This is a genomic window from Brevibacillus sp. HD3.3A (assembly GCF_013284375.2).
In the GTDB taxonomy this organism is placed as follows: Bacteria; Bacillota; Bacilli; order Brevibacillales; family Brevibacillaceae; genus Brevibacillus; species Brevibacillus parabrevis.
The window spans coordinates 2,423,733-2,539,075 of sequence record NZ_CP085874.1 but is presented as its reverse complement, the minus strand read 5'-3'; the positions used below and the strand labels follow the sequence as shown (position 1 = coordinate 2,539,075).

General features: G+C 52.6%; 121 protein-coding genes and 1 pseudogene (1 of these 122 only partly in view). 18 read left to right on the top strand and 104 right to left on the bottom strand.

The window, feature by feature from the left end:
- Positions 1-375: 375 nt before the first annotated feature.
- From HP435_RS12510 to HP435_RS12495, 4 genes are all read left to right on the top strand, one after another.
- The gene (locus HP435_RS12510; RefSeq protein ID WP_173595795.1) at positions 376-1,530 is read left to right on the top strand and encodes a pyridoxal-phosphate-dependent aminotransferase family protein; all 1,155 of its coding nucleotides are present in this window, start codon (positions 376-378) and stop codon (positions 1,528-1,530) included.
- The gene (gene serA, locus HP435_RS12505) at positions 1,523-3,106 is read left to right on the top strand and encodes a phosphoglycerate dehydrogenase (protein ID WP_122963613.1); all 1,584 of its coding nucleotides are present in this window, start codon (positions 1,523-1,525) and stop codon (positions 3,104-3,106) included. Before HP435_RS12510 ends, serA begins: the two co-directional genes overlap by 8 nt.
- A 134-nt stretch (positions 3,107-3,240) precedes the next feature.
- Entirely contained in the window at positions 3,241-4,524 is a 1,284-nt protein-coding gene (locus HP435_RS12500; RefSeq protein ID WP_173598784.1) for an ArsB/NhaD family transporter, read from the top strand.
- Positions 4,525-4,536: 12 nt separating this feature from the next.
- Positions 4,537-4,812: a hypothetical protein gene (locus HP435_RS12495; protein ID WP_122963615.1), complete on the top strand. Its 276-nt coding sequence runs from the start codon at positions 4,537-4,539 to the stop codon at positions 4,810-4,812.
- A gap of 133 nt (positions 4,813-4,945) precedes the next feature.
- On the opposite strand, the gene HP435_RS12490 is transcribed toward HP435_RS12495, so the two are convergent.
- From HP435_RS12490 to HP435_RS12425, 14 genes are all read right to left on the bottom strand, one after another.
- Entirely contained in the window at positions 4,946-6,085 is a 1,140-nt protein-coding gene (locus HP435_RS12490; protein ID WP_173598783.1) for an HAD family hydrolase, read from the bottom strand.
- A gap of 15 nt (positions 6,086-6,100) precedes the next feature.
- Positions 6,101-7,891: an ATP-binding protein gene (locus HP435_RS12485; RefSeq protein ID WP_122963617.1), complete on the bottom strand. Its 1,791-nt coding sequence runs from the start codon at positions 7,889-7,891 to the stop codon at positions 6,101-6,103.
- Positions 7,892-8,608: a response regulator transcription factor gene (locus HP435_RS12480; RefSeq protein ID WP_012686105.1), complete on the bottom strand. Its 717-nt coding sequence runs from the start codon at positions 8,606-8,608 to the stop codon at positions 7,892-7,894.
- Positions 8,609-8,696: 88 nt separating this feature from the next.
- Complete coding sequence (gene ccsA, locus HP435_RS12475; protein WP_122963618.1) at positions 8,697-9,926, bottom strand: cytochrome c biogenesis protein CcsA; 1,230 nt, start codon at positions 9,924-9,926, stop codon at positions 8,697-8,699.
- Between the two features lie 23 nt (positions 9,927-9,949).
- Positions 9,950-11,578, bottom strand: a complete 1,629-nt coding sequence (locus HP435_RS12470) for a cytochrome c biogenesis protein ResB (protein WP_122963619.1) — start codon at positions 11,576-11,578, stop codon at positions 9,950-9,952.
- Between the two features lie 8 nt (positions 11,579-11,586).
- Positions 11,587-12,114, bottom strand: coding sequence for a thiol-disulfide oxidoreductase ResA (resA, locus tag HP435_RS12465; protein ID WP_122963620.1), 528 nt, complete (start codon positions 12,112-12,114; stop codon positions 11,587-11,589).
- 109 nt (positions 12,115-12,223) lie between these two features.
- Positions 12,224-12,973, bottom strand: coding sequence for a pseudouridine synthase (locus tag HP435_RS12460; protein ID WP_173595792.1), 750 nt, complete (start codon positions 12,971-12,973; stop codon positions 12,224-12,226).
- Between the two features lie 114 nt (positions 12,974-13,087).
- A complete protein-coding gene (locus HP435_RS12455; RefSeq protein WP_173595791.1) occupies positions 13,088-13,621 on the bottom strand; it encodes a spore maturation protein in 534 nt (177 codons plus the stop codon).
- Positions 13,622-13,632: 11 nt separating this feature from the next.
- Positions 13,633-14,223: a nucleoside recognition domain-containing protein gene (locus HP435_RS12450; protein ID WP_173595790.1), complete on the bottom strand. Its 591-nt coding sequence runs from the start codon at positions 14,221-14,223 to the stop codon at positions 13,633-13,635.
- Complete coding sequence (locus HP435_RS12445) at positions 14,216-15,388, bottom strand: D-alanyl-D-alanine carboxypeptidase family protein (protein WP_173595789.1); 1,173 nt, start codon at positions 15,386-15,388, stop codon at positions 14,216-14,218. Before HP435_RS12445 ends, HP435_RS12450 begins: the two co-directional genes overlap by 8 nt.
- Before the next feature lie 97 nt (positions 15,389-15,485).
- Entirely contained in the window at positions 15,486-16,070 is a 585-nt protein-coding gene (gene scpB / locus HP435_RS12440; protein WP_063226896.1) for an SMC-Scp complex subunit ScpB, read from the bottom strand.
- On the bottom strand, positions 16,060-16,821 hold the full coding sequence (locus HP435_RS12435; protein WP_122963625.1) for a segregation/condensation protein A: 762 nt from the start codon (positions 16,819-16,821) through the stop codon (positions 16,060-16,062). Before HP435_RS12435 ends, scpB begins: the two co-directional genes overlap by 11 nt.
- 20 nt (positions 16,822-16,841) lie before the next feature.
- Positions 16,842-17,510 (bottom strand): site-2 protease family protein, encoded by a 669-nt coding sequence (locus tag HP435_RS12430; RefSeq protein WP_173595788.1) that lies wholly within the window; start codon positions 17,508-17,510, stop codon positions 16,842-16,844.
- Positions 17,511-17,789: 279 nt separating this feature from the next.
- Entirely contained in the window at positions 17,790-18,212 is a 423-nt protein-coding gene (locus HP435_RS12425; protein ID WP_122963627.1) for a hypothetical protein, read from the bottom strand.
- 188 nt (positions 18,213-18,400) lie between these two features.
- Between HP435_RS12425 and HP435_RS12420 the strand changes: the two genes are divergently transcribed.
- Complete coding sequence (locus HP435_RS12420) at positions 18,401-18,835, top strand: peptidylprolyl isomerase (RefSeq protein WP_122963628.1); 435 nt, start codon at positions 18,401-18,403, stop codon at positions 18,833-18,835.
- A gap of 62 nt (positions 18,836-18,897) precedes the next feature.
- Here HP435_RS12420 and HP435_RS12415 read toward each other — a convergent pair whose 3' ends face one another.
- The 13 genes from HP435_RS12415 to HP435_RS12355 all read right to left on the bottom strand — a co-directional run bounded on the left by HP435_RS12415 (position 18,898) and on the right by HP435_RS12355 (position 30,971).
- Positions 18,898-21,177, bottom strand: coding sequence for a GGDEF domain-containing protein (locus HP435_RS12415; RefSeq protein ID WP_122963629.1), 2,280 nt, complete (start codon positions 21,175-21,177; stop codon positions 18,898-18,900).
- A gap of 131 nt (positions 21,178-21,308) precedes the next feature.
- Positions 21,309-22,631, bottom strand: a complete 1,323-nt coding sequence (gene lysA / locus HP435_RS12410) for a diaminopimelate decarboxylase (protein ID WP_173598782.1) — start codon at positions 22,629-22,631, stop codon at positions 21,309-21,311.
- 174 nt (positions 22,632-22,805) lie between these two features.
- Positions 22,806-24,275: a spore germination protein gene (locus HP435_RS12405; protein WP_122963631.1), complete on the bottom strand. Its 1,470-nt coding sequence runs from the start codon at positions 24,273-24,275 to the stop codon at positions 22,806-22,808.
- Positions 24,229-24,843, bottom strand: a complete 615-nt coding sequence (locus tag HP435_RS12400; protein WP_173598781.1) for a stage V sporulation protein SpoVABEA — start codon at positions 24,841-24,843, stop codon at positions 24,229-24,231. Before HP435_RS12400 ends, HP435_RS12405 begins: the two co-directional genes overlap by 47 nt.
- Before the next feature lie 31 nt (positions 24,844-24,874).
- The gene (gene spoVAE / locus HP435_RS12395; protein ID WP_063226888.1) at positions 24,875-25,225 is read right to left on the bottom strand and encodes a stage V sporulation protein AE; all 351 of its coding nucleotides are present in this window, start codon (positions 25,223-25,225) and stop codon (positions 24,875-24,877) included.
- Positions 25,225-26,250: a stage V sporulation protein AD gene (gene spoVAD, locus HP435_RS12390; RefSeq protein WP_122963633.1), complete on the bottom strand. Its 1,026-nt coding sequence runs from the start codon at positions 26,248-26,250 to the stop codon at positions 25,225-25,227. Before spoVAD ends, spoVAE begins: the two co-directional genes overlap by 1 nt.
- A 16-nt stretch (positions 26,251-26,266) precedes the next feature.
- Positions 26,267-26,752 carry a stage V sporulation protein AC gene (gene spoVAC, locus HP435_RS12385; RefSeq protein WP_122963634.1) on the bottom strand — a complete coding sequence of 162 codons (486 nt, stop codon included), beginning with the start codon at positions 26,750-26,752 and terminating at the stop codon, positions 26,267-26,269.
- 105 nt (positions 26,753-26,857) lie between these two features.
- Positions 26,858-27,277, bottom strand: a complete 420-nt coding sequence (locus HP435_RS12380) for a stage V sporulation protein AB (protein ID WP_122963635.1) — start codon at positions 27,275-27,277, stop codon at positions 26,858-26,860.
- Positions 27,274-27,888 (bottom strand): stage V sporulation protein AA, encoded by a 615-nt coding sequence (locus tag HP435_RS12375; RefSeq protein ID WP_173598780.1) that lies wholly within the window; start codon positions 27,886-27,888, stop codon positions 27,274-27,276. The genes HP435_RS12380 and HP435_RS12375 overlap by 4 nt, the downstream gene beginning before the upstream one ends.
- A gap of 178 nt (positions 27,889-28,066) precedes the next feature.
- The gene (gene sigF / locus HP435_RS12370) at positions 28,067-28,822 is read right to left on the bottom strand and encodes an RNA polymerase sporulation sigma factor SigF (RefSeq protein WP_063226883.1); all 756 of its coding nucleotides are present in this window, start codon (positions 28,820-28,822) and stop codon (positions 28,067-28,069) included.
- Positions 28,823-28,833: 11 nt separating this feature from the next.
- Positions 28,834-29,283 carry an anti-sigma F factor gene (spoIIAB, locus tag HP435_RS12365; RefSeq protein ID WP_122965884.1) on the bottom strand — a complete coding sequence of 150 codons (450 nt, stop codon included), beginning with the start codon at positions 29,281-29,283 and terminating at the stop codon, positions 28,834-28,836.
- On the bottom strand, positions 29,284-29,634 hold the full coding sequence (gene spoIIAA / locus HP435_RS12360) for an anti-sigma F factor antagonist (RefSeq protein ID WP_063226881.1): 351 nt from the start codon (positions 29,632-29,634) through the stop codon (positions 29,284-29,286).
- 149 nt (positions 29,635-29,783) lie between these two features.
- Complete coding sequence (locus HP435_RS12355; RefSeq protein ID WP_122965883.1) at positions 29,784-30,971, bottom strand: D-alanyl-D-alanine carboxypeptidase family protein; 1,188 nt, start codon at positions 30,969-30,971, stop codon at positions 29,784-29,786.
- A gap of 152 nt (positions 30,972-31,123) precedes the next feature.
- Between HP435_RS12355 and HP435_RS12350 the strand changes: the two genes are divergently transcribed.
- Together HP435_RS12350 and HP435_RS12345 are read left to right on the top strand one after the other, a co-directional pair.
- Positions 31,124-31,447, top strand: coding sequence for a helix-turn-helix domain-containing protein (locus tag HP435_RS12350; RefSeq protein WP_173600266.1), 324 nt, complete (start codon positions 31,124-31,126; stop codon positions 31,445-31,447).
- Positions 31,384-32,301: an IS3 family transposase gene (locus HP435_RS12345; protein WP_173600267.1), complete on the top strand. Its 918-nt coding sequence runs from the start codon at positions 31,384-31,386 to the stop codon at positions 32,299-32,301. Before HP435_RS12350 ends, HP435_RS12345 begins: the two co-directional genes overlap by 64 nt.
- A 65-nt stretch (positions 32,302-32,366) precedes the next feature.
- On the opposite strand, the gene HP435_RS12340 is transcribed toward HP435_RS12345, so the two are convergent.
- The 17 genes from HP435_RS12340 to HP435_RS12260 all read right to left on the bottom strand — a co-directional run bounded on the left by HP435_RS12340 (position 32,367) and on the right by HP435_RS12260 (position 50,279).
- Entirely contained in the window at positions 32,367-34,439 is a 2,073-nt protein-coding gene (locus tag HP435_RS12340) for a methyl-accepting chemotaxis protein (RefSeq protein ID WP_122965882.1), read from the bottom strand.
- A gap of 178 nt (positions 34,440-34,617) precedes the next feature.
- Positions 34,618-35,577 carry an ABC transporter ATP-binding protein gene (locus tag HP435_RS12335; protein ID WP_122965881.1) on the bottom strand — a complete coding sequence of 320 codons (960 nt, stop codon included), beginning with the start codon at positions 35,575-35,577 and terminating at the stop codon, positions 34,618-34,620.
- A 14-nt stretch (positions 35,578-35,591) separates the two neighbouring features.
- Complete coding sequence (locus HP435_RS12330; protein WP_063226877.1) at positions 35,592-36,587, bottom strand: ABC transporter ATP-binding protein; 996 nt, start codon at positions 36,585-36,587, stop codon at positions 35,592-35,594.
- A gap of 14 nt (positions 36,588-36,601) precedes the next feature.
- Complete coding sequence (locus HP435_RS12325; protein ID WP_122965880.1) at positions 36,602-37,519, bottom strand: ABC transporter permease; 918 nt, start codon at positions 37,517-37,519, stop codon at positions 36,602-36,604.
- A gap of 7 nt (positions 37,520-37,526) precedes the next feature.
- Positions 37,527-38,459: an ABC transporter permease gene (locus tag HP435_RS12320; protein WP_063226875.1), complete on the bottom strand. Its 933-nt coding sequence runs from the start codon at positions 38,457-38,459 to the stop codon at positions 37,527-37,529.
- Positions 38,460-38,704: 245 nt separating this feature from the next.
- Entirely contained in the window at positions 38,705-40,360 is a 1,656-nt protein-coding gene (locus HP435_RS12315) for a peptide ABC transporter substrate-binding protein (RefSeq protein ID WP_173599141.1), read from the bottom strand.
- Positions 40,361-40,472: 112 nt separating this feature from the next.
- Positions 40,473-40,943, bottom strand: coding sequence for an Lrp/AsnC family transcriptional regulator (locus HP435_RS12310; protein ID WP_063226874.1), 471 nt, complete (start codon positions 40,941-40,943; stop codon positions 40,473-40,475).
- Between the two features lie 329 nt (positions 40,944-41,272).
- On the bottom strand, positions 41,273-42,580 hold the full coding sequence (locus HP435_RS12305) for a pyrimidine-nucleoside phosphorylase (RefSeq protein WP_173599142.1): 1,308 nt from the start codon (positions 42,578-42,580) through the stop codon (positions 41,273-41,275).
- A gap of 24 nt (positions 42,581-42,604) precedes the next feature.
- On the bottom strand, positions 42,605-43,414 hold the full coding sequence (locus HP435_RS12300; RefSeq protein ID WP_122965878.1) for a purine-nucleoside phosphorylase: 810 nt from the start codon (positions 43,412-43,414) through the stop codon (positions 42,605-42,607).
- Between the two features lie 59 nt (positions 43,415-43,473).
- Positions 43,474-44,646, bottom strand: coding sequence for a phosphopentomutase (deoB, locus tag HP435_RS12295; RefSeq protein WP_122965877.1), 1,173 nt, complete (start codon positions 44,644-44,646; stop codon positions 43,474-43,476).
- A gap of 124 nt (positions 44,647-44,770) precedes the next feature.
- Positions 44,771-45,658 carry a site-specific tyrosine recombinase XerD gene (gene xerD / locus HP435_RS12290; protein WP_122965899.1) on the bottom strand — a complete coding sequence of 296 codons (888 nt, stop codon included), beginning with the start codon at positions 45,656-45,658 and terminating at the stop codon, positions 44,771-44,773.
- A 91-nt stretch (positions 45,659-45,749) separates the two neighbouring features.
- On the bottom strand, positions 45,750-45,989 hold the full coding sequence (locus tag HP435_RS12285; RefSeq protein WP_122965876.1) for a YqzK family protein: 240 nt from the start codon (positions 45,987-45,989) through the stop codon (positions 45,750-45,752).
- A 58-nt stretch (positions 45,990-46,047) separates the two neighbouring features.
- On the bottom strand, positions 46,048-47,178 hold the full coding sequence (gene ald, locus HP435_RS12280; protein WP_173599143.1) for an alanine dehydrogenase: 1,131 nt from the start codon (positions 47,176-47,178) through the stop codon (positions 46,048-46,050).
- A 116-nt stretch (positions 47,179-47,294) separates the two neighbouring features.
- Entirely contained in the window at positions 47,295-47,759 is a 465-nt protein-coding gene (locus HP435_RS12275; RefSeq protein ID WP_063226868.1) for a ferric iron uptake transcriptional regulator, read from the bottom strand.
- 94 nt (positions 47,760-47,853) lie between these two features.
- Positions 47,854-48,480: a stage II sporulation protein M gene (gene spoIIM, locus HP435_RS12270; protein WP_122965874.1), complete on the bottom strand. Its 627-nt coding sequence runs from the start codon at positions 48,478-48,480 to the stop codon at positions 47,854-47,856.
- A 66-nt stretch (positions 48,481-48,546) separates the two neighbouring features.
- Complete coding sequence (locus tag HP435_RS12265; protein WP_173595782.1) at positions 48,547-49,716, bottom strand: endonuclease Q family protein; 1,170 nt, start codon at positions 49,714-49,716, stop codon at positions 48,547-48,549.
- Positions 49,716-50,279, bottom strand: a complete 564-nt coding sequence (locus HP435_RS12260) for an NUDIX domain-containing protein (protein WP_122965898.1) — start codon at positions 50,277-50,279, stop codon at positions 49,716-49,718. The genes HP435_RS12265 and HP435_RS12260 overlap by 1 nt, the downstream gene beginning before the upstream one ends.
- A 102-nt stretch (positions 50,280-50,381) precedes the next feature.
- On the opposite strand from HP435_RS12260, the pseudogene HP435_RS29255 reads away from it, so the two are divergent.
- Positions 50,382-50,429, top strand: a pseudogene (locus HP435_RS29255) (hypothetical protein); the annotation flags it as partial.
- Between the two features lie 7 nt (positions 50,430-50,436).
- On the opposite strand, the gene HP435_RS12255 reads toward HP435_RS29255, so the two are convergent.
- The 10 genes from HP435_RS12255 to HP435_RS12210 all read right to left on the bottom strand — a co-directional run bounded on the left by HP435_RS12255 (position 50,437) and on the right by HP435_RS12210 (position 64,567).
- A complete protein-coding gene (locus tag HP435_RS12255; RefSeq protein WP_173595781.1) occupies positions 50,437-51,645 on the bottom strand; it encodes a DUF3866 family protein in 1,209 nt (402 codons plus the stop codon).
- A gap of 118 nt (positions 51,646-51,763) precedes the next feature.
- Complete coding sequence (locus HP435_RS12250) at positions 51,764-52,885, bottom strand: M20/M25/M40 family metallo-hydrolase (protein ID WP_122965870.1); 1,122 nt, start codon at positions 52,883-52,885, stop codon at positions 51,764-51,766.
- Positions 52,886-52,992: 107 nt separating this feature from the next.
- Positions 52,993-53,430, bottom strand: a complete 438-nt coding sequence (mce, locus tag HP435_RS12245; protein ID WP_173595780.1) for a methylmalonyl-CoA epimerase — start codon at positions 53,428-53,430, stop codon at positions 52,993-52,995.
- A 346-nt stretch (positions 53,431-53,776) separates the two neighbouring features.
- Positions 53,777-55,915 (bottom strand): copper amine oxidase N-terminal domain-containing protein, encoded by a 2,139-nt coding sequence (locus HP435_RS12240; RefSeq protein ID WP_173599144.1) that lies wholly within the window; start codon positions 55,913-55,915, stop codon positions 53,777-53,779.
- Between the two features lie 249 nt (positions 55,916-56,164).
- Positions 56,165-57,538: a dihydrolipoamide acetyltransferase family protein gene (locus HP435_RS12235; RefSeq protein ID WP_173599145.1), complete on the bottom strand. Its 1,374-nt coding sequence runs from the start codon at positions 57,536-57,538 to the stop codon at positions 56,165-56,167.
- A 21-nt stretch (positions 57,539-57,559) separates the two neighbouring features.
- Positions 57,560-58,543, bottom strand: coding sequence for an alpha-ketoacid dehydrogenase subunit beta (locus HP435_RS12230; protein ID WP_063226862.1), 984 nt, complete (start codon positions 58,541-58,543; stop codon positions 57,560-57,562).
- Between the two features lie 13 nt (positions 58,544-58,556).
- Complete coding sequence (locus HP435_RS12225; protein ID WP_063226861.1) at positions 58,557-59,549, bottom strand: thiamine pyrophosphate-dependent dehydrogenase E1 component subunit alpha; 993 nt, start codon at positions 59,547-59,549, stop codon at positions 58,557-58,559.
- 17 nt (positions 59,550-59,566) lie between these two features.
- Complete coding sequence (lpdA, locus tag HP435_RS12220; protein ID WP_173599146.1) at positions 59,567-60,988, bottom strand: dihydrolipoyl dehydrogenase; 1,422 nt, start codon at positions 60,986-60,988, stop codon at positions 59,567-59,569.
- Positions 60,989-61,190: 202 nt separating this feature from the next.
- On the bottom strand, positions 61,191-62,282 hold the full coding sequence (locus HP435_RS12215) for a Glu/Leu/Phe/Val dehydrogenase dimerization domain-containing protein (RefSeq protein WP_063226859.1): 1,092 nt from the start codon (positions 62,280-62,282) through the stop codon (positions 61,191-61,193).
- Between the two features lie 209 nt (positions 62,283-62,491).
- A complete protein-coding gene (locus HP435_RS12210) occupies positions 62,492-64,567 on the bottom strand; it encodes a sigma 54-interacting transcriptional regulator (protein ID WP_122965866.1) in 2,076 nt (691 codons plus the stop codon).
- Between the two features lie 173 nt (positions 64,568-64,740).
- Here HP435_RS12210 and HP435_RS12205 point away from each other — a divergent pair, with 173 nt between their 5' ends.
- The gene (locus tag HP435_RS12205; protein ID WP_063226857.1) at positions 64,741-65,001 is read left to right on the top strand and encodes a DUF2627 domain-containing protein; all 261 of its coding nucleotides are present in this window, start codon (positions 64,741-64,743) and stop codon (positions 64,999-65,001) included.
- Between the two features lie 40 nt (positions 65,002-65,041).
- On the opposite strand, the gene HP435_RS12200 is transcribed toward HP435_RS12205, so the two are convergent.
- The 8 genes from HP435_RS12200 to HP435_RS12165 all read right to left on the bottom strand — a co-directional run bounded on the left by HP435_RS12200 (position 65,042) and on the right by HP435_RS12165 (position 70,675).
- On the bottom strand, positions 65,042-65,905 hold the full coding sequence (locus HP435_RS12200) for a UbiA prenyltransferase family protein (RefSeq protein WP_173599198.1): 864 nt from the start codon (positions 65,903-65,905) through the stop codon (positions 65,042-65,044).
- The gene (locus tag HP435_RS12195; RefSeq protein ID WP_173599147.1) at positions 65,902-66,585 is read right to left on the bottom strand and encodes a glycosyltransferase family 2 protein; all 684 of its coding nucleotides are present in this window, start codon (positions 66,583-66,585) and stop codon (positions 65,902-65,904) included. Before HP435_RS12195 ends, HP435_RS12200 begins: the two co-directional genes overlap by 4 nt.
- Complete coding sequence (locus tag HP435_RS12190) at positions 66,572-67,129, bottom strand: copper transporter (protein WP_173599148.1); 558 nt, start codon at positions 67,127-67,129, stop codon at positions 66,572-66,574. The genes HP435_RS12195 and HP435_RS12190 overlap by 14 nt, the downstream gene beginning before the upstream one ends.
- Before the next feature lie 9 nt (positions 67,130-67,138).
- Positions 67,139-68,311 carry a putative cytokinetic ring protein SteA gene (gene steA / locus HP435_RS12185; protein WP_122965863.1) on the bottom strand — a complete coding sequence of 391 codons (1,173 nt, stop codon included), beginning with the start codon at positions 68,309-68,311 and terminating at the stop codon, positions 67,139-67,141.
- Positions 68,312-68,422: 111 nt separating this feature from the next.
- The gene (locus HP435_RS12180) at positions 68,423-68,599 is read right to left on the bottom strand and encodes a DUF2759 family protein (RefSeq protein WP_122965862.1); all 177 of its coding nucleotides are present in this window, start codon (positions 68,597-68,599) and stop codon (positions 68,423-68,425) included.
- A gap of 121 nt (positions 68,600-68,720) precedes the next feature.
- Complete coding sequence (locus HP435_RS12175; protein ID WP_173599149.1) at positions 68,721-69,512, bottom strand: class I SAM-dependent methyltransferase; 792 nt, start codon at positions 69,510-69,512, stop codon at positions 68,721-68,723.
- Position 69,513: 1 nt separating this feature from the next.
- The gene (locus HP435_RS12170) at positions 69,514-69,888 is read right to left on the bottom strand and encodes a VOC family protein (protein ID WP_122965860.1); all 375 of its coding nucleotides are present in this window, start codon (positions 69,886-69,888) and stop codon (positions 69,514-69,516) included.
- Positions 69,872-70,675: a class I SAM-dependent methyltransferase gene (locus HP435_RS12165; protein WP_173599150.1), complete on the bottom strand. Its 804-nt coding sequence runs from the start codon at positions 70,673-70,675 to the stop codon at positions 69,872-69,874. Before HP435_RS12165 ends, HP435_RS12170 begins: the two co-directional genes overlap by 17 nt.
- Before the next feature lie 97 nt (positions 70,676-70,772).
- Here HP435_RS12165 and HP435_RS12160 point away from each other — a divergent pair, with 97 nt between their 5' ends.
- Positions 70,773-71,639: a LysR family transcriptional regulator gene (locus HP435_RS12160; protein WP_173595774.1), complete on the top strand. Its 867-nt coding sequence runs from the start codon at positions 70,773-70,775 to the stop codon at positions 71,637-71,639.
- On the opposite strand, the gene HP435_RS12155 is transcribed toward HP435_RS12160, so the two are convergent.
- The 11 genes from HP435_RS12155 to dxs all read right to left on the bottom strand — a co-directional run bounded on the left by HP435_RS12155 (position 71,633) and on the right by dxs (position 83,210).
- Positions 71,633-72,523 carry a metallophosphoesterase gene (locus HP435_RS12155; protein WP_173599151.1) on the bottom strand — a complete coding sequence of 297 codons (891 nt, stop codon included), beginning with the start codon at positions 72,521-72,523 and terminating at the stop codon, positions 71,633-71,635. The two genes, HP435_RS12160 and HP435_RS12155, sit on opposite strands and share 7 nt — an antisense overlap.
- Positions 72,492-73,070 carry a beta-class carbonic anhydrase gene (locus HP435_RS12150; RefSeq protein WP_122965856.1) on the bottom strand — a complete coding sequence of 193 codons (579 nt, stop codon included), beginning with the start codon at positions 73,068-73,070 and terminating at the stop codon, positions 72,492-72,494. The genes HP435_RS12155 and HP435_RS12150 overlap by 32 nt, the downstream gene beginning before the upstream one ends.
- Before the next feature lie 94 nt (positions 73,071-73,164).
- On the bottom strand, positions 73,165-73,392 hold the full coding sequence (locus HP435_RS12145; RefSeq protein ID WP_122965855.1) for a hypothetical protein: 228 nt from the start codon (positions 73,390-73,392) through the stop codon (positions 73,165-73,167).
- A gap of 590 nt (positions 73,393-73,982) precedes the next feature.
- Positions 73,983-74,354 (bottom strand): hypothetical protein, encoded by a 372-nt coding sequence (locus HP435_RS12135; protein ID WP_173599152.1) that lies wholly within the window; start codon positions 74,352-74,354, stop codon positions 73,983-73,985.
- Between the two features lie 364 nt (positions 74,355-74,718).
- Positions 74,719-75,507, bottom strand: coding sequence for a sporulation transcription factor Spo0A (spo0A, locus tag HP435_RS12130; protein WP_005827306.1), 789 nt, complete (start codon positions 75,505-75,507; stop codon positions 74,719-74,721).
- 338 nt (positions 75,508-75,845) lie between these two features.
- Positions 75,846-77,180 (bottom strand): SpoIVB peptidase, encoded by a 1,335-nt coding sequence (gene spoIVB / locus HP435_RS12125; protein ID WP_063226844.1) that lies wholly within the window; start codon positions 77,178-77,180, stop codon positions 75,846-75,848.
- Between the two features lie 164 nt (positions 77,181-77,344).
- On the bottom strand, positions 77,345-79,069 hold the full coding sequence (gene recN / locus HP435_RS12120) for a DNA repair protein RecN (protein ID WP_173595770.1): 1,725 nt from the start codon (positions 79,067-79,069) through the stop codon (positions 77,345-77,347).
- A gap of 16 nt (positions 79,070-79,085) precedes the next feature.
- Positions 79,086-79,535, bottom strand: a complete 450-nt coding sequence (gene ahrC, locus HP435_RS12115) for a transcriptional regulator AhrC/ArgR (protein WP_122965851.1) — start codon at positions 79,533-79,535, stop codon at positions 79,086-79,088.
- 5 nt (positions 79,536-79,540) lie between these two features.
- A complete protein-coding gene (locus HP435_RS12110) occupies positions 79,541-80,398 on the bottom strand; it encodes an NAD(+)/NADH kinase (protein ID WP_173595769.1) in 858 nt (285 codons plus the stop codon).
- Between the two features lie 113 nt (positions 80,399-80,511).
- On the bottom strand, positions 80,512-81,330 hold the full coding sequence (locus tag HP435_RS12105; protein ID WP_122965849.1) for a TlyA family rRNA (cytidine-2'-O)-methyltransferase: 819 nt from the start codon (positions 81,328-81,330) through the stop codon (positions 80,512-80,514).
- Positions 81,327-83,210, bottom strand: a complete 1,884-nt coding sequence (dxs, locus tag HP435_RS12100) for a 1-deoxy-D-xylulose-5-phosphate synthase (RefSeq protein ID WP_173599153.1) — start codon at positions 83,208-83,210, stop codon at positions 81,327-81,329. The genes HP435_RS12105 and dxs overlap by 4 nt, the downstream gene beginning before the upstream one ends.
- 255 nt (positions 83,211-83,465) lie before the next feature.
- On the opposite strand from dxs, the gene HP435_RS12095 reads away from it, so the two are divergent.
- Positions 83,466-85,160: a M3 family oligoendopeptidase gene (locus HP435_RS12095; RefSeq protein WP_173599154.1), complete on the top strand. Its 1,695-nt coding sequence runs from the start codon at positions 83,466-83,468 to the stop codon at positions 85,158-85,160.
- Between the two features lie 140 nt (positions 85,161-85,300).
- On the opposite strand, the gene HP435_RS12090 is transcribed toward HP435_RS12095, so the two are convergent.
- The 21 genes from HP435_RS12090 to HP435_RS11990 form a co-directional block, all read right to left on the bottom strand.
- On the bottom strand, positions 85,301-86,194 hold the full coding sequence (locus HP435_RS12090; protein ID WP_173599155.1) for a polyprenyl synthetase family protein: 894 nt from the start codon (positions 86,192-86,194) through the stop codon (positions 85,301-85,303).
- A gap of 7 nt (positions 86,195-86,201) precedes the next feature.
- A complete protein-coding gene (gene xseB, locus HP435_RS12085; protein ID WP_005827293.1) occupies positions 86,202-86,453 on the bottom strand; it encodes an exodeoxyribonuclease VII small subunit in 252 nt (83 codons plus the stop codon).
- A complete protein-coding gene (xseA, locus tag HP435_RS12080) occupies positions 86,422-87,801 on the bottom strand; it encodes an exodeoxyribonuclease VII large subunit (protein ID WP_122965845.1) in 1,380 nt (459 codons plus the stop codon). The genes xseB and xseA overlap by 32 nt, the downstream gene beginning before the upstream one ends.
- A 104-nt stretch (positions 87,802-87,905) precedes the next feature.
- Complete coding sequence (gene folD / locus HP435_RS12075) at positions 87,906-88,760, bottom strand: bifunctional methylenetetrahydrofolate dehydrogenase/methenyltetrahydrofolate cyclohydrolase FolD (RefSeq protein WP_122965844.1); 855 nt, start codon at positions 88,758-88,760, stop codon at positions 87,906-87,908.
- Positions 88,761-88,848: 88 nt separating this feature from the next.
- A complete protein-coding gene (locus HP435_RS12070; protein ID WP_173595767.1) occupies positions 88,849-89,811 on the bottom strand; it encodes a tRNA (adenosine(37)-N6)-threonylcarbamoyltransferase complex transferase subunit TsaD in 963 nt (320 codons plus the stop codon).
- Positions 89,812-89,829: 18 nt separating this feature from the next.
- Positions 89,830-90,234 (bottom strand): transcription antitermination factor NusB, encoded by a 405-nt coding sequence (gene nusB / locus HP435_RS12065; RefSeq protein WP_122965842.1) that lies wholly within the window; start codon positions 90,232-90,234, stop codon positions 89,830-89,832.
- 51 nt (positions 90,235-90,285) lie between these two features.
- On the bottom strand, positions 90,286-90,498 hold the full coding sequence (locus HP435_RS12060; RefSeq protein WP_122965841.1) for a DUF2273 domain-containing protein: 213 nt from the start codon (positions 90,496-90,498) through the stop codon (positions 90,286-90,288).
- Between the two features lie 12 nt (positions 90,499-90,510).
- The gene (gene amaP / locus HP435_RS12055; protein ID WP_173595766.1) at positions 90,511-91,074 is read right to left on the bottom strand and encodes an alkaline shock response membrane anchor protein AmaP; all 564 of its coding nucleotides are present in this window, start codon (positions 91,072-91,074) and stop codon (positions 90,511-90,513) included.
- Positions 91,075-91,217: 143 nt separating this feature from the next.
- Positions 91,218-91,634: an Asp23/Gls24 family envelope stress response protein gene (locus tag HP435_RS12050; protein ID WP_122965839.1), complete on the bottom strand. Its 417-nt coding sequence runs from the start codon at positions 91,632-91,634 to the stop codon at positions 91,218-91,220.
- A gap of 70 nt (positions 91,635-91,704) precedes the next feature.
- Positions 91,705-93,060, bottom strand: coding sequence for an acetyl-CoA carboxylase biotin carboxylase subunit (accC, locus tag HP435_RS12045; protein WP_122965838.1), 1,356 nt, complete (start codon positions 93,058-93,060; stop codon positions 91,705-91,707).
- Between the two features lie 16 nt (positions 93,061-93,076).
- The gene (gene accB / locus HP435_RS12040; RefSeq protein WP_122965837.1) at positions 93,077-93,586 is read right to left on the bottom strand and encodes an acetyl-CoA carboxylase biotin carboxyl carrier protein; all 510 of its coding nucleotides are present in this window, start codon (positions 93,584-93,586) and stop codon (positions 93,077-93,079) included.
- A gap of 213 nt (positions 93,587-93,799) precedes the next feature.
- Positions 93,800-94,474 carry a SpoIIIAH-like family protein gene (locus tag HP435_RS12035; protein WP_122965836.1) on the bottom strand — a complete coding sequence of 225 codons (675 nt, stop codon included), beginning with the start codon at positions 94,472-94,474 and terminating at the stop codon, positions 93,800-93,802.
- Positions 94,475-94,487: 13 nt separating this feature from the next.
- On the bottom strand, positions 94,488-95,126 hold the full coding sequence (spoIIIAG, locus tag HP435_RS12030; RefSeq protein ID WP_173595765.1) for a stage III sporulation protein AG: 639 nt from the start codon (positions 95,124-95,126) through the stop codon (positions 94,488-94,490).
- Between the two features lie 31 nt (positions 95,127-95,157).
- Positions 95,158-95,835 carry a stage III sporulation protein AF gene (gene spoIIIAF, locus HP435_RS12025; protein ID WP_173599156.1) on the bottom strand — a complete coding sequence of 226 codons (678 nt, stop codon included), beginning with the start codon at positions 95,833-95,835 and terminating at the stop codon, positions 95,158-95,160.
- A gap of 8 nt (positions 95,836-95,843) precedes the next feature.
- Positions 95,844-97,037: a stage III sporulation protein AE gene (spoIIIAE, locus tag HP435_RS12020; protein ID WP_173599157.1), complete on the bottom strand. Its 1,194-nt coding sequence runs from the start codon at positions 97,035-97,037 to the stop codon at positions 95,844-95,846.
- Between the two features lie 16 nt (positions 97,038-97,053).
- Positions 97,054-97,443 (bottom strand): stage III sporulation protein AD, encoded by a 390-nt coding sequence (gene spoIIIAD / locus HP435_RS12015; RefSeq protein ID WP_063226823.1) that lies wholly within the window; start codon positions 97,441-97,443, stop codon positions 97,054-97,056.
- A 14-nt stretch (positions 97,444-97,457) separates the two neighbouring features.
- Positions 97,458-97,661 (bottom strand): stage III sporulation protein AC, encoded by a 204-nt coding sequence (gene spoIIIAC, locus HP435_RS12010; RefSeq protein ID WP_005827263.1) that lies wholly within the window; start codon positions 97,659-97,661, stop codon positions 97,458-97,460.
- A 16-nt stretch (positions 97,662-97,677) separates the two neighbouring features.
- Entirely contained in the window at positions 97,678-98,196 is a 519-nt protein-coding gene (gene spoIIIAB / locus HP435_RS12005) for a stage III sporulation protein SpoIIIAB (RefSeq protein ID WP_122965832.1), read from the bottom strand.
- Positions 98,184-99,146 (bottom strand): stage III sporulation protein AA, encoded by a 963-nt coding sequence (gene spoIIIAA / locus HP435_RS12000; RefSeq protein ID WP_122965831.1) that lies wholly within the window; start codon positions 99,144-99,146, stop codon positions 98,184-98,186. The genes spoIIIAB and spoIIIAA overlap by 13 nt, the downstream gene beginning before the upstream one ends.
- Before the next feature lie 163 nt (positions 99,147-99,309).
- Positions 99,310-99,795 carry a CD1247 N-terminal domain-containing protein gene (locus tag HP435_RS11995; RefSeq protein ID WP_122965830.1) on the bottom strand — a complete coding sequence of 162 codons (486 nt, stop codon included), beginning with the start codon at positions 99,793-99,795 and terminating at the stop codon, positions 99,310-99,312.
- 75 nt (positions 99,796-99,870) lie between these two features.
- Positions 99,871-100,134: a YqhV family protein gene (locus HP435_RS11990; protein ID WP_122965829.1), complete on the bottom strand. Its 264-nt coding sequence runs from the start codon at positions 100,132-100,134 to the stop codon at positions 99,871-99,873.
- Positions 100,135-100,283: 149 nt separating this feature from the next.
- On the opposite strand from HP435_RS11990, the gene HP435_RS11985 reads away from it, so the two are divergent.
- The 3 genes from HP435_RS11985 to HP435_RS11975 are packed head-to-tail and all read left to right on the top strand — an operon-like array spanning position 100,284 to position 102,322.
- Positions 100,284-101,105, top strand: coding sequence for a phosphosulfolactate synthase (locus HP435_RS11985; protein WP_122965828.1), 822 nt, complete (start codon positions 100,284-100,286; stop codon positions 101,103-101,105).
- Positions 101,096-101,812: a 2-phosphosulfolactate phosphatase gene (locus tag HP435_RS11980; protein WP_122965827.1), complete on the top strand. Its 717-nt coding sequence runs from the start codon at positions 101,096-101,098 to the stop codon at positions 101,810-101,812. The genes HP435_RS11985 and HP435_RS11980 overlap by 10 nt, the downstream gene beginning before the upstream one ends.
- A 39-nt stretch (positions 101,813-101,851) precedes the next feature.
- Positions 101,852-102,322, top strand: coding sequence for a DUF441 domain-containing protein (locus tag HP435_RS11975; protein WP_063227107.1), 471 nt, complete (start codon positions 101,852-101,854; stop codon positions 102,320-102,322).
- 149 nt (positions 102,323-102,471) lie between these two features.
- On the opposite strand, the gene efp is transcribed toward HP435_RS11975, so the two are convergent.
- The 4 genes from efp to HP435_RS11955 form a co-directional block, all read right to left on the bottom strand.
- Complete coding sequence (gene efp / locus HP435_RS11970; RefSeq protein ID WP_122965826.1) at positions 102,472-103,029, bottom strand: elongation factor P; 558 nt, start codon at positions 103,027-103,029, stop codon at positions 102,472-102,474.
- A gap of 42 nt (positions 103,030-103,071) precedes the next feature.
- The gene (locus HP435_RS11965) at positions 103,072-104,142 is read right to left on the bottom strand and encodes a M24 family metallopeptidase (protein WP_122965825.1); all 1,071 of its coding nucleotides are present in this window, start codon (positions 104,140-104,142) and stop codon (positions 103,072-103,074) included.
- A 33-nt stretch (positions 104,143-104,175) separates the two neighbouring features.
- The gene (aroQ, locus tag HP435_RS11960) at positions 104,176-104,616 is read right to left on the bottom strand and encodes a type II 3-dehydroquinate dehydratase (RefSeq protein WP_122965824.1); all 441 of its coding nucleotides are present in this window, start codon (positions 104,614-104,616) and stop codon (positions 104,176-104,178) included.
- 150 nt (positions 104,617-104,766) lie between these two features.
- Positions 104,767-105,282: a YqhR family membrane protein gene (locus HP435_RS11955; protein WP_122965823.1), complete on the bottom strand. Its 516-nt coding sequence runs from the start codon at positions 105,280-105,282 to the stop codon at positions 104,767-104,769.
- Positions 105,283-105,416: 134 nt separating this feature from the next.
- Here HP435_RS11955 and HP435_RS11950 point away from each other — a divergent pair, with 134 nt between their 5' ends.
- Complete coding sequence (locus HP435_RS11950; RefSeq protein WP_167470360.1) at positions 105,417-106,352, top strand: DUF1385 domain-containing protein; 936 nt, start codon at positions 105,417-105,419, stop codon at positions 106,350-106,352.
- 35 nt (positions 106,353-106,387) lie between these two features.
- Positions 106,388-106,741 carry a hypothetical protein gene (locus tag HP435_RS11945; protein WP_063226811.1) on the top strand — a complete coding sequence of 118 codons (354 nt, stop codon included), beginning with the start codon at positions 106,388-106,390 and terminating at the stop codon, positions 106,739-106,741.
- A 55-nt stretch (positions 106,742-106,796) separates the two neighbouring features.
- Here the strand turns inward: HP435_RS11945 and HP435_RS11940 are convergent, their stop codons facing one another.
- The 3 genes from HP435_RS11940 to HP435_RS11930 all read right to left on the bottom strand — a co-directional run bounded on the left by HP435_RS11940 (position 106,797) and on the right by HP435_RS11930 (position 108,934).
- Positions 106,797-107,726, bottom strand: a complete 930-nt coding sequence (locus HP435_RS11940) for a patatin-like phospholipase family protein (protein ID WP_173595762.1) — start codon at positions 107,724-107,726, stop codon at positions 106,797-106,799.
- Between the two features lie 116 nt (positions 107,727-107,842).
- Complete coding sequence (mntR, locus tag HP435_RS11935) at positions 107,843-108,271, bottom strand: transcriptional regulator MntR (protein WP_063226809.1); 429 nt, start codon at positions 108,269-108,271, stop codon at positions 107,843-107,845.
- 96 nt (positions 108,272-108,367) lie between these two features.
- Positions 108,368-108,934, bottom strand: a complete 567-nt coding sequence (locus HP435_RS11930; protein ID WP_122965819.1) for an NADPH-dependent FMN reductase — start codon at positions 108,932-108,934, stop codon at positions 108,368-108,370.
- 159 nt (positions 108,935-109,093) lie between these two features.
- Between HP435_RS11930 and HP435_RS11925 the strand changes: the two genes are divergently transcribed.
- The gene (locus HP435_RS11925; RefSeq protein ID WP_173595761.1) at positions 109,094-110,104 is read left to right on the top strand and encodes a hypothetical protein; all 1,011 of its coding nucleotides are present in this window, start codon (positions 109,094-109,096) and stop codon (positions 110,102-110,104) included.
- On the opposite strand, the gene HP435_RS11920 is transcribed toward HP435_RS11925, so the two are convergent.
- Both HP435_RS11920 and HP435_RS11915 read right to left on the bottom strand, forming a co-directional pair.
- On the bottom strand, positions 110,095-111,777 hold the full coding sequence (locus HP435_RS11920) for a PAS domain-containing sensor histidine kinase (RefSeq protein WP_173599158.1): 1,683 nt from the start codon (positions 111,775-111,777) through the stop codon (positions 110,095-110,097). The genes HP435_RS11925 and HP435_RS11920 overlap by 10 nt on opposite strands.
- A gap of 359 nt (positions 111,778-112,136) precedes the next feature.
- Positions 112,137-113,465: a M28 family peptidase gene (locus HP435_RS11915; RefSeq protein WP_173599159.1), complete on the bottom strand. Its 1,329-nt coding sequence runs from the start codon at positions 113,463-113,465 to the stop codon at positions 112,137-112,139.
- Positions 113,466-113,818: 353 nt separating this feature from the next.
- Between HP435_RS11915 and dat the strand changes: the two genes are divergently transcribed.
- Positions 113,819-114,670 (top strand): D-amino-acid transaminase, encoded by an 852-nt coding sequence (gene dat / locus HP435_RS11910; RefSeq protein ID WP_173599160.1) that lies wholly within the window; start codon positions 113,819-113,821, stop codon positions 114,668-114,670.
- Between the two features lie 93 nt (positions 114,671-114,763).
- Here the strand turns inward: dat and HP435_RS11905 are convergent, their stop codons facing one another.
- A protein-coding gene (locus HP435_RS11905) for a lipoate--protein ligase family protein (protein WP_063226803.1) crosses the window boundary here: on the bottom strand, positions 114,764-115,343 show its 3' portion. 251 nt of this gene lie beyond the right edge of the window; only the last 580 of its 831 coding nucleotides appear in the window; the start codon falls outside the window, past its right edge; it ends in the stop codon at positions 114,764-114,766.

Sequence of the window (115,343 nt, the reverse complement as noted above, 5' to 3'; positions counted from 1 at the left end):
TTGACGCTGTCATTTTGCCGTGATATCTTAAGTACAAATCTTAGGAAACACCACATCACCAACAGCGATGACGAAGAAATGCTGTGCCAAAGAAATCCTCAGAGAGCCGATGAATTGCTGCGAATCGGCGGTTTCTTCCACAGATAAGCACTTCTGAGCTGCTGCGTCGAACAGGCGATGAAGTCGTCACAAGTAGGCGCGAACGGTAGATCCGTTATCTCTACAGGTCACGTACCTGCCAAGGCTCTTTTTTGAGAAAAGAAGAGCGAATGAGGGTGGCACCGCGAAGCAAGCCTCTCGTCCCTCACTGTTCTGTAATAGGAGCAGTGTGAGAACGGGAGGTTTTTTTATTGATTTATTTAGGAGGAGAGAGACATGTTCACTGACAAATTGATTTTGCGCATTCCAGGCCCTACCCCCATCCCCCCTCGCGTGCAGTTGGCGATGAGCCAGCCGATGATTGGACACCGCAGCGGCAAATTCTCTGCTCTGTTCGCACGCACGGCGGAAAGACTGAAACCTTATTTCGGCACGACCCAAGACGTGTACATCCTCGCAGGCAGCGGAACCAGCGCGCTGGAGACAGGCGTGGTCAACACGCTGCAACCCGGAGATGAAGCTGCCGTGCTCATCAGCGGCGCTTTCGGCGAACGCTTTGCGAAAATATGCGAGCGTTACGGCGTGGTTGCCCATCGCCTGGAAGTACCTTGGGGCGAAGCGGTTACACCGGAGCTGGTCGAAGCTTTTCTCAAAGAAAAGCCGCAAGTAAAAGCTGTTTTCGCAACGTACTGTGAGACTTCTACCGGGGTGCAAAATCCGATTGCCGAGCTGGCGAAAACGATCCGCACTCATTCCGATGCCCTGTTTATCGTAGATGCAGTCAGCTGCCTGGGCGCAGTGGCTTGCGAAATGGATGCCTGGGGCGTCGACATCGTCGTAACGGGCTCGCAAAAAGCGTTCATGCTGCCGACAGGTCTCGCCTTCCTCGCTGCAAGCGAACGAGCCTGGAAAGTCATTGAGGCAAACAAGCCGCTCGCTTTCTACCTCGATCTGAAAGCGTACCGGAAAAGCCTCGCCGATCAGACAACACCGTACACTCCGGCCGTTTCCCTGATTTTTGGTCTGGCCGAGGTACTCGATATACTCGATGAGGAAGGGCTGCCTGCGATCATCAAGCGCCACGAGCTGATGCGCGACATGACCCGCGCTGCCATGCGCGCACTGAACGTCAACCTGATGGCCGAAGACGCCTATGCCGCTGCCACCGTCACCTCCTGCGACCCACAGGGCGCTTTTGACGCGGAGGCGCTGCGCAAAGTATTGACGAAGCAGTACAACATCACCATCGCTGGCGGACAACAGCACATGAAGGGGAAAATTTTCCGCATCGGACACATGGGCTACTGCGAACCGCTCGACGTTCTGCAAGTGATCTCTGCCATTGAAATGTCGCTTCACCAAATCGGTGCCCCAGTCGAGCTGGGTGCCGGTGTCAAAGCTGCCCAGGAGGTGCTCATCGCACATGTATAAAGTTCTGATTACTGACCCACTTAGCGAATTTGGTATTCAACAATTGCTGGACGCCGAGGACGTGGAAGTCGTCCGCAAAACCAGCCTCTCCCCTGCCGAGCTTTTGGAAATCATCGGCGATTACGATGCTTTGCTCGTCCGCAGCCAGACACAAGTGACAGCGGAAGTTCTCCAGGCCGGAAAAAATTTGAAGGCGGTAGGACGCGCCGGAGTCGGCGTAGACAACATCGATATCGCAGCAGCTACGCAAGCGGGTATTCCGGTCATCAATGCCCCGGACGGCAATACGATTTCTACGGCGGAGCATTCCTTTGCCATGCTGATGGCGGTCGCCCGCAACATCCCGCAAGCACACAAAAAACTCGTGGACGGAACATGGGATCGCAAAAGCTTCCAAGGGGTCGAGCTGAACAAAAAAGTGCTCGGCGTAGTCGGAATGGGCCGGATCGGTTCTGAAGTTGCCAAGCGCGCCAAAGCATTCGGCATGAGCGTCATGGGCTTCGACCCGTTCATGACCGAGGAACGCGCGCAAAAAATGGGCGTCATCCACGCCACTGTCGATGACATTTGCCGTCAAGCTGATTTCATCACGGTGCATACCCCATTGACAAAAGAAACCCGCCACATCATCAGCACGCGCGAATTTGCCAAAATGAAAGAAGGCGTCCGCCTGATCAACTGCGCACGCGGCGGGATCATCGACGAAAAGGCGCTGTACGAAGCGATCACAAGCGGCAAAGTTGCCGGAGCCGCCCTGGACGTGTTTGAGGAAGAGCCGCCAGTAGACAACCCGCTCGTAGGTTTGCCGCAAGTCGTTACCACTCCTCACCTGGGAGCATCGACAGTCGAAGCCCAAGAAAACGTGGCGGTCGATGTGTCCGAAGAAATTTTGAAGGTGCTGCGCGGCGAGCCGTTCAAAAACGCGGTGAACTTGCCGTCCATCCCTGCGCACGTCATGGAAAAGGTGCAACCGTACTTCCAACTGGGCGAAAAGCTGGGGCATTTCCTCGCACAAGTCACGGTTGGCTCGATCTCCGAGGTCGCGATCAAGTACAGCGGCGAGCTGACCGATGTGGATACTTCGCCGCTGACCCGCACCGTCTTGAAAGGCGTTTTGTCCTTCCGTCTGGGCGAGGTTGCGAACTACGTGAATGCACCGCTTCTGGCAAAAGTCCGGGACATCACCGTTACGGAGCAAAAAACGGCGCAAAACAAAGGCTTTACCAACCTGCTGACCGTCAGCCTGAAAACGACGCAGGAAACTCGCACCGTTGCTGGTACGCGCCTCAACGGATACGGCGCGCGCATCGTCAAAATCGACGACTTTGCAATCGACGTGGCTCCAGAAGGCTACTTGCTCTACATTCACCACAACGACCGCCCTGGTGTAATCGGACGCGTCGGTTCCATTTTGGGCGAAAACAGCGTGAATATCGCAACGATGCAAGTGGGCCGCCGCGACATTGGCGGAGATGCGATTATGATGCTCTCCGTTGACAAGCCGCTTACGCCTGAGCTGCTCGATACGATGGGCGAGCTGGCTGAAGTGAAAAGCGTTACGCAAATCGAACTGTAGACAGGGGCCCTCCCCTTTTGCTTCTGATCGCCAAAAAGACCTGGCTATTCATCTGCCGGGTCTTTTCCTTTACCCTTATTTTTGTTAGCGCTATAATGGGACGAGATGATTTTACACCAAGAAAGGAGTTTCTTATGACGAACCAGGCGTTGTTCGCCATCGGCATCTTTTTAGTTACCTACGCATTTATTATCAGCGAAAAATTGCACAGGACGATCGTCGCCATATGCGGCGGGATTTTGATGGTTCTGTTTGGCATCGTCTCGCAGGAGCAAGCGATACATCACATTGATTTCAACACGTTGGGCCTGTTGATCGGGATGATGATCCTCGTGACGGTGACGGCTAAAACCGGGGTGTTCAAATACGTGGCGATTCGCGCCGCCAAGCTGGCAAAAGGCAAGCCCGTTCGCATCCTCGTGTACTTGAGCATCATCACGGCTGTTGCTTCCGCCTTTTTGGACAACGTGACAACCGTGCTGCTGATCGTTCCGGTTACTTTCAGCATCGCCAGACAGCTGGAACTGAATCCGATCCCGTTTTTGATCAGCGAAATTATCGCATCGAACGCGGGTGGTACAGCGACATTGATTGGTGACCCGCCCAATATCATGATCGGCAGTTCGGTTCCAGAACTGGATTTCATGGCGTTTCTCGTCAATTTAAGCCCGGTCATTGTCATCATCATGGCGCTGACGATCTTGTGTCTCGTGTTCATTTATCGCAAGCAACTACATACGTCGCCTGAGTTGAGTGCGCGAATCATGCAGCTCAATGAGCGCGACGAAATCACGGATTCGGTCTTGCTGAAAAAATCGCTGACGGTAATGGCTCTGACGATTGTCGGCTTCATGCTGCACGGCGCGCTCCATCTCGAATCGGCCACGATTGCGCTCACTGGCGCTTTCCTGCTTCTCCTCATCACCGGAGAGCATTACTTGGAGGAAGCGATCAGCAAAGTGGAGTGGAATACGATCTTCTTTTTCATCGGCTTGTTTGTCCTCGTGTCGGGGCTGGTGGAAACAGGCGTGATTGCCAAGCTGGCGAGTCAGGCGATCCAGCTGACAGGCGGCGATTCGTTGAAGACCTCCCTGCTGATTTTGTGGATGAGCGCCATTGCCTCCGCTTTTGTCGACAACATCCCGTTTGTCGCCACGATGATCCCGATGATCAAAGAAATGGGCGCTTTGGGCATCACCAACCTGGAGCCGCTTTGGTGGAGCCTTGCTCTCGGCGCCTGCCTCGGTGGAAACGGAACGCTCATCGGAGCCAGCGCCAACGTCATCGTCGCAGGGCTGGCAGCCAAGGAAGGCCATCACATCGGCTTTGTCAGCTTCATGAAGGTGGCTTTCCCGCTGATGATCATGTCGATCGTCGTCTCGCATTTGTACGTCTACTTGCGCTATTTTATTTGGTGAGGAGGGCTATGCTTGCTCCAATACACATTTGATGAAAAAATGATCAGTATTCAGGAACGTGCCTCGCAGCAGGATACGACTTATGTCATCGAAGTAAAATCGGAAGAAATGCGAGCGCGGCTAAAGCAGGTTCGCCAGTTTTTCGATGAGAACCGCGATTATACCGATGTCATGTTTTACTCGCGGGAGGACGGCACTTATGAAGCTATCGTTCGTGAGGATATGAAAAACGCGTTTCTCATCCACGCCTTCCGCTTTCAATGCCTAACATCGTTGCGCTGGGCTTGATTCCTGAGCAATGGCAAAAAGACTCCACCGGGATGAAGTACGGTGGAGTCTTTTTCTATGGGAACCTTTTGGATGATTGTTGAGAGAGCAATGTTACAACTTGCTTACGCCAAACCGTCTCAGCCATCCTTATTTACTTTTCGTTCAAGACCGTCAGCAGATCGCGAATGTCATCCAAAATGTAGTCGGCCTTTTCTTCCGCAAACTTGCTGCGCGCCTTTTGACCAGACAATCCCGTCAGCGTGGCGGCGAACTGGCAGCCCATGGAGCGCGCCGCCAGCAGATCGGCCAGGGAATCTCCCACTACCAATACTTCCTCTCCATTCTCGATCGGCAGAGGATGACGAAGCACATCGCTATGCGGCGTCTCCAGACCGAGCAAGCCTTTTACGTACGAAAAAGGATGCGGCTTGGACAAGGGCACATAGTCGGGGTGTGCCTCTTCTGCTTCGAGAACATGCGAGGCTGTCACAACCCGATTCGGATCAAACCATTCCAGCAGGTTCATCGCCCGCAGCGGGACATGCGTCTCAATCGTCGGACGCCCCGTGCCAATTCCCAATGTGTACCCGCGCTCATTCAACACGCGGAACAGCTCCGCCATCTCTGTCGGGGGAACAATGGGAATCTCGTCGGTCAAAAAACCTTTCTTGCCTGGCTGCATCGTCTCACGGCCAATGGAAGCCGCTACGCGCTCATCGCCAAGGTACCATTCTTGAAACGTTTCCTGCACTAGCTGCCACAGCACGCAGTTAGCCGAAAACTTGTCCGTCTCGACCCCGCAGCGCTCTTTTGCCAATTGATTCACATACAGCAGCAAATCCGCCTTTTGCGCTGAGCTTTTGGCGAAATCAGGGAGAATTGCTGCGTAATCGACTGCAAAATCAGGAGTGTAGTCGTTTGCCCACTGCCGCAGACGGGCAAGCTCTTGCCGTCCAAGCTCGTCAGCAAGCAAACTTGCCGCTTCCGGCACATGCGGCACAAGCCTTTCGATCAATCGGACCAACTGGTAGGAAACAGCGAGAAAGACCATATCCCAGTTTGAGTTGATGCCACGAGATTTGATGAAGTTCAGCACTTCATCCTGCACAAACACTTGCTCGCGAACGCGTCGGATAACCGCTTCCGCTGGCGCCGGATGAAACGACTCGCCTTGCAAACCGGCATACTGCGGGCTGAACAAAAGCTCCCAAACCGTGAGAGCGGAAGCATCGAAATAGCGTTCTTCGCTGAGCATAACCCCATCCACATCAAACAAGATCGTTTTGATCATTTTCTCTCTACACTCCTATTTATTTTTCGCCTGCAACGCCAAGGCAATCGTAAATGTCGTGCCCTCTCCCAATTTGCTTTGCACGCCAATCGTACCTCCGTGTGCCTCGACGATGTTTCTCGCAATCGCCAAGCCCAGACCTGTGCCGCCGACTCGCCCGCGCGTACGCGCCTTGTCGGCTTTGTAAAACCGCTCGAACACAAACGGCAAGTCCTCTTGCGGGATGCCGCTGCCCGTATCGCTGACCTCGATCAGCAATGTCTTGTCTCCGCGAGCGCGAATCGTGACACTGCCGCCGCTTGGCGTGTGTCTGAGCGCGTTGTCGATCAGGTTGGTAAGCACCTGCTCCATCCGATCCGGATCGATATTCACATCGGTGTGTGTCGTCGTTACTTCCAGCAACAGCGTAATTCCGCGTTCCCGGGCCAACCCGGTAAACTTGCGGTGGATTCGCTCCATGTACGGGCGCAGCTCCAACACTTCCTGGAACAGCTCCACGTGTCCCGCTTCCATCCGCGCCAGACTGAGCAGCTCGTTGACCAGCTTCGTCATGCGCACGGACTCGTCGTAAATGATCTGCGCCAGCTCTTTGTGCTCTTCAGGCGACGTTGCAATATCGTCGACGATCGCTTCGCTGTAGCCTTGCAGCATCGACAGCGGTGTGCGCAGCTCGTGCGAGACATTGGCGACAAAGTCGTTGCGCATTTTGTCCAGCTTGCGCTCCTGGGTAATGTCGCGCAGCACCGCAACGGCCCCGCGGATTTGTTCCCGGTCATTCAGCGGCACCATCACCAACGCCCAAATGCGCCCTTGGACAGGAATGTCCTCGATGACCTCCTGCCCTGTCTGCACCACCTGCTGGTAAAACGTAAACAACGGCACAGGCTCGTCCTGGTGTTCATATTCCCAGTCCCGCAAAAAGCGTTCGGCTGGCGGATTCGTCACCGCAACCTTTCCGTTCGCGTCGATCATGACAACCCCGTCCACCATCGAGCGCAATACGCTTGCCAACTGTTCCTTTTCTTTGGACAAGGCATCGACCAGCTGGTTCAGCTTGCTCGCCATCGTATTGAACGATGCGGCCAGCTCACCTGTCTCATCCGCGGTTTTAATCGGAACTTCCGCATGGAAATCGCCTTCCGCGATCCGATGGGCCGTCTCTTTCATTTGCCGCAGCGGAATCGTAATCCGCGACGACAGGAAGAAAGCAAACACGGTGGTAGCAACGAAGGCGATAACTCCGACGACAAAAATTAAAAATCTCACTTCGTTTACGGTATCATCAAAGTCTTCGATGGCCTGGTACATCACGACCGCCCCTTGCTTGCCAGGGCTTTCCTCAAGCGGGACGGCGACTGCGAGCATTTGCACGCTGCTCATGTGATCGTTCGGGTTGTTCGAGGCCACCTGCAAATAAATGCGTTGCGGAGCGGGATGCTTGCCAGCCAATGCATCAGCCAGGTGTAAAGTCTGGTCTTTCAACAGTTGCTCAACCGGAATGTTCGGCAGGCCCGTTCCTTCGCTTTTGCCAATCACCTGGCCTTGGTCGTTCAAGACCAGCATTCCGGTATGGTGAACGAGACTAAACGTCGAAGCCATCTCCAGCGCCCCGCGCTTGTCGGTACTGGCCGCCAGTCCTGTCGACAGCCCTTCCGCCAACTCTTGCAGATTTTTCGTCTGGCGGTTGCTGTAGAAGCTGTCAAAAGACTGCACCAGCAACAGGCTAAATATCGTCAAAACGAGTGCAAACAAAGCAATAATCGTCATCCATAGCTTTCCGACAACGCTGCGAAAAATAACGTCCACTTATTTCGGCACCTCAAGCTTGTAGCCGACTCCCCAGACAGTGGCGATCATGTTGGCCGCTTGCGGAGAAACCCGGTTCAATTTTTCGCGCAGACGCTTGATGTGCGTATCCACCGTGCGCAAATCACCGAAAAATTCGTAGTGCCACACGTCTTTGAGCAGTTCTTCGCGCGTGAACACTTTGTCCGGCGACAGAGCGAGATAGTGCAACAGCTCGTACTCTTTCGGCGTCAGGCTGACTTCCTGTCCGCTCGCAATGACTTTGTGCGCGTCGTGATCAATCGTCAGTTCAGGGAAGACGAGCACAGAATGGCTGTTGAACGTCTCCGTCTTGAGGTAGGCGGTAGCCGAGGAACGACGTAAAATCGCCTTTACCCGATACATGACCTCTCGCGGGCTGAACGGTTTGACCACGTAGTCATCCACGCCTGCTTCAAAGCCATGGACGCGGTTTGTCTCTTCGCCTTTTGCCGTCAGCATGATGATCGGAGTCGCCTTGAACTCGCGCACGCGCTGGCATACCTCAATCCCGTCCATCCCGGGAAGCATCAAGTCGAGCAAAATAATATCGTAATCGCTGCCAACAGCCATTTCTACTGCTTGCTCGCCGTTGTCAGCCTCGTCAATCAGAAAGTTCTCTCTTTCCAGATACATTTTAAGCAAGCGGCGGATGCGCTCCTCATCGTCTACTACCAAAATTCGTGCCATTTTTTCCATTCAAAACACCTCTTGGCCTCATGTTATCGTACTCATTTGAATATAGTCCAAAAAGCTGGCAAAATCACCAGCTTTTTGAAGGGGTATGTTACACGCCTGCATAGGAGTGCAAACCGGCAATGACCAGGTTGACCACGACCAGCGTAATTAAAATGATAACGAATCCGATGACAGACATCCAGGCCGATTTCGCGCCGATCCACCCGCGCGAAAGGCGCAGATGGAGGTACGCGCTGTAAAACAGCCAGACGATCAATGCCCATACCTCTTTCGGGTCCCAGCCCCAGAATCGTCCCCATGCTTCCTGTGCCCAAATCATGGCGAAAATCAAAGCGCCGAGCGTGAAGACAGGATAGCCGATGCTGATCGCCCGGTAGCTGATCTCATCCAGCAAATCCGGCTCGATTCCTTCTACAGAAGGCTGGATCAAGGCACCCAGACGCTTGCGGAAAATCAGGCGCAGTCCGCCGTACAAAATCACACCCGTGATGACCGACCACAGCATCGTATTCAGTTTGCGGGCAGCGTCTTTTCCTTCCATCCAGCTCGGTGCAGCAAACCACGGATTCATCGGTCCGGCTTGCACGATTTTGGAATCGGCAGGAGCGACAATCGCAGGCATCGTGTATTCTACCCGCACTTTTTCCATCGTCCCGACCGGGTTCATCTGCTCTTTGTTCATTTCAAAAATCGTCTTGTGATCCATTCTCGCAAAGGTCGATTCCATCAAAATGAATCCGACAAGCATCAAAACAACCGCGAGTACAAATTCCAGCCACTTGGTGCTGCGTGCCGATACGTGCTGCGGCACAGTGCGGATCAAATACATCAGCCCGGCTGCGAAACCGACTGCCAAAATCCCTTCCCCGAGCGCTGCTGTCGTCACGTGAATGTGCAGCCAGTAGCTTTGCAGCGAAGGAATCAGCGGGGTTACCTCTTTCGGGAAGACGTACGAATACGCCAGCATGATGACCCCGAGCGGAAGCACAAACGCCCCGATTACGTTCAGCTTGTAAATCCGGTAAATGATCAAATAGGCCAGGATAATACAGTAATCCAAAAAGGCCATGAACTCAAACATGTTGCTCGTCGGGCTGTGTCCTCCCCCAACCCAGCGAGCCACGACATAGCCCGTCTGCGCCAAAAAGCCAACCACCGCGAGCCAGTACGCGATCCTGCCGTAACGTTGTTCATGTTGCTTTGGATCGCGTCCCGCCCAGTTTTTCCCCGTCATCGCTACGACAAACACAATCGAAGAGATTACGTACAGCAAAAACGCGATATCTAGTAACCAGTCACTCAATTGTATGAGCTGCACGTCGAGTGTACCCCCTTGGAGCTTTACGCCTTCGTTTTTTCTTCAACCGTTACAGGAAGCTTGAGCTGTTCCACCAGTCCGTCGACCTCCCTGCGAAGCCCGAACCAGTTTTTGTTTGTATGCGCTGCCAGAAGAACCGTTCCTTCCTGCGTCTGCACCCAGACCCGACGGTGCTGCCAGAAGAAGCCCATTACGACCCCGATCATAAAAATGAAGGCTCCGAAGTAGATGAGCGGCACAGCTTTGTCGATCCGTACGTTCAAACCGGAAATATCGATCAGATCAGGCTTTTTGAAAACCAGCCCGAAGCGGCCATCGGATTTTTGCGTCAAAACCGAACCTTGCAGGTAGACCAGCTTCTCGTTCTGGTTCGTGGACTCGTCCGCAATTTCCAGTGCGACCATCGGATTTTTCGGCAAATTGGTTTGCGTAGCAGGCTTGCCGTCTTTGCCCATGACGAAATCCGGGAAGTAATCCAGAACGCGCACTTTGATGCCCGCCGCAATCTCTTGCTCCGCCGCCGGATTGTACAAGTCAATCTTGATTGGCCCCAGTTCCTTGTTCCCTTGTTTCACATCGACCAGCACAAAATTGAGAGCGCCAAGCTGCATTTCCTGAACGCCAGACTGATAAATCGCGAGGTCCCCCTCCATCATCGGATGGTTCACGATAATAGGGCCTTTCTGCACTTCGATCAAATCAGGCTTTTTCCCCGGCACTTCTGCATTTTTGTTTACGTACAGGATGGCGTCCGTCTGGAAGCTTTTTGGAATGACGCCTCCATTCAACTCCAGCTTTGCCGGCATCTCTTCTTCCGACCAATACTCGGTATGGTAGTTTTCGCTTTTTATGTAATAAGGCGTATCCGGTATCGCGACCGTCTGCCCTTCCCGCACCCACACAAACTCGTCCATGTAAAATCCCGGAATGTTGCGCATGAGTACGCCGATCAGAAACAGAATCAGACCGATGTGGTTCACATAAGGCCCCCAGCGGCTGAAGCGGCCTTTTTCCGCCATGATCGCACGCTCTGCCCGGAAAATCCGGTACCCTTTTTTCTTCAGAGCCAGTGCGGAGCTGTCCAAAAGCTCGGCCTGATCGACATCCGGGGCAAGCTCTCCTTCGGCAAACAGCTTTTGCCCCTTCAAAAAGGACTTGTGCTGATTGAGACGCGGTTTGCTGAGCGCCTTGTAGAGCGGAATGACCCGGTCGAGACTACAGATGACAAGCGATGTTCCCAAAAGCACGAGCAGAGTCACGAACCACCAGGAAGAGTACAGATTGTGAAAGCCAAGTCCGTAGTAAACCGTCCCGAGCACTCCGTATGTATCCGTGTAGAATCGCGCCACATCCGCTTCTGTCGGAACCGGAACGGGGATGTATTGCTGCTGCGGGAAGATCGTTCCGACCGCCGAAGCAACCAGAATGACGATAATGATACCGATTGCAATTTTGACCGAGGAAAAATAATTCCAGATCCGGTCAATCCATTTTTTCGTATACGTCTGGGAACGCCGTGCCATCCCTTCGTAGCGCATGTCAGGAAATGCCGTCTGCTCGTATACTTCGACGTTCAACGGCTTCCCGCACGACTCACAGAGCAGCGTCCCTACCGGATTCGTGTGCCCACATTCACATTTTCGCTGATCCATAATGCTCCTCACTTGGGCAAGATTTTGGACATTTTGTCCGCAATCATTGCTTCATTTAGTTGCCCGATGAAAATCTCCTTCACTTCTCCATCCGGCGCAATAAAAAACGTCGTAGGAATAGGACCGATCCGGTACAACTTCGTAATTTGCGATTGGCGATCCAGCAAAATCGGGAAGTCGACACCGAACTGCTTCACAAACGGCTCTACGGCAACGGGAGCTTCTCCAATGTTCACACCGACGACAACCAGTCCTTTGTCCTTGAACTTGTTGTACTGCTCCTGCAAGGCTGGCATTTCCTTTTTACAGGGCTCGCACCATGTGCCCCAGAAATTGAGCACGACGCCCTTCCCTTTCAAATCGTCAAGCGCCAGTTCTGGTCCGTTCAACTGCTCCAAACTGAAATTCGGAGCATCGCCCCCTACTTTGACAGCATTCGGGTCCTTCACGAAGCTGGAATAGAGAGCAAAAACCAGAGCGACAAGCAAAAGACCCAGTACCGCGACCCTGACATATGTACGGTTGGTTTTGTTCATGATGCCCATACTCCCATCTACTACTTGTAAATTGCAAGCATTATCCATTCTATTATAGCGTTCCTAGATTTTCCGCCAGCGCATAACTTATGAACAGATTTTGAACGAATCACGCTTTTGGCCCTCTGCTCCGTCTGTTTTGCACCAATCCTTGCTTCAGCTTGTCTACTTCCTGCTTGCTCAGCGCTCGAAACTGGCCTGCGCGCAGTCCTTCCAGCGTCAAAAATCCTAAGCGAACACGCTCCAGCGTGAGTACCGGATGCCCGATCGCCGCGCACATTCGCCGCACCTGGCGATTGCGTCCTTCGTGAATCGTCAGCTCGATCAGCGCCTTGGCATTCCCTTGCTCGGTTTTGAGCAATTTGGACGCCCCCGGCGAAGTCATGCCATCTTCCAGGAGAATGCCCGTTGCGAGCTTTTTCAGCTTGTCCTGGCTAGGTACGCCTTTTACCCAGGCGCGGTATACTTTGTCGATTTCGTAGCTCGGGTGAGCAAGCTTGTTGGCCAGATCGCCGTCATTGGTCAACAGCAGCAAGCCGGATGTGTCGTAGTCAAGCCGTCCTACCGGATAGACGCGTTCTTTTACCCCCGCGAGCAGTTCCGTGACCACTTTGCGCCCTTGAGGGTCGCTTGCGCTCGTAATCACACCTGTCGGCTTGTACAGCAAATAGTAGACGTGCTGCTCCAGCACGATTTCCCGGCCTTTTACCGTAATCTTGTCTGTCGCAGGGTCGACCTTGATTCCCTGCTCGTGAACAACCTTGCCGTTTACCTGCACATGTCCCTGTGCGATCAATTCCTCACAATGCCGGCGAGAGGCGACTCCAGCATGCGCCAATACCTTTTGCAATCGTTCCATCGTTGGATCACCTCTACAACATCATACCCATTCTTACCAGTGTGGACAAGAAAAAGGGAAAAACTTCCCCATGTTTCGAGGAAGTTTTCCCTGCGTATTTGACAATTCTTGCGTTCAGGAAAAAACATACGAGACGATCAGCAAGGAGAAAATGACCCCCGCCAGATCAGACCATAGCCCGACCTTCAAGGCGTAGCCGGAGTTGCGAATGCCGACAGCCCCAAAATAAACAGTCAGGACGTACAAGGTCGTGTCCGTGCTCCCTTGCATCGTAGCCGCCAGTCTTCCGAAAAACGAGTCCGGCCCGTACTGCGCGATCAAATCGGTAGCGATGGCAAGCGACCCCGTCCCGGTCAGCGGGCGCAACAGAGCGAGCGGCACCAGTTCCTCGGGAAAGTGGAGAAAGTCTAGCACAGGCTTCATCCCGCGCAACAGCATGTCAAGTGCCCCAGACTCGCGGAACATGCTGACCGCCACCATCATCGCAATCAGATGGGGCAAAATGCGAATCGTCGTCGAAAGCCCGCCTTTTGCTCCCTCGACAAATGTCTCGTATACAGGAACTTGTCGGCGCCATCCGTACAAGAGGACAAACGCAATCGTAACGGGAATCGCCCAGAGCGAGATCAGGGATACCCATTGATACATACGGTTTCCCCCTAATTGTGACGTCGTAAGTGACGATAGCGATACCAGCGATCAATCAACAAGGCCACGATCGTTGCCGCAAAGGAAGAGACGAGCGTCGTCCCGACAATTTCCACCGGATTGACGGAGCCGTACTGCATGCGAATCGCAATCATGGTCGTCGGAATGATCGTGATGCTCGCCGTGTTGATCGCCAGCAGCGTGCACATCGCCGGGGAAGCTTTTTGCTTGTCTGGATTCAGCTTTTGCAATTCCTCCATCGCTTTCAGCCCCATCGGCGTTGCGGCATTGCCAAGACCGAGCAGGTTGGCACTCATGTTCGACAAAATATAGCCCATGGCTGGATGCCCTTTTGGCACATCGGGAAACAGCAGCTGAATAAGCGGAGACAGCGCTTTGGACAACAGCGCAAGCAACCCGGATTTTTCCGCTACGCGCATAATGCCCAGCCAAAAGGCGAGGACGCTGAGCAAACCGAAGCATACGGTGACGCCTGTCTTCGCGCCTTCAAAAGCTGCCGCGTTGATTGCCTCCATGCGACCTGTGAAGGCGGCGACGACGATTGAGATGACGATCAAAGCGAGCCAGATGACATTAAGCACGCCACAGCCCCCCTGCCACAATGTCCCAGAACTGCTTCCAGAACAAGTGCTCACCGCTCGCAGGCTGACTTGCCGTCGGAGCGTCGGCGCGCACGACGAGCGGCACCTGTCCGATCATGTTTTCCTTTATGTACACCTGCAAGAAACCGACGAGCTGCCCTTCCATCTGGGGGGTGATTGTCGACTGTCCCATCACAACGCGTTGTTTGATCGCTGCCTCTTCCGCAGACTGGAGCGGGTAGCGAAAAGCGTTTTGTGTCACCAAATGGGCGCCCGCTTCCATCGTAACCGGAGTTTCTGGCTGGATGTCCTGGCCTTCACCGACCAACTGCTTGACCGGAAAGTTGGCAAAGCCGTAGTCCAAAAGCTTTGCAGAATCATTCCAGTCGTCCGAAGCATTTAAGGTGATGGTCGCGAGCTGCCTTCCTTCGCGGGTAGCCGAGGCGGCGAGACAACGCTTCGCCAGCTTCGTGTAGCCTGTTTTCACGCCGTCTGCTCCGTTGTACAGATGCAGCATCTTGTTTTTGTTGAGCAGCCGTCTGTCCCACTGCTCCCCTTCCCAGGAGATGTCTTTGACCTTGGTGGAAACAATTTGCCGAAAAACCGGATTGCGCAAAGCATAGGCGGACAGCTTCGCCATATCTTCGGCCGTAGAATAGTGCTGGTTGCTGTCATCCAGTCCGTGCGGGTTGGTAAAATTCGTATGCTCCATTCCGATCATGGCTGCCTTTTCGTTCATCATATAAGTGAAGCCCGGAACCGAGCCGCCAATGTGGGTGGCAATCGTAACGGCAGCATCATTGCCTGAGCGCAGCATGAGACCGTAGAGCAGCTCTTCCAACGTCAGCTTTTCGGATCGCTTCAAGTAGATGGACGAGCCTTCGACCCCGACAGCTTCTGGCGGTACGGTCACCTGGTCGTTGAGCTTCCCCATCTCAATGGCGACAATCGCCGTCATCGTCTTCGTCAGGCTGGCGATCCGCATCTTTTTCGTGCCGTTTTTCGAATACAGAATCCGCCCGCTCGCCACATCAATCAAGGCAGCGCCTTCGGCCGAGAGGCTTGGCTGCGCCGTTTGCGCCTGTGCTGCGGGTGGCCCAGCCAGCAATAGCTGTATAAAAAGAAAAACGACGAGTCCGCCGGACAGAAGTTTTCGTACGTTCATACACGTCCTCCCCATCCCCAAAAGTACAACGATACACAGGTTTGTACATATATATGGGGACGAGTCGGGCGGTAGTACGAAAAACTGTCCGGAGCGACTAATCGTTTGCTTTTTCTTCCTGTCTGCCAAAAAGAGCAGAGGCTTCCATCCGGACTTCCTCGATATCCAGGTTGACAGGCGGTTCGGGTAGATCGGCAATTTCGCGCAGTCCGAAATGCTCGAGAAACTCTTTGGTGGTCGCGTACAAAATCGGGCGTCCAATCCCTTCGGCTCTCCCCGCTTCGCGAATCAACTGTTTCGACAAAAGCGTATTGAGTGCCTTTTCGCATTTTACACCGCGTATTTCTTCGATTTCCGAGCGCGTCAACGGCTGCTTGTAGGCAATGATGGCAAGCGTCTCCAGTGCTGCCTGGGACAGCGTCGATTGCCCAGGCGAAGTGGCCAGACGCTCGAAATAAGGAACATGCTCGGGCAAGGTCGTCAGCTGATACGCTTTGGCCACTTCGACGATTTGCACGCCGCGCCCTGCCCGGCGAAAGTCCGCTTTCATGTCCTCGATCAAGTCAACGACCTCTTCTTCCGATACCTCGACGATTTCACTAATCTCCTTGGCATCGATTCCTTCATCTCCCGAGATGAACAGCAAGCCTTCGATCACGCCTTTGAGCTTGTCATAGTCCATCGTTGTGGGCTCCTTCCGCATCACAGATCATGATGTCTTGAAACAGTTGATTTTGCACACACGTAATATGCTTTGCCTTCATCAGCTCCAGCAAAGCGAGAAACGTCGTGACGATTTCCGAGCGGGTCGCTCCCTGGGCAAAAAGCTGAGAGAAGCGCACCATGCCCCCTCCGACGCGAACCAGCTGGCGAATCTGCGTCATCCGGTCCTTGATGGAGATTTCATCGCGGGAAACCTTTGTCATCGGTTCCTTGTCTTTCGCTTTTTGCACGAGTTTTTCCAGCGCATTGACCAGATCGTACAACGTCACGTTTTTGACGGTCGTATCTTCCTCGCGCGCATACGGAGCCAAATTTTCCGCAGGGCGGGTAAACACCTGGTTGCGGCCGATTTCCATCTCGCGCAGCTGCTCAGCCAGCAGCTTGTAGCGCTTGTATTCCAACAGTCGCGCCACCAGCTCTTCCCGCGGATCGACCTCGTCGACGTCCATGTCGAGAAAAGGCTGGAACACATGCTCTTCTTTTCGCGGCAAAAGCATTTTGCTTTTGATGGAAAGCAGGGTCGCCGCCATCACGACAAACTCGCTGGCCACATCGAGTTGCAGCTCTTGCATGCGATCGATCGTCGCGAGGTATTGCTCGGTAATTTCCGCAATCGGAATGTCGTAAATGTCTACTTCTGCCTTGTCGATCAGATGAAGCAAAAGGTCAAGGGGCCCTTCAAATGAATCAAGTTTGATGCTGTAGGCCAAAAGACGTCCCCTCGTTTCCTTTAAATGAACACGCTGATGATGCTTCCGGCAACTTTTTGCACCCACATCACCATTAATCCCATAGGTATACCGAAAATGGTTGCGCTAACACCCGGGATGAAAATCAGCAGAAGCAACAACCAAGGACCATAGATTTCGAAATTGTAAAAGGCTCCATCCCATCTGCGCGGAGACAGGAAGCGCAAAATCTTATACCCGTCGAGCGGGGGAACTGGCAGCAGGTTGAACACAAACAAGCCCACATTGATGAAGACACAGTATTCCAGTGTTGTTTTCAATGCGAATGCAGCTTTTTCGCTCATTCCGTCCATCACGCCGTAATAACGTGTAAGTATGTAAACAATACAGAACAGAATCGCCAACACCAGGTTGATCAACGGCCCCGCTGCCGACACATACACGATACCGAGTCGCTTGTTCCCGCGAAATTGCAGCGGATTGATCGGCACAGGCTTGGCCCAGCCGAACGGTCCAAACAAAATGAGAATCAACCCGAACGGATCGATGTGCGGGATCGGATTTATCGTTAAGCGGCCCTCGTTTTTGGCGGTATTGTCGCCCAGTTTCCAGGCGACAAAGGCGTGCGCCCATTCGTGCAAGCTGAAAGCGATAACGAATGCAATCATGCGAAACGGTACCGTTTTCCAATCAAAATGAAATAGATCCATTGGTTCCCCCTTAACAGCTTCGCAAAAAGCCCAGCGCAATTCCCCAGGCTTCGCTCGGCAAAAAATCGTCTACCTTCTAGGATACCAGCAGATGGATAGGCTTACAAGTCTCTTCAAGGCTGGCATATCAGGCTGAAAGAGCCGGGCGTGATGCGAGCGAGTCATTGGCTTTTTCAGGCGTGCGAAAAGAAAAGCACCGACAAGCAAAAGCCTGTCGGTGCCGCAAATCGTTGATTAATAGAGTAATAGAGTAGCCAAAATTGATTCGAAGGCTAAGTCCTATTCTCTGTCATTCACTGCAATTAAAGTACCCAACATAGTGAATAGGAAACCAACCAAAGCAATGAAGCTGTTATCACCGTTACTGATTTCCCCAAACTGAAACAATCGAAATAAGAACCAAATAACAAAGAGTGTATAGCCTACTACCGCCCAATTTAAAAACACTTTTAAGAGCTTCTTTTTGGCTCTCTTTTCTACAATATCAATCCCTTTTCCAGTTATTCTCACTACATATTCACTTTGATTTACCTCATTTATTGCAAGCCATCCATGATCCTCCAAATACAAGTAGGCTGTATATTTTAATAGCGAACTTTTATCGTTGCAATTTAATGTCTCATGCGTAAACTTTCCCTCTGTCTGTTGATTTTTGTACACTTCTTTCAATAAATCAAGTCTACCTCTTTGCGTTATAGCCACTCTCTTCTCCCCCTCCTGATTACAACCGATTCGACAGAATCTAACAGTTTCCTGTATAACTTTTGCTTAAAATGGCAGTGTTGTGGGGAATAAGCTGAAATAACTAAACCAGCGGGATGTAATTGGACGACAACCATGACGCGTGGTAAAATAGGAACGTTAACTTTACAAGGTCTGGAGGCTCATCCATGAAAAAAGCGCACATCACCATGGAAAATGGTAATCAAATCGAGCTGGAGCTGTTCGATCAAGAAGCTCCAGGAACTGTCGGCAACTTTGAAAAGCTGGCAAACGAAGGTTTCTACAATGGTCTGTCTTTCCACCGTGTCATCCCTGGCTTCGTAGCACAAGGCGGTTGCCCATACGGAACTGGCACTGGCGGTCCTGGTTACACTATCAAATGTGAAACCAAAGGAAACCCGCACAAACACCAACGCGGTGCCCTCTCGATGGCGCACGCAGGAAAAGACACAGGCGGCAGCCAGTTCTTCATCTGCTACGACGCGTTCCCTCACCTCGATGGCGTACATACTGTATTTGGCCGCGTGACTTCCGGTTTGGAGCATGTTGACGCGATCAAGCAAGGCGATAAAATGAAAGAAGTCAAGGTATTGGGAGAATAAGACTCACCTAGTACAAAAAGACACTAGCAGTAATTTGCTAGTGTCTTTTTTATTTGATTTTTTCAACATCCACCCGCAGTCTCCACACTCGCCTGCTCTTCCCTCTCGCGGTCGCGAACAAACACCGTTCCCGGGTACGATTTCGCCCACTTTTTCACATCGGCCGCCCGGCGCGCCACGGCTTCCGCGCTCGTAAACATGCCTGGCCCCAAGTCCACGCCTGCCATGGACATTGACAATTGCACATCGTCGCCCATCCGGCATTTTTCGTAGATGTCCGTAAAATAGGAGGAAAACGAGTCGATCAAATACGTGACAAGCGCATCCACATGATCTGCCGCGGTGATGAGGATAAAGTCGTCGCCGCCGATATGCCCGATGAAGTCATTGCCGCTTCCAAAGCGCCGGGAGGCATCCCGCAGCAAATTCGCCGTCCGCACGATGATTTGATCGCCCACTTCAAAGCCGTAGCGGTCATTAAACCATTTGAAGCGGTCGAGATCGCAGTAAATCACCATCTGCGCCTCTCGCTGCTTGATCCGCCCGTTCAGTTCGCGCTCGATTTGCACGTTGCCTGGAAGCCCTGTCAGCGGATTGGCGGAACTGGCCATCTCCAGCTTGATCGAAGCCATCTTGTCGAGCAAATTTTGCACGGTCACAATGCCCAAATACTCGTTCTGCTCCCCGACGATGATCACGACGTCATAGAGATGATAGGCGTCGCGCGCCATGGCTCGTTTCGCTACCTCGTCCAGCCGGTCGTTTTTGCTGGCCTTCAGCGGGTTCGTGTTCATGATGTGGGAAACAGGCCGCTCGTAATAGAGGGCGATGCCGTACTGGCCGCCAAGAATTTGATAGAGCGAAAAGCGCATGACCAACCCGATCGGTCTGCCCTCTTCCAGGACGACTACGCTTTCAATTCGCTGGTTTTGCTCGAAAATTTCATGGACGCGCCGCACCCTGACGTGCTTTTCCACGCAAATCGTCTTGGCCAAAATCTCCGTCATGTCTGGCGCGACGATGATCGTCTCTTTCGCACCGTCTCTTTGCTTCTCCTGCATATAGCGCAAAAAGTTCATCGCCTGACCCGATACTTGCGCCATCCCTTTGTCCGGCTTGCCCAAATAGTAGCCTTGGCCGTAAACCACCCCTACGTCCATCAGCGTCTCCAGCTCGCGCTCCGTCTCGATGCCTTCCGCAATAATCTTGCAATTGACCTTCTCGGCGAATGAGACGAACGTCTCCAGCAGCGCCTGCTTGATCGGGTCGACATCGATATTGCGGATGAGCGACATGTCCAGTTTGATGAAATCGGGGTAAATCTCCGTAATCGATTCCAGGCTGGAATAGCCCGCACCTGCATCATCGACCGCGATCAAATAGCCTTTTTTCCGGTACTCTTCGATAATTTTGCGAAACACCGCGTAGTTCGTAATCGCGTGACGCTCCGTTATTTCAAAGACGATGTTATGCGGGTTCAGGCCGTAATTGGCGAGCAAGCTCTGAACCTTTCCCCTCAGCAAAAAGGGATCGTCTATCGCCCTTGGATCAAGGTTAATGAACAACTTTTCATTCGGATTTAAATAGCGCAGCTGTTCCAATGCTCGCTTGCGGCAAATATGCTCCAGCCGAAACACGGTATCCGTCTCCTCCGCATAGCTGAACAATGTCGCGGGCGTCGCAAACGGACTGTTTTGCGGGCCGCGAGCAAGCGCCTCCCACCCTAACGCCTGGCCGTCTGGCAGGTGAATGATCGGCATAAAATGCATGTTCACATTTTCTTCCGCAAGCAGCTTGTGAAATTGGGTCATGTGCGTGTACTTTTCCGATGTAATCCCGTACTTCGCCATATGGACGGCGTGTTTCACCGACGTGTACATTTCCCGGACGATATCATGACCTGCGATGGTAGCATAGCCGATATGCACCCGCAAATCTTCCCGGTTGACGAAGCTGACCTGACGATTCAGCTGCCGCTCCGCCAGCTCCTGAAAATGGATGGAAAGCATGCGGCAATCTTCATCGCTTACCTGTCCGCCAAAAGACACATAAATGGCGAAATCGTCGCCCCACAGCTTCTGAATCGCCAAAATCTTGCCTTTTATTTCGAATGCCTGGCGAGCTACTCCCGGCAATATTCCTTCAAAAATGTGCAGCACGCGTTTGGCGCTCGTATCGCCGTAGCGCTGCTCCACTTCCGTCATTTTGACAATATCGACATAAAACATGACGACGTTGCGGCCTTTCTCGATTTCCTGCCGAATGACGTTCTTCATCCATTGACGCTTATCCAGGGAAAAATAGGGAAAGCGCCGAAACTTTTTGATGAGAGTCGACAACATGCTGTATCTGTCCTCCTCGCCACCTCCATTATGGCAGGGAAGATTTAATTTTTCGTGAATGCCAGATGAAGGAAATATAAAGACCCTTCCTGTGCTTTTCGGAAGGGTCTTGGTCTGCTTTTTTGGATCGGTTAGCGCTGCAATTGCGCCCGTTTCGGCAAAAGATCGTGGCCGACGACATCTGCGTACGTCTCGCGTTTTACTACCAGCTCGGCTTCTCCCTCTTTGACGAACACAACAGCCGGACGAGCGATGCGGTTGTAGTTGTTGGACATGGAATATCCGTATGCGCCCGTGCTGGTTACAGCCAAAATGTCGCCAGCCGCAGCAGGAGGAAGCTTCACGTCCCAGATCAGCATATCGCCAGACTCACAGCATTTTCCGGCGATGGAGACGACTTCTGTGGCACTCTCGTTCATTTTGTTGGCAATCGCCGCTTCGTATTGCGCGTTGTACAGCGCCGGACGCAAGTTGTCCGTCATTCCGCCGTCAACGGCAACGTATTTGCGCACATTCGGAATTTCTTTATGCGAACCGATTCGGTACAAAGTGGTGCCTGCATCTCCGACAATGCTGCGGCCCGGCTCGATCCACAGCTCAGGCAACGGGATTTCACGCGCTGTCAGCTCCTCGCGCACGAGATCGGTAATCGCCTTGATGTACGTCTCGGCTGGCTGTGGCGTATCGCCCTCTACGTAGCGGATTCCGAAGCCGCCGCCGACATTCAGTACCTCTGGAAGGAAGCCATGCTTGTCTTTTGCGTCACCAAGCAACTCAGTCAACCGCTTCACCGCAACAAGGAAACCGTCTGTCTCAAAAATTTGCGAGCCGATATGGCTATGAACGCCCAATAAGTGCAGATGATTGCTCTCGTGCGCATAGCGGATCGCTTCCAGAGCTTGCCCGTTTTGCACATCGAAGCCGAATTTCGAGTCGATTTGCCCGGTGGAAATATATTCGTGCGTATGAGCTTCTACGCCAGGCGTTACGCGCAAGAGGACGGCAACCTTTTCGCCGCGCTCCTTCGCAACTTCTGCCAGCGTGTGCAGCTCATAAAAGTTGTCTACCACAAAACAGCCGATCTTCGCATCCAAAGCCATGTTGATTTCGTCCAGCGACTTGTTGTTGCCGTGGAAGTGAATGCGGTCAGCAGGAAAGCCCGCTTGCAAGGCTGTGTACAGCTCCCCGCCCGATACGACGTCGAGCGAAAGCCCTTCCTCCTCGATCAGCTTGCACATCGCCATCGTACAGAAAGCTTTGCTTGCGTAAGCTACCTGAAAAGAGAATCCCGTCTGGCTGAACGCCTCCACAAAGCTGCGGCATTTCGCGCGAATTTGCGCCTCGTCATAGACGTACAGCGGTGTTCCGTACGTAGCCGCCAGACTTGTTGTGTCACAGCCCCCGATTTCAAGATGCCCCTGCTCGTTTACTCGACTTGTCCCGTGTAAAAACATATTTGGCTCCTCCCAGTCTGATCACGCCGATCCTAATAGCCCAGATCCTATAGAGAAAGGCAACCGACAAAAAGCGTCAGTTGCCAAACATAACAAGCATCGTAAGGCTTCCCCATTCAATGTACTACAAGGCTGTGCGTTTGACAATGGGTGTTGGCATCCGTTTTCAGAATATTATTGCCGCGAGGAATTTTGGGAGCGAACGATGCTGGGCCGATTATTTTTGCTAGGAACGGCAAGCCGGACGACAACATCCTTCATCGCCTTGTAGTTGAAAGGGATGAACGGCCACAAATACGGCGTGTTGAGGGAACGCGTCGCAGCGAGTCCGACCAGCACAGCCAAAAAGCCGATCATCAAGCCAGGTGTGGAGAAGAAGCCCACCATCAGAATCAAAAAGATGCGGACGAGCCGATTCGCCAGTCCCAACTCATAGCTAGGCGTCGCAAACATCCCGATGGCCGCCACGGCCAGATAGAGAATGACTTCGGGCGCAAACAGTCCGACCTTGATCGCAACGTCACCGACCAGAATCGCAGCTAACAGGCCCATGGCCACTGACAGCGGCGCAGGCGTATGAATCGCCGCCATCCGCATGAGATCAAGTCCCACCTCTGCGAGCAGAAACTGCACCAGCAGCGGGATACTGCCCTTGTCCTTCATTCCGATAAAATCAAGCTGCTCCGGAATCATCGATGGGTGCATCACCATGAGCAGCCAGATTGGCAGGACGAAGACGGAAGCGAAAATCCCGAAAAAGCGCACCCACCGCAAGTAGGCACCGACCACAGGGGTTTGCCGATACTCCTCCGCGTGCTGAACGTGATGAAAGTAAGTCGCTGGTGTAATCATTACGCTCGGAGACGTATCCACATAGATCAGAACGTGCCCCTCCAAAAGGTGGACAGCGGCTACGTCTGGCCGTTCCGTGTAGCGAACGAGCGGAAACGGATTCAACGTTTTTCCGATAATAAACTCCTCAATCGTCTTTTCCGCCATCGGAATCCCGTCGATCTGGATATTTTGCAGCCGTTCTTTCAACTCATCGACAAGCTGCGGGTTCGCCACATCTTGCAAATAGGCGACCGCTACATCCGTTTTGGTGCGCTCCCCCACTTGCATGATTTCAAACCGCAATCGCTCGTCGCGGATTCTTCTGCGCGTCAAAACCGTGTTGATGACAAGCGTCTCCGTGAAACCGTCATGCGCCCCGCGCACGATCCGCTCGGTGTCTGGCTCTTGCGGGGAACGCGTCGGCAAAATTTTCGTATCCATGATGATCGCGTGATTCGAGCGATCGAGGATCAGGCCAACTTGCCCGACGAGCAGCTTGTCCATAAATTCGTCTGTCGTATCGACCTTGGCAAGCTGGTAGAAAGGAATGAATTTGTAAAACAGCGTTTCAAACAGGCTATCTGTGATGTCCCGGCCGCGCAAGTCGTTGATTTCGCGCATGATTTGCGAGACGAGCATACTCTCGGCAAAACCGTTTATGTAGTACATGAGCAGCTTCGTATTGCCCACAAAAAATTCGTGAACTCCGATGTCGAAGCTTTTTCCTACGCCAAGCCTGTCGTTCAAATACTCCTTGTTTTCCTCAATCCGCTCTGAGATCGGCCGTCTTTTCTCTGTGACTGTCGTCATAGGCGCCGCTCCTTTCCATGATCCACTGCACTGCTCTCTTGGTGATCGGGCAACCATTTTGCAAGCTGTCACGGCCGTCCATTTTCCCGATATCCCCGATTCCGATGACATTCGGCAGCTTCAACGTGTTCAAAATGTCAACAGTATCGCCGTAAATGCGATGCTGGAGCTGCCCGTCTGCATATCCGTCCTTATCCACCGCTTCTTCTACGATCTGTCCCTGGTTGTCGACTGCATAGGCCACAGTCGCTCCATGAACCCATTTCGTATTGGAAGCAACGGCAATGACGCCGATTACTTCAATGTCAGGATGCAAAGCGACGTACTCAATCGCCCGCTCCCCGCGCCCTTTGCCGTAATCGCCGTTGTCATCAAACATGACGATGACCGGATCATGCGGAGTCATTTTGATCAGCTCTACCACCTGTTCGCCCCTTACAGGAGTCGGGTTTCCGGCCGAAAGCGAGATGCATCTGCCTCCCAGCTCTCGCGCGACGCTTTCTACAGCTTTTTGTGCGATATGATCGCCATCTGTTACCAAAATGACCTTGCGCCGCATTTGCTCCATCGTTTGCTCACCGCCTCTGCTCGCCTAGACGTCAGCCTTTTGGTTTGAAGACGAGTGAAGCCAGAAAACCGAACGCGATCGCCGCCGATATCCCTGCACTGGTGACCTCGAAAATGCCGGTAGTCACCCCGATCAGGCCATGTTGCTCCGCCTCGCTGATCGCTCCGTGATACAGCGCATGGCCGAAGCTTGTGATCGGCACCGTAGCACCCGCTCCGGCGAAGTCGATGAATTTGTCGTAAACGCCAACAAAATCAAGCACGACACCTGCGACAACCAACGTACTCATGACATGGGCTGGCGTGAGCTTGCCGACGTCGAGCAAAAGCTGTCCGACGACGCATACAAGCCCGCCCACGACAAAAGCAATCACATATTCCATCATTGTCCTCCTTCGAGCGCGACCGCGTGCGCGATGCACGGAATCGAATTGCCTTGCTGGGTGCTGACCGGGCTTAACAGCGCGCCTGTCGCGCATACGAGCACTTTTTTCAGCAACCCGCGGTTCAACTGATCCACAATATGGCTGTAGGTCACGACCGCGCTGCTTGCACAGCCGCTGCCGCCAGCGAACACATCCTGATCGGGCGTGTAGATCATCAGGCCGCAATCGTTGTACACCTGATCCATGTCGTAGCCTTCCGCCAGCATCAGCTCTTTTACGATCGGATAGCCGACCGATGCGAGATCGCCCGTCACGATCAAATCGTAGTCTTGCGGCTTTCTGCCCGTGTCCTGAAAATGAGCCAAAAAAGTCGAGACGGCTGCTGGCGCCATCGCTGAGCCCATATCCAGCGGGTCCTTGATTCCCATGTCCACTACTTTGCCCATCGTCGCATACGTGATGCGCGGTCCCGTCCCTCCGATGCCAACCAGCCCAGCCCCTGCGCCCGTGACCGTCCATTGCGCCGTGGGCGGCTTTTGTCCGCCGTATTCCGTCGGATAGCGATATTGGCGCTCGGCTGTGGCGTTGTGGCTGCTGCAAGCGGCAATCGCTCTGTTGGCATATCCGGCATTCACCAGAGCGGCAGCCGTAGCCAAAGTGAGCATGGACGTCGAGCACGCCCCGTACATGCCCAGAAGCGGGATCTCCAGCTTTTCGGCAGTGAAATTGGTCGTGATGTTTTGATTCAGCAAATCGCCCGCCAAAATGGCATCGACTTCGCTGCCCGCGATCCCCGCTTTTTTCAGCGCAGCCGAAACAGCGTCCTCCAGCAGCTGTCGCTCGGCGTTCTCCCACGTATTCTGCCCGGCGTACATGTCGTCGTGAATGACGTCAAACAAAGAGGCGAGCGGTCCTTCCCCTTCCTTGGGGCCGACAGCTACCGCCGAGCTTTGCAAGCGGACATTCTGGTCGAAGTGCCAGGTTTGGCGGCTCACCCGTTTCAGATGTGGATTGCTCGACACAGCCAGCCCTCCCGTCTTAGAAAAACATGTTGATCAAGCTTTTTAAAATGCCTGCGACAAAGGCTGCCACTACCCCAAACACAATGACCGAGCCTGCCAGCTTGAACATGTTGCCGCCCACTCCGAGGACAAGTCCTTCGCTGCGATGCTCGATGGCAGCCGAAGCGATGGAGTTGGCAAACCCTGTTACCGGAACAGCCGAGCCTGCCCCGGCATACTGGCCGATGTTGTCATAGACGCCAAGCCCCGTCAGCAAAACCGATAAAAAGATCAGCGTGGCAACCGTCGGATTGCTCGCCGTCTTCTCTGTAAAGCCGAAGAAATGGATGTACATGTTTTGTACGGCCTGTCCGAGAAGGCAGATCGTACCTCCTACCCAAAACGCCCGCAACGAGTTCAGGAGGACATTACGCTTGGGCTGAAATTTGGAAGCCTGCTGCTGGTATAGCTGCTTCGTCATCTGCAACGATCCAGCCGGCTTCGATTTCGTTTTGGTTGCCATGCCCTTTCACTCCTTTGTGAGTCCATATTTCCTGCGAGGTAAGACGTCTCATACCTCTATCTTTCCTTTTTCAAACTTTGCCTATGAATAGCGGTATTTACCAATTCACAGATGCAACAGCCACTGCAAGAGCGATCCGGTCACTTTGCCAAACACGACTGCCATCAACAGAAACAACAGGCTGCCGTCCATGCTGAGCCGTTTTGCCAGGATCGGAAAGACGTTCAGCACTTCCGTCAGCCCGGCCGCCAATGTCCCGACGAAGATTCCCGCAAACAGGCCGTAAACAGCCGTAACCACATTCGGCCAATGAGCACCGAGATGAAAAAAGTCGATCAACGTAAAAAAAAGCGCCCCCATCACCAAGGCCCATTCGAAAGCGCGGATGTGACGGTGAGCATTGGTCAGTTGCGTCAGCCTCGGAATAATGTCCAGCACGGCGATGAAAGCGACAAGCCCGCTCCCGACCGCAAGCCCGCCCCCTAGTCCAATCAAGACCAGCAAACCGCATTCCCATACACTCATAGCTTCGTCCGCTGGTTTTCTTTATTCTCGTTTTGAATGTAGTATTGATCGAGGCTTTGCTGGTACATGAACAGCTCCACTTCCAGGGGGCTTGGTTCTTCGTTGATTTTTTTCTGGAAAATGTGATTGAAAAACAGGATCATCCCCATGCCGATCCCGATGGAGTACGGGATTTGCAACCAGAGCGGCTGCTCGCTTCGCTCTCCTGTGATCAAATAAAAAATGCGTTCGTGCACCTCGCGCATGCTGACATCGGTGTGAAAGTTCATGATCGCAAGGCCAGAGCCGATAAACAAAAGCACCCAGACGAGAGCGACCAGGACCGGATTTGCTTTTTTGCGCGGATTCAACACTTCCACGATAATTTGCGGCGAGCCTTGAATCTCCAGCTCCACCTCCGGGTAGACGGAACGAACACGCTGGATCACTTGCATAATATCGATGACGATCAAATTCCCGTCTGTCGGCTTTACTTGATAAATCGGCATTCGCTTCAACGCTTCCTCGCGTTCCCCGTCCCAAAAAAGCTGGCAAATATCGCCCAAGGCAATCATCGCTTCCGGCTTGACGGCCAACCGCTTTCTCAGACGAAGAAACAGCGCGTCTTTCATGAAATCTCCTCCCTGCTACGAGCTACTCATTTATCCGGTAGTATGTACCCGCAGCCAAAACGCATACCCGAAAAGGTATCGCTGAAAGAGCAAAGCACCGCACTGCCCGCATGAATACATGAAAAAACACCCAGGCGCGTTGGCTTGAGTGTTTTCGCACGTACATTCATTCATGCTATCAGTGTTCAATCTGATCCTTGATCGTTTGCAAAATGCGCTTTTCCAGACGCGAAACCTGGACTTGCGAGATTCCGAGCCGCTCTGCGACTTCGGATTGGGTCTGATCCTTGTAGTAGCGCAAGTACACAATGAGCTGCTCACGCTCGCTCAGTCGACTGATCGCGTCTTTGAGCGCAATTTTTTCAAACCACTTGTTTACGCCCTCATCGGCGATCTGGTCGATCAGTGTAATCGGATCTCCGTCATTCTCAAAAACCGTCTCATGAATCGAGGAAGGCGCCCGATTCGCCTCCTGGGCAAACACGACTTCCTCCGGTGTGATCCCCACGGCTTCGGCTACCTCCGCGATCGTGGGTGCACGGCCAAATTGCTTGTACAGCTCATCCTTTGTTCGTCGTACCTTGTTCGCGGTCTCTTTGAGCGATCGACTTACCTTGACTGTCCCGTCATCACGCAAGAACCGTTGAATCTCTCCAATAATCATCGGCACCGCATACGTCGAAAAGCGCACGTCATAGGATAGGTCAAATTTATCTACGGCTTTCAAGAGGCCAATACACCCAATTTGAAACAAATCATCCGCTTCGTATCCACGGTTGATAAAACGCTGGACGACGGACCAGACCAGCCGGATATTGCTGTTCACAAGAAGCTCACGCGCATCGGTATCTCCAGCCTGGCTTTTGGCGATTAGCTCTTTCACTTGGTCATTGGTCAGAAATGGTTGACTCGCATTTTTGATATCGGCACCCATTGGCACTACCCCTAATTTTGCAAGGCTTTGGCAAACGACAGGCGTTTGGTCAAACGAACGGTTGTCCCTTTACCAACAGCCGTCGCGACTTCCAAAGAATCCATGAAATTCTCCATAATGGTAAAGCCCATACCCGAACGTTCCAACTCAGGCTTGGTCGTATACAACGGCTGCATCGCCTGCTCCACATCCTCAATTCCTTTTCCGTTGTCTTCCACGACCAGATCAATGGCTCCCTCTTCGATCCGCACAGTAATATGTACGACCCCTTCCGGATTTTCGTCATAGCCGTGAATGATCGCATTGGTGACGGCTTCCGATACGACTGTCTTGATTTCCTCCAGCTCATCCATCGTGATATCGAGCTGCGAGATAAAGGAGGCGACAGCAATTCGTGCGAACGCCTCGTTTTGGCTCATTGCAGCAAATGATACGGACATAAAATTGCGCTGTACCTTCACTTACGCCACCCCCAGAACAAGCAGTGCATCTGCTTCATTTTCGCGGAACTTGATTACCTTGAACAGGCCAGACATTTCAAAGATCCGGTAAATGGTCGGGTTGATTGAGCACACGTACATTTCACCCGAACGGGCAGATATTTGCTTGTAGCGTCCCAAAATCACGCCGATACCGGAGCTGTCCATAAAGGCCAAATCAGCCAGGCTCAGCACGATATGACGAATGTTGGGGGTGCGCAAAAGTTCATCCACTTTGCTCCGCAGCTCTTCCGCTGTATGATGGTCCAGCTCTCCTTGCAGGCGGATCACCAGCACGTCTTGCCGGGTCTCCATCGCAATCCGCAAACTCATGGCTGACTCACTCCTTCTCCCTTGAATAAACCTCTCTTTCTGCTTCGGACAAACCAATTCCTGCCAGGCGACAAAAGAACAAAAAAATCGAGCAGCCGCGCCATCGCATTCGAGGCAACTCGATTCTTTTCGCGCTTTGTTGTCGTGTGTCAGTAGCTGATCAAAACACTCTTGGTTGTCCGCTTGAGAATCTCCCACATGTTTGCCTTATTCACTTGTTGCTCAGGCATCAGATCAATCCTGTTCACTTCGCGGCCGTCTTTTGTACGAATAAAAATGTGGCCGACGACCTGGTCTTTGGAAACCGGAGCGTTGACAGCAGGATTCATGACGATTTCTTTCGTGTACGTGTCCGCTGATTCTCCTTTTTTCATCAGCAAACTGACAGCGTGCGGCGTGACCACATTAATCTGTGGCACTTGCCCTTTGTCCACCGTGAGCGATTGAACCGCCTGGCCTTTTTTGTACATCGGCATCACCTGAAAATGGGTGAAAGCGTAATTGAACATGGTCGAAACTTCGTTGTTGCGCGTTTTGACATCCGGCTCGCCCATGACGACGGCAATGATCCGCATGTCGTTGCGCTTGGCCGTCGCGGTCAAACAATACTTGGCTTCGCCTGTATAGCCTGTTTTCAGGCCGTCTACGCCTTCGTAAAAGCGGACAAGTCGATTCGTATTGACCAGCCAGAAAGGACTTGCCGAATCCTTGCGCAAGTAATCCTGGTACGTGCCTGTAAACTTCGTGATCCCATCGTGCTTCAAAAGCTCGCGCGACATGATCGCGATATCGGCCGCAGAAGAGTAGTGATTTTCCGCAGGCAAGCCGTTGGAGTTGACAAAGTGCGTGTTTTTCATCCCTAGTTGTTTGGCCCGCTCGTTCATGCGGTTCACAAAGCCCTCTTCCGTTCCGCCCAGATGCTCAGCCATCGCTACCGAGGCGTCGTTTCCGGAAGCGATCGCAATTCCTTTGATCATGTCTTCCACGGTCATTTCTTCGCCCGGTTGCAAAAAGATTTGCGATCCTCCCATCGAAGCCGCCCGTTCGCTGGCCCTGACCTTATCTGTAAATTTAAGCTCTCCCCGCTCCACCGCCTCCATAATCAAGAGCATCGTCATCACCTTGGTGATGCTGGCGGGTGGCATTTTTTCATTCGCATTTTTTTCGTACAAAACCGTTCCTGTATCTGCTTCGATCATAATGGCAGACGAGGCATGCGGGGCAAAATTCATCTCCCCTTGTTGCGGAGCCGCTTTTTCTTTTGCCAAAGCACCCATCGGAGAAAAGATGGTTACAAGCATGATGAAGCAAGAAGCCAAGTATCCTATCCGTTTCATAGCAGTCTCTTCCCTCCATTCATGGTTTTATTCTCACCCAGGGGGAAGGAAAATATTCACAAGAAAAAACCCTTCCACATTTTGATATTATCCCCTTTAAGTAGACAGTAAAAAGAAAGACCATTACTGTTTATTTGGAGGGGATATTCTTTATGGGGAAAATGACATACTCGCTTGAATTTAAGACACAAGTAGTGGAATGGTTTGAACAAGGAGCTACGTATAAACAAATTCAAGAAACCTACGGTTTGGATTTACGGATGTTCCGTAGATGGGTTAGAAAATACAGAGATCACGGTGTACAAGGATTGGTAGACCAAAGAGGCAAAGCCGGAGGGATGAGCATGGGAAGGCCTCGTAAAAACCCCATGGCTTCAGATGAAAGAATTAGGCGTCTTGAAGCGGAGGTAGAATTCTTAAAAAAGCTCTTAGAAGCCAGAAAGGGGGAAAGAAGAAGGATCAGGGAAAAACAGTAATTTTTCGGATTATTGCTGAGATGGCGGATCGTTATCCAGTTCTGTTACTATGCAAAATTGCTCAAGTATCAAAAAGTGGTTATTATAAGTGGCTGCACTTACAGAAGAACCCGACGAGAAAATACGCGGAAGACCAAGAGTTAAAAAAGCTGATTTTGCATTGTCATCAAGGGGTCAATGGAATATACGGATATCCTCGAATTAAGATGTGGCTATACCGGGTCCATGGCATTCGAATTAATCATAAGCGTGTGTACCGACTGATGAAAGAGTTGGGGATCCAATCACGTATTCGCAGGAAACGAAAGTATTATGGACGCAAAGAGCCAATCGTGATAACAGAAAACAAGTTGAACCGTGAGTTTGCTGCGTCACGACCTACTGAAAAATGGGCTACAGATATTACCTATATCATTTTTAACGGGAGACGGCTGTATCTGTCTGTCATTTACGACCTTTTCAATAATGAGGTAATTGCCTATAAAGTCAGCAAACAGAATGATTTATCCCTCGTCTTAGATACTGTGAAGGCAGCGACACAAAAAAGAGACGTGAATGGCGTCCTGCTACATAGCGATCAGGGAAGCCAGTACACGTCCAGAGCATATCAGAATCTATTACAAGCGTATAACATAACTCCAAGTATGTCGAGAAAAGGAAACTGCCTGGACAACGCTTGTATCGAAAGCTTTTTCAGCCACCTCAAAACAGAATGTATATATTTGGATTCCTTCGGAACCGAAGAAGAGGTGAATAAAGCAATCGAACGTTACATTCATTTTTACAATCACGAACGGATTCAAGCTCGTTTACGCAGTCTCAGCCCAGTTCAATACCGAGCTGAGGCTGCGTAAAGCAAGGGCTTGTTTTGAACTGTCCACTTGACGGGGATAAGACCATTTCGCAGAAGGGTTTCGTTTTAGATCACAAACCGGCTGACGTTCTCGGTCAAGTCGTCTGCCATCTTTTTCAGTTGTTCCACATTTTCATTGATGCGTGCAATCGAATTGAGCTGTTCGTCGACCGTCTCGACGACGCCTGAGATCGAATCGCTGATCTCATCCGACATGCTTGCCAGACGTTGCATCGAGTTGGTGACCACCTGATTGCCCGCAGCCATTTCCTCGGATGTTGCCGTCATCGATTCGCTCTGCTCGGCAGCCGATTGAATCTCGGCTACAATGTTTTGGAAGGTCGTACCCACAGACTCGACAGACTTCAGTCCGCCGCCGACCATGGTGACGATTTCGTCCATGTGCTTGCTCATGTCCATCGCTTCGTCGTTAATCGAATGGGCAATCGCCGCAATCCGCTCGGAGAAAGAACTGCTCTCCTCGGCCAGCTTGCGCACTTCGCTCGCTACGACAGAGAAGCCGCGTCCGGCATCGCCAGCGCGTGCAGCTTCAATCGCCGCGTTCAACGCCAGCAAATTGGTCTGCGATGCGATACTCGTAATCATTTCGACAATGCTGGTAATCTCGCGCGCACGCTCGCGCAAACTGTGCATCTGCGTAGCGGTACGCTCTACCTCGTCTGTCGCCTTGCGAACGGTATCGATTACGTTTTCCACCAGCTGCATACCGCCCTGGGCACGCTCAAACGTCCGTGTCGTCGCAATAGACGTCGACTCCGCTGCAATCGCTACCTGCTCAACCCCTTGCGAAATCTCGGAGACGGTCGTTGCCGTCGCCTGCACTTCGTTGGTTTGAGTGGACACGCGCTGCGCGATCGTCGAGATGTTATCCGTAATGACGCTGATTGCCCCTTTGTTGTCCTGGGCAAACTGCGTCAGTTCGTCAGTCGCCACGTTCAACTGGGTTGCTTGTCCTTGTACAAGCGCAATCAGCTTGCGCAACTCGGCAGCCATCTCATTCATTTTGCGGCCGACCATCGCCAGCTCGTCATTGCCGTTTACTTTGACATGAACATCGAAGTGACCGGAGCCGATGCGATCCATGTCTCTTGCAATCGCAAACAGCGAGAGGCGAATCCGCTTGGCGAACCACCAGATTGCCCATACAGACAAGCCGATAATCGGCAGGCTGAACAGGACAAAGTACAGCCACATTCCGTTTACTTCCCCGTATACTTCATCGCTGCCTGTCGACAGGACGATATTCCACTTCAACAGTTGAATCGGTGCAAAAGCTGCAAAGGAGCCTTTGCCGTGATCGGAATACAACAAGCTGTTGCTTGTATCGTGCTTCATCAGTTCGAGCATTTCTGCGTAGTCTGCTTGTCCCGCCAAAACAAGCTTGTTGTTGTTTTGCGGGTTTTGGTGCGCCACAACCAGACCATCCTGGCGAACAACAAAAGCGTAGCCATTTTGCATGAAGGAGATTTCAGGGATTTTCTGGATCATTTGATCGATCGTGAATCCGACAATAAACAAGCGGCTCTTGTCGCTGTTTTTCTCTCCTACAGGTGTCGCAATATAAAGAAAACTTTTATTAATGCCTTCAGCGATTTCCTCGTCAGAAATGACCGTTTTCCCGGTACTCATGACCCTTTGGAAATACTGCTTTTGCTTGAAGTCGATTTCGTTTTTCCCGGTCAACGAGTAGAGCGATTTCCCGGTATTGCTGTCTACTAAGTAAATTTTGGAGATTTCCTTATGGGATTGACGCATGAGCGTGAACTGCTCCATGATCAGCGGCTCCAGCTCTGTCATCATCACGCGCTTGGATGCTGTCGATTCGCTCGTTTTGACGATCGTCTGTATCCAGTCTTCCATGCTGGCTGCGTGCTGCTCAGCCAACATTTTTGCTTGCTTGGATGTAATGGAGAACAAAGTTGATTTGGAGAAAGAAAGCGCTATGTATTGCAAAGAACCAATAATGATAAGTACAAGAATCAGGCCAAAGACTATCATCTTTGTTGCCAGGGAGCCGCGCAGTTTTTCCGTTGCGAGCAGGCTCTTGATGTTTACTTTACCTGAAAGCGAGAATCCAGCCCCTTTCTTTTTCCATTTCGGCGACAAAAATCGGCTCATGATGCTGCCCCCTTTTCATACCCTACATTTTACCAGTAATGGTGTTGAAAAAAAATACCCCTGAGAAAGCTATCAAGGGTACTTATACCCCGTTTTCCAAGTGGTAAAACCTCCATTTATGAAAGGGAAGCGAGTCCCGGTCAGACTCAACCGAGAGCTCGCTTTCTTCATGAAAGGACTAGTTGTACAAATGACAAGCAGCGAAGTGTCCTGGCTCGACTTCCTTCCATACTGGCACAGAAGCAGCGCATTCCGGCATTGCTTTCGGGCAACGCGTGCGGAAATGGCAACCGCTTGGCGGGTTCATTGGGCTTGGCACGTCGCCTTGCAGGACGATGCGCTCACGGTTGCGCTCGATCTCTGGGTCTGGAATCGGAATTGCAGACAGCAGAGCTTGCGTATACGGATGAAGCGGCTTTTCATACAAAGCATCACTTTCAGCCAATTCAACCATTTTACCCAGGTACATAACGGCTACACGGTCCGAAATGTATTTTACCATCGACAGGTCATGGGCGATGAACATGTACGTCAGGCCCATTTTTTCCTGAAGCTGCTCAAGCAAGTTGACAACCTGCGCCTGAACGGATACGTCCAGCGCGGAAATCGGCTCGTCACAAACGATGAATTTCGGTTCTACCGCCAGCGCACGGGCAATCCCGATCCGCTGACGCTGACCACCGGAAAATTCATGTGGAAAACGGTTCATATGCTCAGGGTTCAAGCTAACCAAAGAGAGCAGCTCTTGGATGCGCTCTTTGCGCTTTTGCCCGGATGCCAGATTGTGAATGTCCAGCGCTTCGCCGATGATGTCTCCAACCGTCATACGCGGGTTCAAGGAAGCGTACGGGTCTTGGAAAATCATTTGCATGTTTCGGCGCATCGCCTTCATTTCCTGATGATTCAAATTCATGATGCTTTTGCCTTCAAAGAGGACGTCCCCGCCAGTCGCGTCATATAGACGCAAAATCGTACGACCCGCGGTGGACTTCCCACAGCCTGATTCTCCTACAACGCCGAGTGTTTCTCCCCGTTTAATTTCAAACGAGATATCATTCACAGCTTTCAGAGTATTATCTCCAATGGAAAAGAACTTTTTCAAGTTGCGTACTTCAATGAGTGTATCGCGGTTATCCACTGTTTACCCTCCTCCTACGATCCTGCGTGGTTCTGAGCGAGCGGATGCTGCAACCAGCAAGCTGCTCGTTGGGTCGTGCTGATTTCGTTCAACTCAGGATCGATCTCCTGGCAAACACGCATAGCCGATTCGCAGCGAGCGGTAAAACCACAGCCCACTGGCGGACGCAGAAGATCCGGTGGTGTTCCGAAAATCGGCGTCAGCGGCTCGTCGCGGTTCAAGTCCAGGCGCGGTACAGAGCGCAGCAGACCTTTTGTATACGGGTGTTGCGGATTGTAGAAGATGTCATCTACCGTTCCGGTTTCAATCACTTTCCCCGCATACATAACGATAACGCGGTCACACATCTCGGCAACGACACCCAAGTCATGTGTAATGAGGATAATGGAGGTACCCGTTTTCTTTTGGAGATCTTTCATCAAATCCAAAATCTGAGCCTGAATAGTTACATCCAAAGCTGTTGTCGGCTCATCTGCTATCAACAGCTTGGGCGAACAGGCGAGGGAAATAGCGATCATCGCCCGTTGGCGCATACCGCCGGAAAACTCGTGTGGATATTGCTCCACACGTTTTTCCGGTTGCGGAATGCCAACCATGGTCAACAGTTCAATCGCACGATCACGAGCAGCTGCGCGGCTCATGTTTTGGTGCTTGATCAAACCTTCTGTGATTTGGTTCCCGATGGTCATCGTTGGGTTCAACGATGTCATCGGGTCTTGGAAGATCATCCCGATATCTTTCCCGCGGATGGATTCCATTTCTTTATTGGACTTTTTGACGATATTCTCTCCATTGAAGAGGATTTCGCCTTTTTTAATATCGCCTGGCGGCATCGGGATCAGCTTCATGAGGGTTTGAGCGGTTACGGATTTACCGCAACCGGACTCCCCTACAATCGCTACTGCTTCCCCGCGATTTACGTGAAAATTAACGCCTCGTACTGCTTTAACTTCACCTGCATACGTATGGAAGGAAACATGCAGGTCTTTTACTTCGAGAATGCGTTCCATAACGATGATCCCTCCTATTTACGCAGGCGTGGGTCTACTGCATCGCGCAGACCGTCACCAAACAAGTTGAATGCCAAGATGGTCACGGAGATGAAAATGGCCGGGAACATCAGACGCCACGGATAGTACTTCATGGCAGGCAAGCCTTCAGAGGACATGGTTCCCCACGACGCAACCGGCGCCGCTACCCCCAGACCGATAAAGGACAGGAAGGACTCTGCGAAAATCGCAGAAGGTACAGTCAAGCTCAGTGTAACGATGATTGGACCCAAAGCGTTTGGAATCAAGTGTTTGAAGATCAGGCGACCGCTGTCAGCACCAAGGGAGCGAGCTGCCAGGACGAACTCCTGTGATTTGAGCTGCAAAATCTGCCCGCGCACAATCCGGGCCATCCCAATCCACCCCGTTATCGTCAAGGCGATAATAATCGTTCCGACCCCCGGGGATAAGACGACCATCAGCAAAATAACAACGAGCAAGTAAGGAATAGCGAACAAAATATCAGCGAAACGCATCATCAATTCATCTACTTTTCCGCCGTAGAAACCAGCGATACCGCCCCAGATTACACCAATGATCAAGTCGATGAAGGCAGCAGCAAGACCAACCTCCAAGGAAATACGAGCACCATACCAGATACGGACAAACATGTCGCGACCGAGGTCATCGGTACCAAACCAGTGTTCAGCAGACGGCTTTTTGTTTTTGCCCGCCAGGTCTGTAGTGAAATAGTCATTGGAAGACACCATCGGGATGACGATTGCACATACCATCAGTGCAACGATAAAAATCAGGGAAGCCATAGCAACTTTATTCATTTTCAAGCGACGCCATACATCCGCCCAGAAAGAAAGGCTAGGACGCTTGATCGCTTCAGCTTGACGAAGATCGACTGAAACCGGTTGAAAATGCTCTTTAGTCAATTGCTGCATGTTCACATTACTCCTTTCCTGCGTCTGCCAGTTTAATTCGTGGGTCTACCAAGGTATACGCCATGTCTACGATCAGAATCATCACAACGAGGATGATGGAGTAGAAGACCGTTGTCCCCATGATAACCGTGTAGTCACGGTTAGTGATAGACAGTACGAACTCACGACCCAGACCAGGAACACCAAAGATACGCTCGATAACGAATGCACCAGTCAAGATGTTGGCAATCAGTGGACCGAGGTAAGTAATAACAGGCAGCAAGGCGTTACGAATAGCGTGCTTCACTGTGATAGTGAAAGTGTGAAGACCTTTCGCTTTTGCCGTTTTGATGTAGTCTTGTCCAAGAACTTCAATCATATTGGAACGCGTCAAGCGGGCGATAAAGGCCATTGGCGACGCGGCGAGTGCGAGAGATGGCAAAATCGTGTACTCGAAACCTTCCCATTTTGCGATAGGCAGAAGGCCCCATTGAATCGCGAAGAAATACTGATAAAATGATGCCAAGATGAATCCTGGAACGGATAGCCCCAAAACCGCTATCACCATGGCGGAGTAGTCTTGCCACTTGTTATGCTTCAGTGCGGCAATTACCCCAAGGATGATACCCCCGAAGATTGCAAGAAGCAGTGCTTGTGCGCCCAAGTGAGCAGATACAGGGAAACCACGATTGATCATTTCGTTTACAGTAGAAGATTTTTCTGTGAACGATGGGCCAAGATCCCAAGTAACGACACCCTTCAAATATTCGAGATATTGCTCATGCATTGGCAAATTGAGTTTGTATTTAGCCTCAAGAGCTGCTTTGATCTCATCCGGAACGTTTTTCTCTGATGTAAATGGTCCACCCGGTACCGCTTTCATAATGAAGAAGGTGGCCGTTACAATCAGGAAGAGCGAGATGAGCATGAAGATGATGCGCTTACCAAGATAACGGATCAACTAACTTACCCCCTTGACAGATTTTGAATGCTTTCACGTCCCATCTTTACACTGCGGACGTTACCGACACAGTGCAAAAATCGGCTGTGTAAATAACCCAAATGATCTCTTGCGTTGAAGCTTCTCTCTCTATTTTTTCTTCGCTGACTTTTTTGCCAGCTGGTATTTATGGGAAGGGACTGCATAGCAGAAGGTATATGGGTTTCCATATACCCTCTGCCGCAATACCCGATCCTTCAGTTAGGTTACTCTACAGTCGCCCATTTCCAGTCAACGTCACCCAGACCGCCAATGACGATGCCTTTGACGTTTTCTTTTGCCACCCAAGAGTTGGTATAGAAGTAAATTGGCATGATTGGCATTTCATCCATCAGGATTTGCTCAGCATCTGCGAGAATTTTCTTACGCTTCTCCGGATCAGCCTCCAGAGCGGATTGGTTCAGGAGTTCCTTGAACTTCGGATTTTCCCAACGAGTATCGTTGTTTCCACCCATTTTGTCCTTGTACAGCTCCAGGAAGTTGATTGGGTCGTTGAAGTCACCCAGCCAGCCCATGCGGCCCACTTGGAAGTTACCCGCATGCATGTCTTCCAAGTATACTTTCCACTCTTTGTTCTCCAGCTTCACGTCCACGCCAAGGTTTTTCTTCCATTGGTCTTGGATCGCTTCGGCAATCTTCTTGTGGCCTTCAGAGGTGTTGTACGACAGGGTGATCGGCGGCAGCTTGGTCAGACCTTTTTCTTTCAGGCCCTCTTCCAAGAGCTTTTTCGCTGTCTCCAGATCGTTGTCCTTGAAGTAGCCATTCGGATTGAGAACCATGGATGGCGGTACTGCGCCTGTAGCCGGGATTTGTCCCGTTTGCAGAATATTGTCAATCAGGGCTTGGCGATTAACCGCGTAAGCGAATGCTTTCCGAATCTTCACATTATCGAACGGAGGCTTTTCTACGTTGAATTTGTACCAGTACGTGCCCGCGATTGGCTGGGTAGTGATTTTACCCTGCTCTTTCAAGGCCGGAATCGCGTCTGTCGGCAGCGCACTCATCGGTGCACCAGCCCAATCCAACTCGCCGTTTTCGAACATGGACAATTCTGTGTTCTCGTCTTCTACCATGGAGAACTCGATGCGATCAAGCTTTACGGTATCCTTGTCCCAATAGTTGTCGTTTTTCACGAGCACCAGCTTGCTCTTGTGCTCCCAGGATTCCATTTTGAACGGGCCGTTGCCCACATGTGTTTTCGCTTCGCCAGCCCACTTCGCATTGGCAGAAATCACTTTTTCGTTAACCGGGAAGTAGGTTGGGAATGCAGTCAGCTCCAGGAAGAATGGAGTTGGATTTTCAAGTTTTACTTCCAGCGTCTTGTCATCCAGTGCCTTCACACCAATATCGTCAAGCTTTGCTTCTTTTTTGTTCGCTTTTTCACCGTTCTTTACATAGTAGAGCTGATATGCGTAGTTGGCTCCGGTTGCCGGATCCAGCGCCCGCTTCCAGGCGTATTCGAAGTCTTTCGCTGTTACAGGCTCTCCATTGCTCCATTTTGCATCGCGAATGGTAAACTTGTAAGTCAGCATGTCCTCGGAAACTTCCACTTTTTCAGCAGCAGCCATTTGCGGCTTTCCGTCTTGACCGATGCGGGTGAGACCGTCAAAGGTAGCGCGGATAATTGCTGCGGAAGTTGTGTCCTCGGAGAGACCAGGGTCAGCCGTAGGTGGCTCAGAGTGCAGGTTCAATTTCAGAACTTGTGGTTTTTTCTCTGCCTCTGGTGTTGCCGCAGGCTGCTGGGTAGTTGTATTGTTCGCTGGTTGAGCTGGAGTCGAAGCCTGTTGGCCGCCACCGCAACCTGCCAATGCCGTACCCAATACCGCAATCGAGCTTACAAGTGCAAACACATTCTTTTTCAACGCAATAACCCCCCGTACGTTTTCTTTTTTGTCTTTTTTCAGAAAATAAAGGACGAAAAAAACGAACATGTTCCGAAGCTTCCTGACTTCGGCTAGAAGGCATCAACCCCTTTCATTGCAGGGTCACTTCGTCATCCGGAACGAAAGAGAAAGAATCTTTGTACTGCTTCAGCTCCAGTGAAACATCGGCAGCGGCAATTCCTTCAATTTGAGAGAGTCGTTCGTTAACGAAAGTGATCAGCTCGTCATTGCTATGGAAACACGCTTGGATGATCAAGTCGTGCTTACCGCTAAAGGCACCCACAAACCGGACGGCAGAGAATTTGCTCAATTCTTCTGCCACACTTTTCTGTAAACCTAGCTTTGTGGTTAACCCGATGATCGCTTGTACTTTCAAGCCAAGCTTCGCCGGGTCGGGGTGAATAACGAATTGAAAGACTCCATCTTGTAACAGACGGGTAATGCGCGATCGAATGGTTCCCTCGCTCACGCCAAGTTGATGCGCGATTTCTGTATACGGGATTCGTCCGTCTTCCTGGAGGATTTGCAGAATCTGCTTGTCAACATGGTCCAGCTTTTTCATAAATACGTTTTTCCGGGAACCTCCATCCTATTTTTACGAAATTCGAAAAAAACTTTAATAATTTGTCTGTTACATTAAAAGTAATCTGAAATGATAGCGGTGTCAACGAAATTTGACAAGTAGAATTATAAAACATTATAAAGTGAAGCCGAACAGTAAAAAATTTTTTATATTATCAAACAAGCACTTCCTCTTACATATTGAAAAGGAAAATGACAATTTAATCAACTATATTTTCTCGAAAAACTGTATTTTTAAGCAAGAAAGGAGTGCGTACCCCGCTTGAGGCACACTCCTTTCTTTGTTGATCTTTCAAACATCCGCCTGCTTTACGCTTCGATGATTTTATAAATCAGCGGCTGCTCAAGCGGGATTTTTGTCGAAATCGCGAAGGCATTGCCCAATTCTTCCAGGGCGCTTTGCAAAAGTTTCTCGTCATTTGCATGAACGGTAACAAGAACCTCTCCGGCACGCACCTGATCCCCGCGCTTTTTGTGCAGGACGAAGCCCACTGCCAGATCAATCGGCATTTCCTTGGTCAAACGGCCTGCGCCAAGCACGACAGAAGCATGGCCTACCGCTTCGGCGTCAATCGCCTCGACATAGCCGTCCTCAGACGCGACAACCTCATGGATGATCTTCGCTTGCGGCAAACGGGACAGGTCATACACGTCCTGCTTGTCGCCGCCTTGCGCTTCCACCATGTCAGCCAGCTTGTCGACAGCCTTGCCAGTCGCCATCAAGTCCTCAAGCTTCGCACGTCCTTCTTCGACGGTTGCAACGAGTCCGCCCAATACGAGCATGCGGGAGCCGATCGAAAGCACCAGCTCAGTCAAGTCTTTTGGACCTCTGCCAGCCAATGTTTCTACTGCTTCCTTCACTTCCAGCGCATTCCCCACGGCAAAGCCCAGCGGCTGGTTCATGTCGCTGATGACCGCCACTGTTTTGCGTCCTACCTGGGTGCCGATCGCTACCATCGCTTTCGCCAACGTTTCGGCTTCCTCCAGGTTTTTCATGAAGGCTCCCTTGCCTACCTTCACGTCGAGCAGGATCGCATCAGCACCCGCTGCGATCTTTTTGGACATGATAGAGCTGGCGATCAGGGGAACGGTGTCTACTGTGCCCGTCACATCGCGCAAGGCGTACAGCTTTTTGTCTGCCGGAGTCAGGTTGCCGGACTGCCCGATGACGGACACGCCAATATCGCGCACCTGCTGCAAAAACTGCTCGCGCGTGCGCTCTACCTGAAAGCCGCTGAAGGACTCCAGCTTGTCGATCGTTCCGCCTGAATAGCCCAAGCCGCGTCCGGACATTTTGGCCACAGGAATCCCTGCTGCCGCCACCAGAGGCGCGACGACAAGTGTGGTCTTGTCGCCTACTCCGCCTGTGCTGTGCTTGTCTACCTTGATTCCTGAAAGCGAGGACAGGTCGAGCTGTTCGCCCGATCCCGCCATGGCAAGTGTCAAGTCGCCTGTCTCGCGCGCAGTCATGCCCTTGAGCAACACAGCCATTGCCCATGCGGACATCTGGTAGTCAGGGATGCTTCCGTCTGTATATCCGTCCACGAGAAACTGAATTTCCTCAGTCGTCAGCTCGCCGCCATCCCGCTTTTTGATGATGATATCGACCATGCGCATAGGTGGTCCCTCCGTTTCTGTGTCTTACAGCTTCGCTACAATCCCGTTGACCAGCGCCAGGAACTGCGCTTTAACCTTTTCGGTTGTCTCCATTACTTCATCGTGGGAAAGCGGCTGTTCGAGAATGCCCGCTGCCATGTTGCTGATGCAAGAAATGCCCAGCACGTTTACTTTCATATGACGCGCCACAATCACTTCAGGAACGGTGGACATGCCCACGGCATCCCCGCCCAATTGACGCAGCATGCGGATCTCTGCCGGAGTTTCGTAGCTAGGACCAAGCAGACCTACGTATACGCCTTCGCGCAGGTTGATGCCTTGTTCGGACGCAACTTGGCGAGCCAATTGGCGCAGTTCTTTGGAGTACGCTTCGGACATGTCCGGGAAACGCGCGCCCAGCTCGTCGTCGTTTGGCCCGATCAACGGGTTGCGGAAAGTCATGTTGAGGTGGTCAGAAATCAGCATCAGATCGCCTGGATCGTAGCCTTCGTTAATGCCGCCCGCTGCGTTGGTTACGATAATCGTTTCCACGCCGAGAAGCTTCATCACGCGGATCGGGAACACAACTGCGTCCAGTCCGTGGCCTTCATAGAAGTGAAAACGCCCTTGCATCGCTACGACTTGCTTGCCTTGCAGCTTCCCGATCACGAGCTGTCCTTTGTGTCCCACTACAGTGGAAACGGTGAAGCCAGGAATTTCATGGTATGGAATGACGACCGGATTTTCGATTTCGTCCGCCAAAACGCCAAGACCCGATCCCAGTACAAGGCCGATTGTCGGTTTTTCCGAAAGTTTTGGTTCGATAAACGCTACTGCTTCATGCAAGTTTGCCATGTTTGAACACTCCTCTTTATTTTGTTTCTTCTATATAAATGTTTATAATTACTTAACCTTTATACACGATTCAGGAAGCTTTTTCCGATTGCCGGAGCAGCTACGCCAAAATTGTCTGCAATCGTTGCGCCCAAGTCAGCGAATGTTTCGCGAATGCCGAGGTTCTCGCCGTTCGCAATTCCTTTGTGATAGACGATCAGCGGAACGTATTCGCGCGTATGGTCGGTTCCGTGGTGCACCGGATCGTTGCCGTGGTCTGCCGTAATGACGAGCAAATCGTTTTCTTGCATCGCAGCCAAAATCTCCGGGATGCGCGCATCGAACTCCATCAACGCCTGACCGTACCCTTCCGGATCACGGCGATGACCGAACTTCGCGTCAAAGTCCACGAGATTCACAAAGGACAGACCTGTAAAAGACTGCTTCATCGTACCGAGCAATTGGTCGACGCCGTCCATGTTGTCTTTGGTGCGGATCGATTGGGTGATTCCTTCCTCGGCGTAAATGTCGCTGATTTTTCCAATCGCAATCGAAGTCAGCCCGGCATCCTGCAAACGGTTCATGACGGTCGCTTCGAATGGTTTTACGGAATAGTCGTGACGGTTGGAGGTACGCGCGAAGTTGCCCGGCTCGCCGACAAACGGTCTGGCAATCACGCGGGTAACGGCAAATTCATCGCGCAAAGTCAGCTCACGCGCAATTTGGCAAATGCGGTACAGCTCGTCCAATGGCACAACTTCTTCATGAGCCGCCACCTGGAAAACGCTATCAGCGGAAGTGTACACAATGACAGCACCTGTCTTCATGTGCTCTTCGCCAAGTTCGTCGAGAATATCTGTGCCGGAAGCTACTTTGTTGCCCAGCACTTTGCGTCCGATGCGCTGCTCAAATTCTGTGATCAGTTCAGCGGGAAAACCGTCCGGGTACGTATTGAACGGCGTAGACACATGCAGGCCCATGATCTCCCAATGGCCTGTCGTCGTATCTTTTCCCATGGAGATTTCCTGCATTTTTCCGTAGTGAGCCGCAGGAGCTTCTGCCGCAGGCACTCCTTTTAGCGGCGCAATGTTGCCGAGACCGAGCTTTTGCAGGTTCGGCAAGGAAAAGCCGGCGACGCGCTCCGCAATGTGACCAAGCGTATGCGCTCCCTCGTCCCGGAATTTCGGAGCATCCGGCTGTTCGCCAATCCCTACGCTATCCATAACGATTAAAAATACGCGAGAATACCGCAATGTTAACGCCTCCAGTTCAAAAAAGGAATAGTGTTCCAAAACAGGTCGTCAGACGTCTGACCTGATGGAGATAAGTTTGCTCCGCCTCAGACTCGGGCGGAGTCATCTGTTTGCCGCATCCGCCTTACGCTCTTGGATGCGTTTTGGCATAAATGTCCTTGATTCTCGTTCGGGTCACATGCGTGTATATTTGCGTCGTGGAAATATCCGCGTGCCCGAGCATCTCCTGCACCGAACGCAGGTCTGCTCCGTTTTCCAGCAGGTGCGTCGCAAAGGAATGGCGCAATGTATGTGGCGTAATCTCTGCCCGGATGTTGGCTTTCAAGGCATAGCGCTTGATGATTTTCCAAAATCCTTGGCGTGTGATCTGTTTGCCCAAATGATTGAGGAACAGCGCGGAGTCGCCGCTTCCCTTCACCAATTTGGGACGTCCGGCCTGCAAGTAGTGGCGGACCATTTGAATCGCAACAGAGCCAAGCGGAATAATCCGTTCCTTGGACCCTTTTCCCATACATTTGACAAAGCCCATGTCCAGATTGACGTCCGCTTTATCCAGATTGACCAGCTCGGAAACGCGAATGCCTGTCGCATACAACAGCTCAAGCATGGCTTTATCCCGCAGTCCGGCAGGATGATTGACAGGAGGACTGTCCAAAAGGCGCTCCACTTCGTCAACCGAGAGCACTTTTGGCAAGCGCTTCTCGATTTTGGGCGTCTCCAGATGGATCGAAGGGTCTTTGTCAATGAGTTTGTCCCGAACGAGAAACTGGTAAAAAGCACGGATCGATGCCATGTTGCGCGACAGCGTTGCCGTTGCCCGTCCTTTTTCCCGCAAGACGAGCAAATAGCCAATGATATGTGTCCGCGCCGATTCCTCGATACGGGTTACGCCCTGCTCGTTCAGATACGAGGTGTAGGCCACCATGTCGCGCTGATACGATTCCAGGGTATTGCGCGCTAACCCTTTTTCCACAGAAAGGAAGTGGATAAATTGATCAATCAGACTGTCCATGAAGCTGTCCCCTTCAAGGTGATAAGTATCCAGTATTGCTTTCCACACCAAGTAAAAATCTCCTGCTGCCCGTACACAAAAAAATGTGCAATTACTCTCCCGTCAAATAAAACAGCTGCAAACGGGCGAGATAACCGTCCCAATCTTGTGTCTGTGGGGAGTTGATGATTTTTACGACCTTGACGGCATTGCCGTGCGGTTCATGATAAGGATCAGCGGGCAAAAGTTTATCCGCCAACAAGGTGACGATACCGTACGAGAGCAATGAGCATGTCACGAATAACAGCAAAAAGCGAAGCGCCTCCATAATCCGGCGATACGGGACCCCCATTTTGTCCACCTCCCTGCTCTCTCCATATGTATGCATCTGCCACCTCGCCCATTCTGCCCTACAGCGGCAAGTCCTGCAACACATCATCCAGAGGGGTGTACGGCAAGGACAAGGAACGGGCAACGGCTTCGTAAACGATATGGCCGTTCAGCACGTTGACGCCTCTCGCCAAAGCACGGTGTTGGGCAATCGCCGCCCGGTACCCTTTGTTTGCCAGCAACAGCCCGTACGGCAGCGTGACGTTGGACAGCGCAATCGTCGAGGTGCGCGGCACAGCTCCCGGCATATTCGCGACCGAGTAGTGGACAACGCCGTGTCTGACATACGTAGGATCACTGTGCGTAGAAATCCGGTCTACCGTCTCGATGGAGCCTCCCTGGTCAATCGCCACATCGACAATGACAGAGCCAGGCGTCATGGACTTGACCATTTCCTCTGTGACCAGCCGCGGAGCGCGGGCGCCGGGAATGAGCACCGCGCCGATCAGCAAGTCTGCGCGCCTTACCGCTTCGGCAATATTGTACGAGTTGGACATCAGCGTATGCAGTCTGCCGCCAAATATCTCATCCAGCTCGCGCAGCCGATTCGCATTAATATCGAGCAGCGTAACGTTCGCTCCCAGCCCGATTGCCATCCGCGCCGCATTCGTTCCGACGATGCCACCGCCGACGATGACGACATGACCGGGCAGTACGCCAGGCACTCCTCCCAGGAGAACGCCTTTGCCACCGTGCGGCTTCTCCAGGAACTGCGCTCCGATCTGCACAGACATTCTCCCCGCCACTTCGCTCATCGGCATGAGCAAAGGCAGGGCACCGCTGTCGGTTTGAATCGTCTCGTACGCAACCGCCACCACCTTTTTCGCCCGCAACTGTTCGGTCAATTCCCGTTCAGGGGCGAGATGCAGATACGTAAACAAGATTTGATTTTCCCGAAAATAAGCGTACTCGTCTGGCAACGGCTCTTTTACCTTGCAAATCATGTCCGCCTTTTTCCATACTTCCTCAGCGGACGGCTGAATTTCGGCCCCGGCTGCTGCGTAGTCTTCATCGGTAAAGCCGGAACCGACACCTGCTTGCGTCTCCACCAGCACGCGATGTCCCGCTTGCTTGTAGGAACTTGCACCAGCAGGCGTCAGTCCGACGCGATTTTCATTGTTTTTGATTTCTTTTGGCACACCAATAATCAAAAGCCATCTCGCCTCCTGTCTCCATGTACTGTTTTAGGATGCCACAGGAAAACGCAGGCCATTACAAAAGCTCTCCCGGAAAAAGAAAAAACTTCTCCGTTCCCAGAGAAGTTGGCTTATTTGAAGTCCTCTACGTTCACTTTATCGATGCAGCGGCTGCAAACGCCGTAAAAGGTAAGTCGGTGGTCGGTAATAGCAAAGTTATAAACATTCTTGACCTTTTCTTCTGCACTGACAAGCAAGTCTTCAAAAATTTCGTCCACGGTTCCGCAATTGAGGCAGATCAGGTGATGGTGGTGGTAAGCTGCGTTGTCATCGCGCAAATCGTATCTCGCTACCCCATCGCCAAAGTTCATTTTATGAAGGATTTTCAAGTCGCTCAAAAGCTCAAGTGTCCTGTATACAGTAGCAAGCCCGATTTCCGGAGCTTTATCCTTCACCAGCAAATAAACATCTTCCGCGCTCAAGTGATCTTCTTCGTTTTCCAGCAAGACGCGAACAGTGGCTTCACGCTGTGGTGTCAGCTTGTAGTTCTGTGAATGCAACTGTTGCTTGATCTTCTCTAATTTTTCTTCCAACATTAATGCCCCTCCCCGCTCGCATGAAACCTGTTCCTATTATAGTAGAGGGGCGTCGAATAAGTCAAATGCATAAGTTATTACCTGATAATAATTCTTAATTAATTACGAGCTGCATCAGCCTCGGTGAAACAAAAGTCTCGAACAAAGCAGCCAGCGTCAGCACGCCGAGCATCGATATGACAAGGACGGTGTAGCCCATAAAATGTGGCATGATCCCGTCTCGCTTGCTTAACAACCGGGTTTGAATCAGCCGCATGGAAAAAGAAATTCCGCTTACACCTACAATGAACAAGGCCGGGACGACGAGCAAGTTTTGCGGGAGAACGCCCAGCATGGCGAACGTTACTCCTTTCCACTGCAACTGGCTGACCAAAAAGCCGACAGTAAATCCGATGACGACCCCTTTGAGAAACAGCATCAACAAAATCATTGGCAGGCCGATGATGGACAAGCCCAATACCCACATGATCGCAACTGTCTTCGAATAATGCCCGAACGACTGCTGAAAATGGGCGCTCGTTTCCGGGATGCCGCTTGTGCTCAGGCTGTTAAAAAAATATTGGAGAAATCCGTACAACTCCTGCTTTTGCGAGAGCGGCAGCGAGTTGACGAGCACAGCACCGAAGATGATCCCCATGGTAAACAGGACGATCGTAAACCAATAGAGCGACTGATGTTCTCTCATATAGGATTGGATAGTTTGTCCGACTCGTGAACGCACGGTTCGTCCCCTCCCGCTTCGCTGATTACTGTACAGCTTATGCGCCGGGGGTGGCGACTATGACCGCTATGACAAAATCACCTTTCCGTAAGTACCCGCGCCGCCTTTTTGCACGTTCAACGATCCGTCCCTGCCCGCGACAATGAGCTTGGCGATTTTTTCTCCGACGACCTTTGCCAACTCGTCCTCCGTGGCTCTATGCACCACATTCATTTGCGTCCCGAAGGCTTGGTACAGCTTCTCAAGCAGTTTCGGCCCGATTCCGGGGATAAACTCCAGCGGAAACTGCTCGATATAAGGAGGACGAAACGCAGGGTGCGCTCCCGCCTCCCGATCGGCCAACTCATCAATGCGGGCTGCCACACCCCGCACAATCCGCTTGTGACCGCACTCCGGGCATCTCCCCGCAGCATCGGCCGGCAAGAGCGACTGGCAGCCTTGGCAAGCCGTCTGATGATATTTGCCCAGTTGCGGATGCAAACCGTAGTTGACCGCAACAGCTCTGCCGTCCTGGCGGCGAATCGCCTTTTCCCATTCGGCAAAAGAACGCTCAGCCATGCGGATGCTCTGATACTCCCTGCCAATTTTCCCGAGCGAATGCGCGTCCGAATTGGTGAGAAACGTTTTGGTGTGCAGCTCGGACAACCGATCCGCCATGTCCGTATTGGCACTCAGCCCAAGCTCCACAGCATGTACCAAGGTTGGGTCCAGCACGTCAGCCAAATGATCGGTACAACTGCCGTACAGCCCCTTGTGCGGCGTAAAAATATGGGCAGGAATCAACAGGCCGCCAAGGTGCTCCACCCATTCCTGAAGCTCGCGCAAACGCGCCGACACACGCTGCGAGCTTAACTGGACATTTTTGCAGCGCTGCGAGAGCCAGCGTGTCCATTGCTGCATGGCGCAAAGCGTCGGCAAGTAGACAAGAAAATGCGCTTCTCCCCTGCCCGGCTCCTTGATTTCCAGTTCGCAGCCCAAGATGAGCATCGTTCCCTTGTACAAAATCCCTCCGTGCTCGTGCTCCGCCGCTACACCCGCTTCCAGAAGGGACAGCAGCTCGTCCTGCACCTCGGGCGAGTGCGAATCAATGATCCCGATGACGTCCATGCCCTTTTTTTCCGAAGCTTCCTCCAATATTTTGGTCAGCGTCATCTGCCGTGAAGCCGTTATTTTCACCGGCTTGCCCGTCCACGTGCCGCCAATATGGATGTGCATGTCGCAAAAGTAGTTGTGCATCAGCCCTTCAACTGCTCTCTCAGCAATTTGTTCTCCCAGGCAAACAAGGCTACGACCGTTTTGGCATCGCGAATCTCCCCGTTTTTATGCAACTCGCGCGCCTCCTCCAGCGTCAATTCGAGGGTGTCCACAAATTCGTCCTCGTCCGGCTTGCTCTCGCCCTTTGTCAGCCCTGTAGCGACAAACACATGCAAAAGCTCATCGGCAAATCCCGGAGACGTGTAAAAAGCACTGAGCGGCTCGTAATGGCTCGCCACATAGCCTGTCTCTTCTTCCAGTTCGCGCATGGCGCAAGTCAACGGCTCCTCGCCCGCTTCCAGCTTACCCGCCGGGATTTCCACGATCGTTTGCTCCAGCGGCTTGCGGAATTGGCGTACAGCTACGAGCTTGTTATCGTCGGTCAAGGCGAGAACCGCAACAGCCCCCGGATGATTGACAATCTCGCGCTTCGCCGTGTTTCCGTTAGGCAAAAGCACGTCATCCACTTTCAGTTTAATGATTCGCCCTTCGTAAATCGATTGGCTGGCAATCGTTTTTTCGTACAAATGATCTTGCTTGCTCACATTCATCATCCTTTTTTCAGCTTGGCGTTCTAAATCCACTTGTCTCTCCATAAGTTGGGAGCATGAAGCTTGTCCACCCTATTGTATCGGAGGAGATTGTGGATGAAAACCTATGTCAGCGAAAAGCAATTGCGAATGGTCGGGAAAGCTTGGGAAATCAAGGCTGCTCTTCGTTCCTGGTCAAGTAAAGACCTAACGCTTCAAGAGTACCTGACGAAACGGGCAAACGCGGCTCGCCGTTAGCAGCGAGCTTGCCGCTTTGCATGCTTTTTCCCACCATATCTGCCGCCAAAACAGCGGTTTGAAACGGCACGCAGTCCACTTCCCAGCTTCTGCCCATCGTGGAAAAGGACAAGCCATGCCTTTGCTCCAACGCCTTCAAACGCTCGCTTGCAGGAGCCTTTCCTCTGACCAGAACGTGTTTCGCGGAACTGTTGGCAACGGCCTGCGCCTGCTGCTTGATGAGACAATCGCGCTCGTCTCCGAGAACAGGCAACGTCACGATTGTCGGCGCCAGGGCAAACCGCCCCAAAATTGCGGTCGTATGATGGCTGATTCCGTAATGCCTGCTGCGCTGGTCAGCAAAGCTGATGCGCGGGATAAAAAAAGGGGTCCCGCCAAGAGCCGACACGGCGTGAATGACTTCCGCCAGTTGAACGCCGGAAAATCCGTACACTGTACCCGTACCTGCGACGCCAGGCCCAAGCATGCACAGGATGACATCTGCCTTTTCCACATGACGTGCGGCCAGCAAACCGCTGTGAATCGTCACCGCCTCGCGATTTCCTCCCCAGGCGTGTCCAGTCGTGACTGTCGCTGTCAAATGGCCTGCTCGCGACAACTGCCGGACGTGCTGGCTGAAAGCAATCGGCAGCGAAGCAGCGTCAGGCATCACATAGACGATCCGCAACTGCGGATGCTTCTCTTTTAAGGCAAGAACAGCTGGCGGCAACAAGCTGTGCAGCTCTCCGATCAACACAGGCGTACCTTCCAGCGTCAAGTCTGCCTGCAAAAACAGCTCATGAAAAGGGCTTGCCTGTTCTTCCACGGCATCCACTGCCAATTGCCACGGGGAATAACGCATTTTCATAATATGCCCCCATTCGCTCGGAGCCACATCACAATCGACTTCCCCGGCGCTTTTGCCCACGACCAGATGAAATCCGCCTGTCCCCAACTGCAGCTGAAGCGCTGTCGTGTTGAGCAAAAGATTGTCTCCTGGGGAGTATTCCTCCCGGGCAAAAGAAATCGCCTTTTGCGTTTGCAGGCTTCCCGCTTCTTGCCTGCTCAGCTTTACCTCCAGCACTTGCATGCCTGTTTGCCGCTCCAACACGCGAATGACCGTACCCGTTGCCAAATGCAGCATGCTCTTCCCCCTCGTCCGCTCCTTCCTACAGTGTATGACAGACCACGATTGTCCCAATCATCCAACCCGAAAAGAAGCAAAAAAGCGGAACCCTCTGAAGGATTCCGCCACCTGTCGTTTACTCTTGTACTTCTGCGATGATCGCCAGCACCAGTTCTGCCGCTTTGTTCAGCTCGGAGATTGGCATGCGCTCGCTTTTCGTATGGATTTCTTCATAACCGATCGCAAAGTTCACGCTCGGAATGTTGTATCCGTTGAATACGTTGCCGTCGCTGCCTCCGCCACTTGCAACCAGCTCCGGATTGCGGTCAATACGCTTCACCGCTCCAATCGCTTTGTTTACAACTGGGGTAGATTCATCGAATTTGTAGCCATGGTACATGAAAATGACTTCGTTCTCGCACGTAGCGCCCATCTCGGCAGCCGCTTCCTCGAATGCCGTCGTCATTTTTTTCACTTGCGCTTCCAGCTTGTCCATGACCAGGCTGCGCGCTTCCGACCAGATTTCCACATAGTCCGTAACGATGTTGTACGCCCGGCCACCTTCAAAACGACCGATGTTCGCAGTCGTGTCCGCATCGATGCGCCCCAGAGGCATGCGGGAAATCGCCTTGCTAGCAACAGTAATCGCACTGATTCCATCCTCTGGATTCACGCCAGCGTGAGCCGCTTTGCCGTGGATTTTGGTGATGATTCTGTACTGCCCAGCACCTGCAACGGTGATTTTGCCAACCGGACCTTCGGAGTCGAGAATGAAGCCCATCTCCGCTTTCAGCAGGCTGGAATCCAAAGCGCGGGAACCTACCAGGCCGGATTCTTCCCCGACTGTCAGAACAACCTGGATCGTTGGATGCGGCAGGTTTTGTTCCTTCAGCGTGCGAATGCCTTCAAAAATCGCAGCAATGCCGGCTTTGTCGTCCGCTCCCAGAATGGTCGTGCCATCGGAGTATACATAGCCATCGCGGATTTGCGGTTTGATCCCGTTTCCTGGCACTACCGTGTCCATATGGCTGCTGAACAAAATAACCGGGCCGTTTCCTGTGCCTTCCAAGGTAGCAATCAGGTTGTTGGCGCCGTGTCCTGTTTTCGCTGCCGCATCGTCTTCTTGGACGGTAAAGCCCATCTCGATCAGCTTTTCTTTCAGCACTTTGTTTACGGCTGCTTCGTTTTTCGTTTCGCTGTCAATTTGCACAAGCTCCAGAAACTCGTTTAGCAAACGCTCTTCGTTGATCACACTCACACTCGTTACCTCCCGATTACTTGCCCGATTTTGGTACATATTCACAAGTTCCAGTATACCGCAAAAAATTTTTTTCTACTACGAAATCACTCGCGATTCTTTTTCACTCATTGCTCGTCCACATGCGAATTTTCGTTTTTCGGGTATTGGCACAGCTCGTACAGCACTCCGCCAGCCGCTTTTGGATGCAAAAACCCGATCAGGGCGTCATGCGCACCTGTTTTGGGTGTCTCGTGAATGAGCGGCACTCCCTGTTCCTTCAACTGCTGCAAACGGGTTGTGACGTCGTCTACATCCAGTGCGATATGGTGGATTCCTTCTCCCCGCTTCTCGATGAACTTGGCAATCGGGCTGTCTTCGCCAAGCGGCTCCAAAAGCTCAATTCGGCTTTCTCCGATTGCCAGAAACGCTACCTTGACCTGCTCGCTTTCTACCACTTCTGATCCTACCAATCGCAAGCCCAACTGCTCCGTGTAAAAAGGAAGCGTCTTCTCCAGACTCTTTACCGCGATCCCGATATGGGCAATTTTGTTTGGGGTGCTCACAGCCATCATCCTTTTTTCAAATGGTTGTCTCGAAAGCGACATTTCGGTACAATCCTGTTGAGGTCATTCGATCGTACTTTTTTTATTCTAGCATAGCCAGGGTCGAAATTACCTGATCTTTTCCTTTTATTTGGGCATTTTCCGATCTGAAAGGAGGTTTTTTCTGTTATGAAATTTCAATCCCTGTTCGCAAAAATCCTCATCGGGTTGTTGATTCTCTCCCTGATCATCCCAACGTTCTTTTACTATCTGTAAGCGGCGAGACTCAACTGTCTTGCAAGCAAAAACCCCCTGCTGCAGCCTTTGTCAAGCTGTGCAGGGGGTTTCTCGTTTTGTTGCCTTGTTTTTATTTGTAGACAAACACGCTGGATGTTTTCGCATCCCAGCCTACTTTATAACCGAGGTTATCGGTTACCGTACGGATTGGAACCATCGGCATGCCATTGTTCAAAACAACTGGCGCAGGGAGCGTAATTTCTTGAGCGCCCAGCTTCGCTTTATTGGAGCCAACAGTAAACTTCAACACTTTTGTGCCGCTGATTACCGCGACGTCTTTGTTGTTCCATTGTGTAGTCAAGGACAGCGCTTCTTTGAAAAATTGCGCAGGCACCATTGTCGTGTTGCCATTCACAATCGTAGGCGCTACTTGCAGCGGATACGCTTTTCCGTTTACGGTGAAGTTCGCAGTACCTACTTTGAACAGAGCCGCATTTGCAGGCACAGCTACAGAAGGTTGTGCTGGCTGAGCAGGTTGAGCTGGAGCAGGCATACCTACACCTACCGCCCGTGCAAACAGCAGACCTTTTTCTTCAGAGGTAAACACGCTGATGCTGTAAGTGCTTTTCACCGCTGGATTCACGATATTCGCAGCTGCATTGATGCTGATGTTCGCCGCAGTGGCAGCAGGGATGTCCTGCGATGGGTAAATCAGCACATTTTGGCCGCGCACAGCAACATAGTTGGCTGCCACGCCGTTCACAGACACGTTCGCCGGAGCGATGTAAGCCGGAACTTTGTAACCTGCCGGGAATACAAGCTCAACGAAATCGCGTTGCTTCACAAGCCCTACACCCAATGTTTTGATTGCCACATTGACGCCTGTCGCTTTTCCAACCGCTGTGGAAGTCAGACCGATCGTCGCAGTGCTGTTGTTCACTGTGGTGTTCGGCACTGGAGTCGGCGTTGGGGTTGGAGTCGGATTTGGCGTTGGATTTACCGAAGATCCGCTAACAGAAAACGATTTGGATTCCAAAGTGCGGCCTGCAACCGTTGCTTTGAGCGTGTAGCTACCCGCCGATTTCGGATTGGTGATCCATGCTCCCACAGCAACAACGACTTTCACTTCGCTGGTCGAAGAGAAGTTGGAAGGAGCTGTTACGTATACTTTGTTGCCCGCAGCGCTTACACGCTTCGCCGTTTTTCCGTTCAATGTAAATTCGGATGCGCTCAAGATGCCTGGCACCATGTCGGAAGAAGGAAATTCCAAAATGAGGTCTTCGTCCGCTCGGAGCTGTTTGTTGCCGAAGTCCGCATCAAAAGTGTAGCTGGTGCGCGCGCCAGCAGCTGGATCAGACAAATTGACGGAGAAAGCACTGGTAGCCGTGCTGGTGCTGGAACCGGATTTGGTGATCTCGAATTTTTCGGACTCGTATGTAACTCCGTCGTACTTCACTTTGAATGTATATTTGTCAGCACTGCTCGGATTTTCAATACCAGCCGATTTGCTGAACTCGATGGTCATGTAGTCATCTCCGTCAACGGAGCTTGGAACTTTGATTTCCACTTCGCCTTTACTCACGCTGACAGACTTGGCAGTCGTTCCGTTGACTTTGACATCGCTCGAATCAATGCTGGACGGCAGCATGTTTTTGTCCGGGAAAACTACAGTGATGTATTCGTTCGATTCCAGCTCGTCGCTGCCTTTGAGCGAGATTTTTCCCAGCTTGATGCTGGTTTCATCGCCAGCTCCCTTGGAACCGAGCGATACTGCATAGTCGTTGCTGGAACCGCTGCTGGAGCTGGAACTGCCGCTCTTTTTGATCTCGATCTCGCCCGTATCTTCATCGTCGTCATTGCTTGTACCTACGGTGACATCGTACGTGCCTTTGCTCTTCGGATTGGTGATGCCCGAAGTGATGTCGATGGTAATTTTTCCTGCGTCAACGCTCTCGTTTACAGTGATCTTGATTTCATTGCTGCTGACTTTTACCGTTTTTATATCGAAATCGGCATCGATATCACTTTCATCGATGTTTTTGCTGATTTTGAAATCAGAGTCAAATTCGATTGTGATGGAGTCGCCTTTTTCCAGGTCGTCTTCCATCGTAAATTTAATCGTGTACTTGCTATCTTCATCTACCCCGTCATCTTTTGCCGTGACAGACACCTTGCTTACGGCATGCGCCTCTTGCGGTATAGCAACAAAAGGTGTAGCGGCCAGCGCGGATGCCAGCACTAATGGTAGTGCTTTTTTACTTTTCTCCATGTTTTTCCTCCCACATTTGCCTATAATCTGGAAATTTTTCTCTAGCAGGTCGCTACCAGTCTACCATAAATGATATCTGGTGGGAATCTCTTCTACGGAAGATTCGAGACCCATTGGCTACTATTGCTAAGACGATGTCGCCCGCGAAAAAGTTACAGTCCAAAAAGAAACAGCTCAAAAATTTTTATCAAGCAAAAAACCAGGTCTGCTTCGACCTGGTTGCAGGGTGTAACCCGTCCTTCGGCAAAATCAGTACAGCTTGGTGTCCGGCCCGATGCTCTCCAGCTTCTGCTTCACGCTTTGCAGGAAACGTCCGCAAATGAGCCCGTCGAGCACGCGGTGATCCAAAGACATGCACAAGTTCACCATCGAACGTACCGCGATCATGTCGTTGATGACAACCGGGCGTTTTACGATGGATTCCACGCTGAGAATCGCTGCCTGCGGTGCATTGATGATCGGCTGGGACAGAACAGAGCCGAAAGATCCGGTATTGTTCACGGTGAACGTACCGCCAGTCATGTCGTCCATCGTCAGCTTGCCGGCGCGCGTGCGCGCAGCCAGATCGTCAACCGACTTGGCGATGCCCAGGATGGATTTTTGATCGGCATCCTTGATGACAGGTACATACAGAGCATCTTCTGTCGCAACGGCGATCGAGATGTTGATGTCTTTTTTCACGATGATCTTGTCATTCGCCCAGGTGGAATTGATCATCGGAAATTCTTTCAGCGCTTCCACGACCGCCTTGATAAAGAACGGCAAGAAAGTCAGATTGAGCCCTTCTTTTTTGGCGAACTCAGATTTGGCCTGGTTGCGGAAGTTGACCAGATTGGTTACGTCCACCTCGATCATCGTCCAGGCATGCGGAGCTTCGTGCTTGCTCTGTACCATGCGGCTGGCGATCGTGCGGCGGATAGGCGTCACCGGAACGACTTGATCGCCGCTGGCAACCGGGATGTCGATTGAAGCTGCTGGTGTCGCAGTTGGAGCAGCGGTCGCTTGTGGTGCAGGGGTTGTCGCAGCAGGCGCAGGCGTTGCCGCCACTGGCGCTTGGGCAACAGCTTCCACTACTGGTTCAGCAGGTTTTTGACCACCTGCATCAATAATTGCTTGCACGTCCTTGCGCGTAATGCGCCCTCCCGCACCCGTACCTGCGACGCGAGACAAATCAATGCCATGCTGCTGGGAAAGCATCATCACAGCAGGAGAATAACGTTGCTTAGGCCCTTCGTTTCCAGCTGCCTGTGGAGCAGCGGCAGGAGCAGATGGCACCGAGATCGCTGCCACCGCAGGCGCTGCGCTCGGTTGGCTGGCTGCCGCGGCAGGTGTAGCTGGGGTAGCCGCCTCAGCTGCCGGACTCGCTTGCTCCGCCGATCCTCCGCCACTTTCTTCGATATATAGAATCAACGTTCCGACTGCTACAGTTTCTCCTTCCGCAACCACGATCTCCGTTACCCGACCGGATACGGTAGAAGGAACTTCCGCATTCACTTTGTCCGTCGTCACTTCAGCCAATGAATCGTATTTTTTGACGGTATCGCCAACATTGACCAGCCATTTGCTGATAGTCCCCTCGGTTACACTCTCACCCAGTTGGGGCATAAGTACTTTCGTTGCCATGACCTGTGGTCCTCCTCGCCTTTAAAAGTTGGCCAACTCGCGCATTGCTTCCAACACTTTATCCGGATTCAGCATGAAAAATTTCTCCATCGGAGGACTGTACGGCATTGCAGGTACATCCGGTCCGCACAGACGTTTGATTGGAGCATCGAGATCGAACAGGCAATGTTCGGCAACGATCGCCGCCACCTCTCCGCCGACTCCGCCCTCTTTGTTGTCTTCGTGCACGATCAGCACTTTTCCGGTCTTGGAGGCAGCTTCTGCAATCGCTTCCTTATCCAATGGGTACAAGGTGCGCAAGTCGAGAACATGCGCGCTGATACCTTCCTGTGCGAGCTTCTCGGCTGCTTGCAGGCAGAAGTGCAGGGCGAGTCCGTAAGAAATAACCGTAATGTCCGTACCTTCACGCTTGACGTCCGCTTTTCCGATCGGCAGGACATAGTCGTGCTCAGGCACTTCGCCTTTGATCAGGCGATAGCAACGCTTGTGCTCGAAAAAGAGAACCGGGTCCTCGTCGCGGATCGCCGCTTTGAGCAAGCCTTTTGCATCGTAAGGGGTGGACGGAGCCACCACTTTCAGCCCAGGGATATTCGTAAACATCGCTTCCACCGACTGCGAGTGATAGAGAGCGCCGTGCACGCCGCCGCCGAATGGAGCGCGGATCGTGAGCGGGCAATTCCAGTCGTTGTTGGAACGGTAACGCATTTTCGCCGCTTCGCTGACAATCTGGTTGACGGCTGGCATGATGAAGTCGGCAAACTGGATTTCCGCAATCGGCCGCATGCCGTAAGCAGCCGCCCCGATCCCTACCCCGACAATCGCCGATTCAGCCAGCGGAGTATCAATCACGCGCTCCTCGCCAAATTCATCAATCAATCCATTGGTCGCACGGAATACGCCACCGCGTACCCCTACGTCTTCTCCAAGAATAAACACATTGGGATCGCGACGCATTTCTTCCCGCATCGCCATCGTAATCGCATCAATAAACGAAATGACTGCCATGAAAGATCCCCCCTTAGTTCCCGTATACGTGAGTCAATGTCGATTCAGGTGTCGGATATGGTGCGTTTTCCGCATACTCCGTCGCTTCGTCCACTTCCAGCTGCACACGAGCCAGCATATCCGCTTCTGTATTTTCATCGAGCAAGCCGATTTCTCTCAAGTAAGCCGCGAAAACGATCAACGGATCTTTTTTCTTCGCTTCTTCGACTTCTTCACGCGTGCGATAGACGCGGTCGTCGTCGTCACTCGAATGGGGAACCAGACGGTACATGACCGCTTCGATCAAGGTTGCTCCTTCACCGCGACGAGCGCGATCAACAGCTTCCTTCATGACGCGATACACTTCAATCGGATCGTTGCCGTCTACGCTGACACCCGGGAAGCCGTAGCCAAGAGCGCGGTCCGCCACGCTTTCGCAAGCCAGTTGCTTCTTCAATGGAACAGAGATGGCGTACTTGTTGTTTTCACAGAAAAAGATGACCGGGAGCTTGTGCACGCCCGCGAAGTTGGCACCCTCGTGGAAATCCCCCTGGTTGCTGGAGCCTTCCCCGAAAGAGGTGTACACGACAAAATCTTTGTTTTGCATTTTGCCTGCCAAGGCCATGCCAACCGCATGCGGCACTTGGGTCGTAACCGGGCTGGAACCTGTCAGGATGTTGTATTTTTTACCGCCGAAGTGACCAGGCATTTGGCGGCCGCCACTGTTCGGATCTTCTGCTTTGGCAAAAGCGGAGAGCATGCAATCGCGGGCAGTCTGACCAAATACCAGCACCAGGCCGAGATCGCGATAGTACGGGCACAAGAAGTCTTTGTCCGTCTCCAGAGCGAAAGCTGCTCCTACCTGTGCTGCCTCCTGACCTTGGCAGGAAATGACGAATGGCACTTTGCCCGCCCGATTCAACAGCCACTGGCGTTCGTCAATTTTTCGCGCGAGCAGCATGTAATAGTACATGTCCAGAACTTGCGCATCTGTCAAACCAACTTGTTCATGCCGTTTGGTTGTCATTGTGGATACCCTCCTTGCTAATTGTGAATCGCTTTTCCATCGACGGCCAATGCCGCTTCCATAATCGCCTCTGAGAGAGATGGATGCGGATGGATGGTCTGTCCAATCTCCCATGGCGTCGCATCCAGTACCCGGGCCAAGCCCGCCTCGGAGATCATGTCGGTCACATGCGTACCGATCATGTGAACCCCTAGCAAATCATTCGTTTTGGCATCAACGACCAACTTCACAAAGCCGTCATTCTCGCCATGGATCAGTGCCTTGCCCAATGGCTTGAAGCTGAATTTGCCTACCTTTACTTCAAAGCCTTGCTCGCGCGCCTCTTTTTCCGTCAAGCCGACATTCGCCACTTCCGGACGGCTGTACGTGCATTTGGGAACCTTCGTGTAATCGAGCGGATGCGGATTCAGCCCAGCCATGTGCTCGACAGCCAAAATTCCTTCGTGCGAAGCAACGTGAGCCAGCTGCAAGCCGCCAATCACATCGCCAATGGCATATATATGCGATTCTGCCGTCTGGAAATGTTCGTTGACCACGACGACTCCACGCTCGATCTTGATCTCGGTCGCTTCCAGGCCGATGTTTTCTACATTGGCTTGGCGGCCTACCGAGACGAGAACTTTTTCTGCTTCAAAACGGTCGACGCCTTTTTTCGTCTCAGCCGAAATGCTGACTTTGCCCTCGCCTTTTTCCAGCGTCTCGGGAAGCACCTTCGCCCCTGTGACGATGTTGACTTTGCGTTTTTTCAGCAAGCGAGCCAGTTCCTTGCTCACTTCTTCGTCTTCGAATGGCAAAATGCGATCTGCGTACTCGACAATCGTCACATCGACGCCAAAGTCGTTCAGCATGGACGCCCACTCGATTCCGATCACGCCGCCTCCGACGATCACGACCGACTTCGGCAACTGTTCCCACTGGAGTGCCTCGTCGCTCGTCACTACATAAGAGCCGTCAATGACCAGCCCAGGAAGCGTACGCGGGCGGGAACCCGTCGCGAGCAGCAAAAAGCGCGGCACGATCATTTCCTGATCGCCGTTTTCTTTTTCAATGCGGACAGCACCTGCTTGCGGCGAAAAGATGGATGGCCCCATCACGCGGCCGAAGCCTTCGAAAATCGTGATGCTGCCTTTTTTCATCAAGTATTGAATCCCTTTATGAAGTTGGTCGATAATGCCTTGCTTGCGCTCCTGGATTTTGCTGAAATCATAGCCAACCGCGCCTGCCGATACACCGTATTTGTCCGCTTCCTTCAAGGTCGAAAATACTTCTGCGCTGCGCAAAAGCGCTTTGGACGGAATGCAGCCGCGATGCAGGCACGTTCCACCCAGCTTTTCTTTTTCCACAATCGCGACTTTCATTCCCAACTGGGACGCACGGATCGCTGCTACATAGCCGCCGGTTCCTCCACCGAGAACGACCAGATCAAATTCTTGTGACATGCTTGAGCTCTCCTTTCATAGAAGCGCCTTCACGCATTGGCGAAGACAGTCGAAAAAGCTGGTTGCTGCTCTTTTGTGGCGTTTGCCTACGTTTTTATGAGAATGAGAATATTCTAAGAACAGAGGATATGTACCCCCTGACCGCCCATTCATCGAGAAAAAGAAAGAGCGGGAGCAGGGGAATGGTTTCATTTAAGAACGATTAGCGGTGGTAAACCGTTTTTCCGTTTTGCAGGAAAGTATTGCGGGATTTGCCCACGCTGGCAATGCGCTCTTCTGCCATGCGGTCAGCCGCCTTGTAGGATGGCATGCCGTCGCGCTCAGCAATTTCGTACACTTTCAAGATCGTGTCGTAGATGGTTTCTACTTTTTTCAGGGCGCGCTCGCGGTTGTAGCCTTGCAGTTCGTCAGCCACGTTGATAACGCCGCCTGCGTTGATCACATAGTCTGGCGCGTAGATCAGACCCATTTCGTGGATTTGATCGCCGTGACGCTCTTCTTTCAGCTGGTTGTTCGCCGCACCGGCAATTACTTTTGCTTTCAACAGCGGAATGGTGTCGTCGTTGATGATCGCACCAAGCGCGCAAGGAGAGAAGATGTCGCACTCTACGCCAAAGATGTCGTTGACGCCAACTGCTTTTGCTCCGAAATCGTTGACAGCGCGGTTTACGTTTTCTTCATTGATGTCGGTTACGATCAGGTGTGCGCCTTCCTCATGCAGGTGGCGGCACAGGTTGTATGCCACGTTTCCTACACCTTGTACAGCAACGACACGGCCGGACAAGGAATCAGATCCGAAAGCGAGCTTCGCAGATGCCTTCATACCGCGATATACCCCGTAAGCTGTGACCGGAGACGGGTTGCCGCTGGAGCCGAATGCAGGAGAAACGCCTGTTACGTAGTCGGTTTCCAGGTGGATCATGTCCATGTCAGCAACAGTCGTACCTACGTCTTCTGCTGTGATGTAACGGCCATTCAGACCTTGGATGTAGCGGCCGAATGCGCGGAACAGCTCTTCACTTTTATGCTGGCGCGGATCTCCGATGATCACGGCTTTACCGCCGCCAATATTGAGGCCAGCAGCAGCATTTTTGTAAGTCATGCCGCGACCGAGACGCAGTACGTCGATGATCGCTTCTTCTTCGGTTTTGTACGGCCACATGCGCGTGCCGCCCAATGCTGGTCCGAGTGTCGTATCATGAATGCAAATGATTGCTTTCAAACCGGAATTTTCGTCTTGGCAAAATACCAGTTGCTCGTAGTCGTACTTTTGCATGTAGTCAAAGATGTTCAATGAAGAAACCTCCCTAGTCTCATTCTTCTGGGTTAACAGTGGGCTCCGTGTGGAGAATTTCCCGTCAAGCAGTTTATGCAAAAGTCATGCCAACACCCTCTGCGTTTTGAAAGCGCTTTATTATTAGGGACGTGGATGAAATCTCCATCCGTCAAGTGTGCATGTTTTTGCATGGTCGCGCAGGAATTTGCATGCAAAAAATTGCACACTCAATTTCTTTCTTCCTGCTCATCCATGATTCCCAATTTTTCCATCTTGTAATACAAACTGCGAATGGCAATTCCCAACCGCTTCGCCGCCACGGTCCGGTTCCCTTTGGCCGCAGCCAGCTCCCGGATGATATGCTGACGTTCTGCTTCCTCCATCGCTTGCTTCAATGTTTTCCCTGTGGAGCTTGCCGTCACTTCTGCTTCCTGGCGGGCATGGCTTATTTTCCGCTCCAGCGGGGGCAAATGCTCAGGCAAAATGGTGCGCTCATTGATGCGCATATGTATCATCGCCCTGCCCAGAACGTTCTCCAGCTCCCGCACATTGCCCGGCCAATGATAGGACAACAGCATTTGCAACGTTTCTTCGTGCAGCTCCTCGACATTGCGGCCGTATTCCAGATTCGCCTTGCGCAGCAAGTACATCGCAATCGGCTTGATGTCTTCCAGGCGCTGTCTGAGCGGAGGAATGTGGATGGGCACTACATGCAGGCGATAGTACAAGTCTTCCCGAAATTTCCCGGCTCCTATCGCCGCTTCGAGATTCACATGCGTGGCTGCGATCACCCGGACATCGATGTTGATCGGTTTCGTACCGCCGACCCGGACGACTTCGCGCTCTTGCAGGACGCGCAAAAGCATGACCTGCATCCCCATGGACAGCTCACCGATTTCGTCTAAAAATATCGTGCCCCCGCTTGCTTCCTCGAACAATCCGCGCTTGCCGCCGCGCCGCGCCCCTGTGAAAGCCCCTTCCTCGTAGCCGAACAGCTCGCTCTCCAGCAAGCTTTCGGAGATCGCTGCGCAGTTGACGCGGATAAACTGGTTGTACTTGCGCTCGCTCGCGTTGTGGATCGCATGGGCAAACAGTTCCTTACCCGTGCCGGATTCGCCGCGCAGCAGCACGGTGGCTGGCGTCAACGCCGCCTTTTTTGCTTGCTCGATGGCGCTTTTCATCTGTTCGCTGTAGCCGATAATGTCTGCGAAGCTGTATTTCGCCTCCAGCGTTCGGATGATCCGTCTCGCTTTTTCCAGCTCCTCGGTCAGCCGCTTGAACTCGGATACGTCGTGAATGACCCCGACGCTGCCTTTCAACTCGCCATCAACCACGACCGGAGCGACGTTCACCACGACGTCCTTGCGCTTGGGGCCGAGCTTCATCGGCACGCCCCTGACAGGCCGCTTCGTCTTCAACACTTGCATGTGCATGCTGTCGCCTTCGGAGATATCGACTGTAGCCGGCTTGCCGATAATATCGTCCGGCGAAAGCCCGGTCAGTCTCGTGTAGGCCGGGTTGATTAACAGACCGATGCCGTTTTGATCCACAACAGAAATCGCTTCGTCGGAAGACTGAATAATCGCTTGCAGCATGCTTTGCAATTCTTTCAGATCGGTCACTTCCTCCGCCAGCGCCATGACCTCGGTAATGTCGCGGAAAATCGCTACGGCTCCCACTACTTCTCCCTTGTCGTTTCGCACGGGAACGCGGTTCGTAATGATTCTCGTCTGATTGGGCAAAATCTGCTCCTGATTCAGTTCAGGACAGCCCGTCTCTAATACAATATGTAGTCTGGTGTTGGGTATACGCTCGGATACTTTTGTATCCAGCACTTCGCTTGCTTCAATGTCCATCAAGCGTTCTGCCGCTTTGTTGAACAACGTGATAATGCCTTGCCGATTGACCCCGATAATCGCATCGTGCGTGGAGTCGAGCATCGTTTCCCGCTCCCGCTGGTTTTGCATCATGACGGCAATCAGCTTGTCACGCTCGCGAATGAGCCGCATGACAATTCTCGTAAAGGTCCCTGGGATGAGCACCGTCTTGTCCTGCTTTAGCTGCCTGAGGTGCTCGTATTCGTTCAAGTCGCCCGTCGCTTCCAAAATGACGTCCAGCTCGTCGTCCAAATAAGGCCGATAATCCGTATCGACCTTGATTCCAAACGATTTCGCCAGGGCAATTCCGGGAGCGTCAGGCCGATGATCCACTACGGCTACAATTTTCAGCCTGTCCATCTGGTTCAGCATCCGCAACAGAGCCGTTCCGCCTCGTCCAGCACCTACTATAAGCAGCTTGTGCATGCGCTAGACCCCTCACTTTTCATCTTACTCGTTACCATTGTACTGCAACAAACCGTTGATGGACAGGCTCTTCTCCCTAACGTGCGCTCGCTCGTGTGCACACACGGACTTGTGGACAAGCAACCAGGCATTCGCTATGATGAAGAAATGAGAGAGAAAGGTGTGAACCACCAGTGATCGTACAGAAAGTCATTGCCCTTTTAATCATGGTCATCCCGGCTGCGATTGCCATGTACGGAATCAAGCTGATCCGTGATGCTTTCTTTTATTCCACGGCACCCGATGTGGGTTTCATGTGGGGTCAACTGATCCTCGGCGTGCTTGCTCTGGTCATCCCTATTTTGTTTATTGCGGGCTTCATTTTACACCATGAACGAAAAAAAAATCGGGTTCAGCCCCGCTTTATGATTCGCGAGCCAGAAGACGACGAGTAGAACAGGCAGGTAATGATCTGCCTGTTTTTTAATGCCCCGCTCATCTCCCCCACTCATCCAGCCTGCGCAACCACGCCTGTCGTTCAATGACCCGCGAAAAGGACACAAACTCCGCCGCAACCTGCAACGTCACGAACCCGGCGAGAAATGTCACTTGCCACAAAAGCGGTACGGTCGTCACATACAAATAGCCGATGGAAAATCCAAGCGCATTTGCCCCGGTATCCCCGAGCATCATCCTGCCTCCTGCGTCGTGCGGAAACAACAGGACGCTGGCCACGAGAAGCGGCAGCAGGAACAGCCAGACAAACAACGCCTCCTCTGACGTCGCCGCAAGCACCCCGACAGCGATCGCCATGCAGACGAGCAGCCAATACACTTTGATCGCCCGCCCCGGTCTTAGGTCAAACAAGTTGAGGATGTTCGGAGAAATCGCCAGCAAGCCGCAGGCGACCAGCCAGGCGAAAATGTCGCTGGTGAGGAAGAGCGAGACAGCCACTGCGGTAAGCCCTCCGCCGATCAGCTTCCACATGCCGCTGGTCACTCGCCTTTCTTGCCACAAGACGCGAAAATGACCGCGAAAGCCTTTTGTCGTGCCATCGTTGGAGCGGTCGTCGATCCAGCCCCAGCAAGCCATTGCCGCCATTCCGCAAGCAAGAAGAACGCCATGCAGCAGCACAGGGCTGAAAGCGCCTCGCCACCTCATAAAACCAAGCTGGACGACTGTTGTCAGCAGCATGCTTGCTACGAGCATCAATCCTCCCGCCGTAAGCACTTGTTCTCCGGCGTAATTGGGTCGAGTCATGCCCTGGTTCAACAGAAACCGCGAAAAAAACGCGAGCAGCGGGCGATGCCAGACGAGCGGCAAGCCAAGAGCGAGCGCAAGCCCGAGGACGACCTTCATCTCCAAGCTTTTCCCTCCCACCACTTTCGGCACAACGTCCTGCCGATTGCCACAAATTCTTTGCCGCGATGAGCGTAACCTTGCCAGTCGTTGCCTGTTTCCCGATGCTGAAACAAGACGGGCACTTCGTGAATGCGGTACCCTGCCCGCAACGCATCGACTGTAAGCCCGACCTCGATGCCAAAGCCTTTGTCGACTTTGCCGAGATGGGCCAGCAAGTCGCGGCGCATGGCTCTTTGCCCGGACAAGGGCGCTCGCGCTTCAAAGCCGGTCAGCCATTTGATCCCTTGATGAGCGAGCCCTTTTGCCAGGCCCATCCCGGCCTTTTGCTTGGGCGGCGGCAAAATCGCCACGGTCATGTCGCAGGCGTCAGCCAAAAGCGGAGGGAGCAAATGCTCAGCCTCGGCAGCACTTTCCCGCAAGTCTCCATCCAAAAGCATGATCACATCGCCACGCGCGCGCTGCCAGCCCAGTTGGACAGCCGCCCCTTTGCCCAGGTTGTACGGGTGGGATATCACCGTATCTGCCCATTTTTTGGCCAAGGTCGCTGTCTCATCCTCGCTGCCGTCGTCCACGACGATCAGCTCATCGCAAAAGAAGCGTTCGCGAATCGCCCGCAGCGTAACGCCAATCTCCTCTGCTTCGTTATAGGCCGGAATGATGACGCTAACTTTTTTCACGCGCTACCCTCATTTCCGTCAGTCGCTGCTGCATTTTTTCCAGCAAGGCCCACTGCTTGCCGACCGAGTCCGGCACTTGCTCGACCAGCAGCCATTTCCCTGCTGTCGCCCCTTGTTGCAGCCATGGCGGCGGCTGCTTGGCAACGACGAGCAACAAACCGTCTTCCCACGACTTGCCCTGCTCGTAAGGAACAACCTCAACCCCCATGGCGTGCATCAAGCGGGTAATAGGCCGGGCTTCCTTGTCGCCCTCCTGCCAGACGTATACCTTTTTTCCTCCCAATTCATTGCCGTAGCGCATCGCCATCATGTGGACGACTTCCTCGTTGCGTTGCTCGACTTCCTGAAGCAGCCGATTGATTTGCTGCTTCAAGTCCTGGTTGCTTTTGAGTGCCCGGTCGTACTTCGCCTCCATTTTCAGCAAAATTTCTTGAGCGCCCTGGGAAAACCAGGGATGTCCCGCTGTTCCGCCCAGCAGGATACCGACTCCGAGAGCGATGAATACAGCAGCCAGTGTAATCAGGTGATGCCGGAAAGAAATCATAGCGCCTCCTTAGAAAGCCCATGTCCGCCATTGCGTCCAGAGCATTTGGGCAGCGTGGCGGGCAATCGGATTGACCATCAAGGCTGCCGTAACGGGCAAAAGCATCGCAGCGAGACACCAGCCCCACAGCTTCCACGACCCGGAAGGCTGGTACAGCTGACTGACCCCTTTGGCGTCGATCAGCCTCGGTCCGATTTTCGTCCGCACCAAAAGCGTGCTCGCCATCCCTTTGCGTCCCTTTTCCAGAAAATCAATCATGTTCGTATGCGCCCCGATCGTCACAATCAGCTCGGCCTGATTTTCGTAGGCCAAAAGCATGGCGACATCTTCGCTTGTCCCCGGAGCAGGCAGCACGTGGTGAGCCATCCCCAGCCGCTCGACTCGCGCTTTCCCCGGCGCAGTGCCGTCCACATAGGCATGCACAACGATTTCTGCACCGCATTGCAAAGCTTTATCAGAGATGCTGTCCATATCGCCTACGATCAGGTCGGGCTTGTACCCCGATTGCAACAGCGCGTCCGCGCCACCGTCGACTCCGATCAAAACCGGATCGTATTCGCGGATGTACGACGAGAGCGTCTGCAAGTCTTCCCTGTAGTGCTTGCCGCGCACAACGACCACGACATGCTTTTTTTCCAATGGCGTTTTCAGCGGCGTGGCGTGCAGCGGCTTCAGAAACAAGTCTTTTTCTTTTTGCGCGTAAAGCAGCGTGTTATCTATAAATAAAGAAAGGGTGTCGTCCAGTCTGCTTTGCGCCTCGGCCCATTTGCTGACCACGACGTCCATTCTTACTTCGCGAAGCGGCAGCGCCATTTCCCATTGCGCTTCTCGCCGCAATTCCAGCCGGCCATCGCGGATCGCGGCATCCTGGCCGTCCCACGCTTCCCAGGCTGTCGGGATCGGCTGGGCTGAATCGGACTCTGCCTCAAACAAAGCCACGCCCGCGCCAAGCAACAATCGCGCTCCTTCGGCTGGATACTGCCCGGTCATAAAAGGGGCAAGATTGACAATCACCCGCGTTCCCGCTTCCAATAGCGATCGCGCTGCCATTTCATCCACATCCGGATGATCGATGACAGCGATCTGGTGGGGGTGGAGCCGTTTGCAAAGCTGCTTCGTTTTTCGATCCGCAGCAATCACTCCCGTATAGGTAAGAAAACCGCGGCTTTTTCGCTTGCCCATCTTTTCCACCTCCAGCCATTAGTATGCTAAAAATTTCCTCGGAGCATGCAAAAAAGAGGTTGTGCATGTATCGCACAACCTCTCTTCTGGCGGAAACGCTGGCCTGGTCGACTAGGCTCCCTTGGTTATGTAGTAAATAATCAAGCCGTCAGCAAACAGGAATACTACCAGCGAAACCACGCCAAATCCGATCGCGAATTTGTTCTTCGCCTTGATCGAGTTAAGACAGCCCCAAGCAATAAAGAACGTGAAGACGAACATCAGGAAATCAAACAACACAATCTTCATGTACGACAACTCCTTCACCATGATGACGCTAACCGATAATACAATGGCAATATTATTATATCTCCTTGCCTATTAAGAGACAAGCATATCCAAATTTGTGACAAACAAATTCACAATTCCTTTATTTTATTGTGCCACAAATGTTTTTGCCTATCCAGATGCTCCAGCGGTCTTGTTCATAAATCGGCTGTTGTCCCGCCATTTTCGCGGAAATAGCGGAAATCAGTTGCTCCAGCTCGCCGTCTGTCAATTCATGCAGCAAGGAACGGCCTCTGCGCAAGCGCAAATCGGCCTGCAAAACAGCGATGTCGTCATACACACGCCTGACCTCCCACAGCGAACGCATCTGGATTTGCTCCAGCCCTGCCTGCTGCATGGCTTGCCTTACTTGCTGTTCTTTTGGTCGCCGTTTTGCCTCCACTTCCAGCAAGCGGGGGAATTGCTCGAAAAAATAACCGCGCAAGTGCTCAGGCGAAGCCGGAACAGCGCAGTCTTCCAGCGTCCGATCTTGGATCAGGCAGATTCCGTCAGGCGCGAGGATGCGCTTCACCTCGGCGAAAAATCCGTTCAGATCGTCAAGATGGTGGATGAGCGCTCTGGCAAAAACAATATCCGCGCTTCGCTCCGGCAGTCCTGTGTGCAGGGCGTCACCATGGACAAACGAGATGCCCGGTTCGTCTGCACACTCTTTTTGCGCCGCTTCCAGCATGACCTGCGAAAAGTCGACTCCTGTGACGCTGCCTGCCCCCAGCTTTGCCCATGCCTTGCTGTAAATCCCGCCACCGCAGCCAAGATCGACCACCCGTTTTTGCGAAGGGTCGACGATGGAGAGCATCGTGCTCGCCCATGTGTCGTCTGCCGCTCTGCCTGTATAGCTTTCCTTATTTTCCTGCGCGTGGAAATCCATTTTCATGCTACTTCGCCTCCATGAACTCCAATCGGTTGCCGAATGGATCTTCGGTGAAAAAGCGGATCAGTCCAGGAATCTCGTCGTCGAGCCGGAGCGGGACGCCTGCTTTTTCCAAGTGGGCGATCAGCGCTTCAATATTTTGCACAACAAAGGCAGGATGCGCCTTTTTCGCGGGAATAAAACCTTGTTCAATCCCGAGGTGAATCAACTGCGCTCCACAGCGAAACCAGGCTCCTCCCCGCGCCCGAAGCTTTTCCGGCTTGGGCACTTCCGGCATCCCGAGCAATCCGGTGAAAAAGCGCCGCGCCTCCTCCTCGGCTCCCGGTGGCGCTGCGAGCTGAATGTGATCCAATCCTACCCATTCAAATGTTTGTGTCATGTTGTGTTCCTCCCTGTTTTTGGCACATGACCATCCATTCGTCAATCTGGTAGGTCATGACTCTTCCTTGCTCGATCTGCAATCCTACATAAGCTTGGATGTCTTTCGGGGCAGCAAGCAGCATCTGCTCCACAGCTTTTTCTTGCTCGGGCGACTCGGACGTTCTTTGCACCCATGGCAAAAAGGCAAATGGCTTTTTGCGTAGCCGTTGCTTGCACTCGACCAAATCATGCGCGCTGTGCAGCTCTCTCCACTCCGTGACAGAAAGGCAGCGAACGTGGCTCGGATCGCGTGTTTGCTCGACAAGGTTCACGAAGCTTGCCAGCTCGTTTGCTTCCGGGGAAACGTTGTCGATAAAAAGGAACCAGCCGCCCGGTCGCAGCACGCGACTGACTTCCCGGACAAAAGCGTTCGGGTCGGGGAAATGGTGAGCCGCGATCCGGCAAGTGACCAGATCGAACGACTCGTTCAGAAACGGCAGCGACTCCGCGTCAGCCTGGACGTACAAAATGTTTTTTTCCGCCTGGTTGGCTTGTGCCGCCGCTGCAAGCATAGGGCGCGTCAGATCCGTTGCCACTACTTGCGCAACGTGCGGCGCAAGCGTCCTGGCGACATGCCCGCCACCTGTGGCGATGTCGAGCACCTTCCAGCTTGTCTGCGGAGCGAGCCATTGCACCAGAAGTTGCAAGTCATCTCCTTGGGCGTGTGTCTTGCTTTCTACATACTGCTGCGCATTTTTGCCGAATTGCTCTTGTACCGCGTGTTTTACTTCATCGCTTCTATCCATCGTTCCACCTCCTGCTTGTATTCTATTCCAATCGTTGGCGGTTTTGTTATAGAATACTGATAACCAGTTATCGAGTTTTTAGATAGGAGGGGCATTCGTGGACAAAGAAAGTTTGGAAGTGTTTTTGACCATCGCCCACCACGGGTCCATCAATCGGGCTGCACAGGCGTTGTTTCTGGCCCAATCTACTTTGACCCATCGGCTCAAGCAGTTGGAACGGCAAATCGGCAGTCCGCTGTTTGTGCGAACCGCCTCTGGCGTAAGTCTGACCGGAGAAGGCCGCAGATTGCTGCCTGTTGCCGCCTCGATCGTCGAGCAGATGCGTTCTTTCATCGAACAAAAGGAGCAAGCCCAGTCGATGACGATCGTCGCCGGAAAAGCATTTGTCGCCTACGAGCTTCCCCGCCTGATCGGCGAATACCGCCAGGCCAATCCCGGTTTCACCTGTTACGTGCGCTCTACGCTGTACGAAGAATCGCTCAGCGCCCTCTTGACCGGAACAGCCGATATCGCTTTTCTCGGCAGCGAAATGTATCACCCGCACATCCACCAGGAGTTTTTGCCCAGCGACCGGATTTTGCTCGTCATGTCGCCCGAGCATCCTTGGGCCAATCATTTTCCCGGCTTTTCCGGCTGGGGGTCGCAGGAGATGATTTTGTTCGGCAACCATACCGCCCCCTATCGCCAGCGCATCGACCATTTTCTGGCGCGCAACAGCATTTTTCCAAACGTCATCATGGAGCTGGACAGCTTCAGCGCCGTCAAAAAAATGGTCGAACGCCAGCTCGGAATCACGATGCTGCCGGAGCGAACCATTTTGCGCGAGGTAGAGGAAGGCAGACTGGTCGCCCACGATATAGCAGAAGGAACTTTGCAGCGCCCGACGCTCATCGCCTATTTGCATCAAAAAAAAGAGGACGACGCTTTTCAGCAATTCGTCCAATGGATCAAAGATGCTTATTGATGCAAAGTCAACACGGTCAGCTCGGGCCTGCACAAAAACCGGACAGGCAAAATCGTCGTGCCCAGCCCTCTGTTCACATAGACTTGCATTTCGCTTTCGCCCGCGAGATACAAGCCGTTGACGTATTTGTTCGCAAGCTTGGGCGTCAAGACATGCCCGACAAAAGGCAACCGCACCTGCCCGCCGTGGCTATGTCCAGACAATTGCAAATCAATCGGATACAACGCCGCTTCGTCCGCTACGTCCGGCTCATGGGCGAGCAAAATTACGCTGCTTCCCTCGGGAATCCCGATCAGCGCCTTTGGCAAATCCGGCACGCCATTTAGAGCATCGTCTATTCCCGCTATGTACAAGGTGTCTGCCTTTTGGCGAATAGCCACATTGCGGTTGTCCAACACTGCAAACCCGGCAGATATCCACCCTTGGCGAATCCCGTGCTGCTGCCCCGCCCGGTAATCGTGGTTGCCCAATACCGCAAACTTCCCCATCGGCGCCTGAAGCTGCGCCAGGATGGGGATAGCGGCAAAAAAGGGGCGCGTCTCTTCATCGACAATATCGCCCGTAAAGCAAATGATATCCGGCTGCTCGCGCATGATCAGGTCGACAATGCCTTGCAATTGCTCCGGCTTGAAATAGTGTCCCAGATGCGCGTCGCTGAACTGGATCAGCTTGCAGCCGTTAAAGGCGTCTGGCAGTCTGGGCAGTCGGAGTGTCATCCGCTCGATTTGCAGCCAGGTTCGCTCCCATGCATATCCGTATGTACCAGCAGCCAGACCGACTCCAATCAAGCCACCCAGCCACTTCATCGAACGCTGTAAAAAGGTCCGCCTTGAGACCGTGACAAGCTTGGGATCATTCACTAGCTTCCGTTCGCTCGTAGCCATTCACCACAACATCCAGGCGGCCTGTCGCCGGATCGATCAGCAATCCGTGGACATCGACATTGGCTGGCAGCAGCGGATGCTTTTTAATCGTCTCCACGCTGTTTCTCACGCTGTCCTCCACCCGGTCGAACCCGTGGAGCCATTTGTGCAGATTGATTCCTGCGTGTTGCAGCGTAGAGAAAGTCTGCTCAGAAACGCCTTTTTCCAGCATCTTCGCCATGGTGCGCTTGCTGTCGATGGCGCTCATCCCACAGTCGTAATGGCCGACGACGATCACTTCCTCGGCATTCAGTTCATAAATCGCCACAAGGATACTGCGCATAATACTTCCAAACGGATGCGATACGATCGCCCCCGCGCTCTTTACGTGCTTGATGTCGCCGTTGCGCATGTTCATGGCCTTCGGCAGCAACTCCTCCAGACGCGTGTCCATGCAGGAGAGAACTACCAAGCGTTTGTCGGGAAACTTGGTTGTCTGGTATTTTTCATACTCACGATTCGCTACAAAATCACGGTTAAATGCGAGAATTTCATCTAAATTGCGCATGTTGCAACACCTTCCTCGCTTTTAGTGGGTTGTATGTTTTCTATTGTACATACTTCTTCGTGTCGTTCAAGCGACTGCGGCAGTTCGCGGCGGATTATTTTCCTTTGTTCCTGTTCCGGTAGAGCTTCCAGCCTTCCACAAGGTAGGTGACGATGAGCAGTCCAAGGCCCAGCGGCCAAAAATCGGGCTTGATCATCACAACGACGCAGGACAATGCTCCTCCGCTGATCAGGGTCAATTGGCGATAGGCGGGAAATTTCACGGTAAAGATCGTGACGATCACACCGAGCAGCAGGACGATGGTAGGGAAGTAGGTTGCCATGTTTGCTCCTTTTTGGGGATACGTTTTTGGGGATGGTTTGTTTGATTCCTAGTATATATTTTACAGGATTATCCATGGTGCTGTAATTGTTTTTTGAAAAGAACAAAAACGCCGAGTTCTGGTGCGGCCAGCTTGGCGTTTATTTTTTCATGAACCATTTTACTTTTTAAATTTAGCCGGATTTTCAACGTAACTTTCAATGACATAGCCGCAGCCCGTACATATGTGATAAGTGATGAGAGAACCGAGAACAAAAAACTTGTCTACGGGGAATATTCTCGCATCCCCGGACGGTTTCCCTTTTCCGATCTCACTGCACCCGCATTTTGGGCACTGTTCTTTTGGGTTTTCCATTTGGCACCTCGCTTTGTGGCTTATTTATGTTTTTCATTTGCCCTTAATTGTCCAATCTAAAGAAGTATGCTGGATATCATGCTTAATACCTAGTCGGTTCAGTTGATCAATCACGGATGGGAGTAAAAACTTATCGTTTATCTTGCATTCCCCTACCGTTTTCACTTTGAAAATGGCCTCTTCTACAGAATTGACATACATAGATACTCTCTTCCTTTTCTATTGAAAATTTGTTTTTATTTGATTCCGAAATGCTCATTTATTTTTTGAAGATACTCATCATCCACTAACTCTATTTCCACTTTGACAATTCGCTTTCCCCAACCGTCAATATTCTTATTCAACTGTTTCATGTCTTTTGCTAAAAACTCGATTTTTTTAATAAGGGTTTCAGCCTCTTCTGTCATTACCCGATATTTTCCACCAAGCTTTTCTGACTCAATTCCATCGTCTTTTAACAGTCCATAAATTTTTTCTTGTGCCTGGCCCCAATAATCAACACCAAGAATTGACCCTGTTCCTTTCCATTCACTCTCAATGTAACGCGGATCGATAATAACCAATTGACCTGAGTCTACTCCTACTTGACCTAGTAATTTGCGCTCCATTTGCCGGGCTCCTCATTTTCAAATTGAATCAAGTCATCGTTTTATCTTGCTCTTTGCTTGCGCAAGTATTGAGTGAGTCAGGCAAGTTAAATAATCTGAGAACTCTTTGAATTAACTACCCCTTCTCATCATACCAAAGATTTCCACAACCTTCGACTTGTTGAAGAATTACAAAATGGCCAAATATATTTTCGTCCAATCCATACAAAAAGACACTAGCTGGTATGTGCTAGTGTCCTTTTTGTATTTTACATTTCGTTCAAATGAGCCGATGGACTACATCTGAAAAATTCGTTGATTACATCTACCTAATCGAGAAGGTCGGATAATATCCATGTGACTCAAACCCGCGATATTTCTATCCCTAGCTAATCTTCGCCTCAATCCTTAACTTATCCGCCACCATCGCAATAAACTCGCTATTGGTCGGCTTCGCCTTCGTGTTCGAAATCGTGTATCCAAACAGGCTGGAAATGGAATCGAGATTCCCGCGGGACCAGGCGACTTCGATTGCGTGGCGGATGGCGCGTTCTACGCGGCTTGCCGTTGTGTTGAATTTTTTGGCGATGTCCGGGTACAGGACTTTTGTGATCGAACCGAGCAGCTCGACATCGTTGTACACCATCGTGATCGCTTCGCGCAAATACAAATAACCTTTGATGTGTGCGGGCACTCCGATTTCGTGGATGATGCTCGTAATGCTGGCGTCCAGGTTGCGGCCCCGCACTTGCAGGGTGGACTGTGGCTTCACCGATGTGACGAAGGAGGAGGCTGGCTTCGTTGTGATGATCTGGCGGATGCGCTGCGCAAGGACCTCCATGTCAAACGGCTTGAGGATGTAGTAGGCAGCTCCCAGTTCAACCGCTTTTTTCGTAATCTCTTCCTGTCCGAATGCTGTCAGCATAATAATTTTGGGCTGCGGGCTTAACCGCATAGCTTGGATTTGCTCCAGGACGGCGAGGCCATCCAAGTGGGGCATGATAATGTCCAAAATCAGTACATCCGGTACTCGCTCCTGCAGCAAACGCACAACTTCATTGCCGTTGTACGCGACACCAATGACGTTCATGTCATACTGGCTGCTGATATACTCTTCTAACAGGCTTACAAATTCTCGGTTATCATCTGCCAACAACACTTCAATCTTGCTCAAGGTCGTTCCTCCTAACAATGGACGGTCTTTTGGAAAGAAGGTGGCGTTCTAGAGGTTTTCATTTCTACAAACGATAAGTCCATACCATCTTTTTCTCTGAGAAAAATAATTCGACAAAGGCATATTCATTCCTGCCTATGACGAAAGATTGAATGATTTTACTGATATTTCGACAAAGAATACCTTCCTTTTTCCTTCATTCGTCAAGAGCCTCCACGACTTTACCATGCAAGCTGGCTTTGTTCCAGTGGAAGGTTATACATGTCGAGCAGAGAGACTTGACAGCATGAAATTAGCCGCCTCGCTTGATTGGCGTGACGGCTCGTCTCTTCGTATTCTCAGGCAGCCTGCCCGGTTTTGGCGTTCGATTGCGGCGCATTGCGCACCTGCACACCTGCGTCCTGCAGCATCCACTCAATGTAGCAGCCGTAGCCGGATGTCGGGTCGTTGACGAAGACGTGCGTGACCGCTCCGACGATTTTTCCATTTTGAATGATCGGGCTGCCGCTCATCCCCTGGACAATGCCACCCGTTTTTTCCAGCAGGCGTTTGTCCGTTACCTTGATGATCATGCCTTTTGTCGCCGGAAAATGCTGCTTGATGACGTTGGCGATCTCGATATCGAACTCCTCCACCTTTTGCCCTTCGACGACGGTGAGGATTTTCGCCGGGCCTTCCACGACTTGCTCGGCAAGCGCTACCGGGAGCGGCTCGCGGTAATAGCTGCGCTTCGGTTCGTCCTTCATTTTGCCGAAAATGCCAAACGGTGTATTTTTGGTGATGTTCCCCAGCACTTCGCTTTCGTTGTAAAAGCGGGCGAATTTCTCTCCGGGATTGCCGCTCTGCCCTTTTTCGATGGACGTCACGCTTGCCTGCACGATTTGCCCATCCCCGACTACGATAGCCTGGCCTGTATCGACGTCGGAAATGACGTGCCCCAGTGCTCCGTACGCTTTGGAGTTGGGATCGTAGAAGGTCAGGGTGCCTACTCCGGCAGCCGAATCGCGAATGTACAGTCCCATCCGGTACTCCCCGTCTTTTTGGTCTTTTGCCGGTTGGAGCGTCAGATTCAGCTTTTCTTTTCCGCGCACGACCAAAAGCTGTACCGTGCTATTCTTTTTTCCGGCTTCGTTGATCAGCTTTTTGACTTCATTCATGTCATTGATGTACAGATCATTCATTTTGACAATCATGTCGCCGACGTGAATACCTGCCTGCTCGCCAGGGGAAGACTTGCTTTTGCCATTGTCCACGAGATGATGACCGACAACCAATACCCCCGCCGTTTGCAGCTTGACCCCGATCGACTGTCCACCAGGGTACAGACGCAAATCCGGCAGCACATTTACTTTGACAGCTGTCAGCGGAATGTTTCGCCATTTTACTTGCAATTGTGCTTCCCCAGCTCTGCGCGGCTCTACGGACATAGGCTGGCTCAGATCAACGGATACTTCGCGCGCTTCCGTCCCGTTGACGTGCAAAATGTCGGGATTGCTGTTGATTAGCGTGCCCATCACCGGCACGGAGACCTTGAGTTCTTCCAGAGACCCTTCCATCAAGCGCAATTCGCGGGGAAAGGAGGACAGATCGCGAAACGGGGTGGAACTCACGACAAGCGCCGTGATGAGGAGAAGGAGACTTCCCATCCATTTTCTTTTGTTTTGTCGGATCACCAGCAATCACTCCTACCGTTCCCTACCTACACCTACAAAGAGACACCTCCACCTTGTGTACCTTTAATGTTGCCCCCAGCCAAGCGGATTATGTCAGGAAATTGACTCATGTTTGTTAGCCAGCTGCAATCTTTTTGCCCATAAAAAAGACTGCCAACCAAAGCTTAGTTGACAGCCTTTCTTTCCCGCCCGAGCAAAATCATTTCCCGCGCGTGCTCTTCTGTTTTTGCCGTTACTTCTGCCCCGCTCAGCATGCGGGCAAGCTCTGTCACCGTCTCTTCTTCCGACAGCTTCGTCACGATCGTTTTCGTCTCGTTTTCGCTCATTTCCTTTTTGATCAGAAAATGGGCATCCGCCATGGAAGCTACCTGCGGCAAATGCGTAATGCACAGCACTTGCCGTTTTTGCGCGACGCGGGCGAGCTTTTCCGCAATCGCCTGGGCCGCTCTGCCGCTGACTCCCGTGTCTACCTCGTCAAAAATCAGCGTCTCGACCTGATCGGTTCCAGCCAGGATCGTCTTGATCGCCAGCATGACGCGGGACAGCTCCCCGCCAGAAGCGATTTTCGCTAACGGCCGCAACGGTTCCCCCGGGTTTGGCGAAATCAAAAACTCGATCTGGTCCATGCCATTCGCATCCACGAGCCGCTTGATGCCTTCGATTTCAACGCCTTCTTCATCAGGGGTTTGTCTGACGTCGATGGCAAAACGCGCCCGTTCCATATGCAGCTCTTTCAGCTGCTGCTCGATTTCCTGCGCGAGCTTCGCGGCGCATTCCTGACGAATGACGGACAGCTCCAGCGCCTCGACAGCCAAATCAGCCGCCAGCTCCTGCAACCGTTTTTCCACCTGTTGCAACCGATCCTCATAGTGATGCATTTCGTCCAGCTCGTCGGAGATGGTCGCTGCATACTCCAAAATGTCATCCACGCTTTTTCCGTACTTGCGCTTCAAGGACTGAATCTGGTCGAGCCTGCGCTCTACTTCTGCCAGCTGCTCCGGTTCAAAGTCCAGATGGTACGAAAGCTGGCGCAGCTTGTGCACCACGTCCTCAATCTGGTAATACGCAGACTGCACCGTCTCCAAAATCGGCGCAAGCTGCTCCTCGTAGATCACGCCGCGCTCCAGCTCTCCCATGGCGTGACCGAGCCAATCCATGCCCTTCTGATCGCCGTGCAGCGAGCGGTAGGCGTCCTGGACGGTCGCGTAAACCTTCTCAATGTTCATCCACTTTTTGCGCTGCTGCAGCAACTTCTCGTCCTCACCCGGAGTAAGCGAAGCGCTTTCGATTTCGTCAAGCTGGTATTGCAAAAGGTCTATGCGCTGTACCAGCTCGCGTTCGTTGCGGGCCATCCGTTCGAGATCCTGTCGCGTTTTCCGGTAGGAGGAGTACAGTTTGCCGTATTCCTGCTTCGCCGCTCCCAAAGCAACTTCGCCGTACGCATCCAGCCAGTTGATATGCTTGTCCGCCTGCATCAGCATGTGCGTGTCGTGCTGGCCGTGAACCGTGACCAGCCAAGGTCCAAGCTCGCGCAGCATGGCAAGCGTCACCAGTTGGCCGTTCAGACGAATAATGCTTTTTCCCTGGTTGGAAATGTCCCGGCGGACGACGAGCATGCCGTCTTGCTCCACTTGCACACCTACGCTGGCGCACACCGCAAGCGCAGGATGGCCCGCAGGCAGTTCAAACAGCCCTTCCACCTCTGCGCGCAGTTCGCCGTAGCGCACAAAATCTGCGGACGCACGGCCACCGAGCAGCAGTCCGAGCGCGTCGATGATGATCGATTTTCCGGCGCCGGTTTCCCCTGTCAGGATGTTCAACCCGCGTTGAAACGAGACCGTAACCGATTTAATGATGGCAAAATTTCGGATAGAGAGTTCCACTAGCATCTGTTGCGACCACCTTCTACAGCATTTCCATGAAACGCTTTGTGACTTCCGCTGTATTTTCCTTGGAACGGCAAATGATCAAAATGGTATTGTCTCCACTGATCGTTCCCATGATCTCGTCCCACGGCAGGTTGTCGATCAGCTCGGCTACCGCATTTGCATGACCGGAAAGGGTTTTCAGCACGATAAAATGGTCTGCCTGGTCAATGCTGACGAAGGAGTCGACCATCATCCGTTTGAGCTTTTGCATCGGATTAAACTTTTGTTCAGCAGGCATGGAATATTTATATCGCCCATCAGGGAGTGGCACCTTCACCAGATGCAATTCCTTGATGTCTCGGGATACGGTCGCCTGCGTGACGTTGAATCCAGCAGCGCGCAGACGCTCCACCAGTTCGTCTTGAGTTTCTACCTCTTGGTTACTGATGATATCCCGAATACGGATATGTCGTTGCCCCTTGTTCATATGGATTACTCCCATTCACCTTGTAGTTTCGTGCGTATTGCTTCAAAAAAGCCGCCCTTTTTCCACTTGATCAGCGGTGTGACGTACGGAGACTTTTTAATGTAAATATGATCGCCGCCCTCCAGCCGATAGCCGAACTGTCCGTCAATCGACAGCCCCATCTCCTGATGGATGGCGTCGACTTCCACGCGAATCGTCTGGTTGCCAGACAGCACCATTGGCCGCGCTGTCAGCGAATGCGGCGCTACCGGAGTCAATAATAGCATATCCACATTCGGGGCGACGATAGGCCCGCCAGCCGACAAGGAATACGCTGTCGACCCTGTCGGAGTCGACACGATGACACCATCGCCGCTGAAAGTTGCGACATATTCGTCATCCAAGTAAACAGCACATTGAATGATGCGGCAAAAAGACCCTTTGGCGATCCCGATATCATTCATCGCTGTGTATGTCCCAAGCGTGCTGCCTTTGCGGACGAGAGCTGCTTCCAGCATGGCCCGTTCCTCAATGTCGTACTTGCCTGAAAGCAAATTGTCGACGGCAAGCGGCAAGTGCTCCGGCTCTGCTTCTGACAAAAAGCCCAATGTACCGAGATTGATCCCGAAAATGGGGATCGATCTCCCGGCGAGCTTGCGTGCGATGCCGAGCAAGGTCCCGTCACCGCCAAGCACACAGACCAGGTCGGCATGGTTACCGATCTCCTCAATCGGAGCGCCCAATTCCGCGCGCCCTAAATCAGATGCAATCGTCTCGTCCAGCAATACATTCGCTCCCCTGACCTCCAGGAGGTAGACAAGCTCCCGCGCCACAATTCTGGCCTCGGGCTTTCCTTTGTTTGCAATAATTCCTATCTTCTTCACATGGTCCACCCCAAACTGGTTGGTTGGAAATCCTTATACAAGTATACAACTTTTCATGCATAAATAAAAAGCCTCGTTTGCAACAAAACTCCCGAGGCTTTTGTTTTTTGTCCCTATTTTAATTTGGCATGAGCCTGCGCGACCACATCGCTGACGAGCTTCAGCCATTCTTCGGCGTTCATGCCGCCAGCGCTTTTGGTCACATGCATAACAAATTCAATATTGCCCTCTCCCCCTGTGATCGGAGAAAAGTCCAGCCCTTTCAGCGCAAATCCGAGGCCGCTGGCGAACTGGCCGATGTCTGTCAGCACCGCTTCATGCACTTGCGGTTCGCGGACGATGCCGTTTTTCCCGACCTTGTCCTTGCCCGCTTCAAACTGCGGCTTGACCAGCGCGACGACATCGCCATCCTGCTTCAAAAAACGGTACAAGACAGGCAAAATCAGCCGGAGCGAAATAAACGACACGTCAATCGAAGCGGCATCCGGACGTTCCTGTTCGAAAGCGTCCGGGTCCATATGGCGGAAATTGGTCCGCTCCATGACGACAACCCGCTCATCCTGGCGCAACGTCCAGGCGAGCTGTCCGTAGCCGACATCGATTGCATAGACGAGGCGTGCGCCATTTTGCAAGGCACAGTCCGTAAACCCGCCTGTGGAAGCGCCGATGTCCATCATGACTTTGTCCGTCATGTCGATGCCAAATACTTTTAATGCCTTCTCTAGCTTCAGTCCGCCGCGACTGACGTACGGATGAACCTCGCCTTTGACCGTGATGGCGACATCCTCGGTGAATTTCGTGCCGGGCTTGTCACATCGCTCCCCGGCCACTTGAACCAGTCCCGCCATCACGGCTGCTTTTGCTTTTTCCCGAGTCTCGTAATGACCTCGCTCGACGAGCAAAACGTCGATTCGTTCTTTTCTCACGCTCATGCTTCCAGTACACCCTTCGATATCGGCATCAAGGCGCGTACACGGGAAGCGATGTTCTCCGCTGTCAGCCCAACCTCTTGACGCTGTTCTTTTACACTGCCGTGTTCTACAAAATAATCAGGGACAGCCACGATCTGCACATTCATGCCATAGTAGCCCGCCCGATTGTAACATTCGATAACCGCGCTGCCGAATCCGCCCATCTCCGAGCCTTCCTCCACAGTCACGATGTCGTAGCCTTCCTTCGCCAGCCTGAACAGCAACTCCTCATCCAGCGGCTTGCAAAAGCGGGCGTTTACCAGCATCGGTCTGATTCCTTCCGCATTCAGCTGGTTGACCGCCTGCTCCGCGATCTCAAATACATGGCCAAAGGACAAAATCGCTACCTTTTTCCCTTCGCGGACGATTTCTGCCTTCCCGATCGGCACAGCTTGCAACTCTTTATCGAGCGTCACGCCGCGAGCCGGCAGACGCGGATAACGGTACGAAATCGGCCCGTCGTACTCCATCGCTGTTTTCATCATGTGGCGCAGCTCGTTCTCGTCTTTTGGTGCCATGATGACCATGTTCGGAATGATACGCATGAAGGCAATGTCGTACATCCCTTGATGCGTCTCCCCGTCTGCACCGACGAGTCCTGCGCGGTCGACGGCAAACACCACGTTCAGCTTTTGCCGGGCAACGTCGTGAATCAGTTGGTCGTACGCTCTTTGCAAAAAGGTCGAGTAGATCGCAAGCACTGGCTTCAAGCCTTGTGTCGCAAGGCCAGCCGCAAAGGTACAAGCATGCTGCTCCGCGATCCCTACGTCAAACAGGCGATCCGGGTATTTTTGTCCGAACGGAATCAGGCCGGAGCCTGCTGGCATGGCAGGAGTGACCGCCACCAGCGACTTGTACTCGGCAGCAAGCTCAATCATCGTATCGGCAAACACCGAGGTGTACGTCGGAGCGGATTTTGGCGTGTCTCCAGACTCGATCTTGTACGTGCCGATGCCGTGCCACTTCACGGAATCCGCTTCGGCTGGCGCGTAGCCTTTGCCTTTTTTCGTGATCGCGTGGATCAGTACCGGCCCTTTGGTTTGCTTCGCCGTTTTCAGCGTATCGACCAAAAGATCCATGTTGTGACCGTCGATCGGCCCGATGTACGTGAAGCCAAGCTCCTCGAATAGAACGCCGGACACGAGCAAATACTTCATGCTGTCTTTGAAGCGCTCGGCAATCGATGCCAGTTTGCCGCCGACAGCCGGAATGGACTTCAGCAGCCCTTCAACCTCGTCCTTCGCCCACTGATAGTTTTCCGTGGAGCGAATTTTGCCCAGGTAGTTGTGCAGGGCGCCTACGTTCGGAGCAATCGACATTTCGTTGTCGTTCAGCACGACGATGACATTTTTGCGTTCGTGACCGATATGGTTCAACGCTTCCAGCGCCATTCCACCCGTCAGCGCGCCGTCGCCGATAACCGCCACGACATGGTTTTTTTCTTTTTTCAAATCGCGGGCCGTTGCCATCCCCATCGCTGCCGACAAGGAGGTGCTGCTGTGTCCGGTTTCCCAGACGTCATGCGGGCTTTCGATCATTTTCGGGAAGCCGCACAGCCCTTTGTACTGGCGCAAAGTCGGAAACATCTCCCGGCGGCCAGTCAACATTTTATGTACGTATGCCTGATGCCCGACATCCCAAATCAGCTTGTCCTTGGGACTGTTGAACACGTAGTGCAAAGCAAGCGTCAGCTCCACTACTCCGAGGTTGGGCGCAAGGTGGCCGCCTGTCTGGGAGAGCGTCTCGACGAGAAATTGCCTGATTTCGGATGCCAGCGTATGTAACTGCTGCGAAGTGCACTTTTTCAGGTCTTGAGGATCATTTATGGTAGTAAGCAGCATTGGTATTCCTCACTTTCCACTGTTCGTTCTCCGGCGATTGTGCATGCTGCATTTCAATCCACCCCATGGAAAACTAGGCTTCTTCGGTGTTGCCCGAAGCCTAAACTCCGCTGAAATTCAACTTGATTCATTATAACGGTTTCTTCATAAAAACACCACTTTTGATCAGCAAGCGTAATCTTGCACACAATTTCCTGCTACATTCTGGTAAAATAAAATGGATCATTCAAATTCAAGAAATCGAGGTGGACTCCCGTGAAGTTCTCGCAAATACCGTACACACGCGTCGACATGGCAAATGTCGAAGAACGATTTTCCAGCCTGTTGGAAGCGTTTCAACAAGCGGCCAGCTTTGAAGAGCAAGACAAGGTAATGGGACAGTTGAACGAGCTGCGGCAAGAGGTGGAATCTGCGCGAGAAGTGGCGCAAATTCGCCATACGATCAATACGGAGGACCCTTTTTACAAAGAAGAGCAAGACTATTGGGATGAAGCAGGCCCTGTGTATCAAGGGATCATTTCACGTTACTACGCCGCCATCACCCAGTCCGCTTTCCGCTCCGAGCTGGAACAAAAATGGGGCGCCCAGCTTTTCCGCATTGCCGAGACAACTCTGCGCACCTTCTCTCCTGAAGTTGTTGCCGATTTGCAGGAAGAGAACCGTCTGGCGAGCCAGTACGTTGCCCTGATCGCCTCGGCGAAAATCATGTTTGAAGGCGAAGAGCGCACGCTTCCGCAGCTGCTTCCGTTCCAGACGTCCACGGACAGAGACATGCGCAAGAAAGCAAACGAAGCGAAGTACGAGTTTCTGAGCAAGCATACCGAAGAACTGGACCGCATCTACGACAATCTGGTAAAAGTTCGCGACCGGATCGCCAAAAAGCTCGGTTTCACCACCTTTGTGGAACTGGCTTATGCGCGTTTGAACCGGACGGACTACAACGCCGAAATGGTGGCCAACTTCCGCCGTCAAGTGGAGGAACAAATCGTGCCAGTAGCCGCTCGGCTGGTCGAACGTCAACGCGAACGGATTGGCGTCGATGTTATGAAGTATTACGATCTGGCCTTCGACTTCGCTACGGGCAATCCGACGCCAAAAGGCTCCCCGGACTGGATCGTGGAAAACGGGAAAAAGATGTACGAACAGCTGTCTCCGGAAACGGATGCTTTCTACAACTTCATGCTGGAAAATGAATGTCTGGACTTGCTCAGCAAAAAGGGCAAAGCGACAGGCGGATATTGCACCTACATGAGCAAGTACAAGCTGCCGTACATATTCGCCAATTTCAATGGCACCTCCGGCGATATCGACGTGCTGACCCACGAAGCGGGCCACGCCTTCCAGGTGTACGTCAGCCGCGGTTACGAAGTACCGGAGTACCACTTCCCGACGTATGAAGCGTGCGAAATTCATTCGATGAGCATGGAGTTTTTGACCTGGCCTTGGATGGAGCTGTTCTTCGAGGACGATACCGCCAAGTACAAGTTCTCGCATTTGAGCGGCTCGCTGCTGTTCATTCCGTATGGCGTCGCGGTCGACGAATACCAGCATGCCGTCTACGAAAAGCCGGAGATGACTCCAGCAGAGCGCAAACGCACCTGGCGCGAAATCGAGCGCAAATACTTGCCGTACCGCAATTACGACGAGAACGAGTTTTTGGAGGAAGGCGGCTTCTGGCAACAGCAAGGACACATTTTCCGCGATCCGTTCTACTACATCGATTACACATTGGCGCAAATTTGTGCCTTCCAGTTCTGGAAACGGGCACAGGAAAACCCGGAACAGGCTTGGTCCGATTACTTGACACTGTGCAAAGAGGGCGGCAGCAAATCGTTCACGGAACTGGTGAAGGTGGCGAAGCTGTACTCGCCGTTTGAAGACGGTTGCATTCAGTCGGTCATCGGTGAAATCGAGACGTGGCTGAACGGTATAGACGACAAGCAATTGTAATCGCAAGAAAACAGAACGGTCATGGCCGCTTTATTTACCGCAAGCGCTCACAGCCAATTTCATGAAAAAAGTCGAGACGCTTGTCATAGCAAAAAGCTGGCACCCCACGTGGATGCCAGCTTTTTTGCCTATCATTTCATTTACTTGTTGCGGTTTTGAACGTAATCTGCCAAAGGGCTCAATGCGGAATGCTCGATGCCTGCAATGGCGAGAGCCGCTTTTGCCTCTGCGATCAAAGCAGACAGCCTTTCTTTGGACTCAGCAAGTCCCAACAGCGAAGGATAGGTCGATTTGTTCCGGTCCGCGTCGCTGCCAACCGCTTTTCCCAGCTTTGCCGCGTCCCCTTCCACGTTGAGGATGTCGTCCTGAATTTGAAAAGCCAGTCCGATGCAGACGCCGTAGCGGGTCAAAGCATCCATCTGCGCTTCGCTCGCTTCCGCCAAATAGCCTCCGCCCCTGAGCGCTGCCACGAGCAGATCGCCTGTCTTGTGGCGATGGATGAACTCCAACTGCTTCAGATCGAGCTGCTTGCTCTCTCCTTCGATGTCGGCCATCTGCCCGCCCACCATGCCTGTCGCGCCTGCGCGCTTGCCCAGCTCGGCAATCAGTTTGACAATCGTCGCAGATGTCACATCTGTCCGCTCCTGATAGGCTTCCGCTACGTGAGAAAAGGCGCGCGTCAAGAGGGCGTCGCCCGCCAAAATCGCGGTCGCCTCACCGTACACTTTGTGGTTGGTCGGCTTTCCACGGCGCAGGTCATCGTCGTCCATCGCTGGCAGATCATCGTGGATCAGCGAGTATGTATGAATCATCTCCAGGGCAACGGCAAAAGGAACGCCGCGCTCCATCGGTTTGTCCAGCGCTTCCAGCACAGCGAGAACGAGCATCGGACGAAGCCTTTTGCCGCCTGCCATGAGTGAATACTTCATGGATTCGTACAAATGGGTCGGGACGCCTTCCTGCTCCAGGGCAGGCGTGAGATGTTGTTCAATGTAGGCTGTTTTTTCCGCCAAATACGATTGGAATGTATCCACGATGTCGTTATTCCCCTTCCACACGAAAAGCCTTCTGCTTCAGTTGGCCGTCTTCTTCTACCAGCTGAATGATTTTGGCTTCAATCGCATCCAGCTTCTGTCCGCAAATACGCGAGAGAGTGACGCCCTCTTGATACAGCGTAATTGCTTCCTCCAGCGGGATGTCTCCTTCTTCCAGCTTCCCGACGACTTCTTCCAGCCGCTTCATCGCTTCTTCGAACTGCATGTCAGTCTCTTGGTCCGTTTTCTTGCGAGCCATTGCGCTTCTCCTCCCGATTCAACTGTTCCACCCGTGCCGTAGCACTGCCATCACTTAATCGTACCACGATCTGATCGCCAGGGGCAAATTGTTCCACGGACTTCACCAGCTGATCATTCGTGTACACCAGCGAAAAGCCGCGCTTCATAACCGCCAGCGGACTGAGCGCCTCCAGAGTGGCTACCCTTGAAGCAAAAGCCATCCGGTTCTGGTTCAGCCGCGCCAGCATTTTTTCATCCAGACGCGCGCGAATCGACGCAACCGCTTTCCTTCTCTCCCCGACCTGATCCGACAGCCGATATTTTTTGATCTGTTCGGAAAGCCGCGTGTAGCGCTCCCGCCTTCTTTCCATCAAATGCTTCATCGCCTGGCGCATTCGCATATACGTCCGATCGAGCCGCTCTGCCGCTTCCTCCAGCCTGCGCTGCGGCTGACGCATCGCGTACGAACCGCTCAACCGATCCAGCCGCGTACGCTCTTCTGCGAGCTGATTGCGCACCGCCCTGTGCATCCGGATTTCAAGCTGGCGAACGCGCTCCACCCACTCCAAATAATGCGGGACAGCAAGCTCTGCCGCTGCGGTTGGCGTCGCCGCCCGCACGTCTGCCACAAAATCCGCGATCGTCACATCCGTCTCATGTCCGACTGCGGAAATGACCGGAATCGGCGACCCGGCGATCGCCCGCGCCACGTTTTCATCGTTGAAAGCCCACAATTCTTCAATCGAGCCTCCACCTCTGCCGACGATCAAGACGTCGATGTCAGGGTGCTGATTGATAATCCGAATCGCCGAAACGATCGATGCCGGGGCATCTTTCCCTTGCACGACGGCAGGCGACAGGACAATCTCCGCCTGCGGATACCGTCTGCGGATGGTGGTGCAAATATCGCGAATCGCCGCTCCTGTCGGGGATGTCACGACCCCGACCCTTTTCGGGAAGCGCGGCAGTGTCCGCTTGCGCTCAGCAGCAAACAAGCCTTCTTTGGTCAGCTTTTCTTTCAACTGCTCAAAAGCGAGGTACAAGGAGCCAAGACCGTCCGGCTGCATTTCTTTTGCATAGAGCTGATACGCTCCGTCCCGTTCAAAAGCGGAGATGGAGCCGCGCACGATCGCCTTCGTTCCATCCTTGGGCAAAAAGCGCAAGAAGCGGTTATAGCTGGCAAACATCACGACCTTGATCCGCGATGTGTTGTCCTTCAAGGTAAAGTACATGTGCCCGCTTGCGTGATGCGTGAAGTTGGAGATTTCTCCCCTCACCCAGACGTCTTGCAAGTTCGTCTCTTTTTCCAGGACGAGCTTGATGTAGCGGTTCAGATCACTGACAGACAAAATGTTTGATGCAGCCATGTGCCCCTCCTCTGTTCAAGCCCTGGTCTGATTGACTTTTCGTATACGCATGCAAAAAAGAAATGGATAAAGCGCAGGCCCTATCCATTCCCTCAGTCGTTCCTCTAAAGTTGCGCTTGCTTTCTCGCTGCCACAACCGTGTTTTTCAACAGCATGGTGATGGTCATTGGGCCAACACCGCCAGGTACCGGAGTCAAAAAGCTTGCGATCTCTTGCACTTCGTCAAATTTGACGTCCCCGACGAGCTTCCCGGAGTCGATCCGGTTTACCCCTACGTCGATGACAACTGCGCCCGGCTTTACATGCTCTTTTCCGATCATATGCGCCCGGCCTGTCGCTACCACGAGGATGTCCGCTTTCGTCGTGAACTCCTCCAGGTTTTGCGTGCGGGAATGGCACATGGTCACAGTTGCGTTTTCCTGTTGCAGCAAAAGCGATACCGGCTTGCCGACGATGTTGCTTCGGCCGATGACGACGGCGTGCTTGCCGGAAATCTCCGTGCCTGTCCGCTTGATCAGCTCGATGACGCCATGCGGAGTGCAAGGCAGCAATGTTTCGTTGCCGAGCACCATGTTGCCCACGTTGATCGGATGGAAACCGTCGACATCTTTTTCCGGATGAATCGCAGCGATGACCGCTTTCTCCGAAATATGGGCTGGCAGAGGAAGTTGAACCAAAATCCCATGAACGTTCGGATTTTCGTTCAAATCCCGAATAATGCCCAGCAGCTCTTCTTCTGTCGTCGAAGCTTCCTTGAGAATCAGCTCGGAACGGATGCCGACTTCCTCGCAGCCTTTCGATTTTCCGCGTACATACGAATGCGATGCGGGATCATCACCCACAAGCACAACAGTCAGTCCAGGGACAAGTCCTTGTTTTTTCAGTTCCGCCACTTCAACCGCGAGTTCTTCGCGAATGCTTTTTGCTACTTCTTTTCCTTGGAGAATGGTTGCAGTCATGGAGAAAAAGCCTCCTTCTTAAACGTCGATACCATTAGTGTACCGATTTCGTTTGCAACTGTAAAGCCGAATCATAAAAAGTTTATCATTATTTAATGTTCGTCTTTTGCTTCATCCACCCAAGCATTGCCACTCCGTAGGCGTTATCGCCGGAGTAAACAGGGTCGCAAAAATACAGCTTGGCTTTTACCGCCGGATGCTGCAAACGTTTGATCAGGCGCTCGCGCATGTACTGATTGGCAGCTACCCCGCCCACAATCAGTATGTCCCTTGGATGCCCCAGCTCAACAGCGTGCCGCAATGTTTTTTCCAGCGTGTTGGCGATACACTGCTCGGTTGCCCGCGCAATATCCGCATGGCTCGTCTCGCCGCGCTCAATGGCGCGCAGCAAGGACGCTTCCGGCCCGGAGAAGCTGAAGGTCAAACCGTCCACAGCAGAGGAAATGCGAAATTCCCCCGTCGACTCTTTTGCCAATTGCTCCAAGTACGGCCCGGCAGGAAATGCCATCCCGAGCGCCACTCCGATCCGATCGACCAACTGCCCTGCGTGCAGGTCAATCGTGCCGCCGATTTTTTCAATCGCATATCCGGCACTGTGACGCTCGCACAACAGCAACTCACTCGTTCCCCCTGACAGATGGACAGCCAAAAAGCGATCTTGTCCTGGCCGCTCATCGGCTGTGTACTCGCCCGCTGCGATATGCCCCTCCTGATGGGTGGTCAGATGCAGCGGAACACGCAGGTAGGTGGACAGCGATTTGGCCAAGCCCTCTCCCACCTTGAACACAGGCATGTACGACTGATCGACGGGCCGCGGCTTTTCACTGACGCAAATCGCTTCGATCTCATACTCGTTCCACTTCATTTGCTCGCTTAATTCCGGCAAGTTCATCACATGCTGAAAGACGGCTTCGGATTGTTGCAGCCCGCGTTTGCCTTCCTTCACTTTGAGGAGGCGTTTTGCTTCTGCAACAATTCGGCCGTCTTCCTGAGCCAAGCACAGCGATGTCCGGTAATTGCTCGTATCAATGCCCAACATTACCTTACTCATGCTTGTATCTCCTGCCTGTTATGCCTTTTGCGTTTCACGGGATTGCAAGAAGCTCGCCAATACACCGTTGATATAGCGATAGGAGGCATCGTCACTGAACAGCTTCGCGATTTCGATCGCTTCGTTCATGACTACCTTGTCAGGCGTATCCGCTTCAAACATGATCTCATAAAAAGCAAGGCGCAAAATGGCGCGGTCAACGTTGGCAATACGCTCCAGCTGCCAGCCGCGCAAATACTTTTTGATTTCTGCATCGATGTCCGCCATGTTGGTCAAAACTCCATCGAGCAAGTAGCGCAAATACTGCGCGTTTTCCTCGGATTCTTCCATGACCAGATCGATTGCTTCTTTTACTGGCACCTCGGCCATATCGATCTGAAACAAGCATTGGACTGCTTTTTCTCGTGCTGTTCTTCGCTTCATACCATTCACCTACTAATTAAAGTCAGCAGGGGAGTTTTCCCCTCGTTCTTGTTACCGAAACTTGCCAGGCAGAATCCGATCCAGTATTTCGCGCAAGTCTTCCTTATGGTCAAGCTTGCGACCGATGTAATAGCCGGTTCCGACAAACACAACAAAGACCAGTGTATCCCAAAATCCGACGAGAAGGTAGATGATGCCGAAAAAAAGTCCGGCAGAAATCCCCATTAGCTTCCCCTTGTGTTCCCACATTAACTCCCATTTCATGGACTTCACCTTCTATTCTACCCGCTTGCGAGCCGCGTAGTTTTCTTGCTGAGCCACTTCCGTCACCACAACCGCTACTTCGGAAATCACGACACCAGCAATTCCTTCGACCTGCTCTTTCACATCCGCTTGCAGCTTTTGCGTCAACTCCGGCAAAGGTGTCTCGCCATCCACAGAAACACGCAGGGTAATGATGTTCCCGCTTTCCAGCGCTTTGACTGTCGTCTTCATGTCGCGCACGCCTTTTACACGTCGGGCAGCGCGCTCCGCAATCGTTTGGATCGTCTGAATCGTAATGTTGACTTCGCCCAAATCACTGCGCTGGCGAATGCCGCGATCCACTTTTGGCTTGTTGGAACGAAACGAGCTGAAAAAGAAGCGAAGGCTCACAATGAGGAAAATAATCGCGACGATGAGATACGTAATGTTCGTACCCTCAAGCATTTGATCCACATAAGGCTCAAAATAAGCAGATGAGACCAATCCGCTGGTGGCCGCAATCGCGATGCAGGACAAAACGATCAGCGCAAAGCTGTAAATCGTCAAAATAAAGCGGTCAAACAAGTTCACATGCATCTCTCCTTTACGCCATGTTTGAAAGGAGACAAACAAGGCTCAATCAAAGGCTAACGCTTCGCCATGAGCCAAGGCTTGGCGAAACAACTGATTGGAATGAGGAAAATGCCCCCTGTGAAAAGGGGGCATCCATCCGGTGCTGCTTAGCGCACACGCTGGTAATCTTCGACTACAGGCGCCGCCGGTGCTTTTTCTTCGGCTTTCAGCTCTACATCGACGATATGTACGTTTACTTCCACAACAGAAAGTCCGGTCATTCCTTCGATTCCATTGCGCACACTATCTTGAATATTACGAGCGACGTCTGGAATGCGGTGTCCGTATTTGACAATGATGGAAACATCCACTGCCGCTTCGCGGGAGCCAACCTCCACACGAACGCCGCGAGCTATATTTTTACGGCCCAATCTTTCAGCAATCTCCCCTACGAAACCGCCGCTCATTTGCGCTACGCCTTCAACCTCGGACGCAGCCATGCCGGCGATCACTTCCAGTACCTCGGGAGCGATCTGGACTTTACCAAGCTCTGTTCTATCTAAATCCGGAGTAAACTCTTCCATGCTTCGCACCTCCCTTTAGATTTGTAATTCATTATACCAAGCGCACCGTTTTTTTACAAATCAGCCCTGTTTATTCTTCGTCCAGGTTCAATTCGTAGGTTTCCAGGAACTTGGTGTCAAAATGACCGCTTACGAACACTTCATGCTCCAGCACTTTTTGATGGAACGGGATCGTCGTGGTGATGCCATCGATGACAAATTCGCCGAGCGCACGCTTCATGCGTTCGATTGCCTCGTTGCGATCCTTGCCCCAAACGATCAGCTTGGCGATCATGGAATCGTAGTACGGCGGGATGGAATAGCCTGCGTACGCAGCACTGTCCACACGCACACCGAAGCCGCCTGGTGGCAAGTACTCGGTGATGCGTCCAGGTGACGGCATGAAGTTTTTCGCAGGATTCTCTGCGTTGATCCGGCATTCGATCGCCCAGCCGTCAAGCTTGATGTCTTCCTGGCTGAAAGACAGCGGTTGGCCAGCTGCGACCGTCAGCTGTTCCTTGATCAGATCATAGCCAGTAACCAGCTCGGTCACCGGATGCTCTACCTGAATCCGCGTGTTCATTTCCATGAAGTAAAATTGTCCGTGCTTGTCCAGCAAAAACTCGACTGTGCCCGCTCCGTGGTAAGCTACCGCCTTGGCAGCAGCAACGGCTGCCTCGCCCATTTGCTTGCGTGTTTCTTCGCTCAAGGCAGGCGATGGAGCTTCCTCGATCAGCTTTTGGTGGCGGCGTTGGATGGAGCAGTCGCGCTCGCCCAGATAAACCGCGTTGCCATGCTTGTCGGCCATGATCTGGATTTCCACGTGACGCGGGCCTTCCACGAATTTTTCCAGGTAGACGCCCGGGTTGCCGAAAGCGGTTTTCGCTTCGTTTTGCGCCTGACGGATCGCCTTTTCCAAATCTTCGTCGTCGACTGCCACGCGCATGCCGCGTCCGCCGCCGCCCGCAGTAGCCTTGACCATTACCGGATAGCCGATCTCATTCGCTGTCACGACGGCGCTTTCCACATCTTCGATCAGCCCTTCTGTTCCCGGAACAGTCGGCACTCCAGCTGCTTTCATCGTATCTTTTGCGGTGGACTTGTCCCCCATTTTTACGATGGCTTCCGGATCCGGACCGATAAACGTGATGTTGCATGCCGTGCAAATCTCCGCAAAGTCGGCGTTCTCAGCCAAAAATCCATAGCCTGGATGGATGGCGTCTGCCCCTACCTTGGTCGCGACACTCATGATGTTTGCTATGTTCAGGTAGCTTTCCTTGGATGCTTTTGGACCAATACAGTAAGCTTCGTCGGCCATTTTCACATGAAGCGCTTCACGATCCGCTTCGGAGTAGACAGCGACCGTACGAATGCCCAGCTCGCGGCATGCCCGGATGATCCGTACAGCAATCTCCCCGCGATTGGCAATCAATACTTTTTGAAACATTTCGCTCTCCCCCACCTTATTCTGGCTTCACCAAAAACAGCGCTTGACCGTACTCAACGAGCTGGCCGTCTTCCACCAGCACTTTGACGATCTCGCCGCTTACTTCTGCTTCGATTTCGTTGAACAGCTTCATCGCTTCCACGATGCAGACCACTTTGCTCGCATTCACTTTGTCGCCCGCTTGGACGTAAGGAGGCTTGCCTGGTTCCGGAGCGCTGTAGAACGTTCCAACCATCGGGGAAACGATCTTGTGCAGGTTCGCATCGTCAAGAGCCGGAGCGCTTGCAGCTGCCTTAGGCGCTTCCACGGCAACAGGAGCTGCTTGTACAGCTGCTGGGGCTGCCGCTTGCACTGGCGCAGCAGGAGCCGCTACCTGGGCTTGTACGACAGGCTGAGTCACTACTACTGTCTCTGTACCACTGGATTTTCGCAGGGTCACTTTTGCCCCTTCTGTCTCCAGCTTAAATTCATTAATGGAAGATTGATCAATCAGCTTAATAATTTCTCGGATTTCATGAATTTTCATGACGAAAAAGCACTCCTTCGTTTGTTTCAATAGAGGATCGGGGAGTCCCATATGTATCCTTTTTGGCAAACCATAAATCCATGGTAGCCTGTTGCCCATATCACGTCAAGAAAGGATTTCCCCGCTTCCTGCCAAGAAGAAGCGAGAAAATCCTTACCATCATGCCCACTTACGGCACCCGTTATAACGCGAAGGTCAGCTTGCCTTCGCCATTCAGGACGTCTGGAACTGGACCTGGATGTTCGTTGCCGGGAGATTCAATTGCTGCTTGACTTGCGCAATAATTTCCACCACTTCGTTTGCGCTCAGTTTGTCTTTTTGCACGATGACAGTCGCTTTGTCGTTCTGGACGAGGACGACCGCGTCCTTGTAGCCGCTCGCTTTGAGCATCTCTTCGACGTTCATCGTGGCCGTCTCCAGCGTGGACAGCTCATCGTACTTGGCTTTCGCTTCGGCTACCGCCTGGGGCGTTGCTTCGGAATTGTTCATGATCGCCAGCTGCTCGTCTTTTTGCTGCGCGGTTTGCGCTTCCCGGTTCAGCTTGAAGCCCTGGAACACTTCGCTTGCTGTATCCGCTACGGGGAGCACGGCATTGCCGGAAGTTTGCTTCGCTTCTTCAGGCGCCGGTGTTTGTGCGGTCGGAGTGGCCGGAGCCGTCGTTGTTTCCTGCTTGCCGTTTTTAGCGTCAACGGCGGCAGCGCCAGGAGCTTGCTCGACTTGCTTGGTTTCTACTTCCACGCCGGAGATTTGCTCCTGCTTCTGGACGGCCTGCTCTTGTCCGGAGGTCGGAACCTGTTCCTGCGGCCCCTTCACCAGGTAGTACCCGGAGAGTACAACCATGACAGCCAGCATTGTCAACAACCACACTGTTTGCTTGCGCAGAATCATTTGTCATTACCTCCTACCCTTTTTTGGGCAAAATGGATATTTTGTAAGCGGGAACATCCAAAACTTTTTGGACAGCTTCGGTGATCCATGCTTTCACCTGGATGTTGTCGGCCCCTTTGGCCACTACGAGCACTCCCCGGACGCGCGGCTTCAACGTCTTGACGACGACGGGCTGGTCTTGCTTGCCGCCTTGGACGATCACGACCTGTGCATCGCGCGATTGGTCACTCTGATTCCGGGTTGCCTTTTCCTTGTCCATCTCCTGGTTCACGGAAGAGCGGACATTGGTGTTTTTTTCCACGACAATCTCTGGCGTCGATTCCAGATTGACCATGACTTCGACCTCTCCCACGCCGACTACATTCGCGAGGATTTCCCGAAGCTGGGTTTCGTAGATGTTTTCATATTCGGCGATAATGTCCGGTGCGGGTGAACCGCCCAGCGCCGGAGCTGATCCGTCGCCTGTTGGCTGCGGCGACGTCTCGCCAGGGTTGATCGAGAACCCGAGAGGCTGATCTTTTTCGACTTTCAGAAAATCTGTCAAGATCATGACAGCAATCCCGATTCCAAGTACGACGATAAAATAGTGCAATGGCTTGAGCTTTTTGTTGCTGCCGTTTCCTTCCCACAATTTTTTCAGCTTTTCCAGCATGTTGCTCACCTCGCTTGTGTCGACAGCGTGATTACTGCTTTTCGTTTTCCCGGGTCTCGTCCTTGATGATCACCTGTTCTTTGGATAGCCCCCACTGTTCTGCGAGGTCGCTGGCCATTTTGCTCGCCAGCGGGTTCGCTTCCGGGGCTGAAACAGCCACTTCTTGCTGTTCTTGCGGCGGCTCCCCGACTGTGACTTGTACCGGAGCAATCGGTGTAATCGGCTTGACCGGCTGGACTTGCTGCGGGTCGTTGCTGTTTTTGCCGCTGTCAGCTTCGCCAATCACCAACTCCATCCGGGACAAGGTCGGCTCGCCTTGCTTCTTCTGGTCGATCACAACCTCGACATCGACAACTTCCACGCCGTAATCGGCTTTGATTCTCGCCTTTACAGCAGATGCCACCTGTGCCTGCACATAAGCTGTCATCTGTTCGTTTTGTTGACCAAGCAGCTTGTCAGTCATTTTCTTCCATTCGAAAGCGGCTGGCTTGTTCAAATTTTGCTGGTAGCGATCAAGTCTAAGGGCGAGATCGTCCTGCGACAGACTGAACAGGCTGAACACCGGGGAGATGATCGTCAAAAGCAAGATCAGACCCATCACCATTTTGACGTAGCGCTGCAAGGTCGTATTGGGCAGGATCAGATCGAGAAAAGCGGCCAAAAGAACGAGCAGGATGATTTTTTTGAGCCAGAGTGTTAACCATGTCATGTCATCACCTACCGGACCATCATGGAGATGTTGCCTGCCGCAATAATGATGGTAATCGCCAGAAAGAACATCAATCCCACTGTCGCAAGTGCGGCGAAGACGAACAGGAGGCTTTTGCCAATCGTGCCGAGCGCACTGATGATCGGACTGTTCCCCAGCGGTTGCAGCACAGCCGATGACAAATTGTAGATCAGGGCCAAAACCAGTATCTTGAGAGCCGGGAAAGCGCACAAGATGATGAGAATGACGACTCCAGCCAAGCCGACTGCGTTTTTGACCAGAAGCGAAGCGTTCAGAACCGTATCGGCCGCATCGGAAAACATTCGGCCGACGATCGGGATGAAGTTGCCTGTAATGTACTTCGCCGTCCGCAGCGTGACGCCGTCAGCCACAGCCGAGGTCGCCCCCTGAATGGAGATGACCGCCAGAAAAATCGTCAGGAAGGAGCCGAGCACCCCCATGGCGATGTTTCGCAGCAAGGTGGCGAGCTGGGTGACCTTGTACCGTTCGGAAAACAGGCTGACGATCGAGAGCATCGCGGACAGAAACAGGAGCGGAAAGACGACGTACGTGATCATCATGCCGCTGATGTTGATCATGAAAATGATCAGCGGATGAAACATGGTGGCCGTCGCCAGGTTCCCGACCGAAGCCAGCAAGGCAATCACGAGCGGAATCATCGCGAGCATGAAATCAGACATGCTGTTGATCGCGTCTTTGGCATATGTGATCGCGACGTGAAAGCTGTTGATCGCGAGCACCATCAGGACGAGGTAAGCGATCGAGTAGGCGACGGTGGATACGGCGTTGCGCTCGAAGGCGTTTTGCATCGTCTCCAAAATCATGGCAAAAACCGTGATGATAATGATCGAGCTGAGCAGCTTGCCGTTCATCAAAATTTCGTGAAAGACGAATTTGCCCATCCCTTTTAACACACTCGATAGCGTCAGTTCCTCTTGCTGCATCAAAATCTGGATGAAGCCTTGCGATTTCAAATCGGGCAAATAGCCTTTATACTCGCGCTGAAGCTGTTGCCAATATTGCTCGACACGCTCCAGCTGCAAGTGATCCACTTGCTCCTCGACAATCTGGTTGATCGGGTTGGCTGTGGTTGCTCCGGCAGCATGGACCGTGCCAGGACCAGGCGACAGATAGACGAAAAGGATGAGCCACAACAGGATCAGTTTGCCAGTTTGCGCCACAGACACCCCTCCTCTCTCACGCCGGCAGCAAGTCGATCACTGTTTCGATAATGATTTGGATAATCGGTACCGCCATGACCAGAATCAGCACTTTTCCCGCCAGCTCGATCTTGGAGGCAATCGCCCCCTGTCCAGCGTCACGGGTCATTTGCGCCCCAAATTCGGCAATGTAGGCAATTCCGATGATTTTTAATATCGTTTCCAGAAACACCAGGTTCAGATCTGCCTGAACGGCCAGCTTTTCCAGAATGCGAATGACTTCGGCAATTTTGCCTACGAGAAAGTAAAAGATGATGACACCGCTCGCAATCGCCAACAAGAAAGCGAACATCGGCTTTTGCTCTTTGATCACCAAGGCAAGAATGGTAGCGACCAATCCGAGTCCAACGATTTGTACGATTTCCATCGAAAAGCCCCTCCTCAGTTGAACAGGAAGACGCGTTTCACCTCAGAGAACAGGTCGCCGAGGTAGTGGGACACCATGTACAGGACGATGATGAATCCGACCAGTGTCGCCCAGTGCGCAATATCTTCCTTTCCCGCCTGTTTGAGGACCGTGTGCAAGATCGCTGTGATGAACCCTACCGCTCCGATCTGGAAAACAGGTGTCAAATCAAAATCCACTGTGAACACCTCGCCTTTAGAACATCAGGATGACGACCAGAAGACCACCCAGAAAACCGAGACTTTTGTACATGCGCTCGTATTTTGCCTGCTCGGCGCGCGCTTCTTCCTCAAGCCCCCTAAGATGGGTAACTGCCAGGCGCAAATGCTTCTGCTGGTCTTCCCGGTCGGATGATCCGAGAACCTGCCCCAGACTCGCCAGCACTTCTCGCTCTTGTCTGCGCAATGCGGTTTGTGCCCAGTACTTCCCCATTGCCTGCTGCAAGGAATCTTCTGCCGATGGCGCCTTTTCGCTGACTAGAAGCTCTGCTGCGTAAAGAAACAGCCTGCCCACTTCCTCGGAAACCCGGCGACCGACTTTGACAAAAGCGCGATGCAGCGGCGTCATGCCGTATACGATCTCGGTCTCCAGCATTTGCAGGGCGACCAAAAGCGCGCGAAGCTGCACGGGACGATAGGCGTAATACCTGCCGATCTGCCAGCCGACCATGGAGGCCGAGAACAGGATGAGCACCGCGCCAATCAGCTTGACCATGCAACCTTCTCCTTTTCCAGCGGCTTCATGCTTCGGTCGTAGATCGCCTGGATCGTGCCTACGCCTTTCGTTCGGCTGAGGACGATATAGCGGGAAAACACGCCGTGCCGGACGAGGTTGCCGAGCATCGGGCGACGAGCGACTTCATTGAGATCAGCGCCATGAGCCGAGCAGATGACTGCGACTCCTGCGTGAATCGCTTCCCATACGGCATCCCCGTCCTCCGCACGCCCCACCTCGTCCACAATCAGCACATCAGGAGACATGGAGCGGATCAGCATCATCATTCCTGCTGCTTTCGGGCATGCATCCAGTACATCTGTGCGCGGGCCGACGTCTCTTTGCGGCACGCCCTCCAGGCAGCCTGCCAGCTCGGAACGCTCGTCCACGATCCCGACTTTGCGACTGGAAGACCACTCGCTGCCGTAGCTGAGGGAGCGGGCCATGTCGCGCAAAAGAGTCGTTTTCCCGCATTGCGGCGGAGAAATCACCAGTGTGCTCAGTACGTTGCCGCCTTCAAACAAGTAGGGCATCACTTTTTGCGCCGCCCCTTTTTTCTCCCGGGCGATCCGGATGTTGAAGCTGGTAATGTCCCGGATGCCTTTGACATCGCCTTTTTCCAGCACCACTTTGCCCGCGATGCCGATGCGATGACCGCCCATCACCGTAATGTAGCCTCGCTTCAGCTCCTCCTCCAGCGCGTACAAAGAATGCTGGCTTACCTGACTCAGCAGCTTGACTGCCTGATCTGCGGAAAAAATCCAGCCTTTACTCGCAGTGGAGGTAAGCTGACCTGCTTGCGTCACGTAGCTGGATTGCTGACCGAATCGTACTTCCAGCGGCTGATTTTGCCGAAGCCGTATCTCTTCCAGATGCTCTTTGACCGCGGAGGGAAGAGCAGTCAAAATCGCGCGAATGGCTTCTGGCAAAATCGCCATGATCTCTCTCACATCTGGTACCCTCCTTTTTGTGGCTGACTCTCGTTTGTCCACATTGACTTACCTCCATCCTATGCGCGGCTGGACGAGGTTTATGCTAAAAAGTAGCCGGAGATAGAAAAAGCTTGCCCCTGCGCTTTCGTGGCGCGCTGGGACAAGCTGTGAGCCTGCTCTATTACGTCGGATTGACCGGCTGATAGTCACGCTGGGCCGAAGCCGACTCGATGACGTAATGACTGTAGCCGTCGTCATCGGTACCTTCTCGCAAGTGAATCTCTTTCTGGCAGTGCGGGCAGGAAAAATCGTAGCCCGTCGCCAAGTGCGTATCGTCATCCGACTCGTACAACGCAGCATCTTCATCGTCGTCGAGATCATAGTAGGTGGCGTAGTCGACATCGTCGTCATCCTCTATCGTTTCGTACAACGCCTCGTCATCCTCGAAAAGATAGAGTTCCACGTCTTCGAGGTCTTCGTCCAGCGCTTCTACATAATCCTCCGCCTCTTCCACGCGGGCGTGCAGCTCGCGAAACTGGGCGTACACCTCGTCCATGATCTCGATCATTTCAGTCATAATTTTGCCTTCTGCACTCTTTTCGCCCACATCCAGGCCATCTGCCAGCCCGCGCAAATAGGCGATTCGGTTCGCCATCGTTTCAAGCATGCCAATCCCTCCCATTCGTCTCTTGCACTAGCATTCCCAGATGAGGCGCTCATTACCAATGGAAGGAATTGGACATCACTTGCGCACTCCGATCAAAATGCAGGAGATACCGAGCAAAATCCAGGCGATTTTCGCAAAGCTGACCCGATCAGACATGCCGAGCAGGCCGATCGTCGTCGTGGTAATCAAAATCACAGGCCCTACGATCGCCAAGCCCGAATTTATGAGCAGTGCCTTTTCCACCTGATTGACCTTCAAAATGAGCAAGGCAGCCACAATCTCGATGCTGCCTGACAAGATCCGCAGCGCAGCCATCCCCATAATCGCTTTTTCCCACATACCGTCTCGTCCTCCCCTCCGTTCACTCTATGCCTGTACCCGTTCGTTTCAGCACTCGTGTGGGCAATCGCCTACTGCCTTTCTTCTTCACTCCTCCTCCACGGTGGGCATACACTGAACCATACGCCTAGAAGAAATGAGGAACTTGCATGGTAGACTGTGAGCATCCGTTTATGCCCGCGAGCTGGGCGAATCCGTTCGGGCACAAGCGAGCGAAGCCCCGCCAAAAGGGGTTGACCATGGTAATTGACAAAGGGCTGGGGCTGACCGCTTACTGCGATCTGCTGGAACTGGCTTCTCCTTATATCGATATATACAAACTCGGCTTTGGCACAACGGCCCTGTATCCGCCGAACGTGTTGCAGCAAAAGCTTTCCAGGGCAACCGCCTTGGGCTTGCACATCATGCCAGGCGGAACTTTTTTTGAGATTGCCATTCAGCAGAGCACGATCAAGGCGTACATGCAACAAATCCGTTCGCTCGGATTTTCAGCGGTTGAGATTTCAGACGGGACGTTCCCGCTATCGTTTGAGCAGCGCAGAGAAGCGATTGAACGGGCCGTAGACGCAGGACTTGTCGTGTATACGGAGGTAGGAAAAAAGTCGGCAGGCTATCGCGCCGAGCGCAACGAGCTTTTGGAGACACTCGCCTTTGACTTGCAGGCAGGCGCCAGCCACGTCATCGTCGAAGCACGCGAAAGCGGAACGGTCGGCGTCTTTGACGGAAACGGCAAGATCGAACAGTCATTCATTCTGGATGTCGTCCGTGCCGCCAAAGCAAACGCGGAGCGGCTCGTTTGGGAAGCGCCGCAAAAAGACCAGCAAGTGTGCCTGATTCAGTCTCTCGGTGTCGATGTCAATCTCGGCAACATCGCCTGCACGGACGTCTTGTCGGTCGAGACGCTCCGCCGCGGACTTCGCGGAGACACCGCCCTGATGCTTGCGGAAGGGAGGTCTGCTCCGTGCGAATAGAGGTCGTGCCCACGGTCGAGGAAATTCGCTTTGACCAAATCAGCAATCATGTTGTGATTGTGATCGATGTTTTGCGCGCATCCAGTACGATTGTCACCGCGCTGGGCAACGGCTTTGTCTGCGTCGTTCCCGTTGAAACGATCGGGCAAGCGAACTCGCTCAGAGCCGCTGACTGCATCCTGGCTGGCGAGCGACATTGCCGCAAAATACCCGACTTTGATTGCAACAACTCCCCGACGGAAATCTCCGCGGCCAAAAATCCGGGCAAACGACTGATCCTCACGACGACGAACGGCACTCGCGCCATTCAGAAGGCGGAGCGAGCCTCCGCGCTGCTCGTCGGCTGCTTTTTGAACGCGACGGCCTGCATTCGCCACGCGCTCACGTATCATCTCGATGTGACACTTTACTGCGCAGGGACGCGTTCTGAATTTGCCCTGGAAGATGGACTCGCGGCAGGGCTGATGATCGTCCAGGCGCAAAAAGCTTTGGCCCACCTGCAGATTTGCGATCTCGGCGAAGCGTTGAAAGCAAGCTATTTATACTATGCAGATAAGCTTGGCGAACAAATGCTGCAAACTACCACGGGCAAGCGCCTCGTTTCGCACCATTTTGCCGACGACTTGCGTTTTTGCGCACAGGTTGACCGCTACACGCTCGTGCCCTACGTCAAGGACAAACGCATACTCCCACACCTTGTCTCATAGAGTGAAAGGAGAACAGGGACAGGGGTTTTGATGCCAATGATGATGTCTGGAGAAGTGATGCTCGTCATCCTGATCGTCATAGGACTGATTGGCCGTTCACCGATAATCGCGACGGCGGCCAGCATTCTTTTGGTGCTGAAGCTGACGGCCTTGGAACGCTTTTTCCCCACGGTCGAACGCCGAGGTCTGGAGCTTGGCCTGCTTTTTTTGACGATATCCGTACTGGTGCCGTTTGCCAGTGAGAAAATATCGTGGAAAGACGTCACGCCGCTGTTCACTACGGTCGTGGGCCTTACAGCGCTGGCTGGCGGCGCGATTGCGACGTGGATGAACGGCAAGGGACTGGATTTGCTCCGGGCTGAGCCGCATATGATCGTCGGACTGGTGATCGGGTCGATCATTGGTATTGTGTTTTTCCGCGGCATCCCCGTCGGCCCGCTGATGGCTGCCGGGATTACTGCCTTTGTGTTAAAGCTGTGGGAGTGGTTCGGAGGGCGCTGGCCCCACTGAGCAGCAAGGCCAAAAAACAGCAGATCGCTGAAATCCCCTTTTCGCTTTCGGAAAAGCGGGATTTTTTTTGTGGCAACGCCGAGACTCATGCGCAACTAAAAAAAGCTGCACCCGGGAGGGCACAGCTTTTTCCATGACGATCTTGCAAGTTACGCGCGGGAAACGTAAGCTTCCGAACGCGTATCGATGATCAAACGCTCGCCTTCTTCTACGAAGAGAGGAACGTTTACCACGAAGCCAGTTTCCAGCGTTGCTTTTTTCGTAACGTTGGAAGCGGTATCGCCTTTAACGCCTGGCTCACATTCAGTAACAACCAGCTCAACTGTGTTTGGCAGTTGGATTCCGATTGTTTCACCGTTGTACTGCATGATTTGCACGTTCATGTTTTCCTTCAAGAAACGCAGCTCGCGCTCGATTTGTTTGCGAGTGAACGTCAATTGCTCATACGTTTCGGTGTTCATGAAAGTGTAATCGTCACCGCTCGCATACAGATACTGCATGGTGCTGGATTCGATGCGGGCAGGGTTTACTTTTTCGCCGCCGCGGAAAGTCATTTCTGTCGTGTTGCCATTGCGCAGGTTGCGCAGTTTGGAGCGTACGAAAGCCGCACCTTTTCCTGGTTTTACGTGTTGGAACTCAAGCACGGTGTAAATGTTGCCGTCCACTTCGATCGTCAAACCGGTCCGAAAGTCGTTTACAGAGATCATCGTTGTCCTCCCAAATCAATCAATAACGTAGATTAGTATAAATTACACGGGCAAAATGAGCAACTCTTTCGTAGACTTGTTGAGGTTCTCATGCCCATCCGCCGTGATCAGAACGTCGTCCTCGATTCGCACTCCGCCGAGTCCAGTCACATAAATACCCGGTTCCATCGTGACAAGCATGCCTGGCTCCAGAACGAAGGTGCTCACGGTAGACAAGCCCGGCAGTTCGTGCACCTCGATGCCCAGACCGTGACCCGCGCTGTGTCCGTAGGCATCGCCATAGCCAGCCGCTGCAATCAGGTCACGCGTAGCGGCGTCTGCCGCCTTTGCTGTCACTCCCGGTTTCAGGGCTTCCAGTCCGGCCAGTTGTGCGCGCAAGACGATATCGTAAATCTCTTTCATTTTGGCGCTAGGTTCGCCGACAGCAAGCGTGCGGGTAATGTCGGAGTTGTAGCCTTTGTACGCTGCGCCGAAGTCGAGCGTAACCATTTCTCCGGCCTCGATCACTTTTTCCGAAGCTCGTCCATGCGGCAATGCTCCGCGCACGCCGGATGCAACGATCATGTCGAACGCAGACCCTGTCGCCCCTTGTTTGCGCATGAAATATTCCAATTCCAAAGCAACGTCTACTTCGCGTACGCCAGGACGGATATATCCTTGAATATGCGCAAAAGCCGCCTCCGCAATTCCCACTGCTTCACGGATGATGACCATTTCCGACTCTTCTTTGAACATGCGAATTTTTTCCAGCAGTCCGCTCGTTGGAACCAGCTCTACCCCGGCAAAGCCTTTGCTCCACTCCTGATATGTACCAAAGGAAACGCTGCTTTCAAAAGCGAGACGCTTGATGCCTTTTTCCTGTAGCAGCTTGCCAATCGCTTCGACCGCTTTTCGCTCGTTGTTGACGACAGTGAAATCAGGTGCCTGCTCCTCTGCCTGTTCGACATAGCGGAAATCCGTAACCAAAAAGGCTTCGGTTTCCGTGACGATCACCCAGCCGGTGGAGCCAGTGAAACCGCTCAGATAAAAGCGATTTTCCGATTTTTCCGTGATGAAAGCATTCGCCCCTACTTGGGAGAGCGCTTCACGCAATTTGTCCAAACGTTGTTTCATGACAACCAGTTCCCCTTTCGCTTTGCCAAACCGTTATTTGTTCTCGATTTTGCGGACGAGCGCCCGCAGCGCCCATTCGTATCCGTCCATGCCCAAACCGACTACTTGCCCAATCGTAACGGGTGCAATCACGGAATGGTGACGAAATTCCTCGCGCGTATGAATGTTGGAAATATGTATTTCAATGGTCGGGATTGCCACGCCTGCCAGAGCATCGCGGATCGCATAGCTGTAGTGCGTGAAAGCGCCGGGATTGATCAAAATGCCGTCGTGTACGCCTCTCGCCTGATGAATCGCGTCGATCAGAGCGCCCTCGTGATTGGACTGGAAATGTTCAAGCTTGCCCCCCAGCTCATCCATGACAGAAGTCAGCTTCGCGACGAGATCTTCCAGCGTTTCCCTTCCGTATACGTCAGGCTCCCTCGTTCCCAGCAAGTTGAGATTGGGGCCATTCAAAAGCAAAACGGAAGCCATTGTCTTCCCTCCCCGTCTGTTTTCGCAAAAAGTTTTTTTACTAATGAAACATTTTACCACAAGCCTCTCCTTGTACAACAGTAGGCGACAAAAATCGGCCAACATTTCGAATCTTGCAAACGGCAGATGCAGAGGGGACAACCCGGTCCCCTATCGCTCTTTGTCTTTGCCGCCCCACTGCTCTTCGTCGGATTGTTCCAGAACAAGCGTCATGCCAATGAACAATCCATAGGACAAGTACCAGGCTCCTTCTGTACTGAGCGTGCCTACTTCCCAATTCCCGATGCGAAAGAAGAATCCTGCAATCGCAAGCAAAATCGCACCGTAGAGCAGGCCGATCCACCATGCTCGCATCTGGCCGAACAAGAGGGAGAACAAAAAGCTTGCCAGGATCGTCTCCACGAACAGAACAATCGCTCCCAAGGAGTTGCCCATCAGGCTATTCTCCTCGTATCCGCTGAGCAAAGGCCGGGCAAAAGCACCCAGTCCGTACGGAGTCAAATTCAAAAAGTGGGCGAGCATGCGGATCACCCCCCACAAAATCGTGCCCCAAAAAGCAAGCTCGACGATTTTGCTGACGGAAGCCGCCTTTCGCTCCGCCGTTCCCCGCTCTCTCGGCTTGCCCAACAGCTCTTTGTTTCTTCGCGTGGCTTTGCCTGCTACCATACCTATCACCTCACAGATAGTATGTGCTGTTCCCATGTTTTTCACTAACTGTTTACATTTCTTGGCACAGCATGAACTCCTTGTAGCTTCAAGGCTCGCTTTCCGTTAAAATGGAGGGTAAGGAAGGTGATAGTGTGGCTCAACAAAACGTACCCAGCTACGGCGGTCAGGCCGTCATCGAAGGTGTTATGTTCGGCGGCAAATCGATGACTGTAACAGCTGTTCGCAAAAAAAATCATGAAATTGAGTATTTTGAAGCACCGCGTACGGAATATAAATGGATTACCCCACTGAAAAAAATTCCGTTCATTCGCGGGCTGGTCGGCCTGATCGAAGCCAGCGCCAACGGGGCCAAACATCTGAACTTCGCCTCGGAGCGGTTCAACATGGAATCCGGCGAAGAAGTCAGTGAAGGTCCTTCCAAGCTGACGATGATTCTGGGGGTCGCCCTGGTCGGTGTACTCTCTTTCTTGTTCGGTAAATTTGTGTTTACCCTCGTTCCCGTATTTCTCGCCGATTTTCTCCTGGGAAAATGGGTGCCGGATGGGGTGCCCCAAACTTTGGCGGAAGGCGGCTTCAAAATCATTTTGCTGCTCGGCTACATCACAGCCATCGCGAAGGCTCCCCTGATCAAAAGGCTCTTTCAATATCACGGAGCGGAGCATAAAGTGATTAACGCCTTCGAAGCCGGGGTAGAATTAACAGTAGCCAATGTGCAAAAATTTTCCACCTTGCATTATCGTTGCGGTAGCAGTTTTCTCATTTTCACCGTGTTTGTCGGCGTTGTGATCTACTCCCTGTTCAGCTACGACTCCTTGACCGAGCGTGTTGTGCAGCGGATCGTCCTGTTGCCGCTGGTCATCGGGGTCTCCTATGAAGTCTTGCAATGGACAAACAAGCTCCGTGATACTCCTGTGTTACGCTACCTTGGCTATCCAGGTCTCTGGCTGCAAAAAATCACAACGCGTGAACCGGATGACAGCCAGGTCGAAGTAGCCATCGCTTCTTTCCAGAAGATGCGGGAGCTGGACCTTCAGCATGTTCAAGGGAAAATGGCTACGACCGGATAACGTGAGGCATTCTTATTCCCATTGAGGTGAGGCCTATGTTACGTCGCATACCACCCGTGATTTTGATTATTGTGCTGCTCGCCATTTACGGATTTTTATTGACGCTCATCAGTGATCCGATCAATACGCTGATCATCCTGGGATTGTCTGTGGCGCTGTTTTTGATCGTACGCAACTATTTGCGCACGGGCTCCTTTTTTTCGAAAAGTCCTGGACCTGGCAAGCCAAAGCAACAAAAGGTGAAACCAAAACCTCCGGTGATGCGACAAGCGCACAAAAAGCAACCGACGGCCTCCAGAAAAGATCACCCGTTCCGCGTGATCGATGGCAACAAAGGCAAAACAAAAGAAAAGCAGAACGAGAACTCGCCAAACAATATGTCCCATTAAAAGAAAAACAGGTCGCCGTTGCTGGCAACCTGTTTTTTCGTTTTGCTCCTCTTCGCTACACCAGATGCTTGGGAGAGGAAATGCGGAATACTTTGACATATTCTTCGAAGTCCCAGCGCTGCAAAAACTGTTGGGCTGCGGCTTCCCCGGACGCGTACAGCTTCTCCCGCATTTCCTTGGAAAGCTGAAACTGTGTCGTCCGAACGCCGAGCGTATGAATGAAAACGGTCCGTACCGCCTGTGCTTTTTCGACGTAAAGCCTGTCATGGGCGTCGAGCATCGTGGCAAGCAAGCCGCGCGAAAACGAAAACAGCCCGGTAATTTTTTTCGTCTCCCGCTTGCTCTGATCGTCGGAAAGCCGAAAGCCGATGGTCGGCCATTGCGGTATCCCGGGGACGTCAAACAGCCAGATCGGATAATTGCTCAGCAAAGCTCCGTCGACAATATAGTGGGTGTCGTTGCCGCTTTTCAGTTGGGCAGGCTGAAAGAAAAAAGGAATCGAGGAAGACATGCGGACTGCTCTTGCCACAGAAAAGCTGTCCGGGTCAATCCCGTAGCGAGTAAGGTCGTCAGGCAGCACCGTCATTTTCCCCGAGGTCACGTCAGAAGCGACGATTTTCAGCCTGCCCGGAGCCAAATCGCCAAATGTACGCACATTTTTGCGCCTTAGCAAGTCTTCAATGAACAGCTCCATTCTGTCCGCGCGATAGACGCCTTCCCGCACGATCAGTTCGTGGATCGGCCCGATGAGCGGCAATCTGCCAATCCCCGCCCGATGCAAAAAGTGCAGATAGTCCAGCTCGTCAAAAATCGGCTTCAGCTCATGGCTCGTATACCCTGCACTGAGCAGAGCGGCTACGATCGAGCCTGCCGAAGTGCCCGCCAGCTTTTCCCACGTATAGCCGTTTTCCTCCATGACCCGCAAGGCTCCGATAAAAGCGATTCCCTTCACACCACCGCCTTCAAAAACCGCGTCCGCTTTCACCCTGTCGCCCCCCTTCACTAAAATATAAGGCGACAGCTTTTCCCATACGATTAAAAAACGTCATTTTCACCAAAAAAGAAAAGCACAAGCCATGTCAGCCTGCGCTCTTTGGATACCTATTCTTCTTTTTGCTCATCTTCCAACCGGATGCGCCGGAGATCCTCCATCCGGCTCGGTTCTTGTTGAAAATATTGAACAAGATATTCCAAACATGTAATCGATTCCCAGCTCAAATGATGTTCGATTCCCTCGACATCTTGATAAATATGTTCTTCGTCAACGCCGATGACCCGCATGAACTCTTCCAGCAGGCTGTGGCGATCCACCAAACGCTTCCCGATCTTTTTCCCTTTTGGCGTCAACACAAGGCCACGGTATTTTTCATAAACGAGATATTTGTCTTTGTCCAGCTTCTGAACCATTTTCGTGACCGAAGAGGGATGTACTTCCAACGCTTCAGCAATATCGGAGACACGAGCATAGCCCTTTTCTTCAATTAAGCTGTAAATACGTTCCAAATAGTCTTCCATACTCGGCGTCGGCATGTGAACCCCTCATTTCAAACCATATTTCTTCCGGCCAAAAAAGGCACGTAGAAATATAATACCTTTAAATGAGAACGATTAGCAAGAGAAACCTGTCTATTGTGGCTGTTTTTCTGTTTCGCGGTTCATCATTTGGACAAATTGCACCAGTTGCTGTCCGAGCGCTTCCATCCGGGCTTGCAACCGTTCATCTTTCAGTTTGCCCTCTGGCGTAAACGCATTGTAAGCGCTCGGAATGCTCGGACTTGCTGGCAACGGCCACGCATGCAAATTGCGCATGATCAACTGGAGCGTATTGACCGTGTTCGTCGCTCCCATGCTGCCCCCGGCAACACCGATGAGAGCCACTTGCTTATCGCGCAGATGGCGCCCTTCCAAAAAGTCGATCGCATTTTTCAATGCTCCGGTAATCGTGCCGTGGTATTCAGGCGAACCGATCACAAGTCCATCCGCCTCGGAAATTTTTTGTACGAAACGATGGACGATTTCCGGATAAGTCGTCGCGTCTTCCCGGTCGTCGTAAATCGGCAAGCTCCAGTCTGCCAGATGAATCATTTCAATATCAGCACCTGCAGCCTTCGCTGCATCGAGAACAATCGCTACCGCTTGCTTCGTTGTCGAGTTGTTGCTATTCATGCTTCCCGCTATTCCTACAATTTTCATCTTGGAGTCACCTCATGCAATCTGCTTAACTGGTTTATTTTTCATTATAATCCACATCGTCATACTTTGTAAATGAATAAGTCTGTTTAATATTCCCGGTTCTGAACAAGCCTCGCTTGGACATACACATGTAGCAAGTTGGGAATAAGGATGATGCCTATGGACAAAGTCGCTTGGCAAATCGCCATTCTGTTTGCAGGGTCCGCGCTGGGAGGACACTATCTGGGCGGTTATGAGTGGCTCCGTTTCTTTACCTATTTTGGCTCCTGGGGCACGGTCGGCATCGCCCTCGCAGGCATTGGAATCGGGTGGATCTGCCTCCAGCTGCTGAATTATTGCCATCGCCATCAAGTCGGTTCGCTCTATGAGCTGTACCTGTTCTTATTCGGAGAAGCTTTTGCTTCCAGCCTGTCGATGATTACCCATCTCTTTTTGCTGGCATACGTGGGTGTCATGCTCGGTCAGCAGTCGGCCCAGCTCATCCCAGGGCTGTCGTCTGTCTGGTTCGTCTTATTGTCTCTCATCGTGACGATCAGCTTCCTCTTCAAGCGCTGGCAATGGATTGTAACGGGGTCAGGCATTTGTTTAGGCGCAGGTCTGCTGTTTTTCGCCCTGCTTTTCCTCCGCCAACCCCATGTCCCTATCCCTGGCCTCGGCTACCAAATGAACGGAAGCTGGGTGATTCACGCCGTTTTTTTCCTCGCGCTGCATCTCTTGCTTGCGCTTGTCGTCTTGCTGCCCGTAGCGGGACGAACCGATCAGCCGAATGCCGTTCGTCTGGGCGTCGGCATCGGAACGGGGATCACCTTGTTATTTTTGCTGCTCGGTCAAGCGATTTTCCTGTCTCACTGGCATGATATTCATACTTCACTCTCGCCTGTGCAATTGATATCGTCCCGATTGCTGCCCGCTGGCAACTGGCTTTTCGCGATTTTGGCCCTGATTCAGGGTGGCGTGCTTTCCGCCTTGCTCCTGCACTCACTCGCCTTGCCTGTGACCCTGCGCCATCAGCTGCAAATGCCACCGCTTCTGTTCGTGATGCTGCTTTTGGTCGGGGTGTTCGCCCTGCTGCCGCTTTTTTTGCCCTGGAGCGTCTCTGTCGTGGCAAGCGGAGCTACTTACTGCGGCTTGTTTTTGATTGGCTGGTTTATTTGGAAACGTCAGACCTGATGGACGCTTGGCACACATACGGGAAGCAAAATGTTCACCGTCGTTCCCTTGCCCTTTTCGCTTTCGATCTGTAGACTTCCGCCGTGATCCTCCAAAATGCGCTGGCTGACCATCAGGCCGAGGCCCGTTCCGTTTTCTTTCGTCGTATAAAAAGGCTCTCCCAGGCGCGGGATTCGCTCCGGATCAATCCCGCAGCCGTTGTCCTGGATGCTGACCTGAATGTGCTCCTCACTGATCCGCCGACTCTGAACGTAGATCTCGCCGCCATCGGGGAGCGCTTCCATCGCATTTTTGCAAATGTTGAGCAGCACTTGCTTGATCTGGTTTTCTTCGCAAGCGATTGGCGGCATCGCTTTTTCAGTCGAAGCGTACATCTGGATATTTTTTAAGTTCGCCTGGCTTTCCAAAAGGGACAGGACGTTGTGGATCATCACCGACAAGTCTTTTTGCTGAAAGCTCACCGCTTGCGGCTTCGCCAACACCAGCAGCTCGCTGACAATCAGATTGATCCGGTCCAGCTCGGACAGCATGATTTGGCAGTAGTTGCGTTGCACGCCTGTTATGGAAGCATTCAACAGCTGAATGAACCCGCGCAGCGATGTCAACGGATTGCGAATTTCATGCGCGATTCCCGCCGCCAGTTGACCGATCGCAGACAGCTTGTCCGATTGGCGCAACAGCTCTTTCGTTTTCGTAATCTCGGACACATCACGCGAGACGATCAACATGCTGTCCACCACTCCATCGCTGTTGCTGATCGGCTTGAAGCGCGACTCGACGTTGACCCAGTGCCCCTGGCTATGCCGCAGCCGATAAATCCCGCTCGCCTCTTCTTCCTTTCGCCAGCTCAGCCGGAACAGATCGCTGACCTTTTTTTGGTCTTCCGGATGAATGATCTTGTCGATGACGGCTGGCCCCATCCCGATCATGTCCTCGCTGGAGTACCCCAAAAATGTCGTGTGCGCGTGAGAGACATACGCAACCGTCCCATCCCGCTTTACGAGGTATATCATTTCGGTCATGTTTTCGGTGATCAGACGGAAATGAGCCTGGCTGTCTTGCAGAGCCTGCTCCATCCGCTTTCGCTCTGTTATGTCACGGGAGCAACAAATGATCCCTTTGACCTTCCCTGCTTTGTCCAAAACAGGGCCGTATGACAGCGATACGTGCATCAGCGAGCCGCTTTGATGGACGCGAACCGTCTCGTAGCCGACGATGGACTTCCCGTTCAGCACTTCGCTGTGGCACCGCTCCATTTCTGCGATATGCTCCTGCGGCACGCAAGGAATGGCATTGCCTAGCAAATCAGACGCGCTGTAGCCGAATTGTTCGACTGACGCCTTGTTCACATGAATGAATTTCCCGTCCCGACCCACGATCGAAACAGCGTCTGGAGTTTGTTGCAGCAAGGCATCAAGCAGCTCCTTCGTCTCATCCAGCTCGATTCTCATTCGCGTGATTTCTTCCTGCTTCCGGCTATCCTTTTCCCTCATCTGGCTGTACATGCGATAGAACTGGAGTACAAGCATAAGCGCATACAGCAGGTTCAACAAGCAGAACGACCACACATTGATTTTATTGGGGTACAGGTAGAGCAAAAAGACACTGAGTGGAATCCAACCGATGATGAGAGTTAAGGAAAGGGCGAAATGACTTGAGCCTATTGGTATCATCACAACCTCCGCTGTTCTTTGCTGAATATTTGCTGTGTAGGATGGATCATCGTAACTAGCATGGATTGGATTGAATATAATTTTCAGAAATATGTAACTGCAACAATATACAATGGACGAAATTTTTTAGGATTCTTAAAAATTATAAACTTTTTTCCAATGGGTGGCTATGACTTGTTATTCCACATTTTTCGACAAATTCGCAAAATCCCCCGCTGATCGAAAAAAGTTTGCCGGGAGTTTTTGCGAGGGCGATGGCGAGAATCGTCTGCACACAAAAGGCGCCCCGTGTCTTTTTCTGGACGCCCTGCGTTTGCCTTCGTTTTTACGATGCGCTCGCAACCAAGCCTCAACCAAGCCTATTGAAGATCTTCTCCCGCTTCCTGCTGTCTGCCCGTTTGCACGGACTGACGCGGTTCGGCAGGAGCAGTAGAGTCGGTCAGGCTGCCGACCACAGATGAAATGACTTTCGCCGCTTGCGCAAGCTGCTCTTTTTGAATCTGGACAAGCCCGTCCTTCGCTTCCTCCTGCGCTGGCAGACGTGTAAGCAAGACCGCCGGAATCCCTGTCCCGGCAAGCAATTGCAGCTGTTTTCGCTGACGCGCGCCCACTTGCTCCAATGCGCTTGCTTGCACTCCGGCTTGCGTGAACACGCTGCCTGTCTGTGTGGAGGTCGATTGTGCAGGCACTGCGGTCAGTTGACCGTCCCTGCCCACTGCATCCACATATATGGCAGCCACGATCTTCGCCTTGTCTTTTGCCGCAAGTGAATCAAAAAATGCCTGCCCGCCCCGTTCCCCGGCTGTCTCCGCTCCCAAACTGACCAGCTTTATCTGCGCATCCAAGCGGCTCTCGGCCAGTTGACGCGCCACTTCAAGCAAGACGGCTACGCCGGATGCGTTGTCATTGGCTCCTGCGGACGATGCGGTCGAGTCATGATTCGCCAGAAGGAGTACCTGCCGCTCCGTGTTTGCGGCTGTCGTTTTGTTCGTCGCGATGAAATTATAGGACGTATGTCTGCTCGTCTGGCTTCCGTCTACCTTCACGGTTGCGCGCAGCGACTGCTGATTCCGCAAACGCTCTTGCAGCAGGCTGCCGTCCGCCTGTGACAAGCCGATGACCGGAACGGACATATCCAGCGGCTCGCCCAGTGTCGCCTTCCACTCCCCCTCGCGATCGTTCCAGATGATCGCCGCTACCGCTCCTGCTGCCGCTGCCTGTCTGACCTTTTCGCCAAACGGAATTTCTCCCCGCTTGATCAGCGCGATTTTCCCTCTCGCCGCTCCATTGGCAAAATCATTGGCGCGTCCGTAGCCAGCATCGACTATGTCCGCTGTTGCCGTCCCGTTCTGGGCAAAAGTCAATCCTTTGATCGCCCAGCTGCGCTTCCAGTCGTCGATCGCAAGCGACAAGACCGTTGGGCGTTTGTATGTATGGTAATAAAAAGGCTGGAGTTCTGTCTCATAGCCATAGGCGCGCCACAGATTCTCCACGTATACCCCTGCTGCGAACTCCGACTCGGTCGCAGGCGGTCTCGCTGCTTTCGCCAAGCGCTCTACATGGCTGTACAACAGCTCTGCATCTGTCTGAACCTGATTCGCATATGCCTGCTGCGAAGAGAAGGGCAAGGACAGCAAACTCCCGCAAACAAGCAGTGCTCCTAGTGCGCAATAACCAACGGATCGCATGACGTTCTCCCCTCTCCCTGGCGCTCTTTGCTTTTATTATGGACAGACTGCTCCATAAGCGTCTAGTCAGAATAGTTAGTCAAATACCAGCACGCGCCGTCAGCGGCGGACAGCTTTCGTTCTCCTTCTGCCCAAATCTGCCTGGACATGCACAGCGACACGAGGAACTCGTCGATTTGTCGGAAAGGAGACGCCCATTTAAAAAGTTAATAGATGAACGCTTCTCCTTGCTAAATTATTGATAGCGGAAATCCGCTTTTCAAATTGACCCTGAGAGGTACGATTTGCTAATGTTGAATCAAATAAAAAACCGTTGGAAAAAAGCGGCTGGAATCAGTAGAGGAGGACTCACCATGCTTTATGTAGATGGCAAATGGGTGGAAGAGGGGCAAGCAGCGGTTCATCCGGAAGATCGCGGATACAACTTCGGGGACGGCATCTATGAAGTCGTACGAATCTATAAAGGGCGCATGTATCAATGGGACGCCCACTTGACCCGCCTGTTCCGCAGCGCGCGGGAAATCAAGCTGGAGCTGCCGTGGAGCCCGGAATCACTGACCGATTTGGCTCAAGAGCTGATGGCGAAAAACAACATTACCGACCAGGACGATGCCACCTTGTACTTGCAAATCTCTCGCGGCGCCGCTCCTCGCGTCCACGACATCCCAAGTGCCATCACTCCGGTCATCATGGCTTTCGTGCGCCCCAAAGCTCGGCCAGTCGACGATTTGAAAAAGGGTTGGACCGCTTCCCTCGTAGAAGACATTCGCTGGCTGCGCTGTGATATCAAGACTCTCAATCTATTGGGAGCCGTGCTCGTCAAACAGTACGCCAAGGACAAAGGCGCACAGGACTCGATTTTGCACCGCGACGGGATCATTACCGAATGCAGTTCGTCCAATCTTTTCGCGGTAAAAGACGGCGCGCTGTACACGCATCCGGCTGATCGCCTGATCCTGCACGGCATCACCCGTCAGGTCGTCATCGATCTGGCCCAGGCAAACGGCATCGCTGTTCACGAAAAGCCGTTTGACATCGCCTTCCTCAAACAAGCGGATGAGTTGTTCCTCACCAGCACGACCGCAGAAATCATGCCGCTGATCTCCGTCGATGGCGAAGCGGTAGGCAACGGTCAGCCAGGTTCGGTTACGTCCAGGCTGCAAGCTTTGTTTGAACAGCACATTCACGACAGCGTACTCGTCTAACCGTACGAAACAGATGGAAAACGAAAAAGCTCACCAGCGATTGTTCACACTGGCGAGCTTTTTTCTGTACGTTTGTCACCTGTCGGCTATCGTCTATCGGCGCAAGTTCCATTCGTCTGTCGCATAACGGGTGGCGGCGAGTTCCTCTGCCAGCGCCCGCTCTTCGTCTGTCAGTGCGGACGGCACCAGTTCGACGTCCAGACCGGAGGCAAAGCCTTTGGAAAATGCCTCGATCGCTTCCTGCAAGCTGACAGGACGCGGGCTTACTTCGTTAATCGTCACCGCTTTTTGGCGGAAGCTGTCCATCATCCGCTGTTTGACGCGATCCGACGGGAAATGCAGCAGCGAGAACAGCAAATCGACGTCCATATCGAGCAAGATCGAGCCGTGCTGGAGAATGACTCCCTTTTGACGCGTTTGCGCACTGCCCGCTACCTTTTTGCCTTCGACGACCAGCTCATACCACGATGGCGAGTCAAAGCAAGCAGACGAGCCTGGCGAGTTGTACTTTTCTTTTTCCTCCTCGCTGGCAAGCGACACCATCTCTGCGGCAAGCCCCAGGTTCTGGAAGCCGTGCAGCAATCCGAGGCTGATGATTTTGTAAGCCTCTGTCACGCCAGATGGCATCCGCGGATGATCTTCGGACACGATCACACTGTACGTCAGCTCCTGA

Coding starts and splice junctions, on each gene's coding strand:
- ahrC (WP_122965851.1), bottom strand. CDS start 79,535: ATGAACAAGGGGCAACGACATATCCGTATTCGGGATATCATCAGTAAC.
- HP435_RS12255 (WP_173595781.1), bottom strand. CDS start 51,645: ATGCTGCATTTGGCAACGGGTACGGTCATTCGCGTGTTGGAGCGGCAA.
- HP435_RS12415 (WP_122963629.1), bottom strand. CDS start 21,177: ATGTTGTCGACTCTCATCAAAAAGTTTCGGCGCTTTCCCTATTTTTCC.
- HP435_RS12430 (WP_173595788.1), bottom strand. CDS start 17,510: ATGGATCTATTTCATTTTGATTGGAAAACGGTACCGTTTCGCATGATT.
- HP435_RS12380 (WP_122963635.1), bottom strand. CDS start 27,277: ATGAGTGTATGGGAATGCGGTTTGCTGGTCTTGATTGGACTAGGGGGC.
- HP435_RS12265 (WP_173595782.1), bottom strand. CDS start 49,716: ATGCACAACTACTTTTGCGACATGCACATCCATATTGGCGGCACGTGG.
- HP435_RS12355 (WP_122965883.1), bottom strand. CDS start 30,971: ATGAAACGGATAGGATACTTGGCTTCTTGCTTCATCATGCTTGTAACC.
- HP435_RS11995 (WP_122965830.1), bottom strand. CDS start 99,795: ATGCTTGAAACGATGGCGAACCGAATCGCCTATTTGCGCGGGCTGGCA.
- HP435_RS12200 (WP_173599198.1), bottom strand. CDS start 65,905: ATGAAGGTCGTCCTCGGGCTTGCGCTCGCTCTTGGCTTGCCGCTCGTC.
- HP435_RS12165 (WP_173599150.1), bottom strand. CDS start 70,675: ATGGATAGAAGCGATGAAGTAAAACACGCGGTACAAGAGCAATTCGGC.
- HP435_RS12400 (WP_173598781.1), bottom strand. CDS start 24,843: ATGGAGCAAATGCGGCGCAAGGTCATTTTGGTAACAGATGGCGATCAT.
- spoIIIAF (WP_173599156.1), bottom strand. CDS start 95,835: ATGACATGGTTAACACTCTGGCTCAAAAAAATCATCCTGCTCGTTCTT.
- HP435_RS12305 (WP_173599142.1), bottom strand. CDS start 42,580: ATGCGCATGGTCGATATCATCATCAAAAAGCGGGATGGCGGCGAGCTG.
- HP435_RS12330 (WP_063226877.1), bottom strand. CDS start 36,587: ATGGAACGCATTCTCGAAGTAAAAGACCTGCATGTTTCCTTCCATACG.
- sigF (WP_063226883.1), bottom strand. CDS start 28,822: ATGGGTGCCGATATCAAAAATGCGAGTCAACCATTTCTGACCAATGAC.
- HP435_RS12225 (WP_063226861.1), bottom strand. CDS start 59,549: ATGACAACCAAACGGCATGAACAAGTTGGTTTGACAGATGCGCAAGTT.
- nusB (WP_122965842.1), bottom strand. CDS start 90,234: ATGAAGCGAAGAACAGCACGAGAAAAAGCAGTCCAATGCTTGTTTCAG.
- HP435_RS12145 (WP_122965855.1), bottom strand. CDS start 73,392: ATGGCAACCTACTTCCCTACCATCGTCCTGCTGCTCGGTGTGATCGTC.
- HP435_RS12510 (WP_173595795.1), top strand. CDS start 376: ATGTTCACTGACAAATTGATTTTGCGCATTCCAGGCCCTACCCCCATC.
- xseB (WP_005827293.1), bottom strand. CDS start 86,453: ATGGCTCGCAAGAAAACGGACCAAGAGACTGACATGCAGTTCGAAGAA.
- HP435_RS12060 (WP_122965841.1), bottom strand. CDS start 90,498: ATGAAATGGGAGTTAATGTGGGAACACAAGGGGAAGCTAATGGGGATT.
- HP435_RS12135 (WP_173599152.1), bottom strand. CDS start 74,354: ATGGAGCGCAAATTACTAGGTCAAGTAGGAGTAGACTCAGGTCAATTG.
- HP435_RS12490 (WP_173598783.1), bottom strand. CDS start 6,085: ATGATCAAAACGATCTTGTTTGATGTGGATGGGGTTATGCTCAGCGAA.
- HP435_RS12190 (WP_173599148.1), bottom strand. CDS start 67,129: ATGATTTCTTTCCGGCATCACCTGATTACACTGGCTGCTGTATTCATC.
- HP435_RS12180 (WP_122965862.1), bottom strand. CDS start 68,599: ATGAAGATTGTGTTGTTTGATTTCCTGATGTTCGTCTTCACGTTCTTT.
- HP435_RS11990 (WP_122965829.1), bottom strand. CDS start 100,134: ATGTGGGAAAAAGCGATTATGGGGATGGCTGCGCTGCGGATCTTGTCA.
- HP435_RS12460 (WP_173595792.1), bottom strand. CDS start 12,973: ATGGAACGATTGCAAAAGGTATTGGCGCATGCTGGAGTCGCCTCTCGC.
- HP435_RS11920 (WP_173599158.1), bottom strand. CDS start 111,777: ATGATACCAATAGGCTCAAGTCATTTCGCCCTTTCCTTAACTCTCATC.
- HP435_RS11945 (WP_063226811.1), top strand. CDS start 106,388: ATGTTACGTCGCATACCACCCGTGATTTTGATTATTGTGCTGCTCGCC.
- spoIIIAD (WP_063226823.1), bottom strand. CDS start 97,443: ATGGAAATCGTACAAATCGTTGGACTCGGATTGGTCGCTACCATTCTT.
- HP435_RS12230 (WP_063226862.1), bottom strand. CDS start 58,543: ATGGCAGTCATTTCGTTTATTGATGCGATTACGATGGCGATGCGGGAA.
- spoVAE (WP_063226888.1), bottom strand. CDS start 25,225: ATGGAATATGTGATTGCTTTTGTCGTGGGCGGGCTTGTATGCGTCGTC.
- HP435_RS12070 (WP_173595767.1), bottom strand. CDS start 89,811: ATGAGTAAGGTAATGTTGGGCATTGATACGAGCAATTACCGGACATCG.
- serA (WP_122963613.1), top strand. CDS start 1,523: ATGTATAAAGTTCTGATTACTGACCCACTTAGCGAATTTGGTATTCAA.
- xseA (WP_122965845.1), bottom strand. CDS start 87,801: ATGGCTGCATCAAACATTTTGTCTGTCAGTGATCTGAACCGCTACATC.
- HP435_RS12470 (WP_122963619.1), bottom strand. CDS start 11,578: ATGGATCAGCGAAAATGTGAATGTGGGCACACGAATCCGGTAGGGACG.
- HP435_RS12155 (WP_173599151.1), bottom strand. CDS start 72,523: ATGGCTACGAGCGAACGGAAGCTAGTGAATGATCCCAAGCTTGTCACG.
- scpB (WP_063226896.1), bottom strand. CDS start 16,070: ATGGACTATGACAAGCTCAAAGGCGTGATCGAAGGCTTGCTGTTCATC.
- HP435_RS12325 (WP_122965880.1), bottom strand. CDS start 37,519: ATGCAGCAATTGACTAAAGAGCATTTTCAACCGGTTTCAGTCGATCTT.
- steA (WP_122965863.1), bottom strand. CDS start 68,311: ATGGGCAAGCGAAAAAGCCGCGGTTTTCTTACCTATACGGGAGTGATT.
- HP435_RS12150 (WP_122965856.1), bottom strand. CDS start 73,070: ATGCGCAATTTAGATGAAATTCTCGCATTTAACCGTGATTTTGTAGCG.
- spoIIAA (WP_063226881.1), bottom strand. CDS start 29,634: ATGAGTTTGCGGATTGCGATGGAGACCCGGCAAGACGTGCTGGTGATC.
- lpdA (WP_173599146.1), bottom strand. CDS start 60,988: ATGTCACAAGAATTTGATCTGGTCGTTCTCGGTGGAGGAACCGGCGGC.
- HP435_RS12050 (WP_122965839.1), bottom strand. CDS start 91,634: ATGGAAGAGTTTACTCCGGATTTAGATAGAACAGAGCTTGGTAAAGTC.
- HP435_RS11975 (WP_063227107.1), top strand. CDS start 101,852: ATGATGTCTGGAGAAGTGATGCTCGTCATCCTGATCGTCATAGGACTG.
- HP435_RS12235 (WP_173599145.1), bottom strand. CDS start 57,538: ATGGCAACGAAAGTACTTATGCCCCAACTGGGTGAGAGTGTAACCGAG.
- HP435_RS12350 (WP_173600266.1), top strand. CDS start 31,124: ATGGGGAAAATGACATACTCGCTTGAATTTAAGACACAAGTAGTGGAA.
- xerD (WP_122965899.1), bottom strand. CDS start 45,658: ATGGACAGTCTGATTGATCAATTTATCCACTTCCTTTCTGTGGAAAAA.
- HP435_RS12375 (WP_173598780.1), bottom strand. CDS start 27,888: ATGAAAGACGCGCTGTTTCTTCGTCTGAGAAAGCGGTTGGCCGTCAAG.
- dxs (WP_173599153.1), bottom strand. CDS start 83,210: ATGCTGCTTACTACCATAAATGATCCTCAAGACCTGAAAAAGTGCACT.
- HP435_RS12170 (WP_122965860.1), bottom strand. CDS start 69,888: ATGACACAAACATTTGAATGGGTAGGATTGGATCACATTCAGCTCGCA.
- HP435_RS11955 (WP_122965823.1), bottom strand. CDS start 105,282: ATGGTAGCAGGCAAAGCCACGCGAAGAAACAAAGAGCTGTTGGGCAAG.
- folD (WP_122965844.1), bottom strand. CDS start 88,760: ATGACTGCAACCATTCTCCAAGGAAAAGAAGTAGCAAAAAGCATTCGC.
- HP435_RS12310 (WP_063226874.1), bottom strand. CDS start 40,943: ATGAAAAAGCTGGACCATGTTGACAAGCAGATTCTGCAAATCCTCCAG.
- resA (WP_122963620.1), bottom strand. CDS start 12,114: ATGAACAAAACCAACCGTACATATGTCAGGGTCGCGGTACTGGGTCTT.
- spoVAC (WP_122963634.1), bottom strand. CDS start 26,752: ATGGCAACCAAAACGAAATCGAAGCCGGCTGGATCGTTGCAGATGACG.
- mntR (WP_063226809.1), bottom strand. CDS start 108,271: ATGCCGACGCCGAGTATGGAAGACTATTTGGAACGTATTTACAGCTTA.
- HP435_RS12285 (WP_122965876.1), bottom strand. CDS start 45,989: ATGGGGGTCCCGTATCGCCGGATTATGGAGGCGCTTCGCTTTTTGCTG.
- HP435_RS12275 (WP_063226868.1), bottom strand. CDS start 47,759: ATGTTGGAAGAAAAATTAGAGAAGATCAAGCAACAGTTGCATTCACAG.
- HP435_RS12480 (WP_012686105.1), bottom strand. CDS start 8,608: ATGGAAAAAATGGCACGAATTTTGGTAGTAGACGATGAGGAGCGCATC.
- HP435_RS12300 (WP_122965878.1), bottom strand. CDS start 43,414: ATGGCAAACTTGCATGAAGCAGTAGCGTTTATCGAACCAAAACTTTCG.
- HP435_RS11930 (WP_122965819.1), bottom strand. CDS start 108,934: ATGAAAATTGTAGGAATAGCGGGAAGCATGAATAGCAACAACTCGACA.
- lysA (WP_173598782.1), bottom strand. CDS start 22,631: ATGTTTTTACACGGGACAAGTCGAGTAAACGAGCAGGGGCATCTTGAA.
- spoIIIAB (WP_122965832.1), bottom strand. CDS start 98,196: ATGGTCAAGCTGATTGGCGCGGTGCTCATCCTGTTCTCGGCCTCCATG.
- HP435_RS12445 (WP_173595789.1), bottom strand. CDS start 15,388: ATGAACGTACGAAAACTTCTGTCCGGCGGACTCGTCGTTTTTCTTTTT.
- accC (WP_122965838.1), bottom strand. CDS start 93,060: ATGTTTCAAAAAGTATTGATTGCCAATCGCGGGGAGATTGCTGTACGG.
- HP435_RS12420 (WP_122963628.1), top strand. CDS start 18,401: ATGAAAAAAGCGCACATCACCATGGAAAATGGTAATCAAATCGAGCTG.
- HP435_RS12500 (WP_173598784.1), top strand. CDS start 3,241: ATGACGAACCAGGCGTTGTTCGCCATCGGCATCTTTTTAGTTACCTAC.
- HP435_RS12210 (WP_122965866.1), bottom strand. CDS start 64,567: ATGCACAAGCTGCTTATAGTAGGTGCTGGACGAGGCGGAACGGCTCTG.
- amaP (WP_173595766.1), bottom strand. CDS start 91,074: ATGCATGTGAACTTGTTTGACCGCTTTATTTTGACGATTTACAGCTTT.
- dat (WP_173599160.1), top strand. CDS start 113,819: ATGCTTTATGTAGATGGCAAATGGGTGGAAGAGGGGCAAGCAGCGGTT.
- HP435_RS12105 (WP_122965849.1), bottom strand. CDS start 81,330: ATGAGCGTGAGAAAAGAACGAATCGACGTTTTGCTCGTCGAGCGAGGT.
- HP435_RS11965 (WP_122965825.1), bottom strand. CDS start 104,142: ATGAAACAACGTTTGGACAAATTGCGTGAAGCGCTCTCCCAAGTAGGG.
- HP435_RS12240 (WP_173599144.1), bottom strand. CDS start 55,915: ATGGAGAAAAGTAAAAAAGCACTACCATTAGTGCTGGCATCCGCGCTG.
- HP435_RS12175 (WP_173599149.1), bottom strand. CDS start 69,512: ATGAAAATGGATTTCCACGCGCAGGAAAATAAGGAAAGCTATACAGGC.
- accB (WP_122965837.1), bottom strand. CDS start 93,586: ATGAAAATTCATGAAATCCGAGAAATTATTAAGCTGATTGATCAATCT.
- HP435_RS12455 (WP_173595791.1), bottom strand. CDS start 13,621: ATGTATCAATGGGTATCCCTGATCTCGCTCTGGGCGATTCCCGTTACG.
- HP435_RS11925 (WP_173595761.1), top strand. CDS start 109,094: ATGGACAAAGTCGCTTGGCAAATCGCCATTCTGTTTGCAGGGTCCGCG.
- efp (WP_122965826.1), bottom strand. CDS start 103,029: ATGATCTCTGTAAACGACTTTCGGACCGGTTTGACGATCGAAGTGGAC.
- HP435_RS12035 (WP_122965836.1), bottom strand. CDS start 94,474: ATGATTCTGCGCAAGCAAACAGTGTGGTTGTTGACAATGCTGGCTGTC.
- aroQ (WP_122965824.1), bottom strand. CDS start 104,616: ATGGCTTCCGTTTTGCTTTTGAATGGCCCCAATCTCAACTTGCTGGGA.
- HP435_RS12340 (WP_122965882.1), bottom strand. CDS start 34,439: ATGAGCCGATTTTTGTCGCCGAAATGGAAAAAGAAAGGGGCTGGATTC.
- spoIIIAG (WP_173595765.1), bottom strand. CDS start 95,126: ATGCTGGAAAAGCTGAAAAAATTGTGGGAAGGAAACGGCAGCAACAAA.
- HP435_RS12405 (WP_122963631.1), bottom strand. CDS start 24,275: ATGACGACAGTCACAGAGAAAAGACGGCCGATCTCAGAGCGGATTGAG.
- HP435_RS11915 (WP_173599159.1), bottom strand. CDS start 113,465: ATGCGATCCGTTGGTTATTGCGCACTAGGAGCACTGCTTGTTTGCGGG.
- recN (WP_173595770.1), bottom strand. CDS start 79,069: ATGCTAGTGGAACTCTCTATCCGAAATTTTGCCATCATTAAATCGGTT.
- HP435_RS11985 (WP_122965828.1), top strand. CDS start 100,284: ATGGTAGACTGTGAGCATCCGTTTATGCCCGCGAGCTGGGCGAATCCG.